The sequence below is a fragment of the Methylobacterium sp. HJ2 genome (assembly GCF_056431005.1).
Window position 1 is genome coordinate 113,049 of sequence record NZ_JBWJYM010000008.1, and the last position, 110,998, is coordinate 224,046.

108 protein-coding genes (2 of these 108 only partly in view) are annotated in these 110,998 nt (G+C 70.7%); 55 read left to right on the top strand and 53 right to left on the bottom strand.

From position 1 onward, the window contains the following. The 7 genes from ACS5RC_RS19170 to ACS5RC_RS19200 all read left to right on the top strand — a co-directional run. On the top strand, positions 1-14 hold the 3' portion of the coding sequence (locus ACS5RC_RS19170) for a TPM domain-containing protein (RefSeq protein WP_478345496.1). It extends 754 nt beyond the left edge of the window; the window shows 14 of its 768 coding nt (coding positions 755-768); its start codon lies off the left edge, out of view; its stop codon occupies positions 12-14. 46 nt (positions 15-60) lie between these two features. Beyond that, positions 61-633 (top strand): TPM domain-containing protein, encoded by a 573-nt coding sequence (locus tag ACS5RC_RS19175; RefSeq protein WP_478345497.1) that lies wholly within the window; start codon positions 61-63, stop codon positions 631-633. Positions 634-839: 206 nt separating this feature from the next. Then, on the top strand, positions 840-1,064 hold the full coding sequence (locus ACS5RC_RS19180) for a hypothetical protein (RefSeq protein ID WP_478345498.1): 225 nt from the start codon (positions 840-842) through the stop codon (positions 1,062-1,064). Between the two features lie 67 nt (positions 1,065-1,131). Continuing rightward, the gene (locus ACS5RC_RS19185; protein WP_478345499.1) at positions 1,132-1,431 is read left to right on the top strand and encodes a hypothetical protein; all 300 of its coding nucleotides are present in this window, start codon (positions 1,132-1,134) and stop codon (positions 1,429-1,431) included. Positions 1,432-1,513: 82 nt separating this feature from the next. Continuing rightward, positions 1,514-2,206 (top strand): MgtC/SapB family protein, encoded by a 693-nt coding sequence (locus ACS5RC_RS19190; RefSeq protein WP_478345500.1) that lies wholly within the window; start codon positions 1,514-1,516, stop codon positions 2,204-2,206. A gap of 414 nt (positions 2,207-2,620) precedes the next feature. Beyond that, a complete protein-coding gene (locus ACS5RC_RS19195) occupies positions 2,621-3,811 on the top strand; it encodes a DUF2252 family protein (RefSeq protein ID WP_478345501.1) in 1,191 nt (396 codons plus the stop codon). A gap of 203 nt (positions 3,812-4,014) precedes the next feature. Next, entirely contained in the window at positions 4,015-4,242 is a 228-nt protein-coding gene (locus ACS5RC_RS19200) for a hypothetical protein (RefSeq protein ID WP_478345502.1), read from the top strand. Positions 4,243-4,309: 67 nt separating this feature from the next. Here ACS5RC_RS19200 and ACS5RC_RS19205 read toward each other — a convergent pair whose 3' ends face one another. Next, positions 4,310-5,461, bottom strand: coding sequence for an acyltransferase family protein (locus tag ACS5RC_RS19205; RefSeq protein WP_478345503.1), 1,152 nt, complete (start codon positions 5,459-5,461; stop codon positions 4,310-4,312). A 160-nt stretch (positions 5,462-5,621) separates the two neighbouring features. Here ACS5RC_RS19205 and ACS5RC_RS19210 point away from each other — a divergent pair, with 160 nt between their 5' ends. Continuing rightward, entirely contained in the window at positions 5,622-6,041 is a 420-nt protein-coding gene (locus ACS5RC_RS19210) for a PRC-barrel domain-containing protein (protein ID WP_478345504.1), read from the top strand. Between the two features lie 47 nt (positions 6,042-6,088). On the opposite strand, the gene glxR is transcribed toward ACS5RC_RS19210, so the two are convergent. The 6 genes from glxR to ACS5RC_RS19240 form a co-directional block, all read right to left on the bottom strand. Beyond that, a complete protein-coding gene (gene glxR / locus ACS5RC_RS19215) occupies positions 6,089-6,997 on the bottom strand; it encodes a 2-hydroxy-3-oxopropionate reductase (RefSeq protein WP_478345505.1) in 909 nt (302 codons plus the stop codon). 28 nt (positions 6,998-7,025) lie between these two features. Beyond that, entirely contained in the window at positions 7,026-7,796 is a 771-nt protein-coding gene (locus ACS5RC_RS19220) for an HpcH/HpaI aldolase family protein (protein WP_478345506.1), read from the bottom strand. A gap of 23 nt (positions 7,797-7,819) precedes the next feature. Continuing rightward, positions 7,820-9,181 (bottom strand): glucarate dehydratase, encoded by a 1,362-nt coding sequence (gene gudD, locus ACS5RC_RS19225; RefSeq protein ID WP_478345507.1) that lies wholly within the window; start codon positions 9,179-9,181, stop codon positions 7,820-7,822. 120 nt (positions 9,182-9,301) lie between these two features. Then, entirely contained in the window at positions 9,302-10,183 is an 882-nt protein-coding gene (locus ACS5RC_RS19230) for a LysR family transcriptional regulator (protein ID WP_478345508.1), read from the bottom strand. 26 nt (positions 10,184-10,209) lie between these two features. After that, positions 10,210-11,223: an SMP-30/gluconolactonase/LRE family protein gene (locus ACS5RC_RS19235; protein ID WP_478345509.1), complete on the bottom strand. Its 1,014-nt coding sequence runs from the start codon at positions 11,221-11,223 to the stop codon at positions 10,210-10,212. Positions 11,224-11,232: 9 nt separating this feature from the next. Beyond that, positions 11,233-12,555: an MFS transporter gene (locus ACS5RC_RS19240; RefSeq protein ID WP_478345510.1), complete on the bottom strand. Its 1,323-nt coding sequence runs from the start codon at positions 12,553-12,555 to the stop codon at positions 11,233-11,235. A gap of 454 nt (positions 12,556-13,009) precedes the next feature. On the opposite strand from ACS5RC_RS19240, the gene ACS5RC_RS19245 reads away from it, so the two are divergent. Together ACS5RC_RS19245 and ACS5RC_RS19250 are read left to right on the top strand one after the other, a co-directional pair. Continuing rightward, positions 13,010-14,329, top strand: coding sequence for a cytochrome P450 (locus ACS5RC_RS19245; protein WP_478345511.1), 1,320 nt, complete (start codon positions 13,010-13,012; stop codon positions 14,327-14,329). 29 nt (positions 14,330-14,358) lie between these two features. Further along, positions 14,359-16,722 carry a putative bifunctional diguanylate cyclase/phosphodiesterase gene (locus tag ACS5RC_RS19250; protein WP_478345512.1) on the top strand — a complete coding sequence of 788 codons (2,364 nt, stop codon included), beginning with the start codon at positions 14,359-14,361 and terminating at the stop codon, positions 16,720-16,722. 1,805 nt (positions 16,723-18,527) lie between these two features. Here the strand turns inward: ACS5RC_RS19250 and ACS5RC_RS19255 are convergent. Together ACS5RC_RS19255 and ACS5RC_RS19260 are read right to left on the bottom strand one after the other, a co-directional pair. After that, positions 18,528-19,067 (bottom strand): GcrA family cell cycle regulator, encoded by a 540-nt coding sequence (locus ACS5RC_RS19255; RefSeq protein ID WP_478345513.1) that lies wholly within the window; start codon positions 19,065-19,067, stop codon positions 18,528-18,530. A 328-nt stretch (positions 19,068-19,395) separates the two neighbouring features. After that, positions 19,396-19,809, bottom strand: coding sequence for a hypothetical protein (locus tag ACS5RC_RS19260; protein WP_478345514.1), 414 nt, complete (start codon positions 19,807-19,809; stop codon positions 19,396-19,398). Positions 19,810-20,078: 269 nt separating this feature from the next. Between ACS5RC_RS19260 and ACS5RC_RS19265 the strand changes: the two genes are divergently transcribed. The 3 genes from ACS5RC_RS19265 (at position 20,079) to ACS5RC_RS19275 (ending at position 24,154) form a co-directional block, all read left to right on the top strand. After that, entirely contained in the window at positions 20,079-20,825 is a 747-nt protein-coding gene (locus ACS5RC_RS19265; RefSeq protein ID WP_478345515.1) for a PRC-barrel domain-containing protein, read from the top strand. Further along, the gene (locus ACS5RC_RS19270; RefSeq protein ID WP_478345516.1) at positions 20,822-22,183 is read left to right on the top strand and encodes an MFS transporter; all 1,362 of its coding nucleotides are present in this window, start codon (positions 20,822-20,824) and stop codon (positions 22,181-22,183) included. The genes ACS5RC_RS19265 and ACS5RC_RS19270 overlap by 4 nt, the downstream gene beginning before the upstream one ends. A 207-nt stretch (positions 22,184-22,390) precedes the next feature. After that, positions 22,391-24,154 (top strand): ABC transporter ATP-binding protein, encoded by a 1,764-nt coding sequence (locus tag ACS5RC_RS19275; protein WP_478345695.1) that lies wholly within the window; start codon positions 22,391-22,393, stop codon positions 24,152-24,154. 151 nt (positions 24,155-24,305) lie between these two features. Here ACS5RC_RS19275 and ACS5RC_RS19280 read toward each other — a convergent pair whose 3' ends face one another. After that, positions 24,306-24,698: a response regulator gene (locus ACS5RC_RS19280; protein WP_478345517.1), complete on the bottom strand. Its 393-nt coding sequence runs from the start codon at positions 24,696-24,698 to the stop codon at positions 24,306-24,308. Positions 24,699-25,153: 455 nt separating this feature from the next. Here ACS5RC_RS19280 and ACS5RC_RS19285 point away from each other — a divergent pair, with 455 nt between their 5' ends. Next, on the top strand, positions 25,154-25,945 hold the full coding sequence (locus ACS5RC_RS19285) for a class II glutamine amidotransferase (RefSeq protein ID WP_478345518.1): 792 nt from the start codon (positions 25,154-25,156) through the stop codon (positions 25,943-25,945). Between the two features lie 128 nt (positions 25,946-26,073). Continuing rightward, a complete protein-coding gene (locus ACS5RC_RS19290; protein WP_478345519.1) occupies positions 26,074-27,507 on the top strand; it encodes an NAD-dependent succinate-semialdehyde dehydrogenase in 1,434 nt (477 codons plus the stop codon). A 45-nt stretch (positions 27,508-27,552) separates the two neighbouring features. On the opposite strand, the gene ACS5RC_RS19295 is transcribed toward ACS5RC_RS19290, so the two are convergent. After that, complete coding sequence (locus ACS5RC_RS19295) at positions 27,553-28,563, bottom strand: 1-aminocyclopropane-1-carboxylate deaminase (protein WP_478345520.1); 1,011 nt, start codon at positions 28,561-28,563, stop codon at positions 27,553-27,555. A 138-nt stretch (positions 28,564-28,701) separates the two neighbouring features. Between ACS5RC_RS19295 and ACS5RC_RS19300 the strand changes: the two genes are divergently transcribed. After that, complete coding sequence (locus ACS5RC_RS19300) at positions 28,702-29,178, top strand: Lrp/AsnC family transcriptional regulator (RefSeq protein WP_478345521.1); 477 nt, start codon at positions 28,702-28,704, stop codon at positions 29,176-29,178. 7 nt (positions 29,179-29,185) lie between these two features. On the opposite strand, the gene ACS5RC_RS19305 is transcribed toward ACS5RC_RS19300, so the two are convergent. Further along, a complete protein-coding gene (locus ACS5RC_RS19305) occupies positions 29,186-30,616 on the bottom strand; it encodes an SNF2-related protein (RefSeq protein WP_478345522.1) in 1,431 nt (476 codons plus the stop codon). Between the two features lie 139 nt (positions 30,617-30,755). On the opposite strand from ACS5RC_RS19305, the gene ACS5RC_RS19310 reads away from it, so the two are divergent. The 4 genes from ACS5RC_RS19310 to ACS5RC_RS19325 all read left to right on the top strand — a co-directional run bounded on the left by ACS5RC_RS19310 (position 30,756) and on the right by ACS5RC_RS19325 (position 33,472). Further along, positions 30,756-31,517: a histidine phosphatase family protein gene (locus tag ACS5RC_RS19310; RefSeq protein ID WP_478345523.1), complete on the top strand. Its 762-nt coding sequence runs from the start codon at positions 30,756-30,758 to the stop codon at positions 31,515-31,517. 53 nt (positions 31,518-31,570) lie between these two features. Continuing rightward, positions 31,571-32,455 (top strand): NAD(P)H-hydrate dehydratase, encoded by an 885-nt coding sequence (locus ACS5RC_RS19315; RefSeq protein WP_478345524.1) that lies wholly within the window; start codon positions 31,571-31,573, stop codon positions 32,453-32,455. A 136-nt stretch (positions 32,456-32,591) separates the two neighbouring features. Continuing rightward, on the top strand, positions 32,592-33,137 hold the full coding sequence (locus ACS5RC_RS19320) for a GNAT family N-acetyltransferase (RefSeq protein WP_478345525.1): 546 nt from the start codon (positions 32,592-32,594) through the stop codon (positions 33,135-33,137). Between the two features lie 149 nt (positions 33,138-33,286). After that, entirely contained in the window at positions 33,287-33,472 is a 186-nt protein-coding gene (locus ACS5RC_RS19325) for a hypothetical protein (protein WP_478345526.1), read from the top strand. An 84-nt stretch (positions 33,473-33,556) separates the two neighbouring features. Here ACS5RC_RS19325 and ACS5RC_RS19330 read toward each other — a convergent pair whose 3' ends face one another. Continuing rightward, positions 33,557-34,300 carry a Crp/Fnr family transcriptional regulator gene (locus tag ACS5RC_RS19330; protein ID WP_478345527.1) on the bottom strand — a complete coding sequence of 248 codons (744 nt, stop codon included), beginning with the start codon at positions 34,298-34,300 and terminating at the stop codon, positions 33,557-33,559. 137 nt (positions 34,301-34,437) lie between these two features. Next, the gene (locus ACS5RC_RS19335) at positions 34,438-34,989 is read right to left on the bottom strand and encodes a metallophosphoesterase (RefSeq protein ID WP_478345528.1); all 552 of its coding nucleotides are present in this window, start codon (positions 34,987-34,989) and stop codon (positions 34,438-34,440) included. 243 nt (positions 34,990-35,232) lie between these two features. Between ACS5RC_RS19335 and ACS5RC_RS19340 the strand changes: the two genes are divergently transcribed. Then, positions 35,233-38,010, top strand: a complete 2,778-nt coding sequence (locus ACS5RC_RS19340; RefSeq protein WP_478345529.1) for an ATP-binding protein — start codon at positions 35,233-35,235, stop codon at positions 38,008-38,010. Positions 38,011-38,019: 9 nt separating this feature from the next. On the opposite strand, the gene ACS5RC_RS19345 is transcribed toward ACS5RC_RS19340, so the two are convergent. The 7 genes from ACS5RC_RS19345 to larC form a co-directional block, all read right to left on the bottom strand. After that, positions 38,020-38,880 (bottom strand): alpha/beta fold hydrolase, encoded by an 861-nt coding sequence (locus ACS5RC_RS19345; RefSeq protein ID WP_478345530.1) that lies wholly within the window; start codon positions 38,878-38,880, stop codon positions 38,020-38,022. A 77-nt stretch (positions 38,881-38,957) separates the two neighbouring features. Continuing rightward, complete coding sequence (locus tag ACS5RC_RS19350; RefSeq protein WP_478345531.1) at positions 38,958-40,028, bottom strand: CobW family GTP-binding protein; 1,071 nt, start codon at positions 40,026-40,028, stop codon at positions 38,958-38,960. 73 nt (positions 40,029-40,101) lie between these two features. Continuing rightward, positions 40,102-40,680 (bottom strand): HupE/UreJ family protein, encoded by a 579-nt coding sequence (locus tag ACS5RC_RS19355; protein WP_478345532.1) that lies wholly within the window; start codon positions 40,678-40,680, stop codon positions 40,102-40,104. 40 nt (positions 40,681-40,720) lie between these two features. After that, positions 40,721-41,830 carry an aldo/keto reductase gene (locus tag ACS5RC_RS19360; RefSeq protein ID WP_478345533.1) on the bottom strand — a complete coding sequence of 370 codons (1,110 nt, stop codon included), beginning with the start codon at positions 41,828-41,830 and terminating at the stop codon, positions 40,721-40,723. A 25-nt stretch (positions 41,831-41,855) separates the two neighbouring features. Beyond that, a complete protein-coding gene (gene larB / locus ACS5RC_RS19365; protein ID WP_478345534.1) occupies positions 41,856-42,551 on the bottom strand; it encodes a nickel pincer cofactor biosynthesis protein LarB in 696 nt (231 codons plus the stop codon). Further along, entirely contained in the window at positions 42,548-43,405 is an 858-nt protein-coding gene (gene larE, locus ACS5RC_RS19370) for an ATP-dependent sacrificial sulfur transferase LarE (protein WP_478345535.1), read from the bottom strand. The genes larB and larE overlap by 4 nt, the downstream gene beginning before the upstream one ends. Next, entirely contained in the window at positions 43,402-44,730 is a 1,329-nt protein-coding gene (gene larC / locus ACS5RC_RS19375) for a nickel pincer cofactor biosynthesis protein LarC (RefSeq protein WP_478345536.1), read from the bottom strand. Before larC ends, larE begins: the two co-directional genes overlap by 4 nt. 369 nt (positions 44,731-45,099) lie before the next feature. On the opposite strand from larC, the gene ACS5RC_RS19380 reads away from it, so the two are divergent. From ACS5RC_RS19380 to ACS5RC_RS19410, 7 genes are read left to right on the top strand one after another with little or no spacing between them, the layout of a single operon-like run. Beyond that, positions 45,100-46,590, top strand: a complete 1,491-nt coding sequence (locus tag ACS5RC_RS19380; protein WP_478345537.1) for an ABC transporter substrate-binding protein — start codon at positions 45,100-45,102, stop codon at positions 46,588-46,590. Then, complete coding sequence (locus ACS5RC_RS19385; protein WP_478345538.1) at positions 46,590-47,534, top strand: ABC transporter permease; 945 nt, start codon at positions 46,590-46,592, stop codon at positions 47,532-47,534. Before ACS5RC_RS19380 ends, ACS5RC_RS19385 begins: the two co-directional genes overlap by 1 nt. An 8-nt stretch (positions 47,535-47,542) precedes the next feature. Continuing rightward, entirely contained in the window at positions 47,543-48,457 is a 915-nt protein-coding gene (locus tag ACS5RC_RS19390; RefSeq protein ID WP_478345539.1) for an ABC transporter permease, read from the top strand. After that, positions 48,454-49,476: an ABC transporter ATP-binding protein gene (locus tag ACS5RC_RS19395; protein ID WP_478345540.1), complete on the top strand. Its 1,023-nt coding sequence runs from the start codon at positions 48,454-48,456 to the stop codon at positions 49,474-49,476. Before ACS5RC_RS19390 ends, ACS5RC_RS19395 begins: the two co-directional genes overlap by 4 nt. Further along, positions 49,476-50,384, top strand: coding sequence for an ABC transporter ATP-binding protein (locus ACS5RC_RS19400; protein WP_478345541.1), 909 nt, complete (start codon positions 49,476-49,478; stop codon positions 50,382-50,384). The genes ACS5RC_RS19395 and ACS5RC_RS19400 overlap by 1 nt, the downstream gene beginning before the upstream one ends. Before the next feature lie 45 nt (positions 50,385-50,429). Continuing rightward, the gene (locus ACS5RC_RS19405; RefSeq protein ID WP_478345542.1) at positions 50,430-52,019 is read left to right on the top strand and encodes a gamma-glutamyltransferase family protein; all 1,590 of its coding nucleotides are present in this window, start codon (positions 50,430-50,432) and stop codon (positions 52,017-52,019) included. 58 nt (positions 52,020-52,077) lie between these two features. Next, entirely contained in the window at positions 52,078-53,382 is a 1,305-nt protein-coding gene (locus tag ACS5RC_RS19410) for a leucine-rich repeat-containing protein kinase family protein (RefSeq protein ID WP_478345543.1), read from the top strand. Positions 53,383-53,385: 3 nt separating this feature from the next. Here ACS5RC_RS19410 and ACS5RC_RS19415 read toward each other — a convergent pair whose 3' ends face one another. The 3 genes from ACS5RC_RS19415 to ACS5RC_RS19425 all read right to left on the bottom strand — a co-directional run bounded on the left by ACS5RC_RS19415 (position 53,386) and on the right by ACS5RC_RS19425 (position 55,729). Further along, positions 53,386-54,153: a class I SAM-dependent methyltransferase gene (locus tag ACS5RC_RS19415; RefSeq protein ID WP_478345544.1), complete on the bottom strand. Its 768-nt coding sequence runs from the start codon at positions 54,151-54,153 to the stop codon at positions 53,386-53,388. Between the two features lie 115 nt (positions 54,154-54,268). Continuing rightward, complete coding sequence (locus ACS5RC_RS19420; RefSeq protein ID WP_478345545.1) at positions 54,269-54,562, bottom strand: hypothetical protein; 294 nt, start codon at positions 54,560-54,562, stop codon at positions 54,269-54,271. 141 nt (positions 54,563-54,703) lie between these two features. Next, positions 54,704-55,729 carry a TerC family protein gene (locus tag ACS5RC_RS19425; RefSeq protein WP_478345546.1) on the bottom strand — a complete coding sequence of 342 codons (1,026 nt, stop codon included), beginning with the start codon at positions 55,727-55,729 and terminating at the stop codon, positions 54,704-54,706. A gap of 195 nt (positions 55,730-55,924) precedes the next feature. Here ACS5RC_RS19425 and ACS5RC_RS19430 point away from each other — a divergent pair, with 195 nt between their 5' ends. Both ACS5RC_RS19430 and ACS5RC_RS19435 read left to right on the top strand, forming a co-directional pair. Beyond that, on the top strand, positions 55,925-57,154 hold the full coding sequence (locus tag ACS5RC_RS19430) for a TIGR03862 family flavoprotein (RefSeq protein WP_478345547.1): 1,230 nt from the start codon (positions 55,925-55,927) through the stop codon (positions 57,152-57,154). Further along, positions 57,151-57,834: a spermidine synthase gene (locus tag ACS5RC_RS19435; RefSeq protein ID WP_478345548.1), complete on the top strand. Its 684-nt coding sequence runs from the start codon at positions 57,151-57,153 to the stop codon at positions 57,832-57,834. Before ACS5RC_RS19430 ends, ACS5RC_RS19435 begins: the two co-directional genes overlap by 4 nt. 11 nt (positions 57,835-57,845) lie before the next feature. Here ACS5RC_RS19435 and ACS5RC_RS19440 read toward each other — a convergent pair whose 3' ends face one another. Then, a complete protein-coding gene (locus tag ACS5RC_RS19440) occupies positions 57,846-59,087 on the bottom strand; it encodes an adenosylmethionine--8-amino-7-oxononanoate transaminase (protein ID WP_478345549.1) in 1,242 nt (413 codons plus the stop codon). An 84-nt stretch (positions 59,088-59,171) separates the two neighbouring features. Between ACS5RC_RS19440 and ACS5RC_RS19445 the strand changes: the two genes are divergently transcribed. The 3 genes from ACS5RC_RS19445 (at position 59,172) to ruvB (ending at position 61,720) form a co-directional block, all read left to right on the top strand. Continuing rightward, positions 59,172-60,308 carry an aminotransferase class I/II-fold pyridoxal phosphate-dependent enzyme gene (locus tag ACS5RC_RS19445; protein WP_478345550.1) on the top strand — a complete coding sequence of 379 codons (1,137 nt, stop codon included), beginning with the start codon at positions 59,172-59,174 and terminating at the stop codon, positions 60,306-60,308. A 114-nt stretch (positions 60,309-60,422) separates the two neighbouring features. Beyond that, on the top strand, positions 60,423-60,665 hold the full coding sequence (locus tag ACS5RC_RS19450; protein WP_478345551.1) for a DUF6894 family protein: 243 nt from the start codon (positions 60,423-60,425) through the stop codon (positions 60,663-60,665). Between the two features lie 17 nt (positions 60,666-60,682). Next, positions 60,683-61,720, top strand: coding sequence for a Holliday junction branch migration DNA helicase RuvB (gene ruvB / locus ACS5RC_RS19455; RefSeq protein WP_478345552.1), 1,038 nt, complete (start codon positions 60,683-60,685; stop codon positions 61,718-61,720). Between the two features lie 2 nt (positions 61,721-61,722). On the opposite strand, the gene ACS5RC_RS19460 is transcribed toward ruvB, so the two are convergent. From ACS5RC_RS19460 to ACS5RC_RS19470, 3 genes are all read right to left on the bottom strand, one after another. After that, complete coding sequence (locus ACS5RC_RS19460; protein WP_478345553.1) at positions 61,723-61,980, bottom strand: hypothetical protein; 258 nt, start codon at positions 61,978-61,980, stop codon at positions 61,723-61,725. Between the two features lie 66 nt (positions 61,981-62,046). Continuing rightward, on the bottom strand, positions 62,047-62,496 hold the full coding sequence (locus ACS5RC_RS19465) for an N-acetyltransferase family protein (protein ID WP_478345554.1): 450 nt from the start codon (positions 62,494-62,496) through the stop codon (positions 62,047-62,049). A 91-nt stretch (positions 62,497-62,587) separates the two neighbouring features. Further along, positions 62,588-64,213 (bottom strand): ABC transporter substrate-binding protein, encoded by a 1,626-nt coding sequence (locus tag ACS5RC_RS19470; RefSeq protein WP_478345555.1) that lies wholly within the window; start codon positions 64,211-64,213, stop codon positions 62,588-62,590. 306 nt (positions 64,214-64,519) lie between these two features. Here ACS5RC_RS19470 and ACS5RC_RS19475 point away from each other — a divergent pair, with 306 nt between their 5' ends. Next, a complete protein-coding gene (locus tag ACS5RC_RS19475; protein ID WP_478345556.1) occupies positions 64,520-64,810 on the top strand; it encodes a DUF6894 family protein in 291 nt (96 codons plus the stop codon). 148 nt (positions 64,811-64,958) lie between these two features. Further along, on the top strand, positions 64,959-66,953 hold the full coding sequence (locus ACS5RC_RS19480; RefSeq protein ID WP_478345557.1) for a putative bifunctional diguanylate cyclase/phosphodiesterase: 1,995 nt from the start codon (positions 64,959-64,961) through the stop codon (positions 66,951-66,953). A gap of 119 nt (positions 66,954-67,072) precedes the next feature. Here the strand turns inward: ACS5RC_RS19480 and ACS5RC_RS19485 are convergent, their stop codons facing one another. From ACS5RC_RS19485 to ACS5RC_RS19500, 4 genes are all read right to left on the bottom strand, one after another. After that, a complete protein-coding gene (locus tag ACS5RC_RS19485; protein WP_478345558.1) occupies positions 67,073-68,125 on the bottom strand; it encodes a class I SAM-dependent methyltransferase in 1,053 nt (350 codons plus the stop codon). A gap of 507 nt (positions 68,126-68,632) precedes the next feature. Next, the gene (gene lepA, locus ACS5RC_RS19490) at positions 68,633-70,438 is read right to left on the bottom strand and encodes a translation elongation factor 4 (RefSeq protein ID WP_478345559.1); all 1,806 of its coding nucleotides are present in this window, start codon (positions 70,436-70,438) and stop codon (positions 68,633-68,635) included. Positions 70,439-70,697: 259 nt separating this feature from the next. After that, positions 70,698-70,898: a hypothetical protein gene (locus ACS5RC_RS19495; RefSeq protein WP_478345560.1), complete on the bottom strand. Its 201-nt coding sequence runs from the start codon at positions 70,896-70,898 to the stop codon at positions 70,698-70,700. Between the two features lie 74 nt (positions 70,899-70,972). Next, a complete protein-coding gene (locus ACS5RC_RS19500; RefSeq protein ID WP_478345561.1) occupies positions 70,973-71,797 on the bottom strand; it encodes a HugZ family pyridoxamine 5'-phosphate oxidase in 825 nt (274 codons plus the stop codon). A gap of 377 nt (positions 71,798-72,174) precedes the next feature. Here ACS5RC_RS19500 and ACS5RC_RS19505 point away from each other — a divergent pair, with 377 nt between their 5' ends. The 12 genes from ACS5RC_RS19505 to ACS5RC_RS19560 all read left to right on the top strand — a co-directional run bounded on the left by ACS5RC_RS19505 (position 72,175) and on the right by ACS5RC_RS19560 (position 84,043). Next, a complete protein-coding gene (locus ACS5RC_RS19505; protein WP_478345562.1) occupies positions 72,175-72,885 on the top strand; it encodes a response regulator transcription factor in 711 nt (236 codons plus the stop codon). Between the two features lie 47 nt (positions 72,886-72,932). Continuing rightward, the gene (locus ACS5RC_RS19510; protein WP_478345563.1) at positions 72,933-74,723 is read left to right on the top strand and encodes a stimulus-sensing domain-containing protein; all 1,791 of its coding nucleotides are present in this window, start codon (positions 72,933-72,935) and stop codon (positions 74,721-74,723) included. A gap of 13 nt (positions 74,724-74,736) precedes the next feature. Next, positions 74,737-75,228, top strand: a complete 492-nt coding sequence (locus ACS5RC_RS19515; RefSeq protein WP_478345564.1) for an HPr kinase/phosphorylase — start codon at positions 74,737-74,739, stop codon at positions 75,226-75,228. Between the two features lie 125 nt (positions 75,229-75,353). Next, the gene (locus ACS5RC_RS19520) at positions 75,354-75,755 is read left to right on the top strand and encodes a PTS sugar transporter subunit IIA (protein ID WP_478345565.1); all 402 of its coding nucleotides are present in this window, start codon (positions 75,354-75,356) and stop codon (positions 75,753-75,755) included. Positions 75,756-75,915: 160 nt separating this feature from the next. Continuing rightward, positions 75,916-76,233 carry an HPr family phosphocarrier protein gene (locus ACS5RC_RS19525; RefSeq protein ID WP_478345566.1) on the top strand — a complete coding sequence of 106 codons (318 nt, stop codon included), beginning with the start codon at positions 75,916-75,918 and terminating at the stop codon, positions 76,231-76,233. Between the two features lie 227 nt (positions 76,234-76,460). Then, on the top strand, positions 76,461-77,078 hold the full coding sequence (gene rpsD / locus ACS5RC_RS19530; RefSeq protein WP_478345567.1) for a 30S ribosomal protein S4: 618 nt from the start codon (positions 76,461-76,463) through the stop codon (positions 77,076-77,078). 213 nt (positions 77,079-77,291) lie between these two features. Continuing rightward, positions 77,292-77,789, top strand: a complete 498-nt coding sequence (locus ACS5RC_RS19535) for a MerR family transcriptional regulator (RefSeq protein ID WP_478345568.1) — start codon at positions 77,292-77,294, stop codon at positions 77,787-77,789. Between the two features lie 126 nt (positions 77,790-77,915). Then, the gene (locus ACS5RC_RS19540) at positions 77,916-78,374 is read left to right on the top strand and encodes a 4-aminobutyrate aminotransferase (RefSeq protein WP_478345569.1); all 459 of its coding nucleotides are present in this window, start codon (positions 77,916-77,918) and stop codon (positions 78,372-78,374) included. Positions 78,375-78,598: 224 nt separating this feature from the next. Continuing rightward, positions 78,599-80,551, top strand: a complete 1,953-nt coding sequence (locus ACS5RC_RS19545; protein ID WP_478345570.1) for a PrkA family serine protein kinase — start codon at positions 78,599-78,601, stop codon at positions 80,549-80,551. Between the two features lie 110 nt (positions 80,552-80,661). Next, entirely contained in the window at positions 80,662-81,957 is a 1,296-nt protein-coding gene (locus tag ACS5RC_RS19550) for a YeaH/YhbH family protein (protein WP_478345571.1), read from the top strand. Positions 81,958-82,016: 59 nt separating this feature from the next. Then, positions 82,017-83,591, top strand: coding sequence for a SpoVR family protein (locus tag ACS5RC_RS19555; protein WP_478345572.1), 1,575 nt, complete (start codon positions 82,017-82,019; stop codon positions 83,589-83,591). A gap of 14 nt (positions 83,592-83,605) precedes the next feature. Beyond that, positions 83,606-84,043, top strand: a complete 438-nt coding sequence (locus ACS5RC_RS19560) for a PaaI family thioesterase (protein ID WP_478345573.1) — start codon at positions 83,606-83,608, stop codon at positions 84,041-84,043. Positions 84,044-84,098: 55 nt separating this feature from the next. Here the strand turns inward: ACS5RC_RS19560 and ACS5RC_RS19565 are convergent, their stop codons facing one another. From ACS5RC_RS19565 to glyA, 4 genes are all read right to left on the bottom strand, one after another. Beyond that, positions 84,099-84,758, bottom strand: coding sequence for a riboflavin synthase (locus ACS5RC_RS19565; RefSeq protein ID WP_478345574.1), 660 nt, complete (start codon positions 84,756-84,758; stop codon positions 84,099-84,101). 1 nt (position 84,759) lies between these two features. After that, on the bottom strand, positions 84,760-85,851 hold the full coding sequence (gene ribD / locus ACS5RC_RS19570) for a bifunctional diaminohydroxyphosphoribosylaminopyrimidine deaminase/5-amino-6-(5-phosphoribosylamino)uracil reductase RibD (protein WP_478345696.1): 1,092 nt from the start codon (positions 85,849-85,851) through the stop codon (positions 84,760-84,762). A gap of 14 nt (positions 85,852-85,865) precedes the next feature. After that, entirely contained in the window at positions 85,866-86,384 is a 519-nt protein-coding gene (gene nrdR, locus ACS5RC_RS19575) for a transcriptional regulator NrdR (protein ID WP_478345575.1), read from the bottom strand. 117 nt (positions 86,385-86,501) lie between these two features. Continuing rightward, positions 86,502-87,806 (bottom strand): serine hydroxymethyltransferase, encoded by a 1,305-nt coding sequence (gene glyA, locus ACS5RC_RS19580; RefSeq protein ID WP_478345576.1) that lies wholly within the window; start codon positions 87,804-87,806, stop codon positions 86,502-86,504. A 422-nt stretch (positions 87,807-88,228) separates the two neighbouring features. On the opposite strand from glyA, the gene ACS5RC_RS19585 reads away from it, so the two are divergent. Further along, a complete protein-coding gene (locus ACS5RC_RS19585; protein WP_478345577.1) occupies positions 88,229-88,684 on the top strand; it encodes a hypothetical protein in 456 nt (151 codons plus the stop codon). Positions 88,685-88,697: 13 nt separating this feature from the next. On the opposite strand, the gene ACS5RC_RS19590 is transcribed toward ACS5RC_RS19585, so the two are convergent. Together ACS5RC_RS19590 and ACS5RC_RS19595 are read right to left on the bottom strand one after the other, a co-directional pair. Beyond that, positions 88,698-89,009: a cupin domain-containing protein gene (locus tag ACS5RC_RS19590; RefSeq protein WP_478345578.1), complete on the bottom strand. Its 312-nt coding sequence runs from the start codon at positions 89,007-89,009 to the stop codon at positions 88,698-88,700. Positions 89,010-89,102: 93 nt separating this feature from the next. After that, positions 89,103-90,293, bottom strand: coding sequence for a hypothetical protein (locus tag ACS5RC_RS19595; RefSeq protein WP_478345579.1), 1,191 nt, complete (start codon positions 90,291-90,293; stop codon positions 89,103-89,105). Positions 90,294-90,444: 151 nt separating this feature from the next. On the opposite strand from ACS5RC_RS19595, the gene ACS5RC_RS19600 reads away from it, so the two are divergent. The 3 genes from ACS5RC_RS19600 to der all read left to right on the top strand — a co-directional run bounded on the left by ACS5RC_RS19600 (position 90,445) and on the right by der (position 93,375). After that, the gene (locus ACS5RC_RS19600) at positions 90,445-91,050 is read left to right on the top strand and encodes an NnrU family protein (protein ID WP_478345580.1); all 606 of its coding nucleotides are present in this window, start codon (positions 90,445-90,447) and stop codon (positions 91,048-91,050) included. 126 nt (positions 91,051-91,176) lie between these two features. Beyond that, positions 91,177-91,887, top strand: a complete 711-nt coding sequence (locus ACS5RC_RS19605) for a tetratricopeptide repeat protein (protein ID WP_478345581.1) — start codon at positions 91,177-91,179, stop codon at positions 91,885-91,887. Between the two features lie 138 nt (positions 91,888-92,025). Continuing rightward, positions 92,026-93,375, top strand: a complete 1,350-nt coding sequence (gene der / locus ACS5RC_RS19610; protein ID WP_478345582.1) for a ribosome biogenesis GTPase Der — start codon at positions 92,026-92,028, stop codon at positions 93,373-93,375. Between the two features lie 88 nt (positions 93,376-93,463). Here der and ACS5RC_RS19615 read toward each other — a convergent pair whose 3' ends face one another. The 15 genes from ACS5RC_RS19615 to ACS5RC_RS19685 form a co-directional block, all read right to left on the bottom strand. Further along, a complete protein-coding gene (locus ACS5RC_RS19615) occupies positions 93,464-94,603 on the bottom strand; it encodes a carboxylate-amine ligase (RefSeq protein WP_478345583.1) in 1,140 nt (379 codons plus the stop codon). A gap of 50 nt (positions 94,604-94,653) precedes the next feature. Beyond that, positions 94,654-95,064, bottom strand: coding sequence for a dihydrofolate reductase (locus ACS5RC_RS19620; protein ID WP_478345584.1), 411 nt, complete (start codon positions 95,062-95,064; stop codon positions 94,654-94,656). A 58-nt stretch (positions 95,065-95,122) separates the two neighbouring features. After that, positions 95,123-95,866: an SDR family NAD(P)-dependent oxidoreductase gene (locus ACS5RC_RS19625; protein ID WP_478345585.1), complete on the bottom strand. Its 744-nt coding sequence runs from the start codon at positions 95,864-95,866 to the stop codon at positions 95,123-95,125. Between the two features lie 4 nt (positions 95,867-95,870). Next, positions 95,871-97,346, bottom strand: coding sequence for an amidophosphoribosyltransferase (purF, locus tag ACS5RC_RS19630; RefSeq protein ID WP_478345586.1), 1,476 nt, complete (start codon positions 97,344-97,346; stop codon positions 95,871-95,873). Between the two features lie 159 nt (positions 97,347-97,505). Next, complete coding sequence (locus ACS5RC_RS19635; protein ID WP_478345587.1) at positions 97,506-98,129, bottom strand: CvpA family protein; 624 nt, start codon at positions 98,127-98,129, stop codon at positions 97,506-97,508. 141 nt (positions 98,130-98,270) lie between these two features. Next, complete coding sequence (locus ACS5RC_RS19640) at positions 98,271-99,434, bottom strand: GGDEF domain-containing protein (protein ID WP_478345588.1); 1,164 nt, start codon at positions 99,432-99,434, stop codon at positions 98,271-98,273. 141 nt (positions 99,435-99,575) lie between these two features. Further along, positions 99,576-101,006, bottom strand: coding sequence for a DNA repair protein RadA (gene radA, locus ACS5RC_RS19645; protein ID WP_478345589.1), 1,431 nt, complete (start codon positions 101,004-101,006; stop codon positions 99,576-99,578). Between the two features lie 34 nt (positions 101,007-101,040). Then, positions 101,041-102,147, bottom strand: coding sequence for an alanine racemase (gene alr / locus ACS5RC_RS19650; RefSeq protein WP_478345697.1), 1,107 nt, complete (start codon positions 102,145-102,147; stop codon positions 101,041-101,043). 5 nt (positions 102,148-102,152) lie between these two features. Next, positions 102,153-102,974 (bottom strand): DUF29 family protein, encoded by an 822-nt coding sequence (locus tag ACS5RC_RS19655; RefSeq protein WP_478345590.1) that lies wholly within the window; start codon positions 102,972-102,974, stop codon positions 102,153-102,155. Positions 102,975-103,067: 93 nt separating this feature from the next. After that, complete coding sequence (locus ACS5RC_RS19660; RefSeq protein WP_478345591.1) at positions 103,068-104,555, bottom strand: replicative DNA helicase; 1,488 nt, start codon at positions 104,553-104,555, stop codon at positions 103,068-103,070. Between the two features lie 237 nt (positions 104,556-104,792). Further along, entirely contained in the window at positions 104,793-105,365 is a 573-nt protein-coding gene (gene rplI / locus ACS5RC_RS19665) for a 50S ribosomal protein L9 (RefSeq protein WP_478345592.1), read from the bottom strand. 45 nt (positions 105,366-105,410) lie between these two features. Beyond that, entirely contained in the window at positions 105,411-106,487 is a 1,077-nt protein-coding gene (locus ACS5RC_RS19670) for a DUF2232 domain-containing protein (protein WP_478345593.1), read from the bottom strand. A 179-nt stretch (positions 106,488-106,666) separates the two neighbouring features. Beyond that, the gene (rpsR, locus tag ACS5RC_RS19675) at positions 106,667-106,918 is read right to left on the bottom strand and encodes a 30S ribosomal protein S18 (RefSeq protein WP_478345594.1); all 252 of its coding nucleotides are present in this window, start codon (positions 106,916-106,918) and stop codon (positions 106,667-106,669) included. A gap of 3 nt (positions 106,919-106,921) precedes the next feature. Continuing rightward, the gene (gene rpsF / locus ACS5RC_RS19680) at positions 106,922-107,383 is read right to left on the bottom strand and encodes a 30S ribosomal protein S6 (RefSeq protein WP_478345595.1); all 462 of its coding nucleotides are present in this window, start codon (positions 107,381-107,383) and stop codon (positions 106,922-106,924) included. Positions 107,384-107,654: 271 nt separating this feature from the next. Beyond that, the gene (locus ACS5RC_RS19685) at positions 107,655-108,029 is read right to left on the bottom strand and encodes a PH domain-containing protein (protein WP_478345596.1); all 375 of its coding nucleotides are present in this window, start codon (positions 108,027-108,029) and stop codon (positions 107,655-107,657) included. Positions 108,030-108,161: 132 nt separating this feature from the next. Between ACS5RC_RS19685 and ACS5RC_RS19690 the strand changes: the two genes are divergently transcribed. From ACS5RC_RS19690 to rnc, 4 genes are all read left to right on the top strand, one after another. Then, on the top strand, positions 108,162-108,917 hold the full coding sequence (locus ACS5RC_RS19690; protein ID WP_478345597.1) for a pyridoxine 5'-phosphate synthase: 756 nt from the start codon (positions 108,162-108,164) through the stop codon (positions 108,915-108,917). A gap of 7 nt (positions 108,918-108,924) precedes the next feature. Further along, a complete protein-coding gene (gene acpS, locus ACS5RC_RS19695; protein WP_478345598.1) occupies positions 108,925-109,332 on the top strand; it encodes a holo-ACP synthase in 408 nt (135 codons plus the stop codon). Positions 109,333-109,513: 181 nt separating this feature from the next. Continuing rightward, positions 109,514-110,314: a signal peptidase I gene (lepB, locus tag ACS5RC_RS19700; protein ID WP_478345599.1), complete on the top strand. Its 801-nt coding sequence runs from the start codon at positions 109,514-109,516 to the stop codon at positions 110,312-110,314. Positions 110,315-110,321: 7 nt separating this feature from the next. Continuing rightward, positions 110,322-110,998: the 5' portion of a ribonuclease III gene (gene rnc, locus ACS5RC_RS19705; RefSeq protein WP_478345600.1), read on the top strand. The gene runs 91 nt beyond the window's last position; 677 of the gene's 768 nt are visible here — the first part of the coding sequence; it begins with the start codon at positions 110,322-110,324; its stop codon lies off the right edge, out of view.

Below are 110,998 nucleotides of genomic sequence, written 5' to 3' on the forward strand. Positions count from 1 at the left end.
CGGGTGACTGGTAGATCCCTGCTCCCTGACTCTGCCGCCCGCTTGCGGGTCGCTGAAGCGGTGACGCGTGCCGAGGCCGGCACCGCGGGTGAGATCGTCGTGATGCTGAGCGGTCGGGCCGGCCGCTACCGGTCCACATTCCTGACGGCGGCACTCGGTTTGAGCGTTCTCGCGCCCTGGCTTCTCACGTGGATGACCTCTTGGAGTCCGGCGACCATCCTTCTGGTGCAGGCCGCGACCGTGGCCGGTTTCCTCGCAGCAGGACTTTACCAGCCGCTACGCATTGCCCTGGTTCCGGCCTCGCTCCGGCGCGCGCGCGTTCGAGAGGCTGCGATCCTGGCGTTCCGCGCGCGCGGCCTGTCGCGGACGCGCAGGCGGACCGGATTGCTGCTTTATGTCGCGCTGGCCGAACGCCATGCGGAGATCGTGGCCGATGCCGGGGTGATGGCACGTGTCGGACCCGAACCGTGGCGAGATATTCTGGCCAACCTCGCCGTGGCGCTCGCGGCTGGCCGCGTGGAAGAGGGGCTCGCCGCGGCGGTGGGTCAGCTCGGGACCTGCCTCTCGCAGGTGCTGCCGGCCGGTCCGAACGATCCCGACGAGCTACCGAACCGGGTGGTGATCGCCGATTGAGCGATGTCTCGGTCCCGATGAGGGACGCCACCACGGCTCGGAAAGAAGGATATCGCTCAAGTCAGTCGATCCGCGTTCAGGGCTGAGACAGGGCTGCGCATTTTCCCGTGATCAAGGGATCGGTTTGGTTGGTCCTCCCGTTGCTTGGCCCGAGACCCGGCCGCGTCGGCCGTGTTCGACGGAACGCCTGAACAGGGCGATCGACCATGCGCGACACCCGCTGCCAGATCACGCTCGAGACCCGCGACGGGCGCCGCGTCGTTTCGGCTCTGTCCGAACGTGAAGCGGCTCTGAAGGCCGAATCGGTGCTGCGCCAGTATGAAAGCCAAGCCCTCACGGTCGGGTTCTGTGTCGATTGCGCCGACCGCGATGCCGGCCGCCGCATCGCCACCTACCTGATCGACTTGGCCCTGGAGCTGGATCTCGCCTGAGCGGAGTGCTCTGGGACGATCGAACCTGGCCTCGGGGCGGTTCGCCGTTCGGAGCGCGGCCCGTGACATGAGAGAATCGGAGCGGCGATTGACGTGGCGCTTGCTGACGCCCGGCCAGCGCGAAATGCTGACGCAAATCGCCCGCGAGGGCCCGCTGCTGGAGGTCCGGCCGTGGCAGATGCGCACCGTCCGCGCGCTGCTGGCTCGGAAGCTCCTCCGCCCGAAGGATCGCGTGCTCGACGGCCGTGACCATCCGGGCCTCTGGTTCCTCAGCCGACACGCGCTTCGCCTCATACCGCACCATCTGCGCCATCGCAGTGAGCCGTCGCCTGGGCCGGTCGACGCGAGGGAGGCAGGGGATCCGTGAGCGGCCCACGTCTCCGGCCCCTTCGTCCACGGGACTGGGCCTATTGCGGCACACCGGCCCTCGCCGACGCGTTCCCCACCCTATGAGCAACGATCTCGCCTTCGACACGATCCTGATCCGGCTGGCGCTGAGCTTTGTCGCAGCCGCCCTACTGGGCTGGAACCGCGAGGAGTTCGGCCATCCGGCCGGCTTGCGCACCCAGGTCCTCATCGGCCTCGCTGCCTGCACCGCGATGCTGCTCGGCAACTGGATGCTCGTCTGGACGAGCGATCCGCATAACGGCGCGCTCCGCTTCGACTTGATGCGCCTCGCCCAGGGAATTCTCGCCGGGATCGGCTTCATCGGTGCCGGCACCATCCTGAAGCAGGGCAACATCATCCGGGGCATCACCACCGCCGCCACGGTGTGGCATACGACCGTGATCGGGCTCTGCTTCGGGGCCGGGGCGTGGCGCCTCGGCTGTGCCGCGACGCTCGTTGCCCTCATCAGCCTCTCTGGCCTGGGCCGGGTCGAGACCTTGCTGCGCCGGCGCAGCTACGGGACCGTCACGGTGGAATTCGACGCCGAGGCGACCGGGCACGCGGCGCTGCTCGACCTCCTGAAGCGCGCGGGCTTCGACCTGCGCTCAAGCGCCCTGGAACAGGACGGGACGCATGGGCTGCTGCGGTGCCTCGGCGCCCATGGCGGAGATGAACCGGGCTGGGCTCTCGATCTGATCGGCCGGCTGCGGGCCACCGTGGGCGTCCGCCGGGTTGTCTGGGAGGACATGGGATGACCGGGCCATCGAATCAGCCGGGAATGGTCGCCGTCCATGATCAGCACAGACGGCACGCGCCGGCCGGTGCGGCGCCCACAGCGCACCCGATGGCCCGGTTTGCCGGTTCGTCGAGGAGACGCGTGTTCAAATAGGGATCTGGAGACGCCGATCTGATGCACTGAGGTCGGAGACAGCTCTCAGGGGCCGGGCGTCCAAGAGGGGCGATCGGATCGGCAGGAGCGTTCGATTTCAGCGTCGGTTATCGGACACGGGCCCGACGCCCGTTTCATCCCGAGCCGGCGCAAAATTCACGAACGATTGATGAACAGGGTTATAAGGTCGGCGGTAAAGGCCCGAGCCGCTCTCCCGCGGTCGCGGCCCGCCGAGCTCGGCGACCCGTGCTTCAAACACCACGATGGGTAGATCCCGCGCATGAACATTCACATGCGGCCCTCGGCGGGCCGCGAAGCCGAGGTGCTCGACCACCGGCGCCACTGCAAGATCGCCGCATCGCCGCACGCCTACGTGCGCGGCAGTACGGCGCGGTTCTACCGCTGGCTTGCCGAACTGCCCTCCGGGCGCCTGCCGGCGGGGCCGCCCGTCTGGATCTGCGGCGATTGCCATGTCGGGAACATCGGAGCGCTCGCCGATACCGATGGTCGGATCGGCTTCCAGATCCGAGACCTCGATCAGACGGTGATCGGAAACCCGGCGCACGATCTGGTTCGTCTCGCCCTGTCGCTCGTCACATCGGCGCTCGCCTCGCCATTGCCGGGTATCGTGGTGACGCGGATGATCGAGGCGATGGTGGCGGGCTATGCCGATGGCCTCGGGGGCGAGGCGGTCGATCCGGAGCAGGAATCGGCGATCGTTGCCACGACGCGCCGTCGCGCGATCGGCCGACGTTGGCGCGATCTGTCAGCCGAGCGGATGGACGGCAAATCGGGCCGTCTGCCCCGCGGAAAGCGCTTCTTCGACCTCAACGCTGAGGAATGGGATTCCTGCCTCGCCTTGGCGGCCGATCCGGCCCTCGCCAGCATCGTCCTGGGGCTCGACCCAGACGAGACCGCCGGAGTCACGCTCGTCGACGCCGCCTATTGGATCAAGGGGTGCAGTTCGCTCGGTCGCCTGCGCTACGCTGGCCTCGTGCGCCTCGACCGGCGCAAGGGCCGTCCGAAATTCGCGCTCATCGACGTGAAGGAGGCTGTCGCCGCTCTCGCCCCTGTCGCGCCCGGCGCCGAGATCCCGACGGATCATGCGGTTCGAGTGGTGGACGGCGCACGTGCCCTCTCGCCGCTCCTGGGCCAGCGCATGATCGCGGCGCGGTTCGGCGAGACACCCGTCACCGTGCGCGAGTTGCTGCCGCAGGATCTCAAGATCGACGCGGAGCAATTCTCGAAGGGCGAGGCCGCCCGGGCCGCCGCGCACCTGGCCGCCATCGTCGGGCGCGCCCACGGCCGCCAGATGGACGCGGCGGCGCGCCGGTCCTGGGCCGCCACGGTCACCGCTGCGGGGGAGGGCGACGCGCCGCAATGGCTCTGGGCCGTCGTCATCGATCTCATGGGCCTGCACCAGAGCGGCTATCTGGAACATTGCCGCCGCCTCGCCGACGGGCAGCCCTGATGCGATAAACGCGGATTTGTGCGTGTATCCAAGGATCTCCACAACCTGAGAGTTTACGGCTCCTTCAGACACATGGATTAAGTCTCTGGGGGACCGCGAAGGATGGTGCCGGCTCCCGCAGGGGCGCAGCGCCCGGTCAATCTTCCGTGGTGGCCGACGCCGGCAGGCGGGCGGCCTCCACATCGTCCGCCGTCGGAACGTCGATGCCGATCCGAGACCTCCCCAGCGTGACCGCGATCCGGACCCTCGGCGAGGCGGTGCCGATCGACGGCGGCGACACCATCGCCCTCTGCCTCGTTCAGTCGGACGGCGCCGAATTGGGCCTGCTGATCCCGCATCAGCTCTGCGTGCACCTGATCGCCAAGCTCGGCGACGCCGTGGCGCTCGCCGAGATGGGCCGGATCGGCCGCGAGCCCAGCCTAGCGCGCTAACACGACGCATCCGCAACCATCGCGGATCGCCGAACCGCTGACCGCGACCTTCGAGACAGCGGTCCGATCAGGGCAGCGACGGGGCCTTGTCGGCGCGGCGCAGGACATTGCGGGGCCGTACCAGCGCCGTCCGGCCGAGACGGCGGCCCGGCTCCTCGACGAAGCGGTAGGACAGGCACGCGACGATCCAGAGCAGGCCGAGAAAGCCCACCGCCACGAGATCGCCGCGCACGGGGTGCCCAGCGGGCCCGAGATCGCCAACGCGTTTCAGGACGCTCAGGCTGATCAGGAACAGCGGGTACTGCACCAGGTAGAGCGAGAACGAGATCCGGCCGAGGTGCTGGCAGACCGTGCCGTTGAGGATCCGAGCGAGGGGGCCGCGGTCGGCATGAAGCGCGGCCACCAGGGCGGCGAACAGCAGCGGGGCGAGCGCGACGGTGGCGTTGCCGAGGCTCGCGACCACCAGGATCGCGGCGACGAGCGGAAGCTGCACCCGCTCCGCCCAGGCGGGGAGGGCCTTCTCCGTCGCGAGTCGCTCCAGCAGCACGCCCACCGAGAAACCTGCGAGGCAGCGCACGAGGCCGCCCTGGATCGGCAGATCGAGGGTGCCGTACCACGCAACAAGAAACACGTCGGCGCACAGCCCCGCGACCGCGGCCGCCGCCAGCCGGCTGGTGCGCTGCGTCAGGCCGGACCAGGCCGCCAGGGCGAACAGCAGGTAGGCCAGCGCCTCGACGCTGATGCTCCAACTCGGGGCGTTCCAGCCGGTCTGCCCGACGCCCCCCCAGGCATGGATCAGGAGCAGGTTGGCGACGAGGGCGCCGACGCCGTTCGGCCCCGTAAACGGCGGCACGTCCGGCATCGCGCCGCGCTGGAAGGCAGCGAGCTTGAGAAGCTCGAGCCCGACGAGGCAGGCGAGGGTCACGAGGTGCAGCGGGTAGATCCGCAGGATGCGCCGCTTCAGGAAACGGCCGACGGCTTGTCCCTCGGTCAGGCGGGTGCCGTAGGACCGGGCGATGACGAAGCCCGAGAGGATGAAGAACAGGTCGACGGCGAGGTAGCCGCTGCGCAGAGGCGCAAGTTCCTGAAGGTGGGTCGTCCAGGGAATGTGGAACAGGACGATCCAGACCGCCGCTATGCCGCGCAAGCCGTCGAGTGCGCCGAGGCGCGGGGTTGTGGCGTTCAGGGTCGGCACAGCGGGGATCTCGCGCTCCGTCATCCTGACGGCGGCTTGCAAGGCCGGCGCCGGCTCTGACGCCGCGACGGGTGTGCGGATCTGGTGCCGTCCCTGCGCTGGTGTGTCAGTCCGGGGCAGGGAACGCCCCCGGCGATCGGGGCATTCCTCGGCTCGTCAGCCATTCCGGCTTGTGGAGTTTCCGATGCGCCGTCTCATCCTTGCAATCGCCGCCGCCAGCGCCCTCGCGGGTGCCGCCGCCGGGCCTGCCCTCGCCGTGGACGACAACCAGAAGACTCCGACCCGCGCGCCGGAATTCGCGACGGTGCCGCAGGACGCTGTGCTGAGCTACAACCTGATCGGTCTCAACCTGGTCGATGGCCAGCAGAACAAGGTCGGCGAGATCAAGGATCTGGTGATCGAGAACGGCAAGCTCGCCGGCTATATCCTCTCGGTCGGCGGCTTCCTCGGGATGGGCGAGCATTACGTCGCGGTGAAGCCCGATTCGATCGCGCTCGGCTACGACGCCGACGGAAAGAAGTGGAAGGCGATCATCGGGGCGAGCAAGGACCAGCTCAAGGCGGCCCCGGAATTCAAGTACGCGGGCAAGTTCGACCGCAAGTAACCGAAACGGGGCCGAAGCCGGCGCGGAGCCGGCTTCGGCGTTGTCGGCTACGCGTCGGGCCCGGCCATCGCGGGCCCGCCAAGCGCGTGCCCAGCCATCAGTTCGAGGGCGCGGACCATTCCCGAATGGTCCCAACCCTTGCCGCCATGCGCGGCGCAGGTGTTGAACAGTTCCTGCGCCGTCGCGGTGTTGGGCAGGGACACGCCGAGCGCGCGGGCGCCCTCAAGCGCGAGGTTCAGGTCCTTCTGGTGCAGCTCGATCCGGAAGCCCGGGTCGAAGGTGCGCTTGCACATGCGCTCCCCGTGGACCTCAAGGATGCGCGAGGCGGCGAAGCCGCCCATCAGGGCCTGGCGGACCCGCACGGGATCGGCGCCAGCCTTCGCCGCGAAGACGAGGGCCTCGGCCACCGCCTCGATGTTGAGGGCGACGATGATCTGATTGGCCACCTTCGTGGTTTGGCCGTCGCCGTTGCCGCCGACCAAGGTGATGTTCTGCCCCATCGCCTCGAACAGAGGCTTCGCCCGGTCGAAGGCGGCCTCGGGACCGCCCACCATGATGGTGAGGGATCCGGCCTTCGCGCCGACCTCGCCGCCCGACACCGGCGCGTCGAGATAGTCGCAGCCGCGCTCGTTGATGCGGCGGGCAAAATCCTTCGTGGCGATGGGTGAGATCGAACTCATGTCGATCACCGTCCGGCCGGGCGTCAGGGCTTGGGCGACGCCGTCGGAGCCGAACAGCACGGCTTCGACCTGGGGCGTGTCGGGCACCATCAGGATGATGGTCTCGGCCTGCTCGGCCACGGCCCGCGCGGTGTCGCAGGCAATTCCACCGGCCGCGATCAGGTCTTCGGGGACCGGCCGCGAGCCCGATTTGAGGTAGAGGGTATGGCCGGCCTTGATCAGGTTGGCGGCCATCGGCCGTCCCATGATGCCGAGCCCGATGAATCCGATCTTCATGGCGGTTCGATCCCGTCGCAGTTGCGGCTCAGGCGCCGGCCTTGAAGCGGGCGGCGAGGGCCTCCGAGCTTCTGGCAAGCAGCCCCATATCGGACCCGACCGCGGTGAAGCGGGTGCCCGCAGCCACGTAGTGGTGGGCGAGATCCTCGTTGGCCGTGAGGATGCCGGCGCTCTTGCCGGTCCGAGCGATGCGCCGGATCGCGTCCTCGATGACCGCCACCACCTCCGGGTGGTTCTGCTGGCCGAGATAGCCGAGGCTGGTGGAGAGGTCGCCGGGTCCGATGAAGACGCCATCGACGCCCTCGACACCCGCGATCTCCTCGAGATTGTCGAGGGCGCGCCGGGACTCGATCTGCACCGCCACGAAGATCTCGGCCTCGCAGCGAGCGTGATAGTCGGGAATGCGTCCGAAGCGGGCGGCCCGCGGCGCCTGCGAGAAGCCGCGCACGCCGCGCGGCGCATAGCGGGTCGCCGCGACGGCGCGAAGGGCCTGCTCGCCGTCGTCGATATTGGGGATCATCAGCGATTGCGCCCCGGTGTCGAGGATACGCTTGATCGTGATCGGTTCGTCGCTCGGCACCCGCACCATGGCGTGGGCCTCGCCCTCCATGATCGATTGGAGCTGGCCGTAGATGTCGCGCAGGTCGTTGGCCGAGTGCTCCATGTCGAGGAGCAGCCAGTCGAAGCCCGAGCCCGAGACGATCTCGGTGGAGATCGGGCTGGCGAGGCTGCACCACAGGCCGACCTGCTGGCGGCCCTCGGCGAGCGCGGCCTTGAAGCGGTTCTTCAGGATGTCCATCGTCGTCTCCTCCGGTTGTCCGTTCAGCGAACGAGGCACGGGCGCTTGTTGTCGAAGGTCCAGTTCGGGATCAGGAACTGCATCGCCGCCGCGTCGTCGCGGGCGCCGAGACCGTGCTCGCGGTAGAGCGCGTTGGCGGCCTCGACCTCGGCCCAATCGATCTCGATCCCGAGGCCCGGACGCTCCGGTACGGCCACCAGCCCGCCGCGGATCTCCAGGGGCTCCCGGGTGAGGCGCTGGCCGTCCTGCCAGATCCAGTGGGTGTCGATCGCCGTCACGGCGCCGGGGGCTGCCGCTGCCACGTGGGTGAACATGGCCAGCGACACATCGAAGTGGTTGTTGGAATGCGAGCCCCAGGTCAGGCCGTGATCGCGGCAGAGCTGGGCCACCCGGACCGAGCCGGCGAGCGTCCAGAAATGCGGGTCGGCCAGGGGGATGTCGACGCTGCCGAGCTGGATCGCGTGGGTCATCTGCCGCCAGTCGGTGGCGATCATGTTGGTGGCCGTGGGCAGCCCGGTGGCGCGGCGGAACTCGGCCATGATCTCGCGGCCGGAGAATCCATTCTCGGCTCCGCACGGGTCCTCGGCATAGGCCAGCACGTGGCCCTGGCCCTTGCACAGGCGGATCGCTTCCGCGAGCGACCACGCGCCGTTCGGGTCGAGGGTGACGCGCGCCTTCGGAAAGCGCTCGTGGATCGCGGTGACCGCCGCGATCTCCGCTTCGCCGGAGAGGACGCCCCCCTTCAGCTTGAAATCATTGAAGCCGTAGCGCTCGTAAGCCGCCTCGGCGAGGCGGGCGATCGCCTCCGGCGTCAAGGCTTCCTCGTCGCGCAGGCGCATCCAGCCGTCGCGGGCCTCCGGTTCGCGGTAGCCGAGATCCGTCCGGCGGCGATCCCCGACATAGAACAGGTAGCCCAGCATCTCGACGGCGTCGCGTTGCTGGCCCTCGCCGAGCAGCGCCGCCACCGGCACGTTGAGGAACTGGCCGAGGAGGTCGAGGAAGGCCGATTCGACGGCCGTGACCGCGTGGATCGCGACGCGCAGGTCGAAGGTCTGCAGGCCGCGCCCGCCCGTGTCCCGGTCGGCGAAGCGGGCGCGCATGGCGTTGAGCACCGCGTTCCAGGCACCGAGCGGGGTGCCGACCACGAGGTCGCGGGCCTCCTCCAGGGTCTGACGAATGCGCTCACCGCCGGGCACCTCGCCGAGCCCCGTCGCGCCGGTGGAATCGGTAAGCACCACGAGGTTGCGGGTGAAGTAAGGACCGTGCGCGCCGCTCAGGTTCAGCAGCATGCTGTCCCGGCCGGCAACCGGAATGACCCGCATCTCGGTAACGACGGGGCTGCGCGACAGGCCCTGCGGTGCGGGCTGGCGAGTTTCCTTCTCCATAGGCGCTCTCCACTGTCCCGGCGTCTGGCGCGCCTTGAGCGCTCCCGTTCTAGTCCCCCGCTTCGATGCCGGTCCAAGCCAAAGACTGGATCGACCCATGCCCGATCGGTATCGGTTGTCTCACATGCCCAGCACGGCCTCGAGGACGGCGCCGAGGATCGGGTTGTCGTGGTCGCGGCGCCACGTGAGGAAGAGTTCGGCGGGTCGGGGCCGGGCGAGGATCAGTGGCCGGAAGGTCACGCCGTCGAAACGCAGGCGCTCGGCCGCCGCCGGCACGAGGGCGAGCCCGAGCCCGGCGCGCACAAGCGCGAGGATCGAGTGGATCTGCGTCAGTTGCTGGCGCACGCTCGGCTGCACGCCGACCTCGGCCAGAAGGCCGACCACGAGATCGTGGAAGTAGCGCGCCTCGTTGGGCGCATAGGCGATGAACGGCTCACCCGAGAAATCCTCCGGGGCCATCGCGCGACGCTCTGCGAAGGGGTGATTGCTGGGAAGGGCGACGATCAGCGGCTCGGCCAGCACCCGCGTGGCCTCGAGCTCGGGATGCGTGACGGGCGGGCGCAGGAGCCCTGCATCGATCTGGCCGGACAGCAGCCCCTCGACCTGATCCTTGCTCACCATCTCGCGCAGGGCCAGAGTGACCTCGGGAAGCGCGGTGCGGCAGGCGGTAATGAGGCGAGGCAGGAAATCGTAGGCGGAAGCCGCGGTGAAGCCGAGCTTCAGCGTGCCCGAGCGCCCCGCGGCGACCTGCCGGGTGACGTAGGCCGCGGATTCGGCGAGTCGTAGGATGTGGCGCGCCTCCGGCAGAAGACTGCGTCCGGCCGCGGTGAGCCGCACGGACCGGCTCGTCCGATCGAGAAGCTGGACGTCGAGGACACGCTCGAGAACTTGAATCTGCCGGGAGAGCGGCGGCTGCGTCATGTTCAGACGGGTCGCCGCTCGTCCGAAATGGAGTTCCTCGGCCACCGCGACGAAGCAGCGGAGCTGGCTGAAATCGAGCATGCGGCCCTCGGCACGCGGCACGCGACTCAGCAGGTGCCGGCTCCCCTTGTATTCACGTAGAGAGCGTAGATCGAATGGGTCGCGGCCATGAGCAGGCGGTTGCGCTGGGGGCCGCCGAAGCAGAGGTTGGCGCAGCGCTCCGGCAGGCGGATGCGCCCGATCATCCTGCCGGCCGGGGAGATCACGACGACGCCGTCCTCGGCTTCGCCCATGCCCCAGCCGCACCAGAGATTGCCGTCGATATCAGCCCGGAACCCATCGGCGGTTCCGCGCCCGCAATCGAAATGAACGCGGCCGTTGATGGTGCCGGTCTCGGTCACGTCGTAGGCGCGGATCAGACGATTGGGCACGGCCCGCCCCTCGATGACGTAGAGGATGCGCTCGTCGGGTGAGAAGCAGAGGCCGTTCGGCCCGCGCACCCCTTCAACCGCGACGCTCGCCGCACCGGTTCGCGGATCGAGCCGGTAGACGGTGTCGGGCAGCTCGGGCGCTGCCATCTGCTCGTAGGGATTCGGGCCGTAGGCCGGATCGGTGAACCAGATCGAGCCGTCCGACCGGCACACGACGTCGTTCGGCGAGTTGAGGCGCCTGCCCGCGAATGCGTCGATCAACGTGGTCAGGCTGCCGTCGTGCTCGGTGCGGACGACGCTGCGCGTGGCGTGCTGGCAGGTGATCAGCCGGCCCTCGCGGTCGCGGGTGTTTCCGTTGGCGTAGCGCGCGGGCTTTCGGAAGACCGAGAGCGCGCCGCTCTCGGCGTCCCAGCGCATGATCCGGTCGTTGGTCACGTCGCTGAGGAGCAGCATCCCCATGTCGCCGAACCAAACGGGCCCTTCGGCCCAGCGCAGGCCCGTCGCGACGCGCTCCACGGTGGCGAGCGCGAGGCGGTACGCGTTGAAGGCGGGGTCGAGAACCTCAACGGCCGGGTCGGGGAGCCGCTGCGAGGGCTCCCATCCGGCAGCGACCGTAGAACCTCCCGAAAGGGACGCGGCTGCGGCGAGGCAGGCTCCGCCGCCGAGCAGTCTGCGGCGATCGATCGACATCGCGAGACCTCAGTGCAGCTCGACGCGGCGGATCTCGCCGACGACGAAGAGGTAGCAGATCACCGCGACCAGGGCGTTGAGCCCGACGAAGACCAGGGCGCCGTTGAACGAGCCGGTGGTCTGGACGATGTACCCGATGGCGATGGGCGTGGTGATCCCTGCGGTGTTACCGAAGGTGTTGAACAGGCCGCCCGAAAGGCCGCCGGTTTCGCGCGGCGACGTGTCGGAAACGACGGCCCAGCCCAGCGCACCGATGCCCTTGCCGAAGAAGGCCAGCGCCATCAGGCCGACAACCAGGGAATCCGCCTGCACGTAGTTGCAGCCGATGATGACCATCGAGAGCAGCATGCCGGCGACGATCGGGATCTTGCGCGCGGCAGTGAGCGAGTACCCGCGCCGAAGCAGAACATCCGAGATCCAGCCGCCGAGGATGCCGCCGACGAAGCCGCAGAGGGCGGGCAGGACCGCGGCAAAGCCCGCCTGCAGGATCGAGAGGCCACGCTCCTTCACAAGATAGACCGGGAACCATGTGAGGAAGAAATAGGTCAGCGTTGTGATGCAATATTGGCCGACATAGATCCCGAGCAGCATGCGGTTGCCGAGGAGCTGCCGGATCGTGCGGCCGGCGTTGCCCTTGGCCCGTGTGCCCTGGCCGTCCATGTCGAGCAGCGCGCCGCCCTGCTCGATGTAGTCACGCTCGCCCTGGTTGACGCCCGGGTGCTCCTTCGGACCGTGGATCGTCTGGATCCAGACCAGCGCGAAGGCGATTCCGATGGCGCCCATCAGCGTGAAAACGTGGTGCCAGCCAAAATGATGCACCACCCAACCCATCAGCGGCGTGAAGAGAACCGTGGCGAAGTACTGGGCGGAATTGAAGAAGGCCGAAGCGGTGCCGCGTTCTTCAGTCGGAAACCAAGCCGCCGTAATCCGCGCATTGGCGGGAAAAACAGGAGCTTCTGCAAGGCCGACTAGGAGGCGTAGGGCGAACAGCACCGCAACGGCCGTAAAGCCTGCGAAGAAGCCGACCGCGCCCTGCATCAATGTGAAGGTCGACCATAGTAAGATCGCTGCAGCATAGACCCATTTTGCGCCATAGCGGTCCAGCAGCCAGCCGCCGGGCAGCTGCGCCAGTACATAGGACCACGCGAAGGCGGAGAAGACATAGCCCATCGCGACCGCGTCGAGACCAAGATCCTTGGCGAGAGATGGACCGGCAATTGAGAGGGTCGCGCGATCTGCATAGTTGATCGTTGTCGCGATGAACAACATTGAAACTATGAGGAGCCGCACGCGGCTCCGCTTCGCCGTGGTCAGGGCCAGACCTGCATCCATGGACGTGCTCCCTATGATGGGCCGCCCGACGGTCGCCGTGACAGCCCTCGTCGCTCTTACGTGACAGCGGGCGACGTTGCAGGATCACGCTAGAACCATGCACGAGTACAGGTCCAACACAAAGCCTAAATCGATCGATGCGGATTCTGCATCGATTGTCTGTTATTAGATGCTTGACGAAGGATTATGCTCGGCGGCGCTGAAACGAGAGTGAGATCTGTCAACTAGTTCCGAAAGGGCGAAAGCTATTATCCACGATCGAGATTGGTGAATTGAACCTTGCCAATATTCCTCGAAATCACGGCGCAAAACAGGAGGGATTCTTTCATGTGTCTGGGATACCGTCACTTCGGACTGGCTCAAGGAGCGGATGGTGACGGCAGCGAGTTGGAAGTTGCAGGTCCATCAACCAGGACCTCTGCCGGTCCGGGGCATGCTTGCGGAAATCTGTGGGATGCCTGGGGTGCTCACGACGATGCTGCGCAGCATGGTCGATGCATGGCCCGATGCTGCCTACACGGAGAGGGGGTTTGAGACGCGGATCTTGGGGCAGCGCGCCGTCTTTCTCTGCGATCCGGTCCTGATCCGTCAGCTACTTGTGGAGGAAGCGAACGCCCTGGAACGCGAAGCGGTGATGAGCCGCGCGCTGCAGCCCGCGCTCGGATCGGGGCTGCTCACGGCGGACGGCGCGCATTGGCGCGGGCAGCGGCGCATCACGGCGCCGATGTTCCATCCCGGCCGGGTCCGGAGCTTCGTGCCCGCCATGGCGGAGGCCGCCGCCGCGACGCGGACGCGCTGGCTGGAGCGCAGAGAGGACGCGCCCCTCGACATCCTGCACGAGATGATGCGCACGACCCTCGATATCATCGTGGCCACGATGGCCTCGGGCGACGGCGATCTCGACGGGCCGCGCTTCGGCGCCGCGATGGAGCGCTATCTCGGGCAGACCAACTGGAAGATCGCCTATGCGAGCCTGGGCCTGCCGGCCTGGATGCCGCATCCCGGATCGCGCCGCGGCGCGGGCGCGGCGCGCTACCTGCGCGAGGCGGTGCGCCGGATGATCGTCGCCCGGCGCGCGGCGGGCGGCGGCGGCACGGACCTGCTCGGCCTCCTGCTCGCGGCGCGCGATCCCGAGACCGGCGAGCCGGTCCCGGATTCCTGGATCGTCGACAACCTGATCACCTTCGTGGCCGCCGGCCACGAGACGACGGCGCTCGCCCTGACCTGGTGCCTGCGCCTCATCGCCGACCATCCCGCGGTGGAGGCGCGCCTGCGCGCCGAGATCGCCGCGCAGGACCTCGACCTTCGCGCCGACCCGAGCGGGATCGACCGGCTGCCCTACGCCCGGCAGGTGGTGCAGGAGGCGATGCGGCTCTATCCGCCGGCGCCGCTTCTCGTCCGGCGGACGATCCGCCCCGTCCGGCTCGGCGGGACGACGATACCGGCCGGCCGTGCCGTCCACGTGCCGATCTACGCGCTGCACAGGCACCGCAGCCTGTGGGATCGTCCGGACGCCTTCGATCCCGACCGGTTCGAACCCGCCGCCGTGGCCGGTCGCGACCGCTACGCCTACCTTCCGTTCGGCGCGGGGCCACGCGTCTGCATCGGGATGGGCCTCGCCCTCACCGAGTGCATCGCCGTCCTGGCGACGCTGCTCCCGGCCTTCCACTTCCACGCGGCCTCTTCCGAGATGCCGGCGACGCGCTTCCGCGTGACGCTGCGCCCGCACGGCGGAATGCCGATGCGGGTGACGCCGCGCCAGGGCCGGCCCTGAGAACCCGTCCAGGATCGTAGAGACCGACGATGCCGATCTTCAGGCAGAGCCTGCACCGGAACGCCGTGGGCGATCGCTACGCGCAGGAGACGCGGCGCGAGCAGCTCGACGAGACGCTGCAGCTCGCGAACTACTCGGCCATCACCCATTTCGCCGTCGTCGTGGTGATCGCGTCCCTGTTCTGGGGACAGGGGATGAACGCCTACCTGCTCGCGCTCGCGGGCACGATCACCGTCATCATCGCGGCGACGGTCGCCGTGACCTGGCACTACCGCACGACCTTCCGGGGCGCCGTCTCGGAGCGCGCGATCCGGCGCGGCTTCCGGATCTCGCAGGGACTCGCGCTCGGACTCGGATCGGCGTGGGGCACGATGCCCGCGATGCTGTTCGAACAGGCCGACGTGGGCTACCGGCTGGTCATCGTCGCCACCGCCGCGGGCCTGATCTCGGATGCCTACGTGCTCGGGCCGATCTTCTCGGTGTCGCTGCTGTTCACGGTGCCGGTGGTCATCGGCTCGTTCATCGCCCTGACCGGCTGCGAGGCGCCGATCGGCGGCTACATCTCGGGGCTTCTCGGCATCTACGCCACCTTCGTCCTGATCAGCACGAGGCGGATGAGCACGCTGTCCTACCAGCGCATCCTCGATCGGGTGGTGGTCAAGCACCAGGGTCAGACCATCGGGCTTCTGCTCAACGACTTCGAGGAGGGGGCGACCGACTGGCTGTGGGAGACCGATACGGACGGACGGCTGATCTACGTGCCGGTCCGGATGGCGTCGGCCCTCGGGCTGCCGCCCCAGACGTTGCAGAACCGGACCCTCGTCGACCTGCTCGCGGCCCATAGTCCGGACGCGGAGGCGCAGGGCGCGCAGGCCGTGCTCGCCGCGATCGCGGCGCGGACCCCCTTCCGCGACATCGCCGTGGCCCTCGATGCCCCCGCCGGATTGCGCTGGGTGAGCCTGAACGGGAAGCCGTTCTTCCACGAGGACGGCAGCTTCGCGGGCTATCGCGGCGTCGGCTCCGACACCACCCTCGGCCGCGAGGCGGAGGCGCGGATCGGCTATCTCGCGAGCCACGACGTTCTCACCGGCTTGCCGAACCGCTCCTCCTTCCAGGAGGCCCTCGCGCGCGCCTGCTCGGGCGGGCGGGAGAGCCCCTCGGTCGCTCTGCTCTATCTCGACCTCGACGGCTTCAAGGCCGTGAACGACGGGATGGGCCACGGGGCCGGCGACCGCGTGCTCGAGTCGGTCGCGAGGCGGCTTACGGCCGCTGCCGGACCGGGCATGACGGCGTTCCGCCTCGGCGGAGACGAGTTCGCGATCCTGCAGGCCTGCGACGCCCGCGCGGAGTCCGAGGATCTGGCGACCCGCATCGTCGCGGAGCTCGGCCGGCCCTTCCGCATCGAGGTGACGCAGGTGGAGATCGGCGTCAGCATCGGCATCGCCCACATCCCGGAGAGCGGGGAGGACCCCGCCACCGTCCTCAGCAACGCCGACCTCGCGCTCTACGCCGCCAAAGCCGCCGGACGGGGCAGATGGCGGAACTTCGACGTGGCGATGGAGGGCCGCAACCATCGCCGCCGCCAGCTCGACCTGATGATGCGCGCCGCGCTCCAGAACGGGGAGCTCGACCTGCACTACCAGCCGCTGGTGAGCCTCGGCGACGGTCAGGTCGTCGGGTTCGAGGCCCTGCTGCGCTGGCACCGGGTCGACGAGGGCTGGATCTCCCCGGCCGAGATCATCCCGATCGCCGAATCCACCGGATTCATCGTCGATATCGGGAGCTGGGCCCTGCGCCGCGCCTGCACCGACGTGCTGCGGTGGCCGGGCATGCGGGTCGCCGTCAACATCTCCTCCTCTCATCTGCGCGCGCCGGGCTTCCATCGGGAGGTCGGCGCGATCCTGCAGGAGGTCGGGCTGGAGCCGCGGCGTCTCGAGATCGAGATCACGGAATCGATCCTGCTCGACCAGGGGCAGGAGGTGACGGAGAATCTGCGGGCGCTGCGCGCGCTCGGCGTCCGGATCGCCCTCGACGATTTCGGCACCGGCTATTCCAGCCTGAGCTACCTGACGCAGTTTCCCGTCGACAAGATCAAGATCGACCGCTCCTTCGTGCGCGATCTCCAGGCCCGCCCCGCGAGCCTCGCCGTCGTGGAGGCGATCACCGTGATGGCGCGCGCCCTCGCGATGGATGTCACCGTCGAGGGCGTGGAGACCCAGCAGCAATCGGACATCCTACGGCTCAAGCGCTGCAACACCGCGCAAGGGTTCCTGTTCAGTCCCGCGCGCCCCGCCCGCGAGGTCCCGGACCTGATCGACCGGATCAACACGCTGGGTCCGGATATCCTGCCGGTGGTGATGGCGGCCGAGCCGGGACGTCGCGCGGTCGCATAGCTCCGCGGCTCGAGCGTCTGCGCGGCTGTGTCCGGCTCAAGTCAGTCGTGCCGGACGCCTTCGGCGCTTCTCGAGAGCAGTCTTTCGCCGGCCGGGCGGCATCGTCGCTGAGGGTGAGGCGCAGAGGTCAGCCACTCGCCTCGAAGCGGACGTTCTGCATCCGACCCATGCCAGCCGTTCGGACTGCCGTCGTGATTCATTGAAAGCTGCCATTCGTTTGCCCCCAGGAAGCTTGGCATGGGGTAGGTATCTGCACGAATTATCCGACCAAGAGCCACTTCGATCGGCTATTGACGTATTTTATCTCGCAAGCGACCTGGGCGGTCGTTGATTTACTGAACCCCATTCTGGAGCTTCCCATATTTTCTCCCATTCTGGAGAAAGACCGTTTCCCTGGCCCTTGATGCTCCGCTCGATTCGGAACAAACCGACACTGGTCGGTCTTTCTCTCGTGAAACGATAACTTTGTTTATACATGTAGCTCGGATAGGTATCTGTTCCGATTATTGATCTCAATATCTTTTCTTTCGAATCCCATTCAATCCATCCCGGACTTTCATGAGCTTGTATATTTCCATCTATGTTTAGGCCGGGCATTGATACCCTGCGCACGGCAGATCGCTCGGCATCAAATGCAAACAGACACATTGGAATCATAACACCGCTTCCGCACTGTAGAATCACAAAAGTTCTGCGCCTTTCTCCCTTGCCGCGGTCCCCTAGGATTACCAATGTTCCTGGATTTTCTGAAGAATACCTTGGAAATATATAACTGATTTCCCTCGATTCACGAAATATCGGCGGAAGTTCGTCGATGTTTTTGATCTTCAAAATTTGTTCGGGTGCGGTTTGCAGATCATGCAGAGTAAGCAGTCCCGAAACCATCGATGGCTCCGGGACCGGGCTTTGGGCACTGTGGGACTGATCCAAGTCTTCGCTACGGCCCAAAGCACTCAAGCACAGCCATATCCATAGGACCGCAACGGGCCTTGAGATTGTCCATCCGAGGGTTCGAACCGTCATCAGGATATTGTTTCCAATTCAGAATGCAGACCAATAGAAAAGTTTATTATGGCCTATATTAAGGTATGAAAGATAACGAAGGCCTGAAAACAAGCATAGAAGCTCGAATATGGTGTCTGCTTCGCGGCCTTCCATTTGACAAGCGGACCGGCAGGAAACCACCGGTTCCGGTCATAATCTCGGGCTTCCCAGTCAGCCCGCAAGCGGACGCTCCCAGCTTCTGCAAGGGGTCGGGAGCGGGCACGGCGATAATGTCGGCTTCCATGGATCGCTGCTCGTCAGCCGACCAACCGACATCGCCCCTCGGCCGCCCGTCACGGGATCATGCTGAGCAAGCTCACAACCGAGCGCGCTTTCCGTCGTCCCTTCATCGCGGACAACGCGCGATCCCCTCGGTGGTCCGCATCGTCTTCCGCCGAACCGGAAACCGCCTCGGTGGATCGGGCTCTGGCGCGCGATCCTGATCGGAGTCGCGCCTGCGTCGCGACGGCCCGACCCGGCGGGGGACAGCCGGCATTCGCCTGTCAGGCCACCGTCGCTGGTCCGGGACACCGAAACAAAGCCATCAGCCGGGACCGGACGCATTCGGAACAGGCGCGCCCATTCCATCGCCTGCACCGTCGCGGGCCCATCCCAGGGGGCCTACGGGGGTCGGCGGCGCCGAAGGACCTGCGCGGGAGACGACAGGCCGTCACCGACGCGCCCACGGCCGCGACCGAATCGAGACCATCGCCACGGTGGGCCGTCACGCCGGGACGGCGATCGCCTCGGCGGAATCGGGTCTAGCGGAAGCTGGCGACCCGGCGCTCGCGCTTGCGCTCGGCCGCGGGCTGATACGCGATCTCGGCGTGATGGGTGCAGTAGGGCAGGCCGGTGATCGAGCGGGCGCCGCAGAAGCGGAATTCCGGGGTCGTCGGGTCACCGAGCGGCCAGCGGCACATCGCTTCGCGCAGATCCATGATCGTCACCCGCTGGGACACCGCGAGCGCGACGGTCTCGGCCGGCGCAGGCGGGGTGGAGAGCGGGAAATCCGGAGCGGGCCGGTGCGACAGGATCGCGATCGGCTCGGGCACCTCGAGTTCGACCACGGCGACCTCCGCCTCGATCTCGGCGGGTTGCGGGGCGCGGGAACGACCCGCGACAGCCTCCTCGCCGGGCTTGGCGCGGCCCGCGAGCCCGAGGCGATGCACCTTGCCGATCACGGCGTTGCGCGTCACGCCGCCGAGTTGCGTCGCGATCTTGCTCGCGCTCTGTCCGTCCTCCCACAGGCGCCGAAGAAGCGCCACGCGTTCGTCCGTCCAGCTCAGGCCCGCTTCCATCATCCCCCTCCCAACCCTGCGCACATGCGGGCCGCCCCCCAAGACGGTCGGCACGGGATGGGCGTGCGGTGAACCGTGCCTCCGGCGCACCCGGCTTCAAGCCCGGGATCCGAATGCAGTGTTCGTCAACGCACGCCGGTGGTCCATTGCGGCGAGGGTCTCGTCCCTCGTCGACACAGGGAACCTACAAGAGGGCTCGCGGGCGATGCAAGGGCGGGCCGCCGCGACGGCGCGACGGATCCGCCTGCTGTCCACCGGCAAAGGTCGTGCGGTGACGGGGGGGCAAAGCCGGGACGGCGGGCTCGGCGGCTCGGCCGAGCCCGGCGGGGCGTCAGAACTTGCCGCCGAGCCCGACGGCGCCGCCCGGGGTGAGGGCCGGGCTGAAGCCGGCGCTGCCGCCGCCGGCGCCGCCGTTCCCCTCGATGTCCTCGCGCCGGATCCGCCGCTCGCTCGCCTCGGCCGCGCGGGTCTGGCCGCCCGCGCTCTTGGGCAGGTCGAGGCGCCGGGTCGGCGCGGTGGCCAGCGGCGCGCCGTCCTCGTCGGCCTCGGCCTGTCGCGCCGCCTGCTTGGGGAAGCTGCCGCGCAGCGAGGGCGGGGGGCCGACATCGCTCGCCGGCATCACGCCGGCGGTGCCCCCGAGCGCTTGGCAGCCGCCCAGCGCGGCGAGGGCGCAGGCCAGAAACACCGCGCGCGCCGCGGCTGCGCCGGGCGACGACGGGACCTGCGGTGACTGGGGCTGAGACATCGACTCGTCCTCACGCTCGCGGCCGCGTTGTCTGGACCGTCGCGGCTCGCATCGTTCTGGTCTCCCTCTATCCCGGAGATTGCGCGAAAACCAAGGCGCATCCCGTCACGATGCCGCTCGGCCCGGAACTTGCCGCGGCCGGGGCGCGCCGGATCCACAACTTCGCCTTGGTCGGGTGCGACGACGCCGAGGCCCCGGCGGAACCTGCCGATACGGCCTCGGTTGTGCCGGCAGCCGAGGCACCCTCTCGAGACTCTTAAGGACTCCGCGTGTTCAGACTCGATCGGATGATCGCGACCGTGACGATCACTCTGTGGGCCGCGGCCGCCGCGGCCGAGTCCGCCCCGAACGCGGAAGCCCCTCCCGTGCCGCCGGCGAGCCAGACGGCCCCGGCCGCCGTGCCCCCGGCGCCCCAGCAGGCCGCCCCGCAGCCCGCGCAGCAGGGCACGCCCGCGACCGTGCTCGACACCCAGGATTACGAGAGCGTGCTCGGCAAGGGCGTCCGGAGCGCCAACGGGGACGAGCTCGGGCGAATCATCGACATCATCATCGACAAGGACGGGCGGCCCCGCGCCGCGATCATCGATTTCGGCGGCTTCCTCGGCGTCGGCTCGCGCAAGATCGCCGTCGATTGGCGGGCGCTGCGCTTCACCACCGACGGGAAGCCCGGCCGGCTCTCGCTCCAGCTCAGCCGCAACCAGGTCCGCGTCTCGCCCGAATACAAGGCGGGCGAACCGATCGTGGTGCTCGGGCCGGCGAGCCCGGCGGCGGGGGAGGGCGACCAGGCCGGCGCGCCGGCGGTGCAGGCGCCCGCTTCGATCCAGGCCCCCGCGGCGGCGCAGGCTCCCGCAGGCGTGCAGGCTCCCGCAGGCGTGCAGGCTCCCGCAGGCCAGCCGGCTCCGACGAGCGCCCAGGCGCCCGCAGGAGCGGCGGCGTCGGCACCCGCAGGCATCCAGGGTCCGTCCGGTCCCGCCCCCTCCGGTGCGGGGGCGGGGGAGAGGGCCCCTGAACGATGACGGTGGCCCAGACCAAGGACGACCGACGCATCATCCCATTCCGCGAGCGCGACGTGCCACGCCACGAACTCCGCGCCCGCCCCGTGCGCCTGACGAGTACCGCCCTCGACGGTGCGGGCTCCGTCAAGCCCGAGCCCGTCGCGACGCGCGAGGCGGCCTCGCGCAAGAGCAGCCGCGGGCTCGACGCCTTCGCGTTCTTCGTCGCCAACCTGCAGACCGGCTTCGGCCCGTTCCTGGCCGTCTATTTCTCCCAGGCGAAGTGGACGCAGTCGGATATCGGCTTCGCCCTGACGGTCGGCAGCCTCGTCAGCCTCCTCGGTCAGGTGCCGGGCGGCGCCTTCGTGGACGCCGTCCGTTCGAAGCGCTTCGCGGCCGGCGTCGCGGTGATCGCGATCTCGGGAAGCGCCCTCGCGCTCGCGCTCTGGCCGACCTTCCTGATCGTGCTGCTCGCCATGGCGGCCCATTCGGCGGCGAGTTGCGTCCTGACGCCCGCGATCGCCGCGATCAGCATCGGGCTCGTCGGCCATGCCCGGGCGGGCGAACGGCTCGGCCGCAACGCCAGCTTCCAGGCGATCGGCAACGCCCTGGCCGCCGCCGGAATGGGCGCCTGCGGCTATTATCTCTCCAACGACGCGGTGTTCTACCTGACGGCGGCCCTCGTCGTGCCGACGATCATGGCCCTCTCGGCGATCCGCGCCGAGGAGATCGATGCGACCGTGCGGACGGAGGCGGCGCCGGCCGGCCCCTCGGCAGGCCAGGCCGGCGGGATCCGGGCGCTCCTGACCAATCGCGGGCTCCTCAGCTTCGCCGCCTGCATGGCCCTGTTCTTCCTGGCCAACGCCGCGATGCTGCCCCTGGTCGGCAGCGTCCTCACCCTGCGGGCCTCCGAGACCGCCACGGCGCTGGTCGCCGCCTGCATCATGGTCCCGCAGGCCGTGCTGGCGATCTGCGCGCCCGCGGTCGGGCGCTGCGCCGAGCGCTTCGGCCGCTATCCGATCCTGCTGGTGGGCTTCGCGGCGCTGCCGCTGCGCGGATTGCTGCTGGCCTACACGCAGGATCCCTATCTGCTCGTGGCGATCCAGGTCCTCGACGGCGTCTCGGCCTCCGTTCTCGGCGTGATGGTCCCCCTCGTGGTCTCCGACCTGACGCGCGGGACCGGCCGCTTCAACCTCGCTCTGGGCGCCGTCGGCACGGCGATGGGGATCGGGGCGGCGCTCTCGACCTCGGTGGCGGGAGTGATGGCCGACCGGCTCGGCAGCCAGGCGGCCTTCCTGGGCCTCGCCCTGATGGGCCTCGCCGCGTTCCTGCTCGTCGCCCTCATCATGCCCGAGACGCGCCGCCGGGCGCAGCCGGCATGATCCGACGGCCTTCGGCACCAAAATCGCTTCCGGTCAAGCGACGTTCAGGTTTTACCGGTATTAGGGGGCCCGGGGGCTGATCGGCGCGCGCGCGTGCAACATATGGTGACGCTGTCGCGTTGGCGGCTTGCGTCCCGCTCGCCCGCGTTCCAAGCCGTCCCCGTCCGCCGCAGATCAGCGTCGCTGAAAATCGAGATGGTCATCGCGATGGAAGACCTCTGCCAATACGCCGACCGGCCATTCGCCTTCGTCGCGCGCTACCTGAAGCGCCGGGCGCTGCCCCACGCGGTGATCCTCTGCGCCGTCCTCGGGGCGGTCGGCTTCTCGGTGAGCACGGATTACGCCCTGAAGGGCGTGGTGGACGCGCTGAGCAAGGGCCCGCAATCCGGCCTGGTCTGGGGCGCGCTCGCGGTGCTCGTCGCGTTCATCGCGGCCGACAACATGCTCTGGCGGGTGGCGAGCCTCATCGGAGCCTTCACCTTCGTGGGCGTGACGGGCGATATCCGGCGCGACCTGTTCCGGCATATGACCGGGCACTCGCCGACCTTCTTCGCCGATCGCCAGCCCGGCACCCTGGCCTCCCGCATCACGGCGACCTCGAACGCGATCTTCACGGTCGAGAACATGTTCGTGTTCAACGTGATGCCGCCCTGCGTCGCCGCGTTCGGGTCGATCGCCTACATCGCCACGGTCAACCCCACGATGGCGATGGTGCTCGCCGGGATCTTCGGCGCCGTCGTCGTGCTGATGTTCAAGATGGCCTCGGCCGGCAAGCCGCTCCACCACGACTTCGCCGCCAAGGCGGCGAGCGTCGATGGCGAGATGGTCGACCTCGTCGGCAACATGCCCCTCGTGCGCGCCTTCTCGGCGGTCAAGCGGGAGGGCGTGCGCTTCGAGGGCACCATCGCCACCGAGATGCGGGCGCGCCGCTCCTCGCTGCTCTACCTCGAGAAGCTGCGCATCGTGCACGCGATCCTCACCGTGCTCGCGGTGTTCGGCCTGCTCTACTGGGCGATCAAGATGTGGGAATCGGGTGCCGCCACCAACGGTCAGGTGGTGCTCGTCTGCACCCTCGGCATCCGCATCCTCGCCGCCACCCGCGACCTCGCGGTGGCCCTCGTCGATGCCACGCAGCACACCGCCCGCCTGTCCGAGGCGCTGCACACGCTGCTGCAGCCGCACGATCTCGTCGACCATCCGGAAGCCAAGGCACTGACCGGCCAGGGCGCCCGGATCACCTTCGACCACGTCGCCTTCGACTACCCGGACGGCCGCAGCGTCTTCACGGATTTCGATCTCCTGATCGAGCCGGGCCAGAGCGTCGGCCTCGTCGGCAAGTCGGGCGGCGGCAAGTCGACCCTGTTCTCGCTGCTGCAGCGCTTCTACGACGTGAAGGGCGGCCAGATCCGGATCAACGACCAGAACATCAACCTCGTGACGCAGGAATCTTTGCGCGCCGCCATCACGGTGGTGCCCCAGGACGTCTCGATGTTCCATCGCTCGCTGCGCGAGAACATCCGCTACGGGCGGCCGGAGGCGAGCGACGCGGAGGTCTGGCAGGCGGCCGAGGCCGCCCATTGCACGGATTTCATCAACGCCCTGCCGGAAGGCTTCGACACGATCGTGGGCGACCGCGGCGTCAAGCTCTCGGGCGGCCAGCGCCAGCGCATCGCCATCGCCCGGGCGATCCTCAAGAACTCGCCGATCCTGCTTCTCGACGAGGCGACCTCGGCGCTCGACGCCGAATCCGAGGAGGCGATCCGCCACGCGCTCGCCAACCTGATGAAGGGGCGGACCGTCATCGCGATCGCCCACCGGCTGTCGACGCTGAAGGATTTCGACCGGATCGTCGTGCTGGAAGGGGGCCGGATCGTTCAGGACGGCTCGCCCGACAAGCTGACCCACCTCGACGGCTTCTACCGGGAGCTGATGAAGAAGGAATCGATGTCGATGGCGCTCGCCGCCGCCTGAGCCGGCATCGGGCGACGGCGCGCACGATCGGCCGGACGTTTCCTCACCCGGTGGCGGAGCGTCGGCTCCGCCAGGGAGGGACAGGCCCGATCTCCACGGCGTCGCCGCGCGAGCGTCGAGAGAGCCGGCGCTCGCACGCCGGCCCGGTCGGTCAGGCCGCTCGGGCGGCCAGCGTGGCGTGCTCGGCCTGGACCAGCACGTCGAGGGCGCGCCACGGCTTCTGCATGAAGACCGCCTGCTCGGGCATCCGCGCGTCCGTTCCGGCGTCGTAGCCGGAGGTGACGACCACCCGGACCTCCGGCCAGCGGCGCTCGACCGTCCGCGCCAGCGACAGGCCGTCCATGGCACCGGGCAGGCGCACGTCGGCGAAGAGGAGGGCGACGTTGACGTCGGCGCGCTCCAGGACGGAGATAGCGGCCTCCGCGCTCGCGCAGGCAATCACCTCGAGATCGGTCTCCTCAAGCACGGCCGCGGCCAGGTTGCGCACGGCGTCGTCGTCCTCGACCACGAGTGCGACGGGGCAGGCGGGCAGAGATGGGCCCATGGAGTCTCCTTGGATGGTCTGGGATGCGGAGTGATGCCTCCCGGAGAGCGCCCCGCCTCTGCGCTGGGCCGCTGATTCTCCGAGTCGATGATGCTGCGCCCCCTCGGCGGACGGGACAAGAGTCCGATGGCGACGGTGCGGGTCCGGCCCGGAGAAAAGCACGCGCCGGAGATCGGTCACCGGGACCGGTCACCGGGGGGGGCGCCCCTGTTGCACGAACGCACGGGCGGCCGTCATGTTCAGCCGCCTTAACATCCTGTTCACCGAACGAGCCGGAATATTACCGTTCGAAGACGGTGACGCCCGATGCGGAACGGGGCTTGCTAGGTGGCTCTCGGGAGCCCCCCCGGCCCGCCTCGGGTCCGAACGCCACCCCTGCGCCGCGCCCGCTCCATGGGATCGCCGCAAGGATGCGATCTGTCGCCGGACTTCTCGAACGGAGGTGTGCGTCAGCCATGTGCCGCTTTCTCGCCTATAGCGGTGAGCCGGTCTTTCTCTCGGATCTCGTCTGCGCGCCGACGCACTCGCTCGTGCACCAGTCGCTGCACGCCGACGAGGGAAAGACCGAGACCAACGGGGACGGGTTCGGCATCGGCTGGTACGGCGAGCGCCCGGAACCGGGCGTCTATCGCGACATCTCCCCGGCCTGGTCCGACGAGAACCTCGTCAATCTCTGCGGTCAGGTCCGCGCCCGGACCTTCTTCGCGCATGTGCGGGCCTCGACCGGGACGGCGACCGCGCGGGCGAACTGCCATCCCTTCACGCATGGCCGCTTCCTGTTCATGCATAACGGCCAGATCGGCGGCTATCATCGGATCAAGCGGCGCCTCGAGGCTCTGATCCCGGACGACCTCTACGACGGACGCCGCGGCAGCACCGATTCGGAGGCGATCTTCCTGCTGGCGCTGGCCAACGGTCTGGCGCAGGACCCGGTCGGCGCGATGGCCCAGACCCTGGCGCAGATCCGCGGCCTGATGCAGGGCGCCGGAATCGCCGAGCCTCTGCGCTTCACGGCGCTGCTGACCGACGGCGAGACCCTGACGGCCTATCGCTGGGCCTGCGACGGGCGCCCGCCGAGCCTGTATTACCGCGAGACGGAGCGCGGCCTCGTGGTGGTCTCCGAGCCCATCGACGGCTGCCGCGAGGGCTGGAGCGTGGTGCCGAAGGGCGGCACCCTGCGGGCGCGCCGGGGCGGACCCGTGAGCGTGGAACTCTCCGAGGCGCGCCGCACGCCCGTGGCGGCCTGAGCGCGCCCGCGTCGCGCGGCCTGCGCGCGCGAGCCATGCCGTCCCGGACCTTGCCGCACGCCCGCCCGGGCTCGACATCTGGCGCGCCGGCTTCTACCGCCGGGCGCGCCAGGGATCGAGCGGGGACCATGTATCCGGACACCGAACTCCACATCGCCGGCACCTGGGGTGCGGGTGCCGATCGCCAGACGCTCGCCGTCCTCAACCCGGCCACCGGGGAGACCATCGGGCGCTGCGCCGTGGCCACCGAAGCCGATCTCGACCGGGCGCTCGAGGCCGCCTCGCGCGGCTTCTCCGCATGGCGCAAGGTCGCGCCCTTCGAGCGCGCCAAGGTGATGCGGCGGGCCGCCGATCTCCTGCGCGCGCGCGTCGAGGCAATCGCTCGGACGATGACGCTGGAGCAGGGCAAGCCGATCGCGGAGTCGCGGATCGAGGTGCTGGCCGCTGCCGACATCATCGACTGGTTCGCCGAGGAGGGGAAGCGTACCTATGGCCGCGTGATCCCGGCCCGCGCCGAGGGCGTGCTGCAGGTGGCCCTTCGCGAGCCCGTCGGCCCGGTCGCCTGCTTCACGCCCTGGAACTTCCCGATCAACCAGGCGGTCCGCAAGATCTCGGCGGCGCTCTGCACCGGTTGCTCGGTGATCATCAAGGGTCCGGAGGATACGCCGGCCGCCTGCGCCGCGCTGGTCCGCGCCTTCCTCGACGCCGGCCTGCCCGGCGACGTGCTCGCCCTCGTCTACGGCGACCCGGCCCGGATCTCCGGCTACCTCATCCCCCACCCGGTGATCCGCAAGATCTCGTTCACGGGCTCGACCGCGATCGGCAAGCAGCTCGCGGCGCTCGCCGGCCTGCACATGAAGCGCGCCACGATGGAGCTCGGCGGCCACGCGCCCGCGATCGTGTTCGCCGATGCGGATCTCGACAGGGCGGTGACGGTGCTCTCCGCCTCCAAGTTCCGCAATGCCGGTCAGGTCTGCGTCTCGCCGACCCGCTTCCTCGTCCACGACTCGGTGTTCGACCGCTTCGTCGACGGCTTCACCGCCTACGCCCGGGACCTCACGGTCGGCGACGGCCTCGATCCCGACACCCGGATGGGCCCGCTCGTGCATGGGCGCCGGCTCGAGGCGATGGAGGCGCTCGTCGCCGATGCCAGCGCCGCGGGCGCTGAGTTGCGCACCGGCGGCAAGCGCATCGGCAACCGCGGCAACTTCTTCGAGCCCACCGTCTTCACCGACGTGCCGCTGACGGCGCGGCTGATGAACGAGGAGCCGTTCGGCCCGATCGCGGCGATCCAGCGCTTCAGCCACGACGACGAGGCGCTGGCGGAGGCCAACCGCCTTCCCTTCGGCCTGGCGGCCTACGCCTATACCCGCTCGACCGAGCGGGCGACGCGGGTGCAGCAGGGCGTCGAGAGCGGCATGATCTCGATCAACCACCACGGCCTCGCCCTGCCGGAGACGCCCTTCGGCGGCGTCAAGGATTCGGGCTACGGCAGCGAGGGCGGCTCGGAGGCGCTCGAGGCCTATCTCGTCGCCAAGTTCGTCACGCAGGCGAATTTCTGACGGGGGCGATGGCCGCGCGGCCGTGCCGGCCGCGCGCGCGACCGATCAGCCGTTGCGGAAGGTATCGCTGTAGCCGTTGAGCGCCGGCGCGCCGCCGAGATGGGCGTAGAGCACCCGCGCGCCCTTCGGGAAGACGCCCTTTCGCACGAGATCGATCAGGCCCTGCATCGACTTCCCCTCGTAGACCGGGTCGGTGATCATGCCCTCCAGCCGCGCCGCGAGGCGGATCGCCTCGACCGTCTCCGTCGAGGGCACGCCGTAGACCGGATAGGCGTAATCCGCGTTGAGCACGACGTCGTCGGCGGTGACGGCCCGGGCGCCGATGAGCTCGGCGGTGTTGCGGGCGATCTCCAATACCTGCGCCTTGGTCTGGGCCGGGGTGCAGGAGGCATCGATGCCGATGACCTTGCGGGCGCGCCCGTCGGCGGCAAAGCCCACCACCATGCCGGCCTGCGTCGAGCCCGTGACGCTGCAGACGACGATGAAGTCGAACGCAAAGCCCATCTCGGCTTCCTGCGCGCGCACCTCCTCGGCGAAGCCCACGTAGCCGAGACCGCCGAACTTGTGGACCGAGGCGCCGGCGGGGATCGCGTAGGGCCGTCCGCCCTCGGCCTCGACCTCGGCGAGCGCGCGCGTCCAGCTCGCGCGGATGCCGATGTCGAAGCCGTCGTCGACGAGCTGGGTCTGCGCGCCCATGATGCGCGACAGCATGATGTTGCCCACCCGGTCGTAGACGGCGTCCTCGTGCGGCACCCAGGCCTCCTGGATCAGGCGGCACTTCAGCCCGAGCTTGGCGGCCACCGCCGCGACCATGCGCGTGTGGTTCGACTGCACGCCGCCGATCGTCACCAGGGTATCGGCGCCGCTCTCGAGCACGTCGGGCACGATGAATTCGAGCTTGCGCAGCTTGTTGCCGCCATAGGCCAGGCCGGAATTGCAATCCTCGCGCTTGGCGTAGATCGCGACGTCGCCGCCGAGATGGGCGGAGAGCCGCGGCAGGGGCTCGATCGGCGTCGGACCGAAGGTCAGCGGATAGCGCGCGAAGTTGGACAGCATGGGTCGCCTCCGGGGAACAAGCGGGCTGACGCTAGCAAAACTCCGCCGTAAGGTGCTTCCGAAAGCACCGCCTGATCTGGATGACACAACGCCGGATCGGCCCTCGCACGACCGATCGTTCCGTCCGGAGCCTAGTTCATGAAAGGATCGTCCGCCGCCCCTCCCGATAGGATCGACCTGAGGATCCTGCGCCTGCTGCAGGCGGACGGGCGCATGGGCAATGCCGAGATCGCCAAGCGCGTGAACACCAGCGCGGCCACCTGCCACCGGCGGATCCAGCGGCTGTTCGACGACGGCTACCTGCGCGGCGTCCGGGCGGAGATCGCCCCGGACAGGGTCGGCCTCGGCTCGCTGGTGATCGTCGGCGTGGTGCTCGATCGCTCGACGCCCGAGAGCTTCGCCGCCTTCGAGGCCGCCGCCAAGGCGATGCCGGCCATGCTCGACTGCCATCTGGTGGCGGGCGATTTCGACTACTTTCTGAAGATCCGCGTGCGCGACATCGCCGATTTCAACCGGCTCCACAGCGAGACGCTGATCGCGCTGCCCGGCGTGCGCCAGACCCGGACCTTCTTCGTGATGAAGGAGGTCGTCGACAACGCGCCGCTCGCCCTCTGAGCGCGGCTCAGGCGGCCTCGCCGTCGAGGCAGGCCCGGATCGCGTCGAGCAGCGCGGTGTCCTCGCCCGCCATCGCGTCCATCGCCGCCATCCGGCGCAGCACCGTCTGGGTGATCGCCTCCTCGACGGTGTCCTCCGCGTAGGCGTAGTGGATGATCGCGGCCTCGCCGTCGCGGTGGCAGCGGCCCTCGATCTGCGCGAGCTGGATCGCGCTGTGGCGCATGTCGTGGACGACGAGGGCGCGCGGGCGCTCGCCGCCCGGCATCTCGTTGCGGTGGAGCGAGATCGATTCCGTGACCGTGAACACGATGGCGTCGAGCGCCCCGGTCTGGAAGGCGATGCGGGCCGCCTCGTTGACCTCGGTGGCGCGGGTGCCGTCGATCGTGTCGACGCGCCAGCCCCGGCCGCGCAGGGTCTCCACGAGCGCCGCCCCGGTCTCCAGGAAGGCCACCGAGAGCGCGACCTGCTCGCCCGCCTCCATCAGCAGCTCGGCGAAATCGCAGGTTCCGGCTACCCGCAGGAGGCTCGCCTTCTGGCGAAAGCGCAGGTCCGCGGCCCAGCCCGCCGGGCGCCGGTTGCTGCCGCCGGCAAGGCCCCATTCGCGACGGAACTCCCGCCAGGTCGCGTCGTAGAGGCGACGCGCGTCGGGCTTCAGGGCGGTCGGCGCCAACTCCCGCTCCACCTCCGGCCAGCCGGCGATGTCGCCCGGGCGGCGGCGCAGGCCGATGGCGTCGGGGCCGGTGTAGAGCAGCTCCGCCATCACGGCGCAGTCGCGGGCATTGGCCGTCCACGACCAGTTCACCCAGCGCCCCTTGGCGCGGCCGATGCCCAGGCGCTGCATCAGGCCCCGGAATTCGGCCAGGGTGTCGACGGGGCTGCCGACCGCCGCGCCGAGCAGGCGTCCGAGATAGCCGAGCTCGTGCGGGGCCTGCCCCGCGGTGGCGCTCATGTAGACCGTGAAGGCGGCGGCCTCCGCGAGCTGGCGGCAGACCAAGCTCTGCTGGGCGTAGGGATTGCGGAGCCGGTGGCTCTCGTCGAACACCACCAGTGGCCAGCTTCGCCTGAGGCTGCCGTCCCGAGCGAGCTCGTTGTTGCGCGCCCGGGTCGAGCGCCGCTTGCTCGCGGGCGGCGGCGCCATCAGCGCCTTGGTCCGCTCGTAATTGACCAGGGTGACGTCCTTCTCGGCGAGACCGGCGCGCCGGATCGTGCGGCGCCATTGCGGCATCGCGCCCTTGGGGCAGACGACGAGCACCGCGGCCTCCGGCATCGCGGCGAGCGCCGACCAGACCGAGAGCGTCTTGCCGAGGCCCGTCATGTCGCCGAGCAGGAAGCCCGGCCGGCCGGTCGCGCGCGCCCGCAGGATGGCGCGGGCCGCCTCGACCTGATGAGGCCGCGCCACCAGGGCGGTCCCGATCTCCTGTACAGCCTCCGCCCTCATCCCGCCCCGCCTCGCGCCCCGGAGCGGGCCCTCTAGCAGATCCCGGCCGGACCCCGCAGGCCCGGAACGGCAAGGCATCCGGTGACGTTGCGCCAGGGCGGCGCGAACGGCGCGCGCGTATCCCGGAACGTGAGGATTCATGGCGCAGACGCATCCGTCGCGACTCTGGGTGGTTCGCCACGGCGAGAGCGCGGGCAACGTCGCGCGCGACGCGGCCCACGCGGCGGGCGAGACGCGCATCGCGATCGATGCCCGCGACGTCGACGTGCCGCTCAGCGCCCTGGGCGCGCGGCAGGCCGCGGCGCTCGGCCGCTGGTTCGCCGAGAAGCCCGCGGACGAGCGGCCGGACCTCGTGATGGCCTCGCCCTATCGCCGCGCCCTCGAGACCGCCCGGGCGATTCGCGATGCGGGCGGCGTCGCCCCGGAGACGCCGGGGCTCATCGTCGACGAGCGGCTGCGCGAGAAGGAGTTCGGCATCCTCGATCGGCTCACCCGCGCGGGGATCGAGCAATTGCATCCCGAGCAGGCGGAGCTGCGGGCCCTGCTGGGCAAGTTCTACCACCGGCCGCCGGGCGGAGAGAGCTGGTGCGACGTGATCCTGCGTCTGCGCGGGGCCCTCGACACCATCGGCCTGCATCACGGCGGGCGGCGCCTCCTGATCGTCGGGCATCAGGTCGTGGTGCTCTGCCTGCGCTACCTGATCGAGGGCCTCACCGAGGACGAGATCCTGGCGATCGACGCCGAGGGCGACGTCACCAATTGCGGGGTCACCGAATACGCCTTCTCGCCCGATGCGAGGTCCGGCGGCGGCCTCGTCCTGCGACGCTACAACCTCGTCGCGCCCCTTGAGCAGCGCGGGGCGGCCGTTACCTCCGAACCCGGGGCGGACGCCGCCGGTTGATCGCCAGGACCTCGGACGATCCGGGCGGCGACCCGGGCGGCGGAAAGGATGCCATGAGCGCGATCACGCCGGTCACCACCCATCTCCTGCGCGGCATGCGCCCGCCGGATCCCTCGGGCGACAGCAAGGATGCGCGCGGCCGCGTCCTCGTCGTCGCGGGCTGCCTGCCGGTTCCCGGGGCGGTGCTGCTCTGCGCGACCGCGGTGCTGCGTGCCGGGGCGGGAAAGATCCAGGTCGCCACCTGCCGCGACCTCACCATCCCGATCGGGCTCGCGATCCCGGAAGCGCTGGTCGTGGGGCTGGACCAGACCGAGGGCGGATGCATGGCCGGGCGGGCGGGCGCCGCGCTCGCGGAGCGCGCGGACCGGTGCGACGCCGTGCTGATCGGGCCCGGCATGATGGACGATTCGGATTCCGCCGCCCTCGCGGCCGGGATCGTCGCGGGCGCCCCGAAGCCCGGCTACGTGCTGGACGCGGGCGCCCTCGCCGCGCTCGCCGAGAATCCCGACCTCCTGCGCCGGCTCCACGCGCCCGCGATCATCACCCCGCACGCGGGTGAGATGGCCAGCCTGCTCGGGCGGACGCGCGACGCGATCGAGGCCGATCCCCTCGGCGCGGCGCGGGAAGCCTCCGCGCGCTTCGGCACGGTGACCGTGATGAAGGGCGGCGCGACGCAGATCGTCGCCCCGGACGGTACGGCCTATTGCTACGAATCCGGCCATGTCGGGCTCGCCACCGCCGGCTCCGGCGACACGCTCGCCGGCCTCGTCGCGGGCCTGCTCGCGCGCGGCACCGACCCCCTCGCCGCGGCCCTGTGGGGCGTGTGCGTGCACGGCGAGACCGGGCGCCGCCTCGCCCACCGGTACGGCGGCATCGGCTTCCTCGCCCGCGAGATCCTCGACGAGGCACCGCGCGTCATCGGCGAGATGCTGGGCTGAGGGCGGACCGGACCGAGGGATCCCGGGACTTCCCACTTAGGGTTTGACCTCAAATCGCTTGGTCACTTGAATGTCCGCAATGGGTGGGAAGCGGACGTGCGTAGTCGTGTCTTGAGGCTTGATGTAGGCTGTGGGGATGCTGCCGTTCGCACGCCCTGCCGGACTTGAAACTGACCGCCTCGGGTTGCGTGCTCTCAGGCTTGCAGACGCAGCACCGCTCTTCGCGACCTACACGAGCGATGCCGATGTGGCTCGCTACCTGCCCTGGCGGCCCCATCGTACGCAGGCCGAGACGGAGGCGATGATCCGCTACGGCGACGATCTAGCGGCGAGCGGATTGGCCTACCTCCTGGCCATCGTCTCACGGACAGACGACAACCTCATAGGCTTGCTCAACCTTGCCGATGGAGACCATGGCGTCTCGCTCGGCTTCGGGTTCGCCCAACAGCATTGGGGCAACGGATTCGGCAGCGAGATAGTCGCCAACGTTTTGGCTTGGTTGCTCGATCAACCCGCGATCTGGCGCGTCTGGGGCTACTGCGACGAGGCGAACGAGGCATCGGCCCGGGTCATGGCCCAGGTGGGGATGCAGTTCGAGGGAACTGTTCGCCGCTTCGCCACGCACCCCAACCTCTCGTCAGAGCCACGCGCCTGTAAGCTGTTTGCTGCTGTGCGCGAGTAATCAAGCAGGTTCGCTAAGGGGTCGAAAGCTGCCGCTCAAACGGCCAAGCTGATTGAGTCCAGACCATAGGGGAGCCGTTCTGTCGCGGTGACCGGGCGGCTCGGCCTGCGTTGGCCCCATGTCCGTTCAACACAGCATGGAGAGCCGAGATGGCAGCGACGACCTACAAGCTGAAACAGGCTCTGGCCGCCAAGGTCGACGGGCATGTCGAGATCGCGGTCGAGGCGCAGGACGGCACGCAGTTCAAGATCGTGGCGACGCCCGAGCAGCTCGACGCGCTGACGGGAGACCTGGAGAGCATCCTCGACGGCGAGGAGGGCGCGCCGGTCGCCTGACCGGAGAGGCCGGGCCGGCTCGCTCAGGCGGCCCAGCCGGCCTGCGACACGCGGCCCAGCCGGCCCGCGCAACGCGGGCCGGCCCTACAGGGCGGCCTCCGGCACGCGCTCGGGCCTGTCGGCGAACGTATCCCGCATCGGCCGCGCGATGCGTTCCAGCTCGCCCGGGTTGAGGATGCTGACGACGCGCTGGCGGATGGTGACGATCTGATCCTCGCGCAGGCGCCGCAGCACCCGGTTCACGTGCACGGAGGTGAGGCCGAGCACGTTTCCGAGCTGCTCCTGCGTCAGCGGGATGGTGAACCCGCGGACGCGGCCGTCCTGCGCGTCGTCCGGGGTCAGCCGGGCGCTGAACTCGAGGAGCATGTAGGCGATGCGCTCCTCGGCGCTGCCCTGGCCGAGGGCGACCACCCAATTGTGCAGCCGCCGCTCCTCCTCGACGATCTGCCACGTGCAGCGCAGGGCCAGATCCGGGTCGCTCTCGAAGGCCGTGCGCAGGCGGGCCTGGTCGATCCGGTCGGCGGTGACATCCGAGAGCGCCACCACCGCATCGGTCTGCCGGGCGACGAACATGCTCTTGATGCCGAACAGGTCCCCCGGCAGGAACACGATGAGGTACTGCATCCGGCCATCGGCGAGGCTGCGCACCCGGCCCACCCAGCCGGTTCGCAGGCGGTAGACGTATTCATGCTGGGTGCCCTGCTGCACGATCGTCGTGCCGGCAGGGATCATGCGCGGATGGCCCGCGATCAGGGCATCGAGCTTGAGGTCGCCGCTGGCGAGGGCGTCCGCGAGTTCGGGTCGGTGCAGGCAGGTCGATCGGAGCATGGTGTATCGGCTGGTTGCCGAGGTTGATTGTCAAGGTCGTGTCTGGCCTGATCGGCAACGCAGAACGCCGCGCCGGGCTCCCGCAGCGCCTGGACGCGGCGCGGGCCGCCCCGTTCACGGATCTGCGAGCGGCCCGCTCACGGCGCGTCCCGCATCAGCTCCTCCGGCAGGATCGCGGAGGCGTCCTGCCGGGCGACGATCTCGGAGAGGGGCACCGGGCGGTAATTCCAGGCGTCGACGCCGACATCGCAGGAGAGCCGCGTATCAGCGATCGTTCCGTGCGTGTGGCCGTAGAGATGGCGCGTCCCCCGCCACAGCCCCGGCCAGGCGCGATGCGCGTAATGGGCGAGGAAGAGGCGGACGCGCTCGCCCCCGTCCTGCACCGTGACGCGGAGGCTCTCGGTCGGGGCCGACGACCAGGGCAGCTCCAGCACGCGGTTGCTGTCGTGGTTGCCGCGCACGAGGCGCTTGCGCCCGTTGAGGCGCGCGAACACGGCCGCGCAATAGTCGCGGCTCGCATGAGCGGCGAAGTCTCCCACGTGCCAGATCTCGTCGTCGGGCGCGACGGCGTCATTCCAGCCGGCGATCAGGGCCTCGTCGTGCGCTTCGATCGTGCCGAAGCGGGCGCCGCGCTGGCGCAGGATGTGACGGTCCCCGAAATGGGTGTCGGCGGTGAAGAAGACGGGCATGCTCTCGAAGGCGCGGCTCGGGCCCCGGGAAGATGGCGCGGCGACCGGCCTGTGCCAGCCTGGACCGGGCGCGACGGAGCGCGACAGGGAGCGAGCAGGGCGCGGCGATGCGCCCGCGCCGGGCTCCGGGTCTCGCAAGCGTGACTTAAGGGCTGGTTAAGCTTTCCAAACGCACGTGTAAGATCGTTGGCGTTCGACATTCAGGGCGAGGCCCGGCCCCGGGCCGGGACTGGGGCGGTGTGGATGGGGTTTCCTGTAACGGCCGACGAGGCCGATCGCCTCGGGGCACTGCGGGCGCTCGGCACGCTCGGCGTGGACACCAAGCCGCATCTCGCCGCGATCTGCCGCACCGCCGCCAGCCTGTTCGGCGTGCCGATCGCCGTCGTCCCGTTGATCGACGAGGACCATCTCCGCTTCAGCGCCGCCTGCGGGACGGAGGACACCCAGCTTCCCCGCGAGGGCGCCTTCTGCGCCCACACCATCCTGTCGGACGACATCCTCGTCGTCGAGGACACCTTGCGCGATCCCCGCTTCGCGCAGGTGCCCCTGGTCACCGGCCCCGCGGCGATCCGCTTCTACGCGGGCGCCCCGCTGATCGTCGCCCCGGGGCTGCGCGTCGGCACGCTCTGCCTCCTCGACACCGCGCCGCGCCAATTCTCCGAGGCGCAGCGGCGGCAGCTCCAGGATCTCGCCGGGGTGGTGGTCGGGCAGCTGCGCCTTCAGGAGGCCAATCAGCGCCAGCAGCAGGAGATCGCCGCGCGCGAATCGAGCGAGGCGCGCTACCGGGCGCTGGCCGACGCCCTGCCGCAGCTGATCTGGATCTTCTCCGTCGAGAGCGGCGAGAACGCCTACGTCAACCAGCAGTTCGAGCGCTATTACGGGGCGATCGGGCCGAGCCGGGCGGCGCGGCTCGCCCGCAACCACCCGGACGATGCGGAGCACATGGACCGGGCGTGGCGCACGGCCCGTCGGACCGGCAGCCCCTACCGCATCGAGGGCCGCCTGCGCCGTCATGACGGGGTGTACCGCTGGCACAAGCTGGTGATGATCCCGATCCGCCAGCGCGGCGAGGTCGTGGCCATGCTGGGCACCGCGCTCGACATCGACGAGATCATCACCGCCCGCCGCAAGCTCGAGGAGACGGGGAACCTGCTGCAGCTCGCCCAGGATACGGCCGGGGCCGGCACCTGGGGCCTCGACCTCCAGACCAATCGGATCACGTGGTCGGCCGAGAGCGCCAAGCTGCACGGCATCGACGCCCCGCAGGGCTACGCCCTCGATGCGGCCGAGTGGCTGCAGCTGATCGACCGGGCGGACGGCGAGGTCGCGATGGCGGCCGCGCACCGCGCCGCCGAGACGCGCAACAGCTTCTCCATCGAGTTCCGCGTCCCGGCAGCGGACGGCAGCGTGCGCTGGATCAACGGCACCGGCCGCGCGATCTACGATTCCGAGGGGCGCCCGCTGCGGGTGATCGGCCTCAACATCGACGTGACGGCCCACAAGGCGGCCGAGGCCGCCTTGCTCGGCGCAAAGGCGGCGGCCGAGGCAGCGCGGGGCGAGGCCGAGCGGGCGAGCGCGGCCAAGAGCGATTTCCTCGCGACGATGAGCCACGAGATCCGCACCCCGCTGAACGGCGTGCTCGGCTACGCGGATCTCCTCGTGGACGAGCTGGAGCCCGGGACGGTGGCGCGCCTCCATGCCGAGCGCATCCGCGGAGCGGGCTCGACGCTGCTCGCCGTGGTCAACGACGTCCTGGATTTCTCCAAGATCGAGGCGGGGCAGATCGAGCTGATCAGCGAGGCCTTCGCCCCGGCCGACCTCGCCGATCAGGTCGTGGCGATCATGCGGGTCGGCGCCGACCAGAAGGGGCTCGAGATCGCCGTCGAGGCGGCGCCCGGCCTGCCCCGGCAGGTGATCGGCGATCCCGACCGTCTGCGGCAGGTGCTGCTGAACCTGCTGAACAACGCGGTGAAGTTCACGGCGCGGGGCGGCGTCACGCTCGCGATGCGGCCGGACGTTGCGGGGCTGCGCTTCTGCGTCCGCGACACGGGCATCGGGATCGAAGCGGGCAAGCAGGCGCACCTGTTCGAGCGCTTCTCCCAGGTCGACGGGACGATCCAGCGCGATTACGGCGGCACCGGCCTCGGGCTCGCCATCTCCAAGCAGCTCGTGGAGCTGATGGGCGGCACGATCGGGCTCGAGAGCGTGCCGGGGGCGGGGTCGACCTTCTGGTTCGTGCTGCCCCTGCCCTCGGCGGAGACGGGGGCGGCCATCGCGGATCCGGCCGCCGCGGCGCCGTCCTGGCGCTCGCGCCGCCTGCTGCTCGTCGAGGACGTGCCGCTGAACCAGGAGCTCGCTCTCGCCGTCCTGCGCGGGGCGGGCCACGCGGTCGATGCGGTGTCGAGCGGGCAGGATGCGGTGGCGGCGGTGCAGGCGGCGCCCTACGATCTCGTGCTGATGGACGTCCAGATGCCCGGGATGGACGGACTCGCCGCGACGCGGGCGATCAGGGCCCTCGACGGCCCGGTCGCCGCGGTTCCGATCGTGGCCATGACGGCGAACGTGCTGCCCGAGCAGGTGGCGGCCTTCCAGGAGGCGGGGATGAACGATCACGTCGGCAAGCCGTTCAAGCGCGCCGCGCTCCTGGAGACGATCGAGCGCTGGACCGCGGCCCGCTCCGAGGCGGCGCCGGCGACGGGCACGCTCGACCTGACCACCTTCGCCGAGGTCTCCGCCGCGGTCGGGCCGGACCGGATGAAGCAGCTGCTCGCGACGCTCGCCCACGAGCTCAGCGAGCGCTTCGGCCCGGACGGCACGCTGCCCGAGCGCGAGCAGCTGGCCCACGACGCGCACGCCATGGTCTCGGCGAGCGGCGTCCTCGGCTTCACCGAATTCGCCAAGCTCTGCCGCGAGGTGGAGCTCGCCTGCAAGCGGCGCGGCGGGTACGAGCCCGTGCTCGAGCGCCTGCACCACGCGCGCCGCGCGGTGATGCAGGAGATCGAGGCGCTGCGCGCCGCCTGAGGGCGATCCTCAGCGCCGCAGCTCGGCGAGGAGCCTGCGCGTCACGGCGTCGGCCGCGTCGTGCTGCACCCAATGCGTCGCCTCGGGCAGCCATTCGAGGCTGCCCCGGTCGCATTCCGCGAGGCTGGCCTCGGCGAGGCCAGCCTGAAGGGCGTGATCGCGCCGGCCCCACAGGATCAGCGTCGGCACCGTGACGCGGGGCGGGCGCCGCCGGGGCAGGCGCGCGAGGGCCCGGTACCAGTTCAGCATCGCGGTCATCGCTCCGGGCTGCAGCCACGCCTCGGCATAGCGGTCGAGATCCGCCTCCGAGAAGGACCCGCGCCGGCTCGTCTCCCGCAGGGCGCGCCGCAGCAGGGCGGCGCCGTCGGCGGTGAGCCGGCGCTCGGGCAGGCCCGGGATCTGGAAGAAGGCCGCGTAGGCGCTGCGCAGGATCTGCCCGGGATGGCGCCGCAGATAGGGCCCGAAGACGGCCGGGTGCGGCCCGTTGAGGACGATCAGGCGTTCGATCCGCTCGGGGTGGAAGCAGGCGGTCCACCACGCGACGAGGCCGCCCCAATCGTGTCCCACGAGGCGGAAGCGGCCGATGCCCTTCGCATCGGCGAGCGCGATCACGTCGCCGGCCAGACGATCGAGATGGTAGGCCGGGAGGCCCGCGGGCTTGCCGCTGAGATTGTAGCCGCGCTGATCCGGCGCCAGGACCCGGAAGCCGGCCTCGGCGAGGGGCCCGATCTGCCTGTGCCAGCCGTACCAGAACTCCGGGAAGCCGTGGAGCAGGATGACCGGAGGACCGTCGGCGGGACCGGCCTCGGCGAGGTGAAGCCTCACCTCCGGCAGGCTCACCTGCGTGAAGACGATCCCGTCGCTGTCCATGCCGCGCCTCCTTCCGCCCGCCATCATCGAGGGGGCGAACCCCGCGGCGGCCGGGCGGGTTCGCCGCGCGTCGCCCGTCAGCCGCCCGGGATCGCCAGGGGGTTGTCGGTCAGGGCGGCGGCGTCCGCGGTATCGATCTGCGGCCGGCCCAGGAAGGCGTCCCACAGCCGGGTGACGAAACCGGGATCGAGGTCGCGCACGATCAGGACGAGGCGCGAGGTGCGGTCCTCGTCGGGCCAGGCCGGCAGGGTGACGGGGGCGTGCACGACGTGCTGGACGCCGTGGACCACCACCGGCCTGTCCGGCGCGTCGGCGAGGGCGACGAGGCCCTTGAGCCGCAGGAGCTTCGGTCCGTGGCCGGACCGCAGAAGGTCCAGGAACATCTCGAAGGCGGCCCGGGGGACCGGCACGTCGCTGGTGAGGCTGAAGGCCCGGATCGCGGCGTCGTGCCGGTTCACGTCGTCGGTGTGGCCCGGCTCCTCCGCGACGGCGCCGAGCCAGGCCCGCACGTCCGCGGCCTTGCCGTCGAGGCCGAACAGGCCGCCGAGCAGGCGATCGGCCGGCAGGTCGGGCGCCTCGATCGGCGCGGCCGGATTGAGCTGCCGCAGGCGCTGCCGGAGCGCCGCGGTGTCGGGGGCGAGATCCGCCTTCGTCAGGACCAGCCGGTCGGCCACCGCGACCTGCCGCAGGGCCTCGGCATGGGCGTCGAGGGTGGAGAGCCCGTTCACCGCATCGACGACGGTGACCACCGCCTGCAGCCGGTACCGCATCACGAGGTAGGGATGATAGATCAGGGCGTGCAGGATCGGCGCCGGGTCGGCCAGACCCGTCGTCTCGATCACCACGCGCCGGAACGGCGCGATGCGGCCGTTGTCGCGCTTGCGCAGCAGATCCTCGAGCGTGGCGATCAGGTCGCCCCGCACGGTGCAGCAGAGGCAGCCGGCCCCGAGCAGCACCATGTCCTCGTCGACCCGCTCGATCAGGAGATGATCGAGGCCGATCTCGCCGAACTCGTTCACGAGAACGACCGTGTCGGCGAGCGCAGGATCGGCGAGCAGCCGGTTCAGCAGCGTCGTCTTGCCCGCGCCGAGAAACCCGGTGAGCACGGTGAGCGGGATCGGCTCGGGACGGCGTGGGGCGTCGGACATGTCCGGAGGCCTATCCTGCCGCCCGCGCGGGCTCAACCGGCCCGCGCGAGGCTTGGGGCTCTCGGGAAGGGCCTCAGAAGGCGCCGACCAGCAGCGTCAGCCCGGAGAGCGCGACCGCCGCGCCCATCGCCGGGGCCGCCTCGCGCCGTCCGACGAGGAGCCCGAGGCCGAGCCCGGCCGCGTGGAGGAGCGCGGTCGCCGCCAGGAAGCCGAACCCGTAGGCGAGGCCGGAGGCCGTCTCCGGCATCTCGGCGCCGTGCGCATAGCCGTGGAACACCGCGAACACGCCGACGAGCACCACGAGGCCGGGCAGCGCGCGGCGGGCGCCGAACACGATGGCGAGGCCGAAGGCGACGAGCGAGAGCGCGATGCCGGTCTCGGGAGCGGGCAGGGCGACGCCCGTCGCGCCGAGGGCCGCGCCCACGGCCATCATGGCGAGGAAGGCGCCGGGCAAAGCCCAGCGCGCGGCACCGCCGCGGAGCGCGGCGAGCAGGCCGACCGCCACCATCGCCAGGACATGGTCGAGCCCGCCGATCGGGTGCGCGAACCCGTGCGCGAAGCCCGCGGCCTCGCCGTGGCCCGGATGGGCGAGCGCCGCCCCCGGGAGCAGGAACAGCAGGGCCGGCAGCAGCGGCAGCACGCGTCTCGTCATCGAGGGCCTCTCAGGTTTCATCGCAGCGGGCATGGAAGCGCTATTCCATGGTCGGGGCAAGCTTCTGCACGCCCGGCACGTCCTCGCCGAGCCATGCGGCGTTCTTGGCGGTGCCGTCGAAGGTCGCGCTCGTCTTGAACAGCTCGTACTTGCCCTCCAGGGCGTAGGGACGGCTGCGCCCGAGCAGCTCGGCCACCGTCGCCTTGTCCATCGGCCGGAAGGTCTTCACCGCCTCGAAGGCCTGATCGAGGTCGCGCTGGCTCTGGATCCCGGTGATCACCACCGAAACCGGCAGGTTGAGGGAGAAGTGCAGGTACTCGATCGGCTTGATCGGGGCATCGCTCTTGAGGATCACCCCGTCGCCGAAGGTCTTCATGGCGAGCGGGGCGATGCCGTTCTGCACGAGGTAGGGCAGCACGAGGTGGCCGAACGAGCGGAAATGCGCGTCCATCACGTTGAGGGGCATCTGCACCGAATCGAACTGGAATCCGCGCTCGGCGGCGACCTCCAGCATCTGAAGGTGGATGCGCGGATCCTTGTGCCCGGTGAAGCCGATATAGCGCAGCTTGCCCGCCTTCTTCGCCTCGACGAAGGCCTCCATCGCGCCGCCCTCGGCGAAGACCCGGTCGGGATCGTCGTAGCGCAGGATCTCGTGGTGCTGGACGAGGTCGATCCGGTCGGTGCGCAGGCGCTTCAGGGAGGTGTCGATCTGCTTCGTCGCCTCCTCCTTGGTCCGCCCGTCCATCTTGGACATCAGGAAGACCTTGTCGCGATAGCCGCCCTGCGAGAGGGCGACGCCCATGCGCAGCTCGGAGCGGCCCTCGTTGTAGTCCCAGCAATTGTCCATGAAGGTGATGCCGCGATCGACGCCGGCATGGATCAGCCGCGTCGCCTCGTCGTCGCTCACCGCGCTCTTGCCGAGATGGAAGCCGCCCATGCCGATGGCGGAGATGCGCTCGTCGTGGCGGCCGAAGCGGCGGTAGAGCATCTCGCCCCGGTGCTCGCCGGGATCGCCGACGAGGGGCAGGTCGGCCGGATCCTGGGGCCGGGTGTTGGGCAGGCCCGGGGCGGTCACGGCCGCACCCGCGCTGCCGGAGGCGGCAAGACCTGCGCCGAGGGCGGCGCCCTGAAGGAAGCTGCGGCGTTCCATGATGGTTCTCCTGGCTCGATTGGGTTCATCGCTGAGGCTCCGCGGCGCGCGGCGCGGCGTTCAGGGCCTGCGCGGCGTGCAGGACCCGCATCGCCGCGCAGGCGGCGCCGTAGCCGTTATCGATGTTCACGACGGTGATGCCCGGCGCGCAGCTCGCGAGCACCGCATTGAGGGCGGTCTGGCCGCCGGCCGCGACGCCGTAGCCGACCGAGGTCGGCACCGCGATCAGCACGCCCGGCACGAGGCCGCCGACCACGCTCGGCAGCGCCGCATCCATTCCGGCGGCGACGATGACGACGGGATGCGCGCGGATCTCGTCGAGGCGTCGCTGCAGGCGCCACAGGCCGGCGACCCCGACATCCGCGACGAGGGTCGCGCCGTACCCGGCGTAGCGCAGCGTGCGCTCGGCCTCGCGCGCCACCGGCACGTCGGAGGTGCCGGCCGCCACGATCGCGACGCGGGCCGGCTGCTCCAGCGGGCGCATGGGCCCGAGCACCGCCGTGTTCGAGACCGGGCAGTAATCCAGGCGCGCGCGCTGCTCGAGAGCCGCGTGCTTGTCGGCGTCGAGCCGGGTCAGGAACAGGCTCGCGCCGCGGGCGATCGCCGCCGTCAGGATGGCGTCGATCTGCACGGGCGACTTGCCGGCGGCGTAGACGGTCTCCTCGAGGCCGATCCGGTCGGAACGCGCGAAGTCGAGGAGGAATTCCTGCTCGACGCTCACGCGGTCGCCCTCCGGGCCGGGCGCGAGCGCCCCGTCAGGAAGGCGCTGCCGGTGCGGTAGGGCGCGAAGCGGATGGGGCGGTCGAGCGCCCGGGGCGCACGCGCGGCGACGGCGGCGGCGAGGTCGGCCCGGAGCGGGGCGTCGAGCTTGGCGAGGCTGTCCGGATCGAGCTCGATCACGACGCCCTCGGCCCGGACGCGGCAGCGCACCTTCGCGGCGGCCCCGTCCGCCGAGAGCGCATCGCCGATGAGGTGCTCCACCGCGTGGATGAAGGCGAGGGTCTCGGGCTCGATCGGAATGCCGGTCTCGACCCGGCTCGACAGGCAGGGCGAGGCCGGCAGTTCGGCCACGTCTCCGAGGCCGAGCGCCCTGGCCAGGGCCCGGACCGCGGCCTTGTCCATGCCGGCGGCGACGTAGGGATGGCGCACGCCGTACTCGCGCGCGGCGTCGAGGCCGGGGCGGTACTCGCCGAGGTCGTCGAGATTGGCGCCCGAGACGATCTGCCAATCCGTCACCCGCGCCACGGCGCCGTAGAGATTGGTCTTGCAGAAGAAGCAGCGGTTGACGGGGTTGGCGCGGTAGGCGGGATCGGCGAATTCGCCGGCCTCGATGATCCGCAGGCGCCAGCCGAGCCGCGCCGCCTCGTCGCGCACCCGCGCCGTCGCCTCGACCGGGACCGCGGGCGAGGCGGCGTGGACGGCGAGCATGCCGGCGGGCCCGAGCTGATCGTGGGCGAGGGCGGCGAGCGTCAGGCTGTCGACGCCGCCGCTGACCGCGACGGCGAGCGGGCCCATATCGGCGAGGGTGGCGGCGAGGGTAGGCGCGAGCGAGCCGCGGAGTCCGGCGCGGCTCATCGGGCGCCTCCGGTCTCGCGGGATGCGTCGGATCCGATCTCGAGGGCCAGCCGCTCGGCCTCGCGGCGCAGGGCCGCGCGGGCGGCGTGGCCCTCGTGCGCGAGCGCGTCGTCGGCCTCCGCCTTCGCGGTGGCGCCGCCCGGACGCTCCACGGTCTTCACCCGCACGGGACGGCCCCCGACCTCGACCGTGCGGCTCGCCCGGGGCAGCGCCGTGCCGGACACCACCCGGTGGCGCAGGCCGATCGTCGTGGTCTCGCGGAAGCAGGCGGCGGTCGCGGCATCGAGGGCCTCGGCCCGGGCCAGCACGCGCACATGCGTCATCATCCGGCCCTTCTTGCCGAAGACCGGCATCTGGACGACGTCGAGGACGTCGGCGTGCTCGCGCAGGCGGTCGAGCCCCATGGCGAGGTCCTCGGCGGACTGGTCATCCACCTCGAACTCGATCACCGCGAGGTCGCGGTGGCCGCCGGACGGGCGCTCGGGCGCCGGATCCGCGAAGGCGAGGACGCGCACGCAGTTGCTGAGACCCGGGAGCCGGCGGGTGCCGAAGCCGATGCCGCTGCGCGCGAGCACCCGCGGGGCCGGCGCGACCGGCTCGGAGCGGAGGTGGCGCAGGATCGCGGCGCCCGTCGGCGTCACGCGCTCGCCCGCAACGCCGTCGTCGATCGTGGCGAAGCCTTCGAGGAGAAGCGCGGTCGCCGGGGCCGGCACCGGCAGGAAGCCGTGCTGGGTGCGCACCCGCCCCGAGCCGAGCGGCAGGGCCGAGACGGTCCAGGCCTCGGCGGCGATGGCGGCGATCAGCTGCGCGGCGGCGACGATGTCGGCGATGGAATCCCAGGCGCCGACTTCGTGGAACGCGACCGCCTCCACCGGGATGCCGTGCACCCGGGCCTCCGCCTCTGCGAGGTGGCCGAAGATGGCGAGGGCGTGGGCGCGCGTCGCGGGATCGAGGTCGGCGGCCTCAAGATCGGCGCGGATGCCGGCCCACGGCCGATGCGCGTGGTCGTGGGCCGGGCGATGGTCGAGGCTGTGCGGATGCTCGTGCGCGCCGGAATGGTCGTGATCGTGATGATGACCGTGGTGCTGATCCGGCGCGTGGCCGTGACCGGCCTGCGCGCGACCGTCGGCGACGACGAAGCGGCGGCCCTGGAGCACCCCGTCGTTGTGGCCGACGAGTTCGCAGGCGATCGCGCTGCCCGTCGCCCGCGCCGCCGCCCGCACCGCGGCGCGGACGCCGTCCTCGTGCTCCGGGAAGGCGTCGAGGAGGGCGGCGACGAACATGTCGCCCGCCATCCCGCCGATCGCGTCGAGGTGAATCCGCATGCCTGGGGGCATCCTTCGGGGTGTCCGTACGGCGGGCGCGCGGAACCGGGAGTCTATCGTCCGACAACTCAGATCGGTCGAGAAGGTCCCCCGGCAATCCTGCCTGCCCGGGGGCAGAAGGCCGCAGCGTGGCCGTATCCGAGACGGCGCAGATCGGGCGCGGGGCGCCCGCGGCGAGGGCCGCGGACGCGGGCGGCGGTTGTCCTCACGTCTCGGCTCCTGGCATGCTTGCTGCGTGGAATGCGTCATGCCACCGTTGGCGCGGCACGTGCGGGACCGGTCGCGCGGCCCCAGGCCCGCGTCGCATCTCCCGCTCGTCTCGCCGGTCGCGGTCCGGCCCTCCCGACCCCGCCGCATGGAAAGAGCCTGATGGTCCGTCTGTCCGCCGCCTGCCTCCTCGCCGGACTGTTCCTGAGCCTGCCCGCTGCCGCCCAGACGCTCCGCTACGGCATGATGGAGGATCCCGACGCCCTCGATCCGACGCTGGCGCGCACCTTCGCGAGCCGCATGGTGTTCGCCGCGCTCTGCGACAAGCTCGTGGATATCGGGCCCGACCTGAAGCCGGTGCCGCAGCTCGCCACGAAGTGGGAGCTGTCGGCCGACGAGAAGACGCTCACGATGACCCTGCGGCCGGGCGTCAAGTTCCACGACGGCGAGCCCCTCGACGCGGCGGCGGCGAAATACTCGATCGAGCGCCACCTGAAGATGCCGGGCTCCCAGCGCCGCGGCGAGATCGCGCCGATCGACACGGTCGAGGTCGTGGACGATCTCACCTTCAAGATCACCCTGAAGCGGCCCTTCGCGCCGCTCATGGCGCAGTTCACCGACCGGGCCGGGATGATGGTGTCGCCGAAGGCGGCCGAGCGCCTCGGCGACAAGTTCGCCACCGCGCCGGTCTGCGCCGGCCCGTTCAAATTCGTCGAGCGGGTGCCGCAGGACCGCATCGTGGTCGAGCGCTTCCCCGATTACTGGAACAAGGACCAGATCCAGATCCAGCGCATCGAGTTCCGGCCGATCCCCGACACCACCGTGCGGCTGACGAACCTGCGCGCCGGCCAGCTCGACCTGCTCGAGCGCTTGGCGCCGACCGACGTGCCCCAGGTCTCGCGCGACGCCAGGCTGAAGCTCGCCTCGACCTACGAGCTCGGCTTCCAGTCGGTCCTGTTCAACACCGCCAAGGCCGGCTCGCCCATCGCCGACCCGCGCGTGCGCGCCGCCTTCGAGCTCGCCATCGACCGCGCCGCCATCAGCCAGGTGGTGTTCAACGGCGAGTTCCTGCCGGGCAACCAGTGGGTCTCGCCGAAGCACCCGGACTACGTGGCGGCCTACCCCGTGCCGAAGCGCGACGTCGCCAAGGCCAAGGCGCTGCTCGCCGAGGCCGGGCAGCCCAAGCCCCAGATCACGATGATGATCTACGCCAACAGCGAGGCGCCGCAGGTCGGGCAGGTGATCCAGGCGATGACCAAGGAGGCGGGCTTCGACGTGAAGCTGCAGGCCACCGACTTCACCACCGCCCTCGATCTCGCCGACAAGGGCAATTACGAGGCCTACCTCTACAACTGGAGCGGCCGGCCCGACCCCGACGGCAATACCTTCAGCTTCCTCGGCTGCAAGCAGCCGCTGAACTATCCGCGCTACTGCGCACCCGAGGCCGATGCGGCGCTCCAAGCCGAGCGCGGCTCCGTCGATCCCGAGAAGCGCAAGACGGCCTGGAAGGCGCTCGCCGACCACGTCCTCACCGACAAGCCCGTCGTCTACCTGATGCACCGCAAGCTGCTCTGGGCCTACAGCCCGAAGATCACCGGCTTCGTCGCCTATCCGGACGGGCTGGTGCGCTTCACCGGGCTGAAGCTGAACTGATGCTGCGGTTCCTCGCCAGCCGCCTCGCCCTCGCGGTCCCGACCCTCGTCCTCGCCTCGATGATCATCTTCGCCCTGCAGCAATTGCTGCCGGGCGACGTCGCCACGGCGCTGACCGGGGAGGAGCGCGACCCGGAGGTGATCGCCTTCATCCGGCAGAAGTACCACCTCGATGAGCCGCTGCCGGTGCGCTACGGCTACTGGGCCGCGGGGGTGCTTCGGGGCGATCTCGGCGAATCGATCCGGTTGCAGAAGCCGGTCTCGGAACTCGTCGTCGAGAAGCTGCCGGTGACGCTCGAACTCGCCTGCCTCGCCATGCTGGTGGCGCTGGCGATCGGCGTGCCGATGGGCATCCTCTCGGCGGTCCAGCGCGGACGCTGGCCCGACGCCCTCGCCAACGGCATCGCCCTGTGGGGGCTCTCGGTGCCGAATTTCTGGCTCGGCATCCTGCTGATCCTGCTGTTCTCGGTGCAGCTCGGCTGGCTGCCGGCCTCCGGCTACGTGCCGCCGGGCGAGAGCCTCTCCGAGAACCTGAAGGCCATGGCGATGCCGGCCTTCGTGCTCGGCAACGCCATCGCGGCGGTGATGATGCGCCACACCCGGGCGGCCATGCTGGGGGTGCTGGGCTCCGACTATGTCCGCACCGCCCGCGCCAAGGGCGTCTCGCCGCTGCGCCTGACGCTGCGCCACGCCCTGCCCAACGCCGCGATCCCGATCATCACGCTGGGGGCCCTCGAATTCGGGCAATTGCTGTCCGGGGCGGTGCTGACCGAGCAGGTCTTCTCCGTGCCGGGCTTCGGCAAGCTCATGGTGGACGCCGTGTTCAACCGCGACTTCGCCACGGTGCAGGGCGTCGTGATCTGCACCGCCGCGACCTACATCGCCCTGAACCTCGCCGCCGACGTGCTCTCGGCCGTGGTCAACCCGAAGCTGCGGCGGGCATGAACCCGGGCATGAGCGCGGGCACCCCCGTCACCGAGGCGGCCGGCGTCGCCGCCCCCGCCGGCCGGCCCGAGATCGCCCGCGAGCCCGGGACCCTTCGCGCCTTCTGGCGCCGGCTGCGGGCGCGGCCGAGCGCGCTCCTCGGCCTCGCCATCGTGGTGCTCCTCGTAGGCCTCGCGGCCGGCGCCGGGCTGATCGCGCCCTACGATCCGACCGCGACCGACTGGGGCGCGGTGCGGGCCGCCCCCAGCGCCGCGCATTGGTTCGGCGGCGACGAGGTCGGGCGCGACGTGTTCTCGCGCATCCTCTACGGCGCCCGCGCCTCGCTCGGGGCGGGGCTCGTCTCGGTCGGGCTCGCGGTCTCGCTCGGATTGCCGATCGGGCTCGTCGCCGGCTACGCGGGCGGCCTGGTCGACGGAGCGATCATGCGCCTGACCGACGCGCTCCTCGCCATCCCGTTCCTGATCCTGGCGATCGCGCTCGCGGCCTTCCTGGGGCCGAGCCTCACCAACGCCATGCTGGCGATCGGGCTCTCGGCCACCTCGACCTTCGTGCGCCTGACCCGGGCCCAGGTCCGGGCGGTGGCGGCCGAGGAGTTCGTGGAGGCGGCGCGCTCCGTCGGCAACCCGCCCTGGCGGATCGCCCTGGTGCACATCCTGCCCAACATCGTGCCGGCGATCCTCGTCCAGGCGACGCTCACCATCGCGGCGGCGATCATCGCCGAGGCGAGCCTGTCCTTCCTCGGGCTCGGCCAGCAGCCGCCCGAGCCCTCCTGGGGCGCCATGCTCAACGTCGCCAAGAACTTCATGGATCAGGCGCCCTGGATGGCGATCTGGCCGGGCCTGTCGATCTTCGTGGCGGTGCTCGCCTTCAACCTGCTGGGCGACGGCCTGCGGGACGCCCTCGACCCGAGGCAGCGGACATGAGCGGGCCCCTTCTCGACGTGCGGGATCTGCGCGTCACCTTCGACACCGAGGGCGGCACGGTCCACGCGGTCAACGGCGTCTCCTACACCCTGCAGGAAGGGGAGACGCTGGGCATCGTCGGCGAGTCGGGCTCGGGCAAGAGCGTGCACGTGCTGGCGATGCTGGGCCTGATCCCGCGGCCGCCCGGCCGCATCGCGGGCGGCTCGGTGCTGTTTCAGGGCGAGGACCTGCTGCGCCTGCCCGAGCGGCGGCTGCGCGGCATCCGGGGTGGCCGGATCGGCTTCGTGTTCCAGGACCCGATGAGCTCGCTCAACCCCGGCATGACGGTGGCGGCGCAGATCGTCGAACCGCTGCGCATCCATCTCGGCCTCGACGCCCGGGCGGCCCGAGTGCGGGCGCGTGAACTCCTCGACCTCGTGCGCATCCCGAACGCGGCCGCGCGCCTCGACCAGTACCCCCACGAGTTCTCGGGCGGCCAGCGCCAGCGCGTGATGATCGCCATCGGCCTCGCCTGCCGGCCGAAGCTCCTCATCGCCGACGAGGCGACGACCGCGCTCGACGTGACGGTGCAGGCCGAGATCGTGGCGCTGGTGCAGGAGCTGAAGCGCGAGCTCGGCATGGCGATCATCTGGATCACCCACGATCTCGGCGTGGTGGCGGGCATCAGCGACACCGTGCAGGTGATGTATGCCGGGCGGATCCTGGAGCGCGGCCCCGTCGACGACATCTTCGCCGATCCGCGCAACGCCTACACGCTGGGGCTGCTGCGCTCGCTTCCCGACCTCACCCAGGGCCGCGCCGGGCGGCGGCGCCTGCAGCAGATCGAGGGCGCGCCCCCCGACATGCGCCACCCGCCGCCGGGCGATCCCTTCGCCCCCCGCAACGCCTACGCGACGCCGCGCTGCCGGGCCGAGATGCCGCCCCTCGTCCAGGCGCAGGGCGCCGCGCCCGGCCATCTCGTCGCCGCCTGGTACGACCTGCCGGGGATCCTCGCCGACGAACGGGAAAGGGTGCGCTGATGGCGGTCTCGGCCGAACCGCTGCTTGCGGTCCGCGATGTGTCCAAGCACTACCCGCTGCGCTCGTGGTGGGGCGGCAAGGCCTCGGTCTTCCGGGCCGTCGAGGGCGTGAGCTTCGATATCGGCGCGGGCGAGACGCTGGGGCTCGTCGGCGAATCGGGCTCGGGCAAGTCCACGATCGGCCGGGCGGTGACGATGCTGAACCCGCCGAGTTCGGGCACCATCGCGTTCGAGGGCCGGGATCTCGCCGCGCTGAAGCCCGGCGAGATGCGCCGCATGCGGGCGCGGATCCAGACCGTGTTTCAGGACCCCTACGCGGCGCTGAACCCGCGCATGAGCGCGGGCGACTACGTCGCCGAGGCCTATCGCCTGCATCGGCGCGACATGGGCCGGGCCGAGCGGCGGGAGGCGGTGGCCGCCCTGTTCGAGCGGGTCGGGCTCGATCCGCGCTTCGCCGGGCGCTTCCCGCACCAGTTCTCGGGCGGCCAGCGCCAGCGCATCTGCATCGCCCGGGCGATCGCGCTCCGGCCCAGCTTCATCGTCGCCGACGAGCCGATCGCGGCCCTCGACGTCTCGATCCAGGCCCAGGTGGTGAACCTGCTGCAGGACCTTCAGGACGAGCTCGGCCTGTCCTACCTGTTCATCTCCCACGACCTGCGCATGGTGCGCTACCTGTGCCAGCGCGTCGCCGTGCTCTGGCGCGGGCGCATCGTGGAGATGGCGGAGAGCGACGCCCTCTACGAGGATCCGCGCCACCCCTATACCCGGCGCCTGCTGGCGGCCGTACCCGTGCCCGATCCCGCCACGGAGCGCGCCCGGCTGTCCGGAACCCAGGCCGATGCCGGCCTGCCCGAGGCCACGGGCGCCCTCGTCGAGGTCGCGCCCGGGCATCTCGTCGCCGAGCACTGAGCCAAGCACCAAGCCAAGCATTGAGCCGATTCCGGAGGTCGCGTCGTGAGGAACTTCATGGAGCCCGGGCGCTCGCCCGTCTACGCGGGCAGCGCCGCGGTCGCGACCTCGCACCCGCTCTCGACGCTGACCGCGATCGAGGTGCTGCGGTCGGGCGGCAACGCGGTCGATGCGGGCATCGCGGCGGTGGCGGTGCAATGCGTCGTCGACCCGCTGATGACCGGGATCGGCGGCGACTGCTTCGCCCTCTACGTGCCGAAGGGCGCGTCGGTGCCGGTGGCGCTCAACGGCTCGGGCCGCAGCCCGGCCGCCGCGACCGACGCGTGGTATCTCGAGAACGCCGTTGCCATCACGCCGACCTCGCCCCACGCCGTCACCGTGCCGGGCGCCGTCGCCGCCTGGGCGCGGCTGCTGGCCGATCACGGCACGCGCTCGCTGGGCGAGTTGCTGCAGCCGGCGATCCGCTACGCCGAGGAGGGATTCCCGGTCCAGCCGCGGGTCGGCTGGGACTGGGCCCGCAACGCCGAGCGCGTGGCCCAGGATGCCGGCGCGGCGTCCGCCTACCTCGTCGACGGCCGGGCGCCGGCCATCGGCGCCACCATGCGCCTGCCGAAGCTCGCGGCGACCCTGCGGCGGATCGCCGAGGCGGGACCGCGCGGCTTCTACGAGGGGCCGGTCGCCGCCGATCTCGTCGCGCGCCTGCGCGCCCTCGGCGGCCTCCACACGGAGGAGGATTTCGCGGCGGCCGAGCCCGAATACGTGACGCCGATCACCACGCGCTACCGCGGCTACGACGTGTACGAATGCCCGCCCTCGGGCCAGGGCCTCGCCGCCCTGATGATGCTGAACGTGCTGGCGCCCTACGACGTCGGCGGCCTGTCGGACCTCGACCGCACGCATCTCCTCGCCGAAGCCTGCAAGCAGGGCTACCACCACCGCGACGCGCTCTTCGCCGACCCGGCCCTGCACCGGGTGCCGGTCGAGCACCTGCTCTCGGAGGCGTGGCACGCCTCGGCGCGCGGCGCCATCGACATGGAGCGGGCGCAGGAGCCCGAGATCTATCCCGAGATCGCCGCCGAGCGGGCGCACAAGGACACGGTCTATCTCTGCGTGGTCGACCGCGACGGCAACGCGCTCTCGCTGATCAACTCGCTGTTCCAGGGATTCGGCAGCGGCATCATGGGGCCCGAGAGCGGGGTATTGCTGCACAATCGCGGCCTGAGTTTCCGCGTCGAGCCCGGCCATCCGAACACGATCGCGCCGCGCAAGCGCCCGATGCACACGATCATTCCGGGCATGCTGATGCGCGACGGCCAGGCGGTGGCGCCCTTCGGCGTGATGGGCGGGCATTACCAGGCGATGGGCCATGTAGAGCTGCTGACGAACCTGCTCGATCGCGGCCTCGACGTGCAGCAGGCGCTCGATGCCCCGCGCAGCTTCGCCTACGGGGGCGTCGTCGAGATGGAGAGCGGCTTCCCCGACGCGGTTCTCGCCGGGATGCGCGAGCGCGGCCACGACGCGATCCGCGCCCCGCTGCCGATCGGAGGCGGGCAGATCATCTGGATCGATGCGGCCTCCGGAACGCTGGTCGCCGGCTCGGACCCGCGCAAGGACGGCAGCGCGCTCGGCTATTGAGGGCTGGCCCCTGGCCGGCCGGCCGGTCATGGTGCCGCGATTGCACGATGCGAGCGCCATGACCACGAGTGCCGAAACGCTGGCCGCCCTCCGACGAGGCGATCTCGCGGGCGCGCGCGCCCTGAGCCTGACGGGCATCGACGCGGTCCCCGCCGAGATCTTCGGGCTCGCCGACACGCTGGAGGTGCTCGATCTCGGCGGCGGTCCCCTCACGGCGCTGCCCGACGATTTCGGCCGCCTGCGCAATCTGCGCGTGCTGTTCTGCTCCGGCACTCGGTTCGAGCGGTTGCCCCCGGTGCTCGGCGATCTGCCGCGTCTCTCCCAGGTCGGCTTCCGCGCCGCCGGTCTGAAGGACGTGCCGGGGGAGGCCCTGCCGCCGGCGCTCCGCTGGCTGACCCTCACCGACAACGCCATCGAGGCTCTGCCGGATGCCATCGGGCGACGGCCGGCCCTGCAGAAGCTGATGCTGTCGGGAAACCGGCTCTCCGCTTTGCCGGACACGCTCGCCGGCGCGCCGAATCTCGAGTTGCTGCGCATCGCGGCGAATGGCTTCGCGACCCTGCCGCCCTGGGTGCCGGAGCTGCCCGCCCTGGCGTGGCTCGCGGTCGCCGGAAATCCGTACGCGCCGGCGCTCGACGCGGTGGAGGCGCCGGCGGTGCCCTGGTCGGCCCTCGAGCTCGATGCGCTCCTCGGGGAGGGCGCCTCGGGCCGTGTCCATCGCGCGCGCTGGCGGCGCGCGGACGCCGAGGTCCCCGTTGCCCTGAAACTGTTCAAGGGCGCGATGACGAGCGACGGCCTGCCGGATCGCGAGATGGCGGCCTGCCTCGCCGCGGGCGCGCATCCGCACCTGACCGGCGCGCTCGGCCGACTCGCGGATCACCCGGCCGGCGCCGACGGCCTGCTGATGCCGCTCCTGCCGGACACGTGGCGCCCGCTCGCCGGCCCGCCGAGCCCGGCGAGCTGCAGCCGCGACGCCTACGCGCCCGATCTTCGCCTCGCGCCGGCGGTGGGGCTGCGGCTCGCGCGCGCCGCGGCCTCGGCCGCCGCCCACCTGCACGCGCGCCGGATTCTGCACGGCGACCTCTACGCCCACAACCTGCTCTGGGATGGCGAGCGCGGCGCCGCGGTGCTCAGCGATTTCGGCGCCGCCAGCGTCCTGCCGGCGGGCGCTCCGGGCGAGGCCCTGCAGCGCATCGAAACCCGGGCTTGGGGCATCCTGCTGGGCGAGATCCTCGACCGCTGCGCGCCGGAGCCCGCGGGCCTCGGCGCGTTGCGCGACCTGCAGCGCGCCTGCCTCCAGGACGTCCCCGGCGAGCGCCCGCTCGTGGCCGAGGCGCTGGAGGCCCTCGACCGGGCGGCGTGAGGCTCAGCGCCGGGCGCAGAGGGCGATCGCGGGGCCGTTGACATGGCCCGGATCGTCGAACCCGACCGTTACGGTGAAGCCGCGGTCGCGGAAATAGGCGAGCAGGCTCTCACGCTCCAGCCAGACGGCGTAGGTCTCCCCGCCGCCGCTGAAGCCCTGCCAGGACTTGGCGACGTCCGGGTAGAGGCGCCGCACGCCCTTGTAGGGGGTGTCGCCGATCGGCATCGGAGGCCAGAACAGCGCGCTGTCGCCGCGCCCCGCCAGCCGCGCGGCGTCGAAGACGTGCGTCCAGAGGAAGATGCGGTCCGCGCGGGCGCAGATCAGGTCGAGCAGGCGCAGCGGCTCGGTCATGTGGTAGAGAACGCCCGAGGCGACGATCGCGTCGACGCGTCCGCACGTCTCCAGGTACGGCATGAAGCTGCCGAGCTTGAACCGCGTCCGCGTGAGGCCGAACAGCTCCTTCACGCAGAGGCATTTCAGGAAGGCGCGCTGGTTCGCCTCGATCGCCGTGACGCTGCGGGCGCCGAGCGCTTCCAGCATCGTGGCGTGGCCGCCCTCGAGCGGCCCGAGTTCGAGGATGTCGAGATCCCGGAACGGTCCGAGCAGCCCGTCGGCCCAGCGGATGCGGTCGTCCTCGAACAGGCGGGCATGGCCGGGCTCGGCCAGGACGCCCAGCGCGTCCGGCATCCGCGACGACCACTCGCCCTGGAACAGATCGACGATGTTCTGGTCGGACGGGGCCGTGTCCAGCAGCTTCGACGCGACACTCATGAGGGACCTTGCGGACGGCTCGGGCGCGGATTGCCGCGCGCCTCGCTGCGATAGCGCGGAACGGCCGCCCCGTCTCGCCGGGACACGATCATGCGTGCCCCGCGTCGCGGGCCCGTCAGGACGATCCGGGTCGCGGGGCGTCGTGGTCGCAATGGTAGGGGCCCCCGCCGTCGAGCGCCGTGATGCGGACGTGGCCGCCGGAGGCGGTGCAGCGCGCGCGGAAGGTGTGCTCGGGTCGGTAGAAGCCCCAGATCGCGATCATCGGCACGACCATGATCAGGCAGACGCTTCCGATCACGAGGGCCGCCGCCCAGGCATTCCCGTTGAGGGGCCGGGGCGGCTCCGGCCGCTCCGGCGGAAGCGGGGCCAGGAAGGCCACCGTCAGCCCGATCCAGTCCAGCGCGCTCATCGGCCGCTCCGGGTATGGCGCGGCCCCGGTCGCGGGGGCCCGCCGTCGTCGAGTGCAGGGGCGCCGACACTAGGCGCAGGATCGCGCCTTGCGAACCCTCCCGACGCGCGCCGCACCGTCGCGGCCGAGGCCGGCGCCGCATCAGGCCCGGCCGCGAACCTCGTCGCGTTGCGCTTCGATCGAGGGCTCATGGACCTCGCCGCGGGTCCGCCACAGGCTGTAGACCACCCCGGCCGCCAGCAGCAAAACCGTCACCACGAGGGCGACCCAGGCCGGCACGTCGACGAGGCCCAGGGTGTCCGCGACGACGATCTTCGCGCCGATGAAGATCAGGATGAAGGCGAGCGCCGTCTTGAGATAGGCGAAGCGCTCGACCATCGCGGCCAGCGCGAAATAGAGCGCGCGCAGGCCGAGGATCGCGAAGATGTTCGAGGTGTAGACCACGAAGGTGTCGGTGGTGATCGCGAAGATCGCCGGCACGCTGTCGACCGCGAACAGCACGTCGGCGCCGTTCACCAGCACCAGGGCCAGCGCCATCGGGGTCAGCCAGGTGGCGACCTTGCCGGTCTTGGGATCGGTCTTGCGAATGGTGAAGCGCTGGCCGTGCAGCTCCGGGGTGATCCGCAGGCCCTTCTGCAGCAGGCGCACGGCCCGGTTCTCGCGGAAGTCCGATGCGTCCTCCTCCTTGGAGAGCAGCATCTTGAGCCCGGCATAGATCAGGAAGGCCGCGAACAGCGACAGCACCCAGTGGGCCTGATGCACCAGGGCCGCGCCGAGCCCGATCATCAGGCCGCGCAGCAGCACGGCGGCGAGGATGCCCCAGAGCAGGACCCGGTGCTGCGCCGCGCGCGGGATGCCGAGGGCGGAGAGGATCATCGCGATCACGAAGACGTTGTCCATCGACAGCGACTTCTCGACCACGAGCCCGGTGACGTATTCCTGGCCGGATCGCGGCCCCATGTACCACCAGATCCAGCCCCCGAAGGCGAGGCCGAGGCTGAAGTAGAAGGCGGTGAGGAGGAGGCTCTCCTTCACGCCGATCTCGTGGTTCTTGTCGCGGTGCAGCAGGCCGAGATCGAAGGCGAGCAGCCCCGCGATCAGGACGTGGAAGCCGAGCCACATCCAGAGCGGCTTGCCGAGCCATTCGACGTAGAGAAGATCCATCATGGGCGGGACCGGGATGCTCCTTGGGGAGGGCATCGGCTCCGACATCACGGACGCAAGCAGTGTTGCGACCCGCCAGAGGGGCCCGCAGCCGATGCCCGCAGTTAGGCGGCGGATTGGGGTGAATCAAGGGCGCGGTCACCGCGACGCGGCGGGCGCCGCTTGACAGACGCCCTTCGTCCACGGCCTCCCCACCGGATGTCCACGCGCGAAAAGCAGGATCTGGCTGTGATCGGGGGCGGCCCGGCCGGGCTCGCCGCCGCCGAGGTGCTGGCCGGCGCCGGACACCCGGTCACCGTGCACGAGCGCATGCCGTCGGTCGCCCGCCGGCTGCTGATGGCGGGGCGCGGCGGCCTGAACATCACCCACAGCGAGCCCCTCGACGCCTTCCTCGGCCGCTATCACCCGGCGGACCTGCTGGCCCCGGCGATCCGCGCCTTTCCGCCCCAGGCTCTGCGCGACTGGTGCGACGGTCTCGGCCAGCCGACCTTCGTGGGCTCGAGCGGGCGGGTCTTTCCCGAGCGCTTCAAGGCCTCGCCGCTGCTGCGCGCTTGGCTCGCGCGCCTCGAGAGCCTCGGCGTCCGCATCCACACCCGCCACCGCCTCGTCGGTCTGGAGGGCCGCGCGCTGATCCTCGAGACGCCGTCCGGCGTGCTGCGGAGCGAGCCGCGCGCGGCCGTCCTGGCGCTCGGCGGGGCGAGCTGGCCGCGGCTCGGCTCCGACGGGTCCTGGGTCCCGCTGCTCGCGGGGCAGGGCGTCGCGGTCGCGCCGCTGCGCCCGGCCAATGTGGGCTTTCGCGTCGCGTGGTCGGACACGTTTCGGGCCCGCTTCGCGGGCGAGCCGGTCAAGCGCGTGGCGCTGACGGCCGCCGGACGGACGGTACGCGGCGAGATGGTGGTGACGCGCGGCGGCCTCGAAGGCGGCGCCGTCTACGCGCTCTCGCGCCTGCTCCGGGAGAGCATCGACGCGTCGGGCTCGGCCATCCTCCGGCTCGACCTGAGACCCGATCTGGCGGAAGCCCAGATCTGCGCCCGGCTGACGCGGAGCCGTCCGGGCGAATCGACGGCGACGCGGCTGCGCAAGGCCGCGGGCCTGTCGCCCGTCGCGGCGGGGCTTCTGCGCGAGGCGGCGGGCGGCCCGCTGCCGGCCGAGCCCGCCCGCCTCGCCGCGCTGATCAAGGCCGCGCCGCTGCGGCTCGACGCGCCCGAATCGCTCGATCGGGCGATCTCGACGGCGGGCGGCATCGCCACCGGCGGCCTCGACGGGCATTTCATGCTGGCGTCTCATCCCGGCCTGTTCGCGGCCGGCGAGATGCTCGACTGGGAGGCGCCGACCGGCGGCTACCTGCTGCAGGGTGCATTCGCCAGCGGCCGGGCGGCGGCGGCGGGCCTGCTCGACTGGCTGGCGCGAGGGGAGGGGCGGCCATGATTCCCTGGGTCCATATCGACACCGCCGCGATCCCGGACGGAGCCGGCACGCTGCGGCTGATGCGGCGGGGCCAGGAATTCTCGATCCAGCTCGGCCAGAACGAGCTGATGAACAGCCGCCTCAGCGGCTCGGAGGAGGCGCTGGCCGACCTCGCCTGCGCGCGGATGGCCGGGCGGCCCGCGCCCCGGCTGCTGATCGGCGGCCTCGGGATGGGCTTCACGCTGCGCGCCGCCCTCCGGGCCCTGCCGGCCTCGGCCGAGATCGTCGTGGCCGAGCTGGTCCCCGCGGTCATCGCCTGGGCGCGCGGGCCGCTCGCCGCGGTCTTCGACGGAATCCTCGACGATCATCGGGTCACGCTCCATGCGGGCGACGTCGCCGGCCCGATCGCCGCGCGGGCCGAGGCCTTCGACGCGATCCTGCTCGATGTCGACAACGGTCCCGACGGCCTGACCCATCCGGGCAACGACCGGCTCTACGATCACGGCGGCCTCGGCGCCGCGCGCCGCGCCCTGCGCCCGGGCGGGGTGCTGGCGGTCTGGTCGGCCGGCCCGGACGCCGCCTTCAGCCGCCGCCTGCGCGAGGGCGGCTTCGCCGTCGAGGAGGTCGCCGCCCGGGCGAACGGCCGCCGCGGCGGCGCCCGTCACCGGATCTGGCTCGCCGCACGGCCGGGACGGCGCTGAGCGGCTTTGGCTCAGGCCGGCCGCGCCTCGCAGACGACCGCCGCGATCAAGCGGTCGAGGTCGTCCGCCGGGATGGTCAGCGCCGGCGTCAGGTAGAGGATCTCGCCGAACGGCCGGACCCAGACCCCACGGGCGACGAGGCGCGCCTTGAGCGCGGGGAGGTCGGGCGCGCGGTCGAACTGCACGGCCCCGATGGCCCCGAGAACGCGCACGTCGGCGATGCCCGGCCGGCCGCGCAGGGGCTCGAGCCCTACGCGCAGGCGCTCGCCGATGGCGCGGGCCTGGTCCAGCCGCGGCTCGGTCTCGAACAGGTCGAGGCTGGCATTGGCGGCGGCGCAAGCCAGCGGGTTCGCCATGAAGGTCGGCCCGTGCATCAGGGCGGCAGCCGGATCGTCCGACCAGAACTCCGAGAACACCGCACGGGACGCGACCGTGGCGGCCAGCGCCATCGTGCCGCCCGTCAGCGCCTTCGACAGGCACAGGATGTCGGGCACGATGCCGGCCTGCTCGTAGGCGAACAGGGTCCCGGTGCGGCCGAACCCGGTGAAGATCTCGTCGCAGATCAGCGGCAGGCCGTGACGGCGGGCGAGATCCGCGACGCGGGCCAGCACCGCCGGCGCGTGCATCAGCATGCCGCCCGCGCCCTGAACCAGCGGCTCGACGATCACCGCGGCGAGGCCGTCGCGGTGGCGCGTCAGCGCCGCGTCGAGAGCCGCCGCCTGATCCGGGGTGCGGGGCAAATCGCAGAAGATCTGCTCGGGCAGGTAGGCGCCGAAGCGACGGTGCATGCCCTCCTCGGGGTCGCAGAGCGACATCGCCCCCAGCGTGTCGCCGTGATAGCCGCCCCGGAAGGCGAGGATCCGGGTCCGGCCGGCGATGCCCCGGTTGAGCCAGAGCTGGGCCGCCATCTTGAGCGCGACCTCGACGGCGACCGAGCCGGAATCGCTGAGGAAGACATGGTCGAGGTCGCCCGGCAGCAGGGCCGCGAGGCGCGACGCCAGCCGCTCGGCGGGCGCGTGGGTCAGGCCGCCGAACATCACGTGCGGCATCGCCGCGAGCTGGTCGGCGACCGCGGCCGCGATGTGGGGATGGTTGTAGCCGTGCACGGCCGTCCACCACGACGCGATGCCGTCGACGAGCTCGCGTCCGTCCGCCAGCACGATCCGGCTGCCCCGTGTGCGCACGGCCTCGAGGGGCGGGGGCGCGCCCTTCATCTGCGTGTAGGGCCGCCAGAGATGGGTGTGGGCGCTCATCGGGCCGGGATGGGAGCGCCGGGCGGCCCGGTCAAGGCCGGACCCGCTTGACAGGGCGGCGCGGCGCGGCGCCATGAGCCGGCCATGTCCAGCCTCGACTCCAGCCTCGACGCCTTCGCCCGCGAGAAGCTCGCCGCCCTCGACGCCTCCGCCCTGCGGCGGCGGCTCGTCCCGACCGAGCGCGGCGCCGGCGCGGCCGCGGCCCGCGGCCCGCACAGCCTCGTCTCCTTCTCCTGCAACGATTATCTCGGCCTGAGCCAGGACCCGCGGGTGATCGCCGCCGCGCGGGACGCCCTGTCGCGCTACGGCGCCGGGGCCGGCGGCTCGCGGCTCGTCACCGGAAACCACCCGCTCCTCGACCGTCTGGAGGCGCGCCTTGCGCGCCACAAGGGCACGGAGGCGGCCCTCGTCTTCGGAAGCGGCTACCTCGCCAATCTCGGCATCACCCCGGCCCTCGCGGGGCGGGGCGACCTCGTGCTCCTCGACGAACTCTCCCATGCCTGCATGTGGGCGGGGGCGCGGCTCTCCGGGGCGCGGGTCGCCAGCTTCCGGCACAACGATGTCGGCGACCTCGCGCGGGTGCTCGCTGCCGATCGCGCGGGCCATCGCCGCGCCCTGATCCTGACCGAGCGGGTCTTCAGCATGGACGGCGACCGGGCGCCGCTCGGCGACATCCTCGGCCTCGCCGCGGCGCACGATGCCTGGACGCTCGTCGACGACGCGCACGGCCTCGGCGTCGTCGAGGGCGGCCCGCGCGCGCCGCTGGAGATGGGCACGCTCTCGAAGTCGCTCGGCTCCTACGGCGGCTATCTCTGCGCCTCGCGCGCCGTGGTCGACCTGCTGACCAGCCGCGCCCGCAGCTTCGTCTACACCACCGGCCTGCCCCCGGCCTCCACCGCCGCAGCTCTGGCGGCGCTGGAGATCCTGGAGGCGGAGCCGGAACGCGGCGCCAAGCCCCTGGCCCTCGCCCGGCGCTTCACCGCCCGCCTCGGCCTGCCCGAGGCGGAGAGCGCCGTCGTGCCGGTCCTCGTCGGGGAGGCCGAGGCGGCGCTCGCCCTGTCGCGCGCCCTCGAGGCGGACGGCTTCCTCGTCGTGGCGATCCGGCCGCCGACGGTTCCGCCCGGCACCGCGCGCCTGCGCGTCGCCTTCTCGGCGGCCCACGAGGCAGCGCAGGTCGACGCGCTGGCCGCCCGCGTGGCCGCCCTGACCGGCCGCCCCTGACAGCTCCGGCACCGGCAATCCGTCGCAGACCGGCGGCCCTCCCTGGACTGCGTTAAGAACATATGTAGAACATATCGACGGCGAGTCGCCGGAACGGCACATGAGGATGGAGCGATGGCGCGATACCGCTTTCACTGCACCAATGGGTACGAGTGCGTCTTCGACGCCCAGGGCGCCGACGTCCGCGCGCCGGGCCGGCTGATGGAGCGGGCCGAGCGGGTCGCCGCCGACGTGATGCGCTCGCTCGACGGCCCGACCGACTGGTCGGAATGGCGCGTGACCGTCCACGACCTCAAGGGCCGCCGCGTCCTGCTCCAGCCCTTCCCCGCCCAGGCGGGACGGGCGCTCGCGGCCTGAACCCGGGAGCGAACGCGATGAGCCCGAAGCCGCTTCCCCGGGCGCTCCTGACCCCGCAGGCCGTGACCGACGACGCGGATCAAAGCATCCGGCCGCTGAGCCTGTCGGAGTTCGTGGGGCAGAGGGCGGCGCGGGCCAACCTGCAGATCTTCATCGGGGCGGCGCGCAAGACCGGTCAGGCGCTCGACCACGTGCTGTTCGTCGGGCCGCCGGGGCTGGGCAAGACCACGCTGGCCCAGATCGTGGCGCGCGAGCTCGGCGTGAACTTCCGCTCCACCTCCGGGCCGGTCATCGCCAAGGCCGGCGATCTGGCCGCCCAGCTCACCAACCTCGAAGAGCGCGACGTGCTCTTCATCGACGAGATCCACCGCCTCAACCCGGCGGTGGAGGAGATCCTCTACCCGGCCATGGAGGATTACCAGCTCGACCTCATCATCGGCGAGGGCCCGGCCGCCCGCTCGGTCAAGATCGAGCTGCCCCGCTTCACCCTGGTGGGCGCCACCACCCGCGCGGGCCTGCTCACCACGCCGCTGCGCGACCGCTTCGGCATCCCGATCCGGCTGGCCTTCTACGACACCGACGAGCTGCGGCTCATCGTCGAGCGCGGGGCGCGGGTGCTGGGGCTGGGCATGTCGACGGAGGGCGCCGACGAGATCGCCCGGCGCGCGCGCGGCACGCCGCGCATCGCCGGCCGGCTGCTGCGGCGGGTGCGCGACTTCGCGGTGGTGGCCGAGGCGCCGGTGGTGACGCGGGCGCTGGCCGACCGGGCGCTGGGCCTGCTCGACGTGGACCCGGTCGGGCTCGACCAGATGGACCGCAAGTATCTCGGGCTGATCGCCACGAGCTTCGGGGGCGGGCCGGTGGGCGTCGAGACGCTGGCCGCCGCCCTGTCCGAGCCGCGCGACGCCATCGAGGACATCATCGAGCCCTACCTGATCCAGCAGGGCTTCCTCCAGCGCACCCCGCGCGGGCGCGTCCTCACCGCCCACGCCTTCCGGCACCTCGGAATCGCCGTGCCCGATGGCGAGCCCGGCCGGACCGTCGAGGCGGCGTGAGGCTACCGCTCGGCGCGCAGGCTCTTGATGAAGCGTCGGGCGACGTCGCGCACCGCCTCGTCGTCGCGGCTCCCGTCGTCCGCCTTGTCCCAGAGGTGGTCGAGGCTGGCATCCAGCGCGTCGAGGAGGCTCGGGTCGCGCTGGGCGACGTGCCGGATGGTGCCGAACAGCAGGTGTTCGACCGCCATCTCGCGGCGGCGGGCATCGACGATCCCGGCGGCGGGACCGGCGGCGTTCGGGTCTGACTTCGATTCTGACATGGCCTGCCAACAGGCCGCCGGCCGCGCGGGTTCAGGACCGGGCCGGCGCATGATGCCGCAGGCCGGTCAGCCGCGCTTGCGCAGGGCCCTCTCGTAGGACGTGCCGGCCTCGGCGAACCCGGTGGCTTCGCAGAACGCGGTCAGATCCGCCTGCCCGGGCGTGGCGCCGAGGCGCAGCACGCCGCAGCCCGCCGAACGGGCCGCCTGGGCGCCGGCCTTCAGCAGGAGCCGGCCGATGCCGCCGCGCCTGTCGTCCGGGGCGACCAGCAGGGTGTCGATCTCGGCGATCGCCTGCGCCGCGGCGAGGGTGTGCCGCCAGTGGAGCGCGATCGCGCCGCTCGGCGGGCCCCAGGCGAGCGCGATCAGCACGATGCCGCTCTCCCGCCGCAGGATCTCGATCCGCTCGCCGAGATCCCGCGCGGCGAGCGGCCGGCCGCAGGCCTCGAACAGGGCCGCGAGGCCCGGCGCGTCTCCGGGTGCCGCCGCGCGGATCTCAAGGCCGTACCGGCTTCCCAATTCTCGCTCCGCCGACCCGACCGATGCTCTGGTTGGGCCGGCGCGAACCAAGGGTCAAGGCGGAGGCCGCTCGCCCTCGCCCCGCCCGCGCTCAGGCGAGGGTGGAGAGGTCCTGGAACCAGTGCTGGGCCTGGGTGTAGTCCTTCACGCGCGGGGACAGGGCGTGCGGGTTGGTGTCGTGCACGACCCAGACCTGCACCGCGTCGTCCACCACGATCTCGTGGATGCGGGCGAGCAGCCGGTCCTGCTCGGCCGGGTCCAGGCTTGTCCGGACCTTGTCGCAGAGCGCGTCGACCTCGGGGTTGCGGTAATGGCTCCAGTTGACGCCGTTCGGCGCGATCTGGCGGGAATCGTAGAAGCGTAGGATCGCGTAGAACGGGTCGGAGGTGACGTAGGCGATGTTGCCGGCGGAGACGTCCTTCAGGCTCGGGTCCGCGGCGCCCTGCCGCCAGCCCGTATAGGCCACCTCCAGCTCGACCGTGCGGAACTCGACCTGGATCCCGACCTCGGCCCAGCTCTGCTGGATGAATTCGTTGATCGGCAGCGACAGCATCTGGCCGGTCCCGCCGGTCGGGATCACGAACTTGGTCTTGAGCGGGTTCTTCACCGAGTAGCCCGCCTCCTCCACCAGCTTGCGGGCGGCATCGACATCGGTCTTGATCTGGAAGCTCGGCTTGCCGAACCACGGGCTGGAGGCCTGCACCTGCCCGGCGGCCGGCGCCGCGAGCCCGCCCATCAGCTGCACGACGCCGTCGCGGTCGATAGCGAGGTTGGCGGCCTTGCGCAGGCGGATGTCGCGCCACGGGCTGCCCTCCAGCATCGACAGGTGGTAGTTCCAGACATGGGGCGTGTCGTTGCCGACGACCCGCATCCCGGCGCCCTTCAGCCGCGGCACGGCGTCGGGCGCGGGCAGCTCGATCAGATCGACGTTGCCGGAGAGCAGCGCGTTCACCCGGGCGAGATCCTCCGGCACGCAGGTCAGCGTCAGCTTCTGCAGCTTCGGCATGCGCTTCGGGTTCCAGTAGGTCGGGTTCGGCACGAGCTCGGCGCGCACCCGCGGCACCAGCGCCGCGAGCCGGTAGGGTCCGGTCCCCGACGGCTCGAAGGCGAATTTCGCCCAGTCGCGGCCGAGCTTCTCGTATTGCGCGGGCGAGGAGATCAGGAACCACAGCATCTGGTAGGGAAACAGCGAGTCGGCCACCTTGGTGGTCACCTGCACGGTCATCGGGTCGAGCTTGCGGTAGCTCGCCACCGAGGGCAGGCGCGGTCGCACCTGCGCCGCCTGCCGCTGATCGAAGTGAGGCGCCTCTTTATTGAGCACCTTGTCGAAGTTCCAGATCACCGCATCGGCATCGAGGGCCGAGCCGTCGTGGAAGGTCACGCCGTCGCGCAGGCGGAAGACCCAGTTCTTGCGATCGGCCGGATCGCTCTCCCAGGACGTGGCGAGGCCGGGCACCAGCTTGCCCGGCCGGTCGGCGACGTCGAGTTCCCAGGCGACCAGGGGATCGTAGAGGGTCAGGCCGGTGAACTGATAGCCGCCCGCGCCCCGGTCCGGCTGACCGGTCGTCAGCGGCAGATCGGTCATCGAGATGCCGTAGGTGAGCGTCCCGGAGGGGCCCCGCCCGCCCTGCGCCAGCAACGCCCCGGTCGGTCCGAGCGCGGCCAGGGCGGCACCGCCCGCCAGGACCGAGCGGCGTGTCAGAGGTGTGGCATGCATGGGTTGAGACTCACTCGATGGAGACCGGGCGGTGTGCCTGCCGGCGAACCGAACCCGCGCCCTTTCCGGCCGGAAAAAGCTCGCGGCCCGACAGCAAGGAACAGGCCAAGCTTCGCTGCGACAAAGCCGCGTCGCGTCGCAGTCGGAGCGGGCGGCAGATCTTTCATCCGGGCGGCGCGCATCGATGCGGTGCAGTGCATCTGCGGGTGCGGCACTGCGGCGTGACAGAGTTCGGCGCGCGGCGCAGAGTGGGTGCGCGAATCCGGGGCGACAACCGGGGCATCACGGGGCGGGACGGAGCACGCCATGCCGCGATACTTCTTCGACGTTCAATCCGGATCCGGCCTCGTCTGCCTCGACTACCAGGGCCTCGACTGCGCGGACGACCGCGACGCCCTGGCCACGGCCCGGCACGGGGCCGGGTTCACCTCGCACCAGGATTGCGCCCGGAACCCGCAGCTCACGCGCTACCGCTTCGCCGTGGCGGATGCCGAGCACCGGCCGCTCTTCACCGTGCCGTTCAGCGAACTCGAGCCCGACGGACCGCGGGACCGGCGGCGCGGGCGCGGGCCGCGGCGGCCGGGCAGCACCGCCTGAGGGCTCGCGATCTCGCCAGCGCGGGCCGCCCAGCGCCTCGCCTGCGAACGCCCTGAGCGAGCCGATTCACCATTTTACAACTCAAGATCGCGGCTTCACGGTTCGGAAAGCGGTTCGGCGTCTTCTGTGTCCACAATCGGACCCAGCCATGTTGCCGAGCGCCCTCGATCTGATCGACCAAGAGCTGACCAAGCGCTGGCACCAGCCGCGCTCCGACGCCCTGCGCCAGCTCTACTGGGAGCGCAGGGCGACGACGCAGCGTCAGGACGTGCGGGTCGCGGCCTGGATCGCGGGCGTCCTCTACATTCTGTTCTCGATCACCGACGCGGTGCTGATCAGCGACGTGGTGACCTACACGATCCCGGCCCGGTTCGTGATCGGCGTGGTCTTCATCGCGGGCATCAACCTGCAGGTCACCTACCGGGTCTCGCTGCCGCTCGTGGACCAGCAATGCGCGGCCGCGGTGGTGACCGGCTACGGGGTCTGGCTCTGGCTCGCGAGCTACAGCGACCATCACCTCAGCGCGTCGTACTACCTGACCTTCGGGATCATCTTCATGATGGTCTCGAACCTGTTCTTCAACTTCACCTTCCGCCTCGCGCTGCTCACGTCGGGCGTGATCGCCGCGAGCTTCCTGCTCGCGCTGGTGACGGTGTTCCACGTCAGCCTCGGCTACGCCGTCGCCGTCGGCACCCTCTACATCGCGACCTACGCGCTCACCCTGTTCGTCAACTGGAAGCTGAACCAGGAGCGCTACCACGTCTTCCTCAACGCGGTTCAGGCCGAGATGCGGCAGCAGGAGGTCGAGCAGCGCGGCGCCGCGCTCCTGCGGCTCTCGACCACGGACGCGATGACGGGACTCGCCAACCGACGGGCGACCGACGAGGCCCTGCGCACCCATTGGGAGGCATGGCAGGGCACGGGCGACAGCTTCGGGGTGATCCTGATCGACATCGACTATTTCAAGCGCTTCAACGACCATTACGGGCACCAGGAGGGCGACCGCTGCCTGGTGGCGGTGGCGCGCGCCATGGAGGCGGTCGTCGAGGGCTTCCCGGCGACGCTCGGACGCTTCGGCGGCGAAGAGTTCATCCTGCTGGCGCGGGTGCCGACCCGCGAGCAGATGGGCCTGCTCGCCGAAGCCGTGCGCCGCAGCGTCGAGAGCCTGGGCATCGCCCACGACCAGCGCCCGGACCGGTCGGCGGTGATCACCGTCAGCGTCGGCGCCGCCTTCTGCGCCGACATCGTGGGCTCCAAGGTCGAGCGCCTGGTGACCGAGGCCGACCGCGCGCTCTACGGCGCCAAGGCGAGCGACCGGAATTGCGTCCGGGTCTTCGACCGGAACGATCCGGAACGCCTCGACCTGCACGACAGCGTCGCCGATCTGGTGCGCACCGCCCTGGCGCAGCGGCGCGTCGCGATGGTCTATCAACCGATCATCGACGCGCGCACCGGCGCGGTCGCGGCCGCCGAGGCCCTGATGCGCCTGACGGCCCCGAACGGCAGCCCGGTCTCGCCCGCGAGCTTCATCCCGGTCGCCGAGCGCAACGGCATGATCGTCGAACTCGGGAATTGGGCGATCCACACGGTCTGCCGCGACCTGCTCGCCAGCGGTCTGCTGCCCTGCGCCAGCGTCAACGTCTCGGCCGTGCAGTTCCGGGCCCCCGGCTTTCCCCTGGCGGTCGCGGCGATCCTGGCCGAGACGGGCGTGGCGCCCGGCCGGCTGGCCCTGGAGGTGACCGAGGGGCTCGAGATCGAGAGCCAGCCCGAGGTCCTGGCCGGCATGGCCGAGTTGCGCGCCCTCGGCGTGAAGATCTGGCTCGACGATTTCGGGACGGGCTTCGCCGGTCTGTCCTGCATCCGCAGCGTGCCGTTCGACGCGGTGAAGCTCGACCGCTCGTTCCTGCACGCCAGCACCTCGCCGCGCGGGGCGCGGATGCTGTCCGACATGATCGGGCTGGTGCACAATGCCGGCTTCACCACGGTGATCGAGGGCGTCGAGGGCCCCCACCACCTCGATCAGATCCGCGACTGGCCGGTCGATCTCGCGCAGGGCTTCCACCTGGGCCGGCCGATGACGGCCGAGGCCCTGCACACCTTTCTCGCCGACAAGCGGGCGCGCGCCCAGGCATCCGCGGCCTGATCGCGGGCCCCGCCGCCGGGAGGCGAGCCCGATCGCGTCGCCACAGGGAGCGCCCGCGGATCCGCGTCCCGCCCTCCTTCGCGGAGCCCGCCCCGGCGGACGGGCTCGGCCGGACCGCCCTAGGCGCGCTCCAGCTCGAGATAGCCGACCTGGCCCGCGGCGTCGGTGCGATAGCTGAAGCCGCCGATGTCGTTGTCGGAGATCTCGCCCGCGAAGGCCCGGATCTGCGCGTCCGAGCGCAGGAGCAGCTGCCAATCCATGTAGGCATCCATGTAGGCGTCCTCCCGCAACCCGACGAGGAAGTTGCCGACGAGGAGCCGACCGCCGGGGTTCAGCAGCGCGAAGAGGCGGCGGGTGAGGCGGGCGGCGATCCGGTCGTCAAGGTAGTCGTAGAGGCCGGCCGCGTAGATCAGGTCGAACCCGATCAGGCCGTGGCGCCCGGCGATGAAGTCGCGGACGCTGAGGCGCCGCGTCTCGATCGCGGACGGCAGACGGCTCGCATGCGCGGCGGCGACCGCGAGGCTGTCGCGATCCTGATCGGTCGCGACCAGCCGGCCGATGCGGCCGTCCCGGAGGGCCGTGCTGATCTCGGCCTCCCGCAGGTGTCCGCAGGCGACCGCCAGCACCTGGGCGCCCGGTTGGCGCGCCGCCGCGTCGTCGATCGCCCCGGCGAGGATGGTCCGGCGTTCGCGCACCGATGCGCACGGTGCCACGTCCCGGGTGACGCCGTACACCGCGCGGCCGGCCGCGCTGGCCCGGGCGACGACGGGATCGGCGTCCGGGTGACCGTAGACGAGGTCGAGCAGGCCGGCGTCGCCCGGATAGCCGCGGGGGCGCGTGAAGGAATGCTGCGTCAACGGGCATTCTCGCGCCAGCGTGCCGAGGGCGTGATCGCGGATTGTCGGCAGGGCGACATCCCGCCACGCGCCCTCATCGATCTCGGAGCGGATCACGGACAACGTCGCGATGAGCCGGTCCGCCGTGAGGGCGGGATCCGCGACCGCCGCGGCATCGGCGGACAGCGCGTCGAGCCGCGCCCGGAGGGCGTCGCGAAGGAGAAGCTGATCCGCGGACAGCAGCGGACCGGTCAGGTGCGATTCCGCGTCCTCGGAGACTTTCGCCTCGGCAGGGAGCGTCACCTGCGGGAATAGGGGCCGCGGGCGAACAGACATCGTGGCGCGGCTCCTGCGGGCGCGCAGAAGCGGAGCCGAAACTGTGCTCATGATAGGCTTTCCCAAGCTGCTGAGGGGGCGCCAATCGGCTGCACGATGAGGTCGTGTTCTTCCCCGTAACTTGAGTTAACGCATCGCTAATCTTCTGCGCAGAATGCACCGCACCCGAGCGACGAGTTATCCACCAAAACCCCAGGTTGTACACATCTTTGGGTTGAACCAACCTCACATTAACCCTGCGGCCATGAAAAATGCCCACTTCGGGCCTGCCCGGTCTTGCCAAGCTCACGGATCCGTGAATGCGGCTTGCTCAGATCGGTCGATCGCTCTGCGCGGTGACGCGCGCGCAGGAAAAAACCCGCCGCGGCGAGGCCGGGGCGGGTCGGAGTTCGGGCTCGGAAACTCGCCGGCGCCGACGGGAGGGTCGCAGGACCGGCTCCCGGTGATCCGGCGCCGCGATCCTAGCGACGACCCGTCGGGCCCGCTTTCACAAAAGCGAGGGCCGCCTCAATCGTCCATCTTCAGCGCGGCGATGAAGGCTTCCTGCGGGATCTCGACGCGCCCGAACTGGCGCATCTTCTTCTTGCCTTCCTTCTGCTTGTCGAGGAGCTTGCGCTTCCGCGAGATGTCGCCGCCGTAGCACTTGGCGGTGACGTCCTTCGACAGGGCCCGGATGGTCTCGCGGGCGATGATCTTGCCGCCGATCGCCGCCTGGACGGGGATCTGGAACAGGTGGCGGGGGATCAGGTCCTTCAGCTTCTCGCACATGGCGCGACCCCGGCTCTCGGCCCGGGTGCGGTGGACCAGCATCGAGAGGGCGTCGACCGGCTCGGCGTTGACGAGGATCGACATCTTCACGAGGTCGCCCTCGCGGTAGTCGGAGACGTGATAGTCGAACGAGGCGTAGCCCTTGGAGATCGATTTCAGCCGGTCGTAGAAATCGAACACCACCTCGTTAAGGGGCAGATCGTAGACCACCATCGCGCGCTTGCCGACGTAGTTGAGGTCGATCTGGACGCCGCGGCGGTCCTGGCAGAGCTTCAGCACGCCGCCGAGATACTCGTCGGGCGTCAGGATCGTGGCGCGGATCCAGGGCTCCTCGATCGCCTCGATCCGCATCGGGTCGGGCATGTCGGCGGGGTTGTGCAGCTCCTTGATCTCACCGTCGCGCATGGCGAGGCGGTAGACCACGGAGGGCGCCGTCGAGATCAAATCGAGGTTGAATTCGCGCTCCAGCCGCTCTTGAATGATCTCGAGGTGCAGCAGCCCGAGGAAGCCGCACCGGAAGCCGAAGCCGAGCGCCGCGCTGGTCTCCATCTCGTAGGAGAAGCTGGCGTCGTTCAGCCGGAGCTTGCCCATCGCCGAGCGCAGGGTCTCGAACTCGGCCGCGTCCACCGGGAACAGGCCGCAGAACACCACCGCCTGGACGTCCTTGAAGCCCGGCAGCATCGCCGAGGTCTGGCGCTTGTCCTCCGTGATGGTGTCGCCGACGCGGGTGTCGGCCACCTCCTTGATCGAGCCGGTGAGGAAGCCGACCTCGCCGGGGCCGAGTTCGCCGATGTCCTGCATCTTGGGCCGGAACACGCCGATCTTGTCGACGCCGTGGGCGGCGTCCGCGCCCATCATGCGGATGGTCATGCCCTTCTTGAGCACTCCGTCGACCACGCGCACCAGCACCACGACGCCGAGATAGACGTCGTACCAGGAATCGACGAGGAGGGCCTTCAGGGGCGCGTCGCGGTCGCCCTTCGGCGGGGGCAGGCGCTTGACGATCGCCTCCAGCACCGCCTCGATGTTCAGCCCGGTCTTGGCCGAGATCTGCACGGCCTCGGACGCGTCGAGGCCGATCACCTCCTCGATCTGCTCCTTGACGCGCTCCGGCTCGGCGGCGGGAAGGTCGACCTTGTTGAGGACCGGGACGATCTCGTGATTCGCGTCGAGCGCCTGGTAGACGTTGGCGAGCGTCTGCGCCTCGACGCCCTGGCTCGCGTCGACGACGAGGAGCGAGCCCTCGCAGGCCGCGAGCGAGCGCGAGACCTCGTAGGCGAAGTCCACGTGGCCGGGCGTGTCCATCAGGTTGAGGATGTAGTCGCGCCCGTCGTCGGCGCGATACTCCAGGCGCACGGTTTGCGCCTTGATGGTGATGCCGCGCTCCTTCTCGATGTCCATCGAGTCGAGCATCTGCTCGCTCATGTCGCGGAGGGCAACGGTGCCGGTCGCCTGGATCAGGCGGTCGGCCAGAGTCGACTTGCCGTGATCGATATGCGCCACGATCGAGAAGTTGCGGATGTTGTCGATGGGCGCGGTCGTCATCGGCGATGGTCTCCGGCGCGCAGGCCCTCCCTCCGAGACCGCCTCACCACGCCGCGCCTGGCAGGGACGCGCGGATGCCCCGGGGAGGGGCATCGGTGAGGGATCTCAGGGGCCGGTCCGCCTGCGCCGTCTGATGTCGGGGGAACGTCGGTCGGCGCGGGGATAGCAGCGGCACGCAAGCACGCCAAGCGCGGGCGGCGTCGCGGCCATCCCGCGTCGGGCAAGCCTGTCGGGCGATCCTGCGGGGCTGGCCGGAGGCTCAGCGACCGCGGTCGCGGATCAGGCGCTCGATCTCGGCCTCGCCATGCGCGCGGGCCTTGGCCTCGCTCGGATGCTTGCGGTCTGAGCGCTGGTGCAGCTTGCCGTTCTTGCGGATGCTCCACTGGAAGAGGCTGCCGGCTTCTCCAACGGGCTGCACGTCGAGGCTGAAGGGGTAGGTGTCGGACTGTATATCGCTCATGGCGCCTATATGGAGCGAAGCGCCGGCTCGCGCCATACCCACGAGCGCATGCGCCGCGTGCGAATGCGAATCTGTCACGAAGGATCCGGCGCGCCCGGCGCCGCGCCGGCCCGTGCGGCGGCCGCCATCGCGACCAGGGCCTTGCGCAACGCCCCCATGTCGCTGATTCGCTCCGGATAGGTGACGCGGGCGGTGCGATCGCCCGCGATCAGGTCGAGTCCCTCCGGGTCGAGGCCGGTGAGGCGCCACGATCCCTCGCCGGCCTTGCCCGCGTAGAGGGCGAGGGCGTCGGCGTGATCGGCGTTCATGTGCTCGACGGCGCCGCGTTCGCCCGCCACGATCGCCTCGGCGCCGGAGAGGTCGAGGAGAAGCTCCTCGCGGGTCAGCGTCGCGGCCTTGGCGAAGCCGCCGTTCAGGTGCCCGGCCGAGGGGGCGAGCGCGAAGAAGCCGAAATCGGGGAAGTCCGCGTAGAGCTTCGCCTTCGGGTGGCGGGCGAGAAAGCGCTCGCGGGCGCGCGGATCCGGCGTGCGCTCCGCCCGGCCCGCGACGGTCAGGCGCGGATGGGCGAGGGGATCGCCCTTGCCGCCGGCCGAGAACAGCAGCGAGCAGCGCGGATCGGCCATCAGGTTGCGGGTATGGGCAGAGAGCCGCGACAGCAGCATCAGCGGCGTGCCGTCGAGGTCGGTGGCGATGGTGACGAGCGAGGCGAAGGGCGTCCCGTCGGGCTCCAGCGTCGCCAGCGCGCCGGAGCGAATCGTGCGCAGCAATTCACGCGCGAGGCCGATCGCGTCGAAATTCGCCTCCGCCGCGGGGAAGGGCCGCGCCGGGCCACGCCCCTCGGCTGCTCCTCGGCCCGGCTCACCGCCCTCCGTCACCGCGCCCTCGTCCGTGCCTGCCATCGCGCCCGCCCCGCTGAAATCCCGGGCCGATCATAGGCCGATCGGGCGGCGGAGCGAGGGGGGCGGCCCGCGACGTTTCGGGCCGAATCCCGCGGTGCCGATGCCGGAATCTACAGCCCGCGCGGGGCGGGTGGGCCCTCGGAGGGTGCCCGAGAACCGCATGCGTTCACCGTCGCGTGAGCGGCCGGATACGGCCAAGCTACGACCGACGCTCGCTTTTTTGGCAGGTTCATACTAAAGCACCTGTCCCTTCCACGCGAAGCGGGCGTGCTGCGATCGCCGCCCGGCCGCCTCGCGATCACGCCTGCCCCGGCCGGGGCCGGACCCGGCTCTCCAGGGCCGGGCGCCGCCGCCGCCGTTTCAGTCAGGGACCGCGCATGCCCACCATCGCCCTCGTCGACGACGACCGAAACATCCTCACATCGGTCTCGATCGCCCTCGAAACCGAGGGCTACCGGATCCAGACCTACACCGACGGCGCCTCAGCGCTGGACGGCCTGCGCCACTCGCCGCCCGACCTGGCGATCTTCGACATCAAGATGCCGCGCATGGACGGGATGGAGCTTCTCAGGCGCCTGCGGCAGAAATCGGACCTTCCGGTGATCTTTCTGACGTCGAAGGACGAGGAGATCGACGAGTTGTTCGGCCTCAAGATGGGCGCCGACGACTTCATCCATAAGCCGTTCTCGCAGCGCCTCCTCGTCGAGCGGGTGAAGGCGGTCCTGCGCCGATTCGCCCCGAAGGAGGGTCCCGGCGCCCCCGCCCGGGAAGCCGATGCGGCGGCCCGCTCCCTGGAGCGCGGCGCCCTGATGATGGACCCCGAGCGTCACACCTGCACCTGGAAGGGTGAGCCCGTGACGCTGACCGTGACGGAGTTCCTGATCCTACAGGCCCTGGCCCACCGGCCGGGCGTTGTGAAGAGCCGCAACGCCCTCATGGACGCGGCCTATGACGATCAGGTCTACGTCGACGACCGCACGATCGACAGCCACATCAAGCGCCTGCGCAAGAAGTTCAAGGTCACCGACACGAGCTTCGACATGATCGAGACGCTCTACGGCGTGGGCTACCGCTTCAAGGAGAGCTGAGCCGCTCCGCCGGTCCCCGCCTCCGCTCCGCGAGATCGCCCCGCATCGTGCCGTCCACCACAGACGAAGCCCCGCGCCGCGGCCTGTTCGGCCGTCCGCTGACCTCTCCGCTCGGCTGGCCCCGCGCCCTCTGGGGCGGGATCGGCCAGCGGGCGGCGTCGAGCCTGACCCGCCGCATCGTCGTGCTCAACCTGGTCGGGCTGATCGCCCTTCTGGTCGGGTTCCTCTACCTGAACCAGTTCCGCCAGGGGCTGATCCAGGCCCGCGTGCAGAGCCTCGCGATCCAGGGCGAGATCATCGCGAGCGCCATCGCCTCGTCGGCCTCCGTCGATACCGACGCGATCAGGATCGATCCCGACAAGCTGCTGCAGGACCAGGCCGGGGAGGGGGCGGGCGAGGAGGAGGCCTCGCCCCTCGCATTCTCCCTCAACCCGGAGCGCGTCGCGCCGCTCCTGTCCCGCCTCGTCACGCCCACCGGCAACCGCGCCCGCGTCTACGACCGCGAGGGCGGCCTGCTCTTCGACACGCGCTCGCTGTTCAACCGCGCCGATGCGCGGGGCGACGCCATACCGACCCACAAGCGCAACGTCCTCGAGCAGGCCTTCGACTTCGTGCAGACGCGCATCGCCGCCCTGTTCGGCGGCCGCGGCAAGCCGCAGGAGGAGATCGGGCCGGCCAACGGGCACTCCCTGCGCGAGGTGCAGACCGCCCTCGCCGGCGCCCGCGGCAGCCTCGTCCGGCGCAACACCATCGGGGAGACGACCGTCTCGGTGGCGGTGCCGATCCACAAGGCGGGCTCGGTCCGGGGGGCCCTGCTCCTGTCCACCCAGGGCGACGCCATCGACCGGGTGATCGCCTCAGAGCGCTTCGGGCTGTTCCAGGTCTTCATCGTCGCCGCGCTGATCATGGTGGTGCTCTCGATCCTTCTCGCCGGCGCCATCGCGGGGCCGGTGCGGCGCCTCGCCGAGGCCGCCGAAAAGGTGCGGATGGGCATCAAGACCCGCGAGGAGATTCCCGATTTCACCGACCGCACCGACGAGATCGGACATCTCTCGGGCGCCCTGCGGGACATGACCCAGGCGCTCTACCGGCGCATCGACGCCATCGAGAGCTTCGCGGCCGATGTCAGCCACGAGCTGAAGAACCCGCTGACCTCGCTGCGCAGCGCGGTCGAGACCCTGCCGCTCGCCAAGACCGACGATTCGCGCGGGCGCCTGATGGCGATCATCCAGCACGACGTGAAGCGGCTCGACCGGCTGATCAGCGACATCGCCGACGCCTCGCGCCTCGATGCGGAGCTCGCCCGGGCGGAGGCACGGCGCGTCGACATGCGCCGCCTGCTGACGACGGTGGTCTCGGTGGCCAACGAGCGCCGCAGAGCCAAGGATTGCCTGATCCAGCTGGACATCGAGGCCCCGGCCGGCGAGCCGGATTCGCCCTTCGCGATCATCGGCCACGACAGCCGCCTCGGTCAGGTCGTCAACAACCTGCTCGACAACGCGCGCTCGTTCTCGCCCTCCGACGCCAAGGTGCGTGTGGCGCTCCGCCGGGTGCGCGGCGAGGTCGAGATGATCTGCGAGGACGAGGGCCCCGGCATCCCCGAGCACGCTCTGGAGCGGATCTTCGAGCGCTTCTACACCGACCGGCCGGAGCAGGGCTTCGGGCAGAATTCCGGCCTCGGCCTCTCGATCTCGCGCCAGATCGTCCAGGCCCATCGCGGCTCGATCCGTGCCGAGAACCGGCCGGGCCCGGCCAACGAGGATGGCGAGCCCACCGTGCGCGGGGCGCGCTTCATCGTGCGCCTGCCGGCCGCGCCGCGCCAGCTCGCCAGCGCCTGAGGCGGCCCGGGCCGTGACCGCGCTCACCTGCCACGCCAGCTGCCTGGTCCTCGGCGAGGCGGGCGTGCTGATCCGGGGCGAATCAGGCAGCGGCAAGTCGAGCCTGGCGCTCGCCCTGATCGACCGGGCCGACCGCTCGGCACTCCACGGCGCCCTCGTGGGCGACGACCGGATCCGGTTGGCCGCCCGGCACGGGCGCCTCGTCGCGCGGCCGCACCCGGCCATCGCGGGGCGGATCGAGATCCGCGGAATCGGCATCGTCCCGGCGCCCGCCGAACCGGCCTGCATCGTCCGGCTGGTGGTCGATCTCGTGGAGAGCCTGCCGCGGATGCCGTCCGAGGCCGTAGACCGCTGCGAGATCCTCGGCGTGGAGCTGCCGCGGCTGCGCCTCGACCGCGCCCTGCGCGATACGGGGCTGGCCCCGATTCTGGTCCTGCGCGCCCTGAGCGTGGCTTCGCAGCCGCACATCGCGGCCGAGCGCGCCGAGCCGCGCGCCGGCCCATAGCGCGCCGGCGGCCTCCGTGGCATGATTGTGGCGTTAGTTCGAGCAAAACGTCGCGACTGCCTTGTGTTAATGTGTGCGATGCACAACATGGCGGCCCGGTTCACAGGACGTCGGAACACGCGTCGATGATTGGCATGGTGCTCGTCACCCACGGCATGCTCGCGACCGAATTCAAGGCCGCTCTGGAGCACGTGGTGGGCCCGCAGGAGCAGATCGAGACGATCACGATCGGCCCCGAGGACGACATGGAGCTGCGCCGGCGGGACATCATGTCCGCCGTGGGCCGCGTGAATACCGGCACGGGCGTCGTCGTGCTCACCGATATGTTCGGCGGCACGCCGTCGAATCTCGCGCTCTCCTGCATGAATGGCGGCGCCGTCGAGGTGGTTGCCGGCATCAATCTGCCGATGCTGATCAAGCTCGCCAGCGTCCGCGACGAGGAATCGCTGGGCGACGCCGTGCTCCACGCCCAGGAGGCGGGGCGCAAGTACATCAACGTCGCCTCCCGGGTGCTGGCCGGGAAGTAGGGCCGTCCCCGGATCGGACCGGGACGCGTCGTCGCTCCGAATCGATACGGACTTTCGTCCCGGCGCCGAACCCGCTAGGCACGAAGCGCGACGGGACCGAGGCCGTCAACCGCTGCGGCGACGGTCCGCGCGGCACTCCCGATCAGGGCGCAGCCAGCCGATGGACGACCTCTTCGAGCCCGACGATCTGCCGCCGGTGCCCGAGGGCGGATTGCTGCGCGTCCTTCCGATCATCAACCGCCGCGGCCTGCACGCGCGCGCCTCGGCGAAATTCGTCCAGACCGTCGAGCGCTTCGACGCCGCCGTGACGGTGACGCGGGCCGGCGAGACGGTGGGCGGGCGCTCGATCATGGGGCTCCTCACACTTGGGGCGGCACAGGGCACCTCCGTGGCCGTCACCGCCGCCGGGAGCGACGCGGATGCCTGCCTCGCCGCCATCGAGGCGTTGCTGGCCAACCGCTTCGGCGAGGACGAGTAGGGCAGCGCGAGGCCGAATGTCGGGAGCCGGCAGGGCGCCGGCGTTGACCGGCGGTCGCATCTGCACTAGTGAGGCGCCGTCAACGGGGCTCCGATGAGGGGCCCCGTCGCATTTTCATACGCACCCGTGGGCGGTCTCAACCCCGTCCTGTCGCCTCGAGGCTCCGGCCTGCGGGGAGAGGAGGGCGCGTTCCTCACAAGACGAACACGAAGATCAGAGGACACGCGATGTCGAAGCGCATCCAGGCGAAGCATAAGCTCGATCGCCGCATGGGTCAGAACATCTGGGGCCGCCCGAAGAGCCCCGTGAACCGCCGCGAGTACGGCCCCGGCCAGCACGGCCAGCGCCGCAAGGGCAAGATGAGCGACTTCGGCACGCAGCTGCGCGCCAAGCAGAAGCTCAAGGGCTATTACGGCAACATCACCGAGAAGCAGTTCCGCCGCTACTACGCCGAGGCGATCCGCCTGCGCGGCGATTCCGGCGAGAACCTCGTCGGCCTGCTCGAGCGGCGCCTCGACGCGGTGGTGTACCGCGCCAAGTTCGTCGCGACCCCGTTCGCCGCGCGCCAGTTCATCAACCACGGCCACATCAAGGTGAATGGCCAGCGGGTGAACATCCCGAGCTTCCTCGTGAAGCCCGGCGACGTGATCGAGGTCAAGGAAGCCGCCCGCCAGTTCGAGGTCGTGATCGTGGCGACCCAGCTGCCCGAGCGCGACGTGCCCGACTACATCGAGGTCGATCACCAGAAGATGACGGCGCGCGTGACCCGCGTCCCGGGCCTCTCCGAGGTGCCCTACCCGGTGCAGATGGAGCCGAACTTGGTCATCGAGTTCTACTCGCGCTGATCCGTCCGCGCGGACGGCCCAATCGAGCCCCTTCGTGGAAAGGCCCGCGCCGCGCGCGGGCCTTTTCGCGTTTCGGCAGGCGCACACCGTCGCGCAGCGCGCCAGAGGCCTTCGCGGTCGGCCGCCGCTTCGATTCGCGTCGGGGCTATCCTATGATCGGCGGCCCCTGATTCCCGGGCCGCCTCGGTCCCGCCGACTGGACAGGATCCGCTCATGCCTCTCGCAGCCGTGTCCGAACCGCCGGGAGCGGGCGCGAAGCAGGCCGGCGCCTTCCGCACCATCAGCGAGGTCTCGGAGGATCTCGAGGTGCCCCAGCACGCCCTGCGGTTCTGGGAAACCCGGTTCGGGCAGATCCGTCCGCTGAAGCGGGCGGGAGGGCGGCGCTACTACCGCCCCGAGGATGTCGAGCTGATCGCGGGCATCCGGCACCTGCTGCATGTGCAGCGCTACACCATCAAGGGCGCCCAGCGGGTCATCCGGGAGAAGGGCGTGCGGTTCGTGCAGGCGGTGGGCCGCGGCGAAGCCGTGGCCGCGGCGCCCTCGCCCGTGGAGGTCGAGGGCGAGGCCGGCGCGGCGTTCGCCGAGGCGATGCCGGCGGGCGCGGCATTGGCCGGCGCGGCTCGGCCGACGCTCGAGGCCGCGCTCGCCGACCTGAAGGCCTGCCGGTCGGCGCTCCGGGCCCTGCGCACCGGCTCCGCGCCCGACGCCTGAGACCGGGCATTGCGGCGGGACGCCCCGCGATCGGCGGCCGCGCCCTCGACGCGCGCGCGCGGCCTCCCCACATGGCGGTCTCCGGCGCACGCGACATCCGATTGCCGGTCTTAGGGAGCCTCGTCCATGTCCTTCGCCCGCCCGCTCGCCGCCCTCGTCGCGGGCAGCCTGCTCGTCGGTCCGGCCCTCGCCGAGACGACGCAGAAGAGCGAGACGGTCGCCGCCGGCAAGACCGCGCGGCTGATCCTCGTGCCGAACCTCAAGAAGGATTGCTCCGAGGGGCCGATGCCGGAGTTCCGCTTCTCGGGCGCGCCCAAGAACGGCGTCCTGATCACCAAGTCCGCCAAGCAGAAGACCCCGGCGAGCTACCGCTGCCCCAACAAGGAGGCCTCGGTCCAGGCGGTGTTCTATCAGCCCAAGGACGGGTTCACGGGCAGCGACGAGGTGACGTTCGAGGTCCGGAACTCGGATGCTCAGATACAGACCTACGTCTTCAAGCTGACCGTCGGCTCGGCATCCGGCAAGGCCGGCGCCGACCAGAACAAATCCGACGCGGATTCGAAGAAGGACAACACCGAACTTTGACCGCCGAACACTTCATTGTGCGGTGCACGGGCTCGGCCGACCAGGGTCCGGGTCCGCATTCGGCCCACCGGCCGAGGGCGTTGATTGTCCGCGCGGAACGGCGGAGTGTTGCATGCAGCACACGCAGCGGCGGCGTGTTCGACGCACTGCGACAAAAGCGGGCCTGTCAGTTGCATCCGATGCGGGACAGGATGAAGCTAACCGCGGTCTGAGAGGGTTATCGAATGCCGATGCATGCGACGAACGACCTTTTCCAGAGCTTCGCCAGAGGCTACGAGGCGCGCCGCGACACGGAGATGACGCTCTCCGAGTATCTGGAGGCGTGCCGCGACGAGCCGCTGATGTTCGCCTCCGCCGCGGAGCGCATCCTCGAGGCCATCGGCAAGCCCGAGTTCATCGACACCGCCAAGGATTCCCGCCTCGGCCGGATCTTCATGAACCGGACGATCCGGACCTACCCGGCCTTCGCCGAGTTCTACGGCATGGAGGAGACGATCGAGCGGATCGTCTCGTTCTTCCGCCACGCCGCGCAGGGGCTGGAGGAGCGCAAGCAGATCCTCTACCTGCTCGGGCCCGTCGGCGGCGGCAAGTCCTCGCTCGCCGAACGCCTGAAGGCGCTGATGGAGGTCCACCCGATCTACGTGCTCAAGGCCGGCAACGAGGTCTCCCCGGTCTTCGAGAGCCCGCTCGGCCTGTTCGATCCCGAGATCATGGGCGCGGAGATCCAGAGCCGCTACGGCATCCCGCGCCGCCGCCTCACCGGGCTGATGAGCCCCTGGGCGCTGAAGCGCCTCGACGAGTTCAACGGCGACATCTCGAAGTTCACGGTCATCAAGGTGCGGCCCTCGCGCCTGCGCCAGATCGGCATCGCCAAGACCGAGCCGGGCGACGAGAACAACCAGGATATCTCGAGCCTCGTCGGCAAGGTCGACATCCGCCGGCTCGAGACGCTGAGCCAGGCCGACCCGGATGCGTATTCCTACTCGGGCGGATTGAACCGGGCGAACCAGGGCGTCTTGGAATTCGTCGAGATGTTCAAGGCCCCGATCAAGATGCTGCATCCGCTGCTCACGGCGACGCAGGAGGGCAACTACGTCGGCACCGAGAATATCGGCGCGATCCCGTTCACCGGCGTGATCCTCGCCCACTCGAACGAGTCCGAGTGGCAGACCTTCAAGACCAACAAGAACAACGAAGCCTTCATCGATCGCATCTACGTGATCAAGGTGCCCTACTGCCTCCGCGTCACCGAGGAGCAGCGCATCTACGAGAAGCTGATCTCGGGCTCCGAGCTGTCGGACGCGGCCTGCGCGCCCGGCACCCTGGAGATGCTGGCGCGGTTCTCGGTGCTGTCGCGCCTGCGCGAGCACGCGAATTCCAACGTCTTCTCCAAGATGCGGGTCTATGACGGCGAGTCCCTGCGCGAGGTCGATCCCCGCGCCCGCTCGATGCAGGAGTACAAGGACACGGCCGGCGTCGACGAGGGCATGGACGGAATCTCGACCCGCTTCGCCTTCAAGGTCCTGGCCGCGACCTTCAACCACGACACCACGGAGGTGTCGGCCGATCCGGTGCACCTGATGTACGTGCTGGAGCAGGCGCTGCGGCGCGAGCAGCTGCCGGCGGAAACCGAGAAGCGCTATCTGGAGTTCATCAAGACCGAGCTCGCCCCGCGCTACGCCGAGTTCATCGGGCACGAGATCCAGAAGGCCTACCTCGAGTCCTATCACGATTACGGCCAGAACCTGTTCGACCGCTACATCGATTACGCGGACGCCTGGATCGAGGATCAGGACTTCAAGGACGCCGAGACGGGGCAGCTCCTGAACCGCGAGCTCCTGAACCAGGAGCTCACCAAGATCGAGAAGCCCGCCGGCATCGCCAATCCGAAGGACTTCCGCAACGAGGTGGTGAAGTTCGCCCTGCGCTCGCGGGCGCAGCACGGGGGCCGCAACCCGAACTGGACCAGCTACGAGAAGCTGCGCGAGGTGATCGAGCGGCGGATGTTCTCCCAGGTCGAGGAATTGCTGCCGGTCATCTCCTTCGGCTCCAAGAAGGACGGCGACACCGAGAAGAAGCACGGCGAGTTCGTCGATCGCATGGTGGAGCGCGGCTACACCGAGCGGCAGGTCCGCCGCCTGGTGGAATGGTACATGCGGGTCAAGCAGGCGGGGTGAGGGGAGAGCCCCGATCGGGGCCTGTCGACCCTCAGCCGCCACAGTTTCGGACGACCGGCCGTCGATGATGCGGCGGCCGGGCATGCAGCGGGCGAGGGTTCGGATACCGGATGCACATCGTCGACCGTCGGCTCAATCCCGGGGGCAAGAGCCTCCCCAACCGCCAGCGCTTCCTGCGCCGGGTCAAGGACGTGGCGCAGCGCGCCGTGCGCGAATCCGCCCGTGAGCGCGACATCAAGGATCTCGGCAAGGACGGACGCGTCACCGTACCGGCGGACGGCGTGCGCGAGCCGCGCTTCTCCCGCCAGCCCGGCACCGGCCTTCAGGACCACATCCTGCCCGGGAACAAGACCTACGTGGAGGGCGACACGATCGAGCGCCCGCCGGGCGGCGGCGGCGGACGGGGCTCGGGCGAGGGCGGCGAGGGCGGTGAGAACAGCGAGGACGCCTTCCGCTTCGTGCTGACGCGCGACGAGTTCCTCGAACTCTTCCTCGAGGATCTCGAACTGCCCGACCTCGCCAAGCGGCGCCTCGCCGTCGTCGAGACCGAGGGCCTGCGCAGGGCCGGCTACACCGTCTCCGGGTCGCCCGCGAACTTGGCGCTCGGCCGGACGCTGCGCAACTCGATGTCGCGGCGGATCGCCCTGAAGCGCCCGAAGCCCGAGGAACTGGCCGCGCTCGAGGCCCGGATCGAGGGACTGGCGGAAGATTCGCCGGAGCGGGCGGACCTTGTCGAATCCCTGCGGCTGCTGCGGGAGCGCTCGAAGCGCATCCCCTACGTCGATCCGATCGACCTGCGCTTCCGCCGCTTCGAGCCCTATCCGCGCCCGATCGCCCAGGCCGTGATGTTCTGCCTGATGGACGTGTCCGGCTCGATGACCGAGCACATGAAGGACCTCGCCAAGCGGTTCTACATCCTGCTGCACATCTTCCTGACGCGCCGGTACCGGCACGTGGAGATCGTGTTCATCCGCCACACCGATCGCGCCACTGAGGTGGACGAGGAGACCTTCTTCGGCTCCCGCGAGACGGGCGGCACGCTGGTCTCCTCGGCTCTGGTCGAGATGAAGCGCATCATCTCCGAGCGCTACTCGCCCGACGACTGGAACATCTACGCGGCGCAGGCCTCCGACGGCGACAACGTCTCGTCGGACGGGCCCACGGCGACGGAATTGCTGCGTGCCCACATCCTGCCCGCCTGCCAGCACTTCGCCTACCTCGAGGTCGGCGACGAGAACGGGCCGCGCGCGGGCTTCGTCGAGCATCGGACCACGCTCTGGCGCACCTACGAGGCCATCGCCAAGGCGGGCGGCCCGGTGGCCATGCGCAAGGTGAACCATCGGCGCGAGATCTACCCGGTGTTCCGTGAGCTGTTCGGCCGCAAGGACGCGAAGGCCGAGGCCTGAGCGATCGCCACAGGCCCGTCTCCGTGCGGGGGCGGGAGATGCGTTGAGAGGACCGGCTCATGGTGGCTAGCCCGACCCGATCGAAACCGCAGATCATCTCCGGCGGGCAGAAACCCCTGTTCACCGGGAACGACTGGGATTTCGACACCATCCGGCGCATCCACGATGCCTGCGAGTCGATCGCCGGGCCGGAGCTCGGCCTGTCCTGGTACCCGAACCAGATCGAGATCATCACGGCCGAGCAGATGCTCGACGCCTACGCGTCGATCGGCATGCCGCTGTTCTACAAGCACTGGTCGTTCGGCAAGCACTTCGCCCAGCACGAGGCCGGCTATCGCCGCGGCCTGATGGGGCTGGCCTACGAGATCGTCATCAACTCGGATCCGTGCATCTCCTACGTGATGGAGGAGAACTCGGCGACGATGCAGACCCTCGTCATCGCGCACGCCGCCTTCGGCCACAACCACTTCTTCAAGAACAACTATCTGTTCCGGCAATGGACGGATGCCGAGGGCATCCTCGACTATCTCGACTTCGCCAAGGGCTTCATCGCCCGCTGCGAGGAGCGGCACGGCCATCAGGCGGTGGAGCAGGTGCTCGACGCCGCCCACGCGCTGATGAGCCAGGGCGTGCACCGCTACCCGCGCAAGAAGCGCCCGGACCTCGCCTCCGAGCAGCGGCGGGAGCGCGAGCGCATCGAGCACGGCGAGCAGATCTACAACGATCTCTGGCGCACGCTCCCCGCCAAGACCGGCGCGGTGCGCTCGGACGCGGCGGCCGAGCGGCGGCGGGCGCTGCTGGAATTGCCGCAGGAGAACATCCTCTACTTCCTGGAGAAGGTCGCCCCGCGCCTGCGCCCGTGGCAGCGCGAGATCCTGCGGATCGTCCGCCTCGTGGCGCAGTACTTCTACCCGCAGCGCCAGACCAAGGTGATGAACGAGGGCTGCGCCACCTACTGCCATTACCGCATCATGAACGCGCTCTCGGAGAAGGGCCTGATCGGCGAGGCGGCCTATCTCGAGTTCCTGCAATCGCACACCAACGTCATCCGGCAGCCGACCTACGACGACCGCTCCTACGGCGGCCACAACCCCTACGCGATCGGCTTCGCGATGATGCAGGACATCGCCCGCATCGTGGAGGCGCCCACCGCCGAGGACCGCGAGTGGTTCCCCGAGATCGCCGGGACCGGCGATCCGATGGCGGTGCTGCGCGACTGCTGGGAGAATTACCGCGACGAGAGCTTCATCGCGCAGTTCCTTTCGCCCAAGCTGATGCGGGACCTGCGCCTGTTCCACGTGGTGGACGATCCAGAGGAATCGGAGCTGCGCGTCGCCGCGATCCACGACGAGCGCGGCTACCGCAAGATGCGCCGCTCCTTCGCCCGCCAGTACGACGTGGCCTGGCTCGATCCCGACATCGAGGTGGTGGACGTCGATCTCGAAGGCGACCGCAAGCTGATCCTGCACCACAAGGCGATCAACCGGATCACACTGCAGAAGGAGGATGCGGGCCGGGTGCTCCAGCACCTCGCCGACCTCTGGGGCTACGATGCCGTGCTGAAGGAGATCGACCCGGCCACCGGGACGGTGCTGGCCGAGCACATGGCGAGCGCGCGGCCGATCTTCTTCTGAGCGTCGGACACCGCATGCCCGCCACGACCGCCCCCGTGATGACGCTCGCCGAGACGCGGGACTTTCTCGATGCCGAGTTCCCGCAGATGCAGGCCGGCGGGCGCGCCTATCACCTCGAGGCGGTGGGCCCGCTCTGCGCGCGGATGCGGCTGGAGGCGCAGGCGCGCTTCCTGCGACCGGGCGCGACGGTGTCCGGCCCGGCCATGATGGCGCTCGCCGATTACGCGCTCTACGCGGCGATCCTCGCCAATATCGGTCCGGTGGCCCTCGCCGTCACCACGAGCCTCAGCTTCAACTTCCTGCGCAAGCCCGCCTCCGGCGACATCCTGGCGGATTGCCGCCTGCTCAAGCTCGGGCGCCGGCTCGCGGTGGGCGAGGTACTGATCACCGCGGCGGGCAGCGACGACCTCGTCTGCCACGCCACCGGGACCTACTCGATCCCGCCGCGCTGAAACGGCTCGTCCGCGGCGATCCCCTCCGGTCTCGCGATCGACCGAGGCGCCGTGTTCAGGAACCGGCGGGCGTCGCCTCCCGACGCGCCTGCGCATGGGCCTCGGTGAGCCGGGCGGCGTAGCGGGCGATCAGATCCACCTCGAGGTTCAGCCGGTCGCCCGGCCGGCGCTCGCCCCAGGTGGTGACCTGCAGGGTGTGGGGGATCAGCAGCACCGAGAACAGGTCGCCCGAGACGCCGTTCACGGTGAGCGAGGTGCCGTCGAGACAGACCGAGCCCTTCTCGGCGATGAAGGGCGCGAGATCGGCCGGCGCCCGCAGGGTGAAGCGCTCGCTCGCCCCCCAGGCGCTGTCGGCGCCGGTGATGGGCTCGCGCGCCACGATCTCGGCGAGGCCGTCGACATGACCGGTGACGAGATGGCCGCCGAGCTCGTCGCCGATCCGCAGCGAGCGCTCGAGGTTGATCCGGGTGCCGGGTCGCCAGAGGCCGACGGTGGTGCGCGCGAGCGTCTCGGCGGCGGCATCGACGGCGAAGACGCAGCCGCCCTCGGCCGGCTCCACGGAGACCGCGGTCAGGCACGGACCCGAGCAGGCGATCGAGGCGCCGAGCGCGATCCCGGCCGGATCGTAGCCCGCCCGGATCGTCAGGCGCCGCAGGGTCTCGTCGCCCGTGACGCTCAGAACGGTGCCGACATCGCTGACGAGGCCTGTGAACATCTCAATCCGCCCGTGCGTAGGTGACCATCCGGTCCGGCCCCACCGCGCGGCTCTCGACCTCGACGAGGCGGCCGGTCGCGAGCAGGGCCTGGAGCCGGGGGCCGACAGCCGGGAGGCCGCCGGCGGCGCCCAGCGCCCGGTCCCCGGTGATCAGCGTGAACAGGTCGATCAGATCGGCCTCCGCGAGGGCGTCCGCAAGGCGGGGGCCGCCCTCGCTGCACAGCCGGGTCAGGCCGCGCTCGCCGAGCGCCTCCAAAGCCGCCGTCAGATCGACCCGTCCGTGCCCGTCCTCGCCCACGCGGATAACCTCCACGCCGAGGGATTCGAGCATCCGCTTGGCGTGGGCCGGGGCGCTGCGGGTGGTGACGACCAGCGTCGGCACGTCGTGAGCGGTGCGGACGAGGACGCTCGACGGTTGCAGCAACAGGCGCGAATCGAGCACGACGCGCTGCGGCGAGCGGGCGCCGAGGCCCGGCAGCCGCACGGTCAGCGAGGGATCGTCGGCCCGGGCCGTGCCGATCCCCACCAGGATGGCGTCGGCGTGGGCCCGCCAGAGATGGACGGCGCCGTCGGCGATGGGACCGGTGATGTGCAGCCGCTCCGACCCGGAGGCGGCGGCGAAGCCGTCCGGGGTCTGCGCGAGCTTGAGATGGAGCGCCGGGCGTCCGCGCCGGATGCGGTTGACGTGGCCGAGATGGTCGCGGGCCGCCGCCTCGGCGAGCAGCCCGGACTCGACCCTGAGTCCGGCATCGCGCAAACGGGCGTGCCCCCGGCCGGAGACGCGGGGATCGGGGTCCTCGAGGGCGCTGACCACCCGGGCGATGCCGGCAGCGACGATCGCCTCGGTGCAGGGGGGGGTGCGGCCGTGATGGGAGCAGGGCTCGAGCGTCACGTAGAGCGTGGCGCCGCGAGCCTCCGCGCCGGCCGCCGCGAGGGCCAGCGGCTCGCCGTGCGGCCGCCCGCCCGCGGCGGTGACGCCCTGGCCGACGATCCGCTCCGCGCCCGGAGCACCGGCCACCACCACCGCGCCGACCGAGGGGTTCGGCCAAGTCAGGCCGAGATGGCGCCGCCCCAGCGCCAGGGCGAGCCGCATGTACGGCGCGTCGGTCACGGCCTGGCCCGGCGCCGCGGCGGCGCGGCCTCCAATTCGGCCTCCGGCTCGCCCGAGCCTGCGACCGATTCGCCGAGGGTGCCGAGCAGGGCCTCGAAGTCCTTGGCCTCGCGGAAGTTCTTGTAGACCGACGCGAAGCGCACGTAGGCGACGTCGTCGAGGCCCTTCAGCCCCTCCATCACCAGCTCGCCGATCGCCTCGGATGTGACCTCACCCTCGCCGCTGCTCTCGAGTTGCCGGGTGATACCGCTGACCAGCCGCTCGACGCGCTCGGGCTCGACCGCGCGCTTGCGCAGGGCCACGTCGATCGAGCGTTGCAGCTTGTCGCGATCGAACGGGATCCGCTTGCCCGAACGCTTGATGACGGTGACCTCGCGCAGTTGCACCCGCTCGAAGGTGGTGAAGCGGCCGGCGCAATCCGGGCAGACCCGGCGGCGGCGGATCGCCGCCCCGTCCTCGCTGGGGCGCGAGTCCTTCACCTGTGTGTCTGAGCCGCCGCAATAGGGGCACCGCATCGGGCGGTCCTTCGTATCGGGAACGAGAAAGGCCGCGGACCCCTGGGATCCGCGGCCGTTGTCCTAGACCGATGTTGCAGCGCCAGGAAGGGGCAGGGCGCCGCGTTCCGGGCTGCCTCAGCCGTAGATCGGGAAGCGATCGGTCAACGCGTGAACGCGCTGCTTGACGCTGGCCTCGACCTCGCTGTCGCCCGCGTCGCCCTTGGCGGCGAGACCGTCCAGCACCTCGACGATGAAGCCGCCGATCTGCTTGAACTCGGCCACGCCGAAGCCGCGGGAGGTGCCGGCCGGGGTGCCGAGGCGGATGCCCGAGGTGACGGTGGGCTTCTGCGGGTCGAAGGGCACGCCGTTCTTGTTGCAGGTGATGTCCGCCCGCGACAGCGCGGCTTCCGCCGCCTTGCCGGTGAGGCCCTTCCGCTGCAGGTCGACCAGCATCAGGTGGTTGTCGGTGCCGCCCGAGGTGATGTCGTAGCCGCCCGACATCAGGGTGTCGGCGAGGGCGCGGGCGTTCTCGACGACCTGGCGGGCGTAGATCTTGAACTCGGGCTTCAGCGCCTCGCCGAAGGCCACGGCCTTGCCGGCGATGACGTGCATCAGCGGACCGCCCTGGATGCCGGGGAAGATCGCCGAGTTGAACTTCTTGGCCAGGGCCTCGTCGTTCGTCAGGATCATGCCGCCGCGCGGGCCGCGGAGCGTCTTGTGGGTCGTCGTGGTGGCGACGTGAGCGTGCGGGAACGGCGAGGGATGCACGCCGGCCGCGACCAGGCCCGCGAAATGGGCCATGTCGACGAAGAAGTAGGCGCCGACCGCGTCGGCGATCTCACGGAACTTGGCGAAATCCCAGTGGCGCGGGTAGCCCGAGCCGCCCGCGATGATGACCTTGGGCTTGTGCTCGTGGGCGAGGCGCTCGACCTGCTCCATGTCGATGCGCTGGTCCTCGCGGCGCACGGTGTAGGACACCGGCTTGAACCACTTGCCCGAGACGTTCGGGGGGGCGCCGTGCGTCAGGTGGCCGCCGGCAGCGAGGTCGAGGCCCATGAACGTATCGCCGGGCTGCATCAGGGCGAGGAACACGCCCTGGTTGGCCTGGGAGCCGGAATTCGGCTGCACGTTGGCAAAGCCGACGCCGAACAGGCGCTTGGCGCGCTCGATGGCGAGGTCCTCGGCGACGTCGACGAACTGGCAGCCGCCGTAGTAGCGCCGGCCCGGATAGCCTTCGGCGTACTTGTTCGTGAGCACAGAGCCCTGGGCCTCGAGCACCGCGCGCGAGACGATGTTCTCGGAAGCAATCAGCTCGATCTCATGCTGCTGACGACCGAGCTCCTGCTCGACGGCGCGTGCGATCTCCGGATCCGCCTCCGTGAGCGGGGCGGCGAAGAACGAGTTCGAGAAATGCTTGTCGGCGGCGGTACCGGCGCTCATTAGGATGCCTCTGTTCTTATAAAGCGGGCGAACGGCCCCATCGTCCCGTCGGCGTGCACGGAGGGCCTTCAAAGCCGATAGTACTACACGCCCGGAGGGAGGCCGCCAACCGCAGGCGTTTTTGTCGGCCGTTTGAGAAAAATTCAGCCCGCCCAAGGGGCAATCTCCGGCTCTCCGCCTACTGGAAACCTCCGTGCAATCGCCACAGGAACAGGCGTCCGCGGATAAGAATTTATTGACAACGTTCTTCTTCTGTGCTCATCCTGAACACGCGGCGGATGACGGCGCGGCCGGAGCCCTCCGAGCGCGGATCCGCCCGGCTGGCTTACGAACGCGCGGCACGACATCTGCCGGACGCTTTCCTCGACATCCCCATTGCTGGCTGAAGGCCGAAACTACCTACTACGAGCGGCGGATCGATCATGAGCCTGGACGCCTACGCACTCTGCGCAACATTGCCCGCGTCCTTTTCGGCGTGGCGGCAATCGATCGACGACCTGGGCTTCGGCTTGGTGCTGCATGCGAGCCGCGACATCATCGAACATCGTGGCCACTTGCCCGCGACGTGGCGAGACCACGAGGTAGGATTCGAGTTCTATCCTGGCTCTCTGCAGGACTTGACGGACACCTACGACGACATCGATTTCCAGGGCGTTTGGCCGCATGTCTTCGCGTTCCACTTTGCCACGCTGCCGGGCTGCATGGGTGCTTGGATCGCACTGACCGGCTTGGTGACGCTGACGGGCGGACGGGCCTTCGATGCGCAGGAGGGACTCGTGCTCGATCCCGTGCAGGCACGGCGCTACACACAGAAAACCGCCGACAACTTCGACGCGACGCTCGCCCGCCTAAGCGGCATCTCGACCCGAAGGCACTGATTCGGGCGCGTGTTCACCCCGCGAGGTTGGTCTCGATCAGCACGGTTTCAGTCTCGAAGGTGGCGGCGTGCCACGCGCCCGGGGGGAAGTGGAAGACGTGGCCGGCCGCGAAGGGCATCCGGCCCTGCTCGGTCTCAAGCACGCCCGAGCCCGCGATCACCTGCACGAACTGTTCGTGGTCGTGGCTGTGGCGCGGGGCCACGGTGCCGGGGGGGATCGTGATGTGAACGAGGCCCGCCCCGGCTCCCGGGATGCTGCGCTTGGCCACGCCGTTCGCCGCCACGATCGCGTCGCGCTCGCTCCAGGCGATCAGGTGGTCGGTCATCGCGAGGCCCCGCTGTGTCCCGCAGCAGAGATGCAGGCGGCTCTGGAGCCGTCAACGCGGATCCGCGACAGCTGCGCCGGTTTGCCGCGCCGGTCAGGGGAAGACCGTGATCGCCACGGGGCGCCGCACGAGGTCGCGATCGGACGTGACGGTGCAGCCCTCGGTGCGCAGCGTCGCGTAGGTCAGGAGCGCCCGCGCGCCGGCATCGTCGAAGTTGCGGCCCTCCGCCCCCGGGTCGAGGAGCGCCGGGTAGGCGATCAGTCCGCCGGGCGCGCCGCAGGGGTCGTCGTACAGGGTGGCGCCGGCAAGAAGCAGGCGCGGCCGGTCCCAGGCGATCAGGTCTCGGGAGGTCGTCCAGTAGAAGCCCGATTGCGGAAAATCACCTGGCGCGCCGGTGCCGCCCTTGGCCATGAACACCGCCACGAACGCGCCGCTGGCGCGGTCACGCACCACCCCTCCGACCGGGCCCGGGAAGGGGCCCACCGGGCGGCAGGTCGCCGGGCTCTTGGCACCCGTCCGGTAGGGGTCCGGGAAGGCGGCGGTGAAGCCGGTGCCGGTCCAGGCGCGCCAGCGTCCGGGATCCTCCGGCCGGTCGCTGCGGAACAGGCAGACGCCTGCCCCCTGGTCACTGCCCGGCCGGTCCCAGCCGGTCGTCGAGGCGAGAAAATAGCGCCAGCGGGGCTTTCCACCCGCCTCGGCCACGATGTTCGACGGGTTGAAGAAGCCCCTGTGCCGGCCCTGGCCGACCTCCTGGGGGAACGGCGCGCCCGCCACCACGGCGGGCGGGCTGCTGCGGGTGAAGCTGCGCCCGCCATCCCGCGAGGCTGCGGCCGTGATCGTGTTGTACCAGCAGGCCATGTAGCGGCCGGCCGGGCAGCGGCCGGGATGCTCGTTGGCCTGATATTCGTGGTGGATGAGGGCGGAGACATGGGCGCCGTCCTCGGTCCAGGTGGCGGTGATCCAGGAGCGGTCGTCGTAGAGCGCCGGATCGGCTTTCTCGCCCGAGTCCAGCACCACCGTGCAATCGAGCTTGAGATGGTCGAGATCCGGCCCGCGCAGCGCCCGGTTGCGGTAATGCATCCCGAACAGCGCGACCGCCCCGGTGGCGTCGCGGAACGCCCGCGCCGGGGCATCCGGCACGTCGGCCCCGTCGCAGGCGTCGCGACCGGCCTTGAAGATCGTGGCGGGCGGACCGACGAGCGTCAGGCTCGACAGCGGCGGTTCGCTCGCGCGCAGCGGGCCGGGCAGCAACAGGGCGAGGAGAGCGGCGACGGCAGGGCGCATCGGCATCCTTCCCGAAAACGGGCAAGGGACAGGGCGGACGGCGGCGAACCGCCACGCCTGGACAAACCCCGCGAGACTCTGTTCAGAACCGTTACAGGGCATTTCATCGGGCACGTCCCGGCGCCCGCCATCCACAGGCACGAGACCCCGCATGCTGATCCTCGTCCTCGGCCTCGTGCTGTTCCTCGGAACCCATGCGTTCTCGATGGCGCGGGGCAAGCGCGCCGAACTCGTGGGCCGGTTCGGCGAGGGCGGGTACAAGCTCGGCTACACGGTGCTGTCGGTCCTCGGCCTCGTGCTGATCGGCGTCGGCTTCGGCCGCTACCGGGCCGAGGGCTACATCCAGCTCTGGGATCCGCCGATCTGGACCAAGCACCTCGCGCTGCTCCTCGTCCTGCTGGCCTTCATCGTGCTGGCCTCGGCCTATCTGCCGGGCCGCATCCGCGCCTTCGCCAAGCACCCGATGCTGCTCGCCGTGAAGATCTGGGCCACCGCGCACCTCCTGGCGAACGGCGACCTCGGCTCACTGCTGCTGTTCGGCGCCTTCCTGGCCTGGGCGGTCGTCGACCGGATAAGCCTGAAGCGCCGGGCGGTGCCGGCCGGCGCGGTCGCCGCGCAGCACGGGGGCCACACCGCCCCGGCAGGCTGGCGCAACGACGTCGTGGCGGTTCTGGTCGGGATCGCGGTGTGGTTCGTCTTCGCGCGCTACGTCCACCCCTGGCTGATCGGCGTCGCCGTGTGGCCCAGCAAGGCCTGACGCTTCGCTGCGCCGACCGGCCGGCGCCCCAATCGCCCCCCAGTCGCCAACCCTTGCATGACGTGCTAGGCGCGGGGCCCAAACACGGATGCGAGGTGGCCCGCGGCGCGCCGGGGCCGGGAACGAATGGCTGAGAACAACGAGTTCATCCGCGAGGTCAACGAGGACTATCGCCGCGATCAGGTCGCGCTGATCTGGCGCCGCTACAGCGGCGTGATCATCGCGCTGGCAATTCTCCTCGTGGCCGGCGTCGGCGGGTGGCGCTACTGGCAGACGGCGCAGCGCAACGCCGCCGAGGCCGCCTCGGAGCAATTCGACACCGCCAACCGTCTCGCCCGCGACGGCAAGGCGGCGGAGGCCGACACGATCTTCGACAGCCTGGAGGCGAAGGGCCCGGCCGGTTACCGGCTGCTCGCCTCGCTGCGGGCGGCGGCCGAGACCGCCAAGACGGATGCCGCCGCGGGCGCCGCCGCCTTCGACAAGATCGCGGGCGACACCCAGGCTGGCGACGGCCTCCGCGATCTCGCGCGCCTGCGCGCCGCGCTGCTGCGGCTCGATCTGCCGGATCCCGCTCCGGCGCTCGCCAGCCTGCAGGGCCTCGCCGCCGGAACGCCGTTCCGCCACACCGCCCGCGAGATGCTCGGCCTCTCCGCCCTCAAGCGCGGGCAGTACGACGAGGCGAGCCGCTGGTTCGACCAGCTCAATGCCGATCCGGACACGCCGCAGGGCCTGCGCCAGCGCATCGAGGTCTACGCCGCCATCGTGGCCGGCGGCCCCGTCACGGTGACCGAGGCGAAGCCCGAGCCCGCCGCCCCCCCGCCGCCGATCACGCGCTGAGCCGGCCGCGCCCGAGCGGGAGGCAGCCTTGCGTCCCGCTTGCACGACGGGGCGGGACATTCGGGCCGCCGCCGCGTATCTGTCACGTCGGAGTTCGGGCGCCCGTCGCCCGGCCGGAACCAGAATTCGAGATCAGTCATGGATTTGCCGACCGTCGCGATCGTCGGCCGGCCGAATGTCGGCAAGTCGACCCTGTTCAACCGCTTGGTCGGCAAGAAGCTCGCCCTCGTGGACGACCGCCCCGGCGTCACACGCGACCGGCGCGAGGGCGACGTGCAGTTCGGCGGCCTGAAATTCCGCGTCATCGACACGGCCGGGCTCGAGGAGGCAGACGCCGCCTCCCTCACCGGCCGCATGCGGATGCAGACCGAGGCCGCGATCCTCGCCGCCGACGTGGTGCTGTTCGTGATCGATGCCCGCGCCGGCATTTTGCCCGCCGACCAGCCCTTCGCGGAACTGGTGCGCCGCTCCGGCTGCCCGGTCATCCTCATCGCCAACAAGGCCGAGGGCGGGGCGGGCATGGCCGGCGCCTACGAATCGTTCCGCCTGGGGCTCGGCGACCCGATCCCGTTCTCGGCCGAGCACGGCGAGGGCGTGGGCGAGCTGCACGAGGCCCTGAAAACCGCCCTGCCTCAGGCCGAGGACGACGAGGAGGACGAGGACGACGCACCGGGCGGCCGGGCGTTGCGGGTCGCCATCGTCGGCCGGCCGAATGCCGGCAAGTCGACCCTGATCAATCGGATGCTCGGGGAGGATCGGCTCCTCGTCGGGCCCGAGGCCGGCATCACCCGCGATTCGATCTCCCTCGACTGGGAATGGCGCGGGCGCCGGATCAAGCTGCACGACACCGCCGGCATGCGCCGCCGCGCCCGCATCGACGACAAGCTCGAGAAGCTCGCCGTCTCCGACGGCTTGCGCGCCGTCCGCTTCGCCGAGGTCGTCGTCGTGCTGCTCGACGCCACGATCCCGTTCGAGAAGCAGGACCTCACCATCGTCGATCTGGTCGAAAGCGAGGGCCGCGCCCTGGTGATCGGCCTCAACAAATGGGACCTCGTGGCCGACCAGCACGGGCTCCTGAAATCCCTGCGCGAGGATTGCACCCGTCTGCTGCCGCAGGTCCGCGGCGTCTCCGTGGTGCCGCTCTCGGGGCTCGCGGGGGACGGCGTCGACAAGCTGATGCAGGCCGTGGTGCAGGCCGCCGAGATCTGGGACCGCCGCGTCTCGACCTCGCGCATCAACGACTGGCTCTCGGAGGCCACGAGCCGCAACCCGCCGCCGGCCGTCTCCGGCCGGCGCATCAAGATCCGCTACGCCACCCAGGTGAAGAGCCGGCCGCCGCACTTCGCGCTGTTCGGCAACCAGCTCAACGCCCTGCCGAAATCCTACACCCGCTACCTCGTCAACGCGCTGCGCGAGGCCTTCGACCTGCCGGGCACGCCGATCCGGCTGTCGCTGCGCACCTCGCAGAATCCGTTCGACAAGGGGTAGGTCTCCCGGCTCCGTCCCTCGCGACTGTCCCCGTACCGGTCGTCGAAAGACGGGGCGCGCCCTCGTCCCGGTCGAGCCTGCGGCGCGCCTAGCCGGGGCTCCCGGCCTCGCCCCGCGTGGTGAGGGCCAGCCAGTCGACCACCGCGTCGAGCGCCTGCCGGTTGGTCAGGCCCTGCTCCCGCGCCGATTCGAAAGCGGCGATCTGCGCCTCGGCGCTGGTGCCCTCCTGGGCGATGGCGCGGGCCCGGGCGATCTCGGACGCGCAGCCGAGGGCCTCGGCATCCTCCGCCACGAGGGCGAGCAGCGCGTCGAGGGCCTCGGCGTAGGGCAGCGCCTCCTCCCGCCCTTCGTCGACCATCTCGGCGGCGGTGCCGCTGCGCTGGGCCCGCCACAGGTTCTCCTCGGCGAGCGCCCGCGAGACGCCGTCGAGCCCGGCATTCAGGTCGGGTCGGCGCACCGCGAGGCGGACGAGGCAGCGGAACAGCGCGGCGATCGCGAGGGCATCCTCCAGCCGCGTGCAGGAATCGGCGATGCGCAGCTCCAGCGTCGGGAACTTGATCGACGGCCGCAGCGACCACCACAGGAAGCTGGCGTCCTGGATCGAGCCGACCTGCGTCATGATGCGGACGTAGCGGGCATAGGCCTCGGGGCCCGGAAACAGCTGCGGCAGGCCGGTGCGCGGCAGCTCGCCGAAGGCGCTGAGGCGGTAGGCGGTCAGGCCGGTCGGCTTGCCCTGCCAGAACGGCGACGAGGCCGAGAGCGCGAAGAGCAGCGGCTGGAACGGCAGCAGCCGGTTCATCAGATCGACGCGCGCGTCCGGGTCCGGCACCTCGACGTGGACATGCATGCCGCAGATCAGGCTGCGCCGCCCGGCGAGGCCGACGTCGCGCAGGATGCCGCGATAGCGGTCGCCCTTGGTGGGCAATTGCCGGGACCAGTCGGCGACCGGGTGGGTGCCGGCCGCGAAGACCAGCAACTCGTGCTCGGCGGCGAGTGCCGCCAGCGCCGAGCGCTGGCGGGCGAGGCTGCGGCGCGCCTCGGCGAAATCGGTCACCGGCGGCGTGCAGACCTCGACTTGGCACTGGAGAAGCTCGCGCCCGGTTTCCGGCAGACGTTCGGACACCGCGACATGGAACGGCTTCACCGAGCGCCGGGGCGTGCCCCGCGTCTCGGCATCGGCCAGGAAATACTCTTCCTCGATGCCGAAACGGTAGGAGGCCTGCGGCATGGAACCCTCGGACGCGCCCGCAACAACGTCGCCGCCGCCGAAAGGTGCCGCTACGCCGCGCGCAGGGGTCCGCCCACCAGCCAGGCCGGATCGAACCAGCGGTCGGCCTCGCCGTCGTAGGGCAGGCGGGTGATGTCCCAGTTCTGGATGTAGCGGGCGTAGACGTTCCAGACCGCGATGCCGCCGCCGACGAAGATGCGCCGGCCCGGATAGCGCTTCAGGACCGTCTCCGGATCCTCGTGCGAGCGGATCACGTCGATGGTGCGGTCGCGGAAGGCGAATTCGGGCACCGAGGCCACGGTCTTCGGCCCGGCGATCAGCACGTGGCCCATCGTCAGGGCGAAGAAGCGCGTCACGTCCTCGACGAAGAGCGGGTCGGTGTTGCCCTCCCAGGGCAGGCGCCCGTCGAGGCCGAGCTGGCCCCGCAGGCCGATGGCGCAGATGCAGCGGACGTCGATCATGGGGTGCAGCCGGAAGAGCAGGGGAGCGGAGGCCGGCCGGGGCCGGCTCCGACCCTCTCTATGCGGGCGCGCGGAATTCCTGAACCCGGTCGGTCGGAAAATCGTAGATCTTGCCCGTCTCGCTCCAATCGGGCGCCGCCAACCGGACGAAATGGGGGGCGAGGTCGTCCGGCGTCCTCAGGGTCTCCGGATCCTCGCCCGGCATCGCCGCCTGCCGCATGGCGGTGCGGAGCGGCCCCGGATTCAGCAGCATCGCCCGGACCGCCGTGTTGGCGTTCTCGGCAGCGTAGGTCCGCACCAGGGCCTCGAGCGCGGCTTTCGAGACCGAGTAGGGGCCCCAATAGGCCCGGCACTTGGCGGCCGCGCCCGACGAGACGAAGATCGCCCGCCCGGCATCGGACATGCGCAGCAGCGGATCGAACGAGCGCAGCAGCCGCCAGTTCGCGGTGACGTTCACGTCCATCACCTGCGCCCACACCTTCGGGGTGATGTGCCCGATCGGCATCAGGTTGCCGAGGATGCCGGCATTGCCGACCACGATGTCGAGGCGCTTCCAACGGTCGTTGATCGCCGCGCCCAGCCGGTCGATGCCGTCGGAATCGGTGATGTCGAGGGGGACCAGCGTGGCGCTCGACCCGCGCGCCCGCACGGCATCGTCCAGCTCCTCCAGCGCGCCCTGCGTGCGCGCCACCGCGATCACGTGGGCGCCGGCCTCCGCCAGCGCGAGGGCGGCGGCGCGGCCGATGCCGCGGGAGGCGCCGGTGACGACGGCGACGCGGCCGTCGAGGATACGCTCGGGCATCGGGTCAGTCCGCCTCGGCCAGCATGGCGAAGCGCTTCGGCCCGGCGATCGCGAGATCGGTGAGGCCGGTCGGGTAGTCGCCGGTGAAGCAATGGTCGGTGTATTGCGGGCAGGCCGCGTCGCGCTCGGCCTCGCCCATCGCCCGGTACAGGCCGGGAATCGACAGGAAGGCCAGCGTGTCGGCGCCGATATAGCGGCGCATGCCCTCGAGATCGTGGGTCGCCGCGAGCAGCTTCTCGCGCTCGGGCGTGTCGATGCCGTAGAAATCGGGATGCGTGATCGGCGGCGAGGCGATGCGGAAATGCACCTCCGTGGCGCCGGCCTCGCGCATCATGCGCACGATCTTCACCGAGGTGGTGCCGCGCACGAGGCTGTCGTCCACCAGCACGATGCGCTTGCCCTCGATCACCGCGCGGTTGGCCGAATGCTTCATGCGCACGCCGAGCTCGCGCACCGACTGGGTCGGCTGGATGAAGGTGCGCCCGACATAGTGGTTGCGGATGATGCCCATCTCGAAGGGCAGGCCGGTCTCCTGCGCGAAGCCGAGCGCGGCCGGCACGCCGCTGTCGGGCACCGGCACGACGACGTCGGCCGCCACCGCCGTCTCCCGGGCGAGCTCGTGGCCGATGTTCTTGCGCACCGCGTAGACGCTCTTGCCGTTCACCACGGAATCCGGGCGCGCGAAATAGATGTACTCGAAGATGCACGGGCGCAGCGGGCGCGCCTCGGCGAAGCGGATCGACTCGATTCCCTCCTCGGAGATCACCACGATCTCGCCGTTCTCGATGTCGCGCACGAACTTCGCCCCGATGATGTCGAGGGCGCAGGTCTCGGAGGCCAGCATGTAGCGGCCGTCGAGCTCGCCCAGCACGAGGGGGCGGATGCCGAGCGGGTCGCGCGCGCCGATGAGCTTCTTGTTCGTCAGCGCCACGATGGCGTAGGCGCCCTGGATCGCCTGGAGCGCGTCGATGAAGCGCTCGATGATGCGGGGCTTGCGCGAGCGGGCCGCCAGATGGAGGATCACCTCCGTGTCCGAGGTCGACTGGGTGATGGCGCCGTCACGCACGAGGTCGCGCCGGATCGACAGGGCGTTCGTCAGGTTGCCGTTATGCGCCACCGCGAGCCCGCCGCTCGCGAGCTCCGCGAAGAGCGGCTGCACGTTGCGCAGGATGGTGCCGCCCGTGGTCGAGTAGCGCACGTGCCCGATGGCGGCGCGGCCCTTCAGGCGCTCGATGGTCTCGCCGTCCGAGAAGGAATCGCCGACCAGCCCGGGACGGCGCTCGGAATGGAACACCGAGCCGTCGAAGGAGACGATGCCGGCGGCCTCCTGCCCGCGATGCTGCAGGGCATGGAGCCCGAGCGCCACGATCGCTGCGGCCTCCGGGTGGCCGAAGATGCCGAAGACCCCGCATTCCTCGCGCAGGGTGTCGCCCTCGAGGTCGAGATCGGCGGGGGCGTGAACAACGGCGCGGTCGGACATGCTCGCAGTCGATCCCTGGTTGCCGCCGATGTCCCGCGCTACCGGCGGGCGGAAACGACGGGGCCGCCATCGCTCCGGGAAGCGACGGTCGATGGCACGGCCAACATGCCGGCTATCTATGCGTTTGCACCGCCGCTACCAAGCGTCGGCGCGTGCAGGTCAGCGCCGCGATCCGGTCGTGGCTGGGGCCGCGGGCGCCGTCTCGGTGCGCCGCTGCGCCGGCACGTCGCCATCCGCGGGCGCGTCCACAGCCTCGTTCGGCGGCGTCTCGCCCTTCGGCTTCTTGAAGCGCTTGAGGAAGCCTTCCGGATTCTCGGGCAGCTGCGCCACCAGCGCGTCGCCCGACTTCTCGAGCATCTGACGCGAGCGGGCCTGGGCCGCCCAATCGGGCACCTTGCCCTGGACCAGCCAGGACAGGAACACCCAGCCGATCACGCAGATCAGGAAGCCGCGGGCGGCACCGAACAGGAAGCCGAGGGAGCGATCGACGGCGCCGATGCGGGAATCGAGCACCACGTCGGAGATCTTCACGGTGATGATCGAGACGACGATCAGCGTGACGAGGAAGATCGCCGCGATCGACGCGACGAGGGCGACGGTGTCGCTGTTGACGTGCTGCTTCACCGTGGGGAGGAGCATCGGGTGGAACGACCACGCCACGGCGGCGGCCGCCACCCAGGCGATGATCGCCAGCACCTCGCGGGTCACGCCGCGCACGGCGGCGAGCAGCGCGGAGACCACGACGATGCCGAGCACGACGAGATCGAGAACGGAGAACGGCATCGGGCGATTCGGGACGTGCGGGGAGATGCGACGCGGACGAGGGTTGCGGCTCCCCAGGACCGCGGGCGCCTGTATATCCTGCCGAACCTCAGCCGTCACCCTCGCTCGACGAAGCGCTCCGGGGGGTCGCCCACCGCGGCCTCACGCCGCCGCCGCGACGCCCGCGGGCTCGGAGACCTCCAGGCGGTTCCGGCCGAGCGCCTTCGCCCGGTAGAGCGCGCGATCGGCCGCCGCGAGCATGTCCGGCAGGTCGCGCACGCCCGATCCCGCCTGGACCAGCCCGATGCTGACGGTCGCCGGGATGCCGAGGTCGCCATCGATGGCGGCGGCGGCGAAATCGCGGGCGATGCGCTCGCCGAGCTGTCGCGCCGGGCCGCCCGGCCGGTCCGGCAGGAGGGCGGCGAATTCCTCGCCGCCCAGGCGGGCGAGGAGGACATCGGGCCCGACCGCCGCGCGGGCGATGTCGGCGAACAGCCGCAGCACCGCGTCGCCCGCCGCATGCCCGTGGCGGTCGTTGATCGCCTTGAAGTGGTCGAGATCGAAGGCGAGCAGCGTGACCGGACGGTCGGGGCCGAGCCCGGAGAGGGTCCGCGCGCCCCGCTCGAAGAAGCCCTGGCGGTTGGCGAGGCCGGTGAGATAGTCCGTCCGTGCATCCGCCAGCAGCCGCGCCTGCGCCTCCTCGCGGATGAGAGCGAGGAAGGCCATCGGCATCGCGACGGAATACAGCACGGCCTCGTACATCGTGGTCTTGGCGAGGATCGGCAGCACGCTCTCCCCGTACGACGCCACGAGGACCGGGGTGGCGAGCGCGCGGACTAGGTTGAACAGGCCGTGCCCGGCGAAGACCGCGGCGGCGAGCGGGCGCGAGCGCAGGCCCCGGGCCGTGCGGCTGCGGAGCAGCGTCCAGGCGGTCAGGCCGCAGGCGAGGGCGATCGGCAGCGAGGCGAGGTAGTTCCAGAACGCCGCCGGGAAGTGGCCGCCGGCAAAGGTCCAGACCAGGGCGAGGGCGGCCAGGGCGAGGGCGGGGCGCCCGACGCCGACGGGTCCGTCGAGGCGGGCGGCCCCGTGGCGGACGAGGAGATAGCCCAGCACCATCAGGAGATTCGTCAGGGCCGCGCCGCTGACGCCCGGAAAGGAGCCGCGGTTCATGGCGACGACGCAGCCGATGGCGAAGACGGCGTAGCTCGACGCCCAGATCCCGAGGATGCGGGCTCGCTCGGGGTGCGCCTGCCGCTCCCACAGCGTCATCCCGAGACCGACGAGGAGCGTGCCGATGGTCAGGTACCAGAGGGTGGGAAGGTCCATCTGCCTCTCGGCCCGGCCGTTGCACGGCCTCAGGTCTAGCCGGGCGGAGAAAAGGTTCCGTTACAATCGGGTCCCCCGGGCCGCAACCTCAGCGCATGGTCAACGAATCCCGCGCCGCGCGAGGTGGCCCGGCGCGACCCCTCAATCGGCCTCCTCGTAGCGCGGGGCGTTGCTGCGGCCGCGCCCGCCGCGCTTCGGACCGTTGGCGGCGATGCCCGCCACGAGGTCGGCGATGTGGCGCAGCGTCTCGGTGGCGAGTGCCTTGTCTGCGGTCTCGCGGCCCTGGGGCAGCAGGGCCTTGGCGAAGCCGAGCTTCTGCGCCTCCTTCAGCCGGGCGGAGGCCTGCGCCACCGGCCGGATCGCGCCGGAGAGCCCGATCTCGCCGAAATAGACGGTCTCGGGCGGCAGCGTGGCGCCCGAGAGCGACGAGACCAGGGCCGCGGCCACCGCGAGGTCGGCGGCGGGCTCGGTGATGCGCAGGCCGCCCGCGACGTTGAGGTAGACGTCGTGGCCCGAGAGCCGGATGCCGCCATGCGCCTCCAGCACCGCGAGCACCATCGAAAGGCGGTTCGGATCCCAGCCGACGACCGCCCGGCGCGGCATGCCCAGCGCCGAGGGCGCGACCAGCGCCTGGATCTCCACGAGGAGTGGGCGGGTGCCCTCCATCCCGGCGAAGACCGCGGTGCCGGCGGCCTGATGGTCGCGTCCGGCCAGGAACAGGGCGGAGGGATTGGGAACCTCGGCAAGGCCCCCGTCCGTCATCTCGAACACGCCGATCTCGTCGGTAGGGCCGAAGCGGTTCTTCACCGCGCGCAGGATGCGGAAATGGTGGCCCTGGTCGCCCTCGAAGGAGGCCACCGCGTCCACCATGTGCTCGACCACCCGCGGCCCCGCGATCTGCCCGTCCTTGGTGACGTGGCCGACGAGGATCACCGCCGTGCCGGTGGTCTTGGCGAAGCGGATCAGGCTCTGGGCCGAGGAGCGCACCTGCGTGACCGTGCCGGGAGCCGATTCGACGGTCTCGGTCCACATGGTCTGGATCGAATCGATGATCGCCAGCGCGGGCGGGCGCCCCTGCGACAGGGTCTCGACGATGTCCTCGACGTTGGTCTCCGCGGCGAGCTCCACCGCCCGGTCGGCGAGCCCGAGGCGCTCGGCCCGCAGGCGCACCTGCCCGACCGCCTCCTCGCCCGAGATGTAGGCGACGCGCTCGCCGGTGGCCGCCATCGCGGCCGAGGCCTGCATCAGCAGGGTCGACTTGCCGATTCCGGGATCGCCGCCGAGCAGGATCACGGAGCCGCGCACGAAGCCGCCGCCGGTGACGCGGTCGAGCTCGGCGATGCCGCTCGGGATGCGCGGCGCCTGCTTGGCCTCGCCGGTGAGGCCCTCGAGCGGGAAGACGCGACCCCGGGCCCGGGCCGGACGGGTGGCGACCGGTCCGCCCTGGGCGGAGCCGCCCGGCGTCTCCTCGACGATCGTGTTCCAGCCGTTGCAGGCCTCGCAGCGCCCGCGCCAGCGGTTATAGACCGCGCCGCAGGACTGGCAGACGAAGGTCTGGTGGATCTTGGCCATTCTGTCCGGCAGGTCTGGAGAGGGCTCGCGGCGCTCACTCTACATAATGGCGAACATACCGGGAACCCAGGCCGGTCAGGATCTCGTAGCCGATCGTGCCCGCCGCACGCCCCACCGCGTCCACGTCGAGGCCGTCGCCGATCAGCACGGCACCGGTGCCACGCCTTGCCTCGGGTGCCTCGGTGACGTCGAGGATGATGAGATCCATCGAGATCAGGCCGAGGATCGGGCAGGGCACCCCGCCGACGAGAGCATGGCCGCGCCCGCTCGCCGCGCGGGGATAGCCGTCCGCGTAGCCCAGCGAGAGGGTGGCGAGCCGGCGCGGACCGGGGGCGATCCAGGCCGCGTTGTAGCCGGCGCCTGCTCCCCCCTCGACAGTGCGGACCTGGGCGATCTCGGCCTCGAGCCGGACCACCGGCCGCATCGGGTTGGGGCGTCCCGGCGTCGGATTGCCGCCGAACAGGGCGTAGCCCGGGCGCAGCCGATCGTGGTGCGCGGCCGTGCCCAGGAAGATCCCCGAGGAATTGGCGAGCGAGGCGGGCAGGCCCGGGAACGCGCCGCGCGCGCGGGCGAAATCGGCGATCTGGCGGGCGTTGACCGGGTCGTCGGGCCGCTCGGCGCTGACGAGATGGCTCATCACCAGATCGATCCCGGCCTGCGCCAGACGCGGATCGCCGGCGAGCGCAAGGGCGTCGGAGAGCGAGAAGCCGAGGCGGTTCATCCCGGTATCGACGTGGAGCGCCGCCGGGTGGCAGCCGAGGGCGAAGGCCGCCCATTCGTCGAGCTCCTCCCGCGCGCCGAGCACGGGCCGGAGCCGGCTCCGGGCGAAAGCCTCGGCGGCGCCCGGAGGCAGCCCGTTCAACACGTAGATCGTCGCCTCGGGCAGCGCGGCCCGCGCCGTCTCGCCCTCGGAGAGATGGGCCACGAAGAAGGTCCTGCAGCCCGCGCGCCACAGAGCGCGGGCGACGGGGCCGAGCCCGCATCCGTAGGCGTCGGCCTTGATCACGGCCGCGCAGGGCGTGCCCGGCGCGCGGGCGCCGAGGCGGCGCCAGTTCTCGGCGATGGCGGACAGATCGACGGTGAGGCGGGCGCCGTGGCCGACCGGATGGCCGTCGGGCGTCGCGGATCGGGTTTCCGGCAGGCTGGTCAGGAATCCTCTCCCGGCAGCCAGGGGATCGGCCGCCTCATCAGCGTGTCGAGATCGTAGGGGCAGGCCTCAGGGAAGGTCTCCTCGTCGAGGCCGGTCTCACCCGCAGCGTCGATCCGGGCCCGGCGATAGGCCCTGGTCATGGCGGAGGGAAGCCGGGCCTTCAGGCTCGGATGCAGGTCGAGGAGGTCCTGCGCATCGAGGCGCCCGTTGCGGATGGACAGGGTCCAGCTGCGCGTGCGCCGGCCCGGCTGGCGATCCCACTTGAGGAGATGCAGGAGGGTGACGCGCAAGGCGCTCTCCAGCCGGCGATAGACTTCGTTGCCCAAGTCCTCGATCTCCTCGGCGAGGTTCAGGGCATCCAGGGCCGAGAACCGACCGCGCCGGATGAGCTGGGCTTGCTCGAAGGCCCAGGCATGGATGTCGCGATCGTGGAGGCTCGGACGGTCCTGCGTCCGGGCGGCCTGCGCGAGGCGGCGGGCAATCGGCTCGGCGTCGTGCGGGGCAGCGGCGACCGCGGCCAGCGCCGCCAGATAGGCCTCCGCGGGCGTGCCGTCCGGCCCGACATCGCCGACATGCGGCAGAACGGCGGACAGCACCGTCTCTCCCACGACCGGCAGGCCCGTCGCCGCGAGGCGGCCCGCGACCTCGAACACGCCGCGGTGCAAGGCCTGCGTCCAGTCTCCGCCCCGCAGGATGCGGGCGACGGACGGGTAGGTTTCGGGATGGGCGAGCAGGATGCCGATCAGCTGCCGCTCGCCCTCGTAGACATCGTTCAGGGTCGGCGGCTCGGGCGTCCGCCTCTTCGTCGCGAGCGCCACCGCGCGTCTCCGGTCGTTCAGGACCAGGGTAGGCTACCACAATCCGTGCCGGGGCTGGACCACCGCTGAAGCTGCCAGCGGTCCCCAGTGGTCTCACATCTGCTCGGGCAGCCGCTCGCTCTGCGCGAGGTTCGAGAAGCGGGTGATGTTGGCGTCGAACTGCAGCTCCACGGTGCCGGTCGGTCCGTGGCGCTGCTTGCCGATGATGACCTCGGCCTTGCCGTGGACGCGCTGCATCTCGGCTTCCCAGGCGAAGAACTCCTCGGTGCCCTCGCGGGGCTTCTTGTTGCCGACGTAATATTCCTCGCGGAACACGAACATCACCACGTCGGCGTCCTGCTCGATCGAGCCCGATTCGCGCAGGTCCGAGAGCTGGGGGCGCTTGTCGTCGCGGCTCTCGACCTGGCGGGAGAGCTGGGACAGGCCGATGATCGGCACGGCGAGTTCCTTGGCCAGCGCCTTCATGCCGGTGGTGATCTCGGTCATCTCCTGCACGCGGTTGTCGCTACGCTTGCCCGAGCCCGAGAGGAGCTGGAGGTAGTCGACGATCAGCAGGTCGAGGCCCTTCTGGCGCTTGAGCCGGCGGGCGCGGGCGGCGAGCTGGGCGATCGAGATGCCGCCGGTCTGGTCGATGTAGAACGGGATGGTGTGCATGTCCCGGGCGGCGTCGGTGATCTTGTAGAAATCCTCCGGCCGGATGTCGCCGCGGCGGATCTTGTAGGAGGGAACGCCCGATTGCTCGGCGATGATGCGGGTCGCGAGCTGCTCGGCGGACATCTCGAGGGAGAAGAACCCGACGATGCCGCCGTTGACCGTCTTCAGCGTTCCGTCTGCCTGCTTCTCGCCCTGGTAGGCCTTGGCGATGTTGAAGGCGATGTTGGTCACGAGCGAGGTCTTGCCCATCGCCGGGCGGCCCGCGAGGATGATCAGGTCGGAGGGCTGCAGCCCGCCCATCTTGGCGTCGAGGTCGGTGAGCCCGGTGGCGATGCCCGAGAGCTTGCCCTCGCGCTGGTAGGCCTTGGCGGCCATGTCCACGGCCGTGGTCAAAGCCTCTGAGAATTTCTGGAAGCCGCCGTCGTAGCGGCCGGCCTCGGCGAGCTCGTAGAGGCGCCGCTCGGTCTGCTCGATCTGATCGCGCGGGGCCTGCTCGACCGGGGCCTCGTAGGCGCCGTTCACCAGATCCTCGCCGATGGTGATGAGCCGGCGCCGGATGGCGAGATCGTAGATGGTGCGGCCGTACTCGCCCGCGTTGATCACCGTGGTGGCGTCGGCGGCCAGGCGCGCGAGGTACTGCATCACCGTCTGGCCGCCGAAATCGGCGTCGCCCAGATAGGTCTTCATGGTGATGGGCGTGGCGAGCTTGCCGGCCTTGATCAGCGAGACGGCGACCTGGAAGATCTGCTGGTGCGCCTCCTCCATGAAGTGCTCGGGCAGCAGGAAGTCCGAGATGCGGTAATACGCGTCGTTGTTGACGAGGATCGCGCCGATGAGCGCCTGCTCCGCGTCGATGTTGTGCGGCTGAACCCGGTACTCCGCCTGCACCGCTTCGAGCTTGGCCGTCAGGGCATTCGGCAGGGCCATCGGCTCGTTCCTCCGGCGCGTCCCGCTCGGGCCGCGCTCATCCAAGATCCCCAGGACCATGGCACCGGTAAGGTTGACCGATGCTTAGCCGGACCCGCCGGCGGCGGGATCGCCGACGCGCGAACGCCCGCCGCTCGGGTGAGCGACGGGCGTCCATGCTGGAACAAATAAGGAACCTGTCAACCCTTCGGGCCGATCGTCCCCGTTCTCCACCGGAATCCGGTGCGTGGCCGGGCCTCAGCCGCGGTCGTCGGCACCCTCGCCGGCATCGGCCAACGCCATGCCGACCTCCAGGCCGAGGTCGTCGAGGTTGAAGGCCTCGCGCTCGGTGACCGATTCGCCGCGGGCCTGACGCTCGGCCTCCTCGGGGCTGCGGGCGACGTTGACGGTGATCTTCACCTCGACCTCGGGGTGCAGCGACACCGGCACAACGTGCAGGCCGAGCGTCTTGATCGGCTGGTTCAGCACGAACTGCCCGCGATCGACGCTGAAGCCCTCCTTGGTGACGACCTCGGCGAGGTCGCGGGTGGAGACCGAGCCGTAGAGCACGCCGGTCTCACCCGACTGGCGGATCAGCACGAAGCTCTGGCCGTCGAGCTTCTCGGCGATGGCCTCGGCCTCCTTCTTGCGGTCGAGGTTGCGCGCCTCGAGCTGGGCGCGCTGGGCCTCGAAGTGCTTCTTGTTGGCCTCGGTGGCGCGGAGCGCCTTGCCGCGGGCGAGCAGGAAGTTGCGGGCGAAGCCCGGGCGGACCTTCACGGTCTCGCCCATCTGGCCGAGCTTGGCCACGCGCTCAAGCAGGATCACGTCCATCGGTATCGTCCTTCTCTCAGATGATTCGCTCTCGGGCGAAGGGTCTCAGGCCGCCGGGCCGCCGCGGGGGCGGGCCTTGGGTCGATCTTGGGGTCGGCGACGGTTGAGGGCGGTGTCGGCGAGGCCGAACAGGGTGAGGGCGACAAGGGCGATGCCCTGCGTCACGAACAGGATCACGTAGAGGCCGATCAGCAGCGCGCCGCGCCCGGGGCGCCCGCGGCTGCGATCGTGGAAGGCGGCCAGCCCCTGCAGGGCGAAGACCGCGCAGAGCGAGCCGACCAGCGCCGTGCCGAGGACGCCGGCATAGCCCGGCGCGAAGGTGAGGACGATGGCGACGCCCATCAGGCCGAGCATCGCCCGCGGCATCGCCGTCGCCGGCAGGTCCGGCCAGGGGCGCAGCAGCCGGCCGGAGATGCGCACGATCCGCGCCGAGGCCCAGAGATAGAAGACGAGAAGCAGCGCGAGGCCGGTCGCGGCGACGCCCGGGACGATCTGCGCCATCGCCTCGGCCAGCTCGGCCTGGAGATCGGTCCGCCGCACCTCGGCCGCGTCCGTGCCCGCGCTCTCGCCGGCCTCCGGCGCCGCGCCGGCCTCCGGCTTGGCGACCTCGGATCCGGCGGTGCTCGGCGCGGGTCCGCGCTCGCCGAGCTGCATGCGCACCATGCTGGCGGCGATGCGATGCATCTGCGTCCGGTAGGATTCGTAGCTCGGCGAGGACAGGAGCGCGATCGCCACCACGGCGCAGCCGGCCGTGGCTCCGATCCAGCCGAGCAAGCGGCCGGTCGGGTACCATTCCAGGGCTGCGGGCTCGGAGCCAGGCCGGGCCTCCTCGGGCGCCGGGCGGCCGAGCATGGACAGGTAGGCGAGCCACCACGCGGGCAGCGCGAGATAGGCGGCGAAGCCGAGCCCGAGGGAGGGCGAGACGATGAGGGCGAGGGCGAGGCTGCCGGTGACCGCGGCGGCGAGCGCTGCACGGTGGCTCCAGCCGAGCCCGACGATCAGGATCGGCAGCGGCGAGATCAGGTTGAGCAGGAAGGCGAGCGTCGTCCCCTTCAGCAGCACGCCGAACAGGAGGGCGGAGACGAGGCCCGCGCCGATACCGATGCCGAGATACTGCGTCACGTCACACCCGCTGTCCCGCCGGTCCGCGTCCTACGGCCGGGGTTAGGGGCGCGATCCGCCCCAACGATCGAGCGAGGGCACCGCGCCGTCGCTCTCTGGATCTGGTGGGACCGGTCCGGGACGAACCCGGGCCGGTCGAATTCAGATACCGCGCGGGAGCATGACGCTCCCGCCGGATCCTACTTGATGACGTAGGGAAGCAGGCCGAGGAAGCGCGAGCGCTTGATCGCCTGGGCGAGCTCGCGCTGCTTCTTGGCCGAGACCGCCGTGATGCGGGACGGGACGATCTTGCCGCGCTCCGAGACGTAGCGCGACAGGAGCTTCACGTCCTTGTAGTCGATCTTCGGCGCGTTGGCGCCGGAGAAGGGGCAGGTCTTGCGACGCCGGAAGAACGGACGACGGCCACCGCCGCCAGCAGCACCGAAGGCCATGACTTAGTTCTCCCCGAAGTTGCGCTCGGACCGGTCGCCCCGGTCCCCACGGTCGCGGTCGCCGCCGAAGCCGCCGCCACCACCACCGAAGCCGTCGTCGTCGCGACGGCGCCCGCGCTCGCGATCCTTGCGGTCGTCGCGGTCGCGCTTCTGCATCATCGCCGACGGCTCCTGCTCGAGCTCCTCGACGCGGATCGTCATGAAGCGCAGCACGTCTTCCGAGATCTGCATCTGGCGCTCCATCTCGGCGACGGCCGCCGGAGGGGCGTCGATGTTGAGGAGCGTGAAGTGCGCCTTGCGGTTCTTCTTGATACGGTAGGCGAGGGACTTGACGCCCCACATCTCGATCTTCTCGAGACGCCCGCCGTTCTGCTCGAGGACACCCTTGTAGGTGTCGATCATCGTCTCGACCTGCTGAGACGTGACGTCCTGGCGTGCCAGGAACACGTGTTCGTAGAGAGGCATTACGGGCCCTTCAGCGTGACATGGGCCCAGGCGCGTTCCTTGGAACGCCGGGCCGGTTCATTCGCGGGTCGCCCGGCGCCAAGCCCTTCGAGCCGTTGTGATGGCCCGAGCGGTTGATCGAAGGCGGAGACACGGGACGACGGGGCGAACCCCTGCGCCGGCAAAGCGGCACCGTCCGTTCAGCCCCCGGCCGGAGCGAACGCGAGGGGCGGCCCTTAAGGGGTTTTTCGCCCGCTGGCAAGAGCGGGCCGACGGCGCAAGCGGGATCGCGTCACCTCAACGAGGACGCGATGGCCTGCTGGATGCCCAGAATGTCGGCGCCCCGGCGCAGCGTCCGCTGGATCGGCTCGGCCCGGCCGGAGACCCAGATCTTCAGCTCCGAATCGAAATCGAAGGTGCCCGCCGTCTCCACGGAGAAGCTGGTGATCGCCCGGTACGGGACCGTGAGGTAGGAGACCTTGCGGCCGGTGAGCCCCTGCCGGTCCACCAGGATCAGGCGCCTGTCGGTGAATACGAACAGGTCGCGGATCACCCGGAAGGCGATGCGCACGGCCTCGCCCTCGGTGAGGATGCCGGCCATCTGCTCGTCGACCTCCCGGGGCGCGAGATCGCTGCCGTGGCCGAGCAATCCGTCGAGAAAACCCATGCGCCCCTCCCTCGGTCTGCCGCGGCGTCGCGGCGACCGGCGCGATGTGGGACTTGCAGGCCCGCGCCGCAAACGACAGGTGAGAGAGCGCGCGCCGCACGCGAGCGGTGGAACACAGGCCCGACGAGATCCATGCCCGCACCCGCCCTGCGCCTCGGCGTCAACATCGATCACGTCGCCACCGTGCGGAACGCCCGCGGCGAGGCCTATCCGGATCCCGTCCGCGCGGCGCTCGTCGCGGAGGAGGCCGGGGCCGACGGCATCACCGCGCACCTGCGCGAGGATCGCCGCCACATCCGCGACGCCGACATGCGGGCCCTGAAGGCGCGGCTGCGCGTGCCGCTAAATTTCGAGATGGCGGCGACCGACGAGATGGTCGCCCTGGCGCTGGAACTGCACCCGCACGCCGCCTGCCTCGTGCCCGAGAAACGCGAGGAGCGCACCACCGAGGGCGGCCTCGACATCGTCGGCGGCCGGGCGCAGCTCGCGCCGCAGATCCGGGCGCTGTCCGAAGCCGGCATCCGGGTCTCGCTCTTCGTCGAGCCGGAGCCCGCGGTGATGGAGGTCGCCGCTGCCCTCGGCGCACCGGTGGTGGAGTTGCACACCGGCCGCTACTGCGAGGCGGCCGTGGCCGGCGACGCCGCCGGCACCGCGCGGGAACTCGACCGCATCGCCCGCGCGGCCCGTCACGGCGCCGGGCTCGGCCTCGAGATCCATGCGGGCCACGGCTTGACCCTCGCGAGCGTCGGGCCGGTCGCCGCCCTCCCGGAGATCCGCGAGCTGAACATCGGGCACGCCGTCATCGCCGAGGCGATCTTCGTGGGCCTGGCCCAGGCGGTGCGCGACATGCGCGCCGCGCTGGAGACCGCGCGGGCGGCGGGGCGATGATCCGGCGATGATCCTCGGCATCGGCACCGACCTCTGCGACATCCGCCGGATCGCTCGCTCGCTGGAGCGCTACGGCGAGCGCTTCACCCACAGGGTCTTCACCGAGGGGGAGCGCGCCAAGTGCGACCGGCGCGCCGCCCGGGCCGAGTCCTATGCCCGGCGCTTCGCCGCCAAGGAGGCCTGCGCCAAGGCGCTCGGGACCGGCCTGTCGCAGGGCGTGTTCTGGCGCGACATGGAGGTGGTCAACCTGCCCGGCGGCCAGCCGACGCTGCACCTGACGGGCGGCGCCCTGGACCGGCTGCAGGCGATGCTGCCCGCCGGCCACGCGGCGCGCCTGCACCTCACCCTCACCGACGAACCGCCGCTCGCTCAGGCGTTCGTGATCGTCGAGTGCGTGCCGGTGGGCACATCGTGAGCGGCCGCGCGCGTTGCGGGCGGGCTGCGCTTGGTCTAGACCCCGGCTTTCAGCGGACACGATTGCGGCGCGTGCCTCAGCTCAACCCGATGGCGACCAACCGTGGCCGGGCCGAGCTGGAATCGGTGCGGGCGAGCGTGTTCGGCCGACCCGGGACGGGTGCGGCGACGGGATCGAGCGGATGGAACACGCGCGCGTGAATCAGGACGGCAAGCAGGGGCTGAAGAGCACCGAGACGAGTGCCTGGGCGAGCACCCGCGAGACCCTCAAGGTCGGCATCCAGGCCCTCCTGATCGCACTCGTGGTGCGGACGCTGCTGTTCCAGCCGTTCAACATCCCTTCCGGTTCGCTGGTGCCGACGCTGCTGATCGGGGACTACCTGTTCGTCTCGAAATACTCCTACGGCTACTCCAAGTACTCACTGCCTCTGAGCGAGTACATCCCGATCAAGGCCGACGGCCGGGTCTGGGCGGCCGAGCCCAAGCGCGGCGACATCGCGGTGTTCAAGCTGCCCAAGGACAACGCGACCGACTACATCAAGCGCGTGATCGGCCTGCCCGGCGACAAGATCCAGATGATCGACGGCGTGCTCAACATCAACGGCAAGCCGGTCAAGCGCGAGCGCATCGCCGATTACGAGACGATCGACCCCTACGGCCAGGCCACCAAGGTGCCGCAGTACAACGAGACCCTGCCCAACGGCGTCGTGCACCACGTGATCGAGCGCGACGGCGACAACGGCTTCTGGGACAAGACCGAGCTCTACACCGTGCCGGCCGGTCACTACTTCATGATGGGCGACAACCGCGACAACTCCACTGATTCGCGCGATCTCGCCAATGTCGGCTACGTGCCGTTCGAGAATTTCGTCGGCCGCGCCGAGATGATCTTCTTCTCGATCGACGAGGGTACGCCCGCGTGGCAGATCTGGAACTGGCCCGCCAAGGTGCGCTGGGGCCGGCTGTTCAGCACGATCCACTAGAGCTGCCGTGACCGACGCCGCGCGTCCCTCCGCCGCCGCGCGGCGCGTCCGCCGCCCGAAGCCGCCGCTCGCCGAACTCGAGGCGCGGATCGGGCACGTCTTCGCCGACCGGACCCTGCTGGAGCGGGCGCTCACCCACGTCAGCAAGGCGAGCGGGCGCAGCGGCAGCTACCAGCGCCTGGAATTCCTCGGCGACCGGGTGCTCGGCCTCGCGGTGGCCGACCGGCTCTATGCCGCCCTGCCGGAGGCGGAGGAGGGCGAGCTGTCGCAGCGCCTCGCGGGCCTGGTGCGGCGCGAGACCTGCGCGGCGGTGGCCGCCGCCTGGGAGGTCGGCCCGCATCTCGTCCTCGGGCAGGGCGAGGTGAGCGGCGGCGCGCGGCGCAACCCCACCATCCTGGCCGACGTCTGCGAGGCGATCCTCGGGGCGGTCTATCTCGATGCCGGCTATCCCAAGGCCTGCGCGGTGGTGCAGGCCGCCTTCCGCCCGGCGGCGCTCACCGGGGCGCCGCGCGGGCGCGACGCGAAATCGGCCTTGCAGGAATGGGCGATGGCGCGCAGCCTGCCGCTGCCGGCCTACGCGGTGCTCGAACGCTCCGGCCCCGACCACGCCCCCGTCTACCGCATCGGCGTGACGGTGCGGGGGCTGGTGCCCGGGATCGGGGAGGGGCCCTCGAAGCGGATCGC

Excerpts from the sequence above, each read along its gene's own strand:
- ACS5RC_RS19425 (WP_478345546.1), bottom strand. The coding sequence starts at position 55,729 with ATGATGGATCTTCTCTACGTCGAATGGCTCGGCAAGCCGCTCTGGATG.
- ACS5RC_RS19590 (WP_478345578.1), bottom strand. The coding sequence starts at position 89,009 with ATGACCGACCACCTGATCGCCTGGAGCGAGCGCGACGCGATCGTGGCG.
- ACS5RC_RS19605 (WP_478345581.1), top strand. The coding sequence starts at position 91,177 with ATGGCTGAGAACAACGAGTTCATCCGCGAGGTCAACGAGGACTATCGC.
- glyA (WP_478345576.1), bottom strand. The coding sequence starts at position 87,806 with ATGAGCGCCGGTACCGCCGCCGACAAGCATTTCTCGAACTCGTTCTTC.
- ACS5RC_RS19335 (WP_478345528.1), bottom strand. The coding sequence starts at position 34,989 with ATGCCCGTCTTCTTCACCGCCGACACCCATTTCGGGGACCGTCACATC.
- ACS5RC_RS19345 (WP_478345530.1), bottom strand. The coding sequence starts at position 38,880 with ATGGACAGCGACGGGATCGTCTTCACGCAGGTGAGCCTGCCGGAGGTG.
- ACS5RC_RS19315 (WP_478345524.1), top strand. The coding sequence starts at position 31,571 with ATGAGCGCGATCACGCCGGTCACCACCCATCTCCTGCGCGGCATGCGC.
- ACS5RC_RS19635 (WP_478345587.1), bottom strand. The coding sequence starts at position 98,129 with ATGCCGTTCTCCGTTCTCGATCTCGTCGTGCTCGGCATCGTCGTGGTC.
- ACS5RC_RS19230 (WP_478345508.1), bottom strand. The coding sequence starts at position 10,183 with ATGCTCGATTTCAGCCAGCTCCGCTGCTTCGTCGCGGTGGCCGAGGAA.
- ACS5RC_RS19625 (WP_478345585.1), bottom strand. The coding sequence starts at position 95,866 with ATGCCCGAGCGTATCCTCGACGGCCGCGTCGCCGTCGTCACCGGCGCC.
- ACS5RC_RS19355 (WP_478345532.1), bottom strand. The coding sequence starts at position 40,680 with ATGACGAGACGCGTGCTGCCGCTGCTGCCGGCCCTGCTGTTCCTGCTC.
- ACS5RC_RS19660 (WP_478345591.1), bottom strand. The coding sequence starts at position 104,555 with ATGGCCCTGCCGAATGCCCTGACGGCCAAGCTCGAAGCGGTGCAGGCG.
- ACS5RC_RS19275 (WP_478345695.1), top strand. The coding sequence starts at position 22,391 with ATGGAAGACCTCTGCCAATACGCCGACCGGCCATTCGCCTTCGTCGCG.
- ACS5RC_RS19460 (WP_478345553.1), bottom strand. The coding sequence starts at position 61,980 with ATGTCAGAATCGAAGTCAGACCCGAACGCCGCCGGTCCCGCCGCCGGG.
- ACS5RC_RS19235 (WP_478345509.1), bottom strand. The coding sequence starts at position 11,223 with ATGTCGATCGATCGCCGCAGACTGCTCGGCGGCGGAGCCTGCCTCGCC.
- ACS5RC_RS19250 (WP_478345512.1), top strand. The coding sequence starts at position 14,359 with ATGCCGATCTTCAGGCAGAGCCTGCACCGGAACGCCGTGGGCGATCGC.
- ACS5RC_RS19600 (WP_478345580.1), top strand. The coding sequence starts at position 90,445 with ATGCTGATCCTCGTCCTCGGCCTCGTGCTGTTCCTCGGAACCCATGCG.
- ACS5RC_RS19640 (WP_478345588.1), bottom strand. The coding sequence starts at position 99,434 with ATGGACCTTCCCACCCTCTGGTACCTGACCATCGGCACGCTCCTCGTC.
- ACS5RC_RS19615 (WP_478345583.1), bottom strand. The coding sequence starts at position 94,603 with ATGCCGCAGGCCTCCTACCGTTTCGGCATCGAGGAAGAGTATTTCCTG.
- ACS5RC_RS19380 (WP_478345537.1), top strand. The coding sequence starts at position 45,100 with ATGGTCCGTCTGTCCGCCGCCTGCCTCCTCGCCGGACTGTTCCTGAGC.
- larE (WP_478345535.1), bottom strand. The coding sequence starts at position 43,405 with ATGAGCCGCGCCGGACTCCGCGGCTCGCTCGCGCCTACCCTCGCCGCC.
- ruvB (WP_478345552.1), top strand. The coding sequence starts at position 60,683 with ATGAGCCCGAAGCCGCTTCCCCGGGCGCTCCTGACCCCGCAGGCCGTG.
- ACS5RC_RS19390 (WP_478345539.1), top strand. The coding sequence starts at position 47,543 with ATGAGCGCGGGCACCCCCGTCACCGAGGCGGCCGGCGTCGCCGCCCCC.
- acpS (WP_478345598.1), top strand. The coding sequence starts at position 108,925 with ATGATCCTCGGCATCGGCACCGACCTCTGCGACATCCGCCGGATCGCT.
- ACS5RC_RS19180 (WP_478345498.1), top strand. The coding sequence starts at position 840 with ATGCGCGACACCCGCTGCCAGATCACGCTCGAGACCCGCGACGGGCGC.
- rplI (WP_478345592.1), bottom strand. The coding sequence starts at position 105,365 with ATGGACGTGATCCTGCTTGAGCGCGTGGCCAAGCTCGGCCAGATGGGC.
- ACS5RC_RS19420 (WP_478345545.1), bottom strand. The coding sequence starts at position 54,562 with ATGAGCGCGCTGGACTGGATCGGGCTGACGGTGGCCTTCCTGGCCCCG.
- ACS5RC_RS19285 (WP_478345518.1), top strand. The coding sequence starts at position 25,154 with ATGTGCCGCTTTCTCGCCTATAGCGGTGAGCCGGTCTTTCTCTCGGAT.
- ACS5RC_RS19520 (WP_478345565.1), top strand. The coding sequence starts at position 75,354 with ATGATTGGCATGGTGCTCGTCACCCACGGCATGCTCGCGACCGAATTC.
- lepB (WP_478345599.1), top strand. The coding sequence starts at position 109,514 with ATGGAACACGCGCGCGTGAATCAGGACGGCAAGCAGGGGCTGAAGAGC.
- ACS5RC_RS19325 (WP_478345526.1), top strand. The coding sequence starts at position 33,287 with ATGGCAGCGACGACCTACAAGCTGAAACAGGCTCTGGCCGCCAAGGTC.
- ACS5RC_RS19400 (WP_478345541.1), top strand. The coding sequence starts at position 49,476 with ATGGCGGTCTCGGCCGAACCGCTGCTTGCGGTCCGCGATGTGTCCAAG.
- ACS5RC_RS19620 (WP_478345584.1), bottom strand. The coding sequence starts at position 95,064 with ATGATCGACGTCCGCTGCATCTGCGCCATCGGCCTGCGGGGCCAGCTC.
- ACS5RC_RS19445 (WP_478345550.1), top strand. The coding sequence starts at position 59,172 with ATGTCCAGCCTCGACTCCAGCCTCGACGCCTTCGCCCGCGAGAAGCTC.
- ACS5RC_RS19690 (WP_478345597.1), top strand. The coding sequence starts at position 108,162 with ATGCCCGCACCCGCCCTGCGCCTCGGCGTCAACATCGATCACGTCGCC.
- ACS5RC_RS19245 (WP_478345511.1), top strand. The coding sequence starts at position 13,010 with ATGCCTGGGGTGCTCACGACGATGCTGCGCAGCATGGTCGATGCATGG.
- ACS5RC_RS19395 (WP_478345540.1), top strand. The coding sequence starts at position 48,454 with ATGAGCGGGCCCCTTCTCGACGTGCGGGATCTGCGCGTCACCTTCGAC.
- ACS5RC_RS19260 (WP_478345514.1), bottom strand. The coding sequence starts at position 19,809 with ATGTCTCAGCCCCAGTCACCGCAGGTCCCGTCGTCGCCCGGCGCAGCC.
- ACS5RC_RS19500 (WP_478345561.1), bottom strand. The coding sequence starts at position 71,797 with ATGGCAGGCACGGACGAGGGCGCGGTGACGGAGGGCGGTGAGCCGGGC.
- ACS5RC_RS19685 (WP_478345596.1), bottom strand. The coding sequence starts at position 108,029 with ATGGGTTTTCTCGACGGATTGCTCGGCCACGGCAGCGATCTCGCGCCC.
- ACS5RC_RS19350 (WP_478345531.1), bottom strand. The coding sequence starts at position 40,028 with ATGTCCGACGCCCCACGCCGTCCCGAGCCGATCCCGCTCACCGTGCTC.
- rpsF (WP_478345595.1), bottom strand. The coding sequence starts at position 107,383 with ATGCCTCTCTACGAACACGTGTTCCTGGCACGCCAGGACGTCACGTCT.
- ACS5RC_RS19525 (WP_478345566.1), top strand. The coding sequence starts at position 75,916 with ATGGACGACCTCTTCGAGCCCGACGATCTGCCGCCGGTGCCCGAGGGC.
- ACS5RC_RS19330 (WP_478345527.1), bottom strand. The coding sequence starts at position 34,300 with ATGCTCCGATCGACCTGCCTGCACCGACCCGAACTCGCGGACGCCCTC.
- ACS5RC_RS19220 (WP_478345506.1), bottom strand. The coding sequence starts at position 7,796 with ATGGACATCCTGAAGAACCGCTTCAAGGCCGCGCTCGCCGAGGGCCGC.
- ACS5RC_RS19495 (WP_478345560.1), bottom strand. The coding sequence starts at position 70,898 with ATGAGCGATATACAGTCCGACACCTACCCCTTCAGCCTCGACGTGCAG.
- ACS5RC_RS19545 (WP_478345570.1), top strand. The coding sequence starts at position 78,599 with ATGCCGATGCATGCGACGAACGACCTTTTCCAGAGCTTCGCCAGAGGC.
- ACS5RC_RS19430 (WP_478345547.1), top strand. The coding sequence starts at position 55,925 with ATGTCCACGCGCGAAAAGCAGGATCTGGCTGTGATCGGGGGCGGCCCG.
- ACS5RC_RS19385 (WP_478345538.1), top strand. The coding sequence starts at position 46,590 with ATGCTGCGGTTCCTCGCCAGCCGCCTCGCCCTCGCGGTCCCGACCCTC.
- ACS5RC_RS19340 (WP_478345529.1), top strand. The coding sequence starts at position 35,233 with ATGGGGTTTCCTGTAACGGCCGACGAGGCCGATCGCCTCGGGGCACTG.
- ACS5RC_RS19190 (WP_478345500.1), top strand. The coding sequence starts at position 1,514 with ATGAGCAACGATCTCGCCTTCGACACGATCCTGATCCGGCTGGCGCTG.
- ACS5RC_RS19185 (WP_478345499.1), top strand. The coding sequence starts at position 1,132 with ATGAGAGAATCGGAGCGGCGATTGACGTGGCGCTTGCTGACGCCCGGC.
- ACS5RC_RS19305 (WP_478345522.1), bottom strand. The coding sequence starts at position 30,616 with ATGAGGGCGGAGGCTGTACAGGAGATCGGGACCGCCCTGGTGGCGCGG.
- rpsR (WP_478345594.1), bottom strand. The coding sequence starts at position 106,918 with ATGGCCTTCGGTGCTGCTGGCGGCGGTGGCCGTCGTCCGTTCTTCCGG.
- ACS5RC_RS19280 (WP_478345517.1), bottom strand. The coding sequence starts at position 24,698 with ATGGGCCCATCTCTGCCCGCCTGCCCCGTCGCACTCGTGGTCGAGGAC.
- ACS5RC_RS19255 (WP_478345513.1), bottom strand. The coding sequence starts at position 19,067 with ATGATGGAAGCGGGCCTGAGCTGGACGGACGAACGCGTGGCGCTTCTT.
- nrdR (WP_478345575.1), bottom strand. The coding sequence starts at position 86,384 with ATGCGGTGCCCCTATTGCGGCGGCTCAGACACACAGGTGAAGGACTCG.
- ACS5RC_RS19475 (WP_478345556.1), top strand. The coding sequence starts at position 64,520 with ATGCCGCGATACTTCTTCGACGTTCAATCCGGATCCGGCCTCGTCTGC.
- ACS5RC_RS19595 (WP_478345579.1), bottom strand. The coding sequence starts at position 90,293 with ATGCGCCCTGCCGTCGCCGCTCTCCTCGCCCTGTTGCTGCCCGGCCCG.
- ACS5RC_RS19480 (WP_478345557.1), top strand. The coding sequence starts at position 64,959 with ATGTTGCCGAGCGCCCTCGATCTGATCGACCAAGAGCTGACCAAGCGC.
- ACS5RC_RS19270 (WP_478345516.1), top strand. The coding sequence starts at position 20,822 with ATGACGGTGGCCCAGACCAAGGACGACCGACGCATCATCCCATTCCGC.
- larC (WP_478345536.1), bottom strand. The coding sequence starts at position 44,730 with ATGCGGATTCACCTCGACGCGATCGGCGGGATGGCGGGCGACATGTTC.
- ACS5RC_RS19300 (WP_478345521.1), top strand. The coding sequence starts at position 28,702 with ATGAAAGGATCGTCCGCCGCCCCTCCCGATAGGATCGACCTGAGGATC.
- purF (WP_478345586.1), bottom strand. The coding sequence starts at position 97,346 with ATGTCCGACCGCGCCGTTGTTCACGCCCCCGCCGATCTCGACCTCGAG.
- glxR (WP_478345505.1), bottom strand. The coding sequence starts at position 6,997 with ATGAAGATCGGATTCATCGGGCTCGGCATCATGGGACGGCCGATGGCC.
- rpsD (WP_478345567.1), top strand. The coding sequence starts at position 76,461 with ATGTCGAAGCGCATCCAGGCGAAGCATAAGCTCGATCGCCGCATGGGT.
- ACS5RC_RS19240 (WP_478345510.1), bottom strand. The coding sequence starts at position 12,555 with ATGGATGCAGGTCTGGCCCTGACCACGGCGAAGCGGAGCCGCGTGCGG.
- ribD (WP_478345696.1), bottom strand. The coding sequence starts at position 85,851 with ATGCGGCTCGCCCTGGCGCTGGGGCGGCGCCATCTCGGCCTGACTTGG.
- ACS5RC_RS19435 (WP_478345548.1), top strand. The coding sequence starts at position 57,151 with ATGATTCCCTGGGTCCATATCGACACCGCCGCGATCCCGGACGGAGCC.
- ACS5RC_RS19410 (WP_478345543.1), top strand. The coding sequence starts at position 52,078 with ATGACCACGAGTGCCGAAACGCTGGCCGCCCTCCGACGAGGCGATCTC.
- der (WP_478345582.1), top strand. The coding sequence starts at position 92,026 with ATGGATTTGCCGACCGTCGCGATCGTCGGCCGGCCGAATGTCGGCAAG.
- ACS5RC_RS19290 (WP_478345519.1), top strand. The coding sequence starts at position 26,074 with ATGTATCCGGACACCGAACTCCACATCGCCGGCACCTGGGGTGCGGGT.
- ACS5RC_RS19195 (WP_478345501.1), top strand. The coding sequence starts at position 2,621 with ATGAACATTCACATGCGGCCCTCGGCGGGCCGCGAAGCCGAGGTGCTC.
- ACS5RC_RS19205 (WP_478345503.1), bottom strand. The coding sequence starts at position 5,461 with ATGACGGAGCGCGAGATCCCCGCTGTGCCGACCCTGAACGCCACAACC.
- gudD (WP_478345507.1), bottom strand. The coding sequence starts at position 9,181 with ATGGAGAAGGAAACTCGCCAGCCCGCACCGCAGGGCCTGTCGCGCAGC.
- ACS5RC_RS19535 (WP_478345568.1), top strand. The coding sequence starts at position 77,292 with ATGCCTCTCGCAGCCGTGTCCGAACCGCCGGGAGCGGGCGCGAAGCAG.
- ACS5RC_RS19485 (WP_478345558.1), bottom strand. The coding sequence starts at position 68,125 with ATGTCTGTTCGCCCGCGGCCCCTATTCCCGCAGGTGACGCTCCCTGCC.
- ACS5RC_RS19450 (WP_478345551.1), top strand. The coding sequence starts at position 60,423 with ATGGCGCGATACCGCTTTCACTGCACCAATGGGTACGAGTGCGTCTTC.
- ACS5RC_RS19320 (WP_478345525.1), top strand. The coding sequence starts at position 32,592 with ATGCTGCCGTTCGCACGCCCTGCCGGACTTGAAACTGACCGCCTCGGG.
- ACS5RC_RS19200 (WP_478345502.1), top strand. The coding sequence starts at position 4,015 with ATGCCGATCCGAGACCTCCCCAGCGTGACCGCGATCCGGACCCTCGGC.
- ACS5RC_RS19550 (WP_478345571.1), top strand. The coding sequence starts at position 80,662 with ATGCACATCGTCGACCGTCGGCTCAATCCCGGGGGCAAGAGCCTCCCC.
- ACS5RC_RS19585 (WP_478345577.1), top strand. The coding sequence starts at position 88,229 with ATGAGCCTGGACGCCTACGCACTCTGCGCAACATTGCCCGCGTCCTTT.
- ACS5RC_RS19470 (WP_478345555.1), bottom strand. The coding sequence starts at position 64,213 with ATGCATGCCACACCTCTGACACGCCGCTCGGTCCTGGCGGGCGGTGCC.
- ACS5RC_RS19440 (WP_478345549.1), bottom strand. The coding sequence starts at position 59,087 with ATGAGCGCCCACACCCATCTCTGGCGGCCCTACACGCAGATGAAGGGC.
- ACS5RC_RS19540 (WP_478345569.1), top strand. The coding sequence starts at position 77,916 with ATGTCCTTCGCCCGCCCGCTCGCCGCCCTCGTCGCGGGCAGCCTGCTC.
- ACS5RC_RS19415 (WP_478345544.1), bottom strand. The coding sequence starts at position 54,153 with ATGAGTGTCGCGTCGAAGCTGCTGGACACGGCCCCGTCCGACCAGAAC.
- lepA (WP_478345559.1), bottom strand. The coding sequence starts at position 70,438 with ATGACGACCGCGCCCATCGACAACATCCGCAACTTCTCGATCGTGGCG.
- ACS5RC_RS19310 (WP_478345523.1), top strand. The coding sequence starts at position 30,756 with ATGGCGCAGACGCATCCGTCGCGACTCTGGGTGGTTCGCCACGGCGAG.
- ACS5RC_RS19565 (WP_478345574.1), bottom strand. The coding sequence starts at position 84,758 with ATGTTCACAGGCCTCGTCAGCGATGTCGGCACCGTTCTGAGCGTCACG.
- ACS5RC_RS19505 (WP_478345562.1), top strand. The coding sequence starts at position 72,175 with ATGCCCACCATCGCCCTCGTCGACGACGACCGAAACATCCTCACATCG.
- radA (WP_478345589.1), bottom strand. The coding sequence starts at position 101,006 with ATGGCCAAGATCCACCAGACCTTCGTCTGCCAGTCCTGCGGCGCGGTC.
- ACS5RC_RS19560 (WP_478345573.1), top strand. The coding sequence starts at position 83,606 with ATGCCCGCCACGACCGCCCCCGTGATGACGCTCGCCGAGACGCGGGAC.
- ACS5RC_RS19555 (WP_478345572.1), top strand. The coding sequence starts at position 82,017 with ATGGTGGCTAGCCCGACCCGATCGAAACCGCAGATCATCTCCGGCGGG.
- ACS5RC_RS19210 (WP_478345504.1), top strand. The coding sequence starts at position 5,622 with ATGCGCCGTCTCATCCTTGCAATCGCCGCCGCCAGCGCCCTCGCGGGT.
- ACS5RC_RS19360 (WP_478345533.1), bottom strand. The coding sequence starts at position 41,830 with ATGGAACGCCGCAGCTTCCTTCAGGGCGCCGCCCTCGGCGCAGGTCTT.
- ACS5RC_RS19295 (WP_478345520.1), bottom strand. The coding sequence starts at position 28,563 with ATGCTGTCCAACTTCGCGCGCTATCCGCTGACCTTCGGTCCGACGCCG.